The sequence below is a fragment of the Polaribacter gangjinensis genome, assembly GCF_038024125.1.
Taxonomy (GTDB): Bacteria; Bacteroidota; Bacteroidia; order Flavobacteriales; family Flavobacteriaceae; genus Polaribacter; species Polaribacter gangjinensis.
Genome location: NZ_CP150662.1, coordinates 1,689,975 through 1,805,317, shown reverse-complemented (window position 1 = coordinate 1,805,317; position 115,343 = coordinate 1,689,975). Strand labels below are relative to the sequence as shown.

Below are 115,343 nucleotides of genomic sequence, written 5' to 3'. Positions count from 1 at the left end.
GTTGAAGATGGAGATTATGTTGAAAAAGATCAACCTATTGCAGAAGTAGATTCTGATAAAGCAACCCTTGAATTACCAGCTGAAGAAAGTGGTATCATCACTTTAAAAGCTTCTGAAGGTGATGCTGTTGCTGTAGGTTCAATTGTTTGTTTAATTGATACAAGTGCTGCAAAACCATCAGGAAATGAGCAACCTAAATCTGATGAAAAGAAACAAGAGCCAGCTCCAAAAATCGAACAACCAGTATCAAATCAACCAACCACTACTTACGCAACAGGAACTGCTTCACCAGCTGCTAAAAAAGTTTTGGCTGAAAAAGGAATCGAATCATCATCAGTAAAAGGAACAGGAAAAGATGGTAGAATTACGAAAGAAGATGCAGTAAATGCGGTGCCTTCTTTTGGTACGCAACCATCAAATGGTTCAAGAAATACAGAGCGTAAAAAAATGTCTATGTTGCGTAGAAAAGTAGCAGAACGTTTGGTTGCTGTAAAAAGCGAAACAGCGATGTTGACTACATTTAACGAAGTAAACATGCAGCCAATTTTTGATTTACGTAAAAAATATAAAGACGCCTTTGCTGCAAAACATAATGTAGGTTTAGGTTTCATGTCATTCTTTACATTGGCAGTGGTTAGAGCGTTAAAAATGTATCCTGAAGTAAACTCAATGATTGATGGAGATTTTCAAGTAGTTAACGATTTTCAAGATATTTCTATAGCGGTTTCTGGACCAAAAGGCTTGATGGTTCCTGTAATTAGAAATGCAGAAAATTTATCTTTTAGAGGTGTTGAAAGTGAAGTAAAACGTTTGGCTTTACGTGCAAGAGATGGTCAAATTACCGTTGATGAAATGACTGGAGGAACATTCACTATCACAAATGGTGGTGTTTTTGGTTCGATGTTGTCAACACCAATTATCAATCCACCTCAAAGTGGAATTTTAGGAATGCACAATATTGTAAACAGACCAGTTGCAGAAAATGGACAAGTTGTTATTAGACCAATAATGTATGTTGCTTTATCTTATGATCACAGAATAATTGATGGTCGAGAATCTGTTGGATTTTTAGTAGCTGTAAAAGAAGCGTTAGAAAATCCAGTAGAAATTTTGATGAACAACAATCCAGAAAAAGCATTGGAATTATAGTTTTTATTTTTAGAGTTAGAAATTTTTATATATTGAAATCCCAAGCATTTGCTTGGGATTTTTATTTTTTATTAATTGATTTCTTATCTTTCCCAAAAAATTGAAAATGTCTTCAAATCCTGAACTTGAACTTGCCATCGAATTTATCAATAAAACTGATAGAAACCTTTTTATCACAGGAAAAGCAGGTACTGGAAAAACTACTTTTCTACACCAAATTAAAAGTGAATCGCTCAAAAGATTGGTTGTTGTTGCGCCAACAGGAGTTGCTGCCATCAATGCAAAAGGCGTTACAATTCACTCTTTTTTTCAAGTGCCTTTTGGACCCATTTTACCTGGACAAATTCAAAATAATAACGAACAACGCAGGTTTTCAAAAACCAAAATTGATATTATCAAATCATTGGATTTAATCATTATTGATGAAATTTCGATGGTTCGTGCAGATTTATTAGATGGTATTGATCAAGTAATGAGAAGGTATAAAAACCGCGAAAAGGTGTTTGGTGGCGCACAAATTTTAATGATTGGCGATTTGCAACAATTAGCGCCCGTTGTGAAACAAAATGAGTGGAGTTTGCTACAACATCATTATGAAACTGCCTATTTTTTTAGTTCAAAAGCGTATCAAGAAGCTAATGTTGTAACAATCGAATTGAAGCACATTTACCGTCAAAAAAACGATGATTTTATCAATATTTTGAATGAAATCAGAAATGATAATTTATCAGAAAAATCAGCTAAAATTCTCAATGAACGCTACAATCCTACCTTTTCACCTACCAAAGAAGAAGGATATATTACGTTGACAACACACAACAACAGAGCAACACTTATCAACAATTCTGAACTCAATAAACTTACTTCAAAAAGTTATTTTTTTGAAGCCATTATCAAAGGAAAATTTAGTGATAATTCATATCCAAATGATGAAAAATTGGAGTTAAAAGTGGGTGCACAAGTAATGTTCATCAAAAATGATTCTTCTCCTGAAAAAAGATATTTCAATGGAAAAATTGGCGTAATTACGGATATTTCTAAAGAAAATGTCACTGTAAAATGTCCGAATGAAACTGATGAAATTGTAACTGAATTTGAAACTTGGGAAAATATCAATTATACAATTAATGACGAAACCAAAGAAATAAAAGAGGAAATTACAGGCGAATTTTCGCAAGTTCCTTTGCGTTTGGCGTGGGCAATTACCATTCACAAAAGTCAGGGTTTAACGTTTGATAAAGCTGTGATTGATGCTGAAGCTTCGTTTGCACATGGACAAACGTATGTTGCTTTGAGCAGATGCACTTCTTTAGAAGGTTTGGTTTTAAAAACGCCCATCACAACAAGTTCTATTATCAATGATAAAACAGTCAATATTTTTAATGAATCTGTAGCTGAAAATCATCCTGATGAAGAAGTTTTGAATCAATCTGAAAAACAATTTCAATTGAATTTAATTTCGGAATTATTTGATTATCAGTCGTTTTTATATCCTTCAACACGATTGTTAGATATTTTTTACAAAAACAGAACCAGTATCAAAGGTGATGTTTTGGAGCATTTAGAAACCATCAAAGAAAAAGGAATTGTGCCATTGTTGAAGATTTCAACAGCGTTTAAAAATCAAATCAAATTGATTTCTGAAAATGCGGTTTTACCAGAAAATAGTTCTCAAATTCAAGAACGATTTGTAAAAGCTGTGAGTTATTTTTTGATGGAAACCAAAGCGAATATTCAAAAACCAATCCATCAAATTTCATTTTCTACAGATAATAAAACAGTAAAAACCGATTTTGAAAAACAGTTTAACGCATTGCAAGAAAAGCTAGAAGAAAAGCTGTTTGCACTCGAAAAAATGACAACTGGTTTTCAAGTAAAAAAGTATTTAGAAGTCAGAGCCAATGCTGTTTTACAAAAAACGGAGCCAAGTAAAAAGAAAACTGTGAGCTCAAAACGCGATCCAATTTTGGCGTTGAAATTACGCGAGTTAAGAGATGAAATTAGGATAGCTCAAAATATACCTGCTTTTCAAATATTTACACAAGAAACATTGTATTTAATGTGCGATTTACTTCCAAGAACAGAAAAAGAATTGTTGAAAGTTTCAGGAATGGGCAAAGTTCGCGTTGAAAAATATGGACAAGAAATCTTGGAAGTCATCAATGAATATTGCGAAGAAAATGGCATCCATCAATCAAAAAGTTTACAAGAGAAACCACTAAAAGAAGTTAAAAAAAACACCAAACAAATTAGTTTAGAAATGTTTAGAGCAGGAATGTCTGTGAAAGAGATTGCGAAAGAACGCAATTATACAACAAGTACTATTGAGAGTCATTTAGCAAGTTACATTCCATCAGGAGAAGTAGATATTTTAGAATTGTTATCACTCAAAAAATACAAAGAAATTCTAAAAGCGATTGAAAAAGTGGAATTTAAAAATCTCACAGAATTGAAAGAACAAGTGGATGATAGTTTTACTTATGCCGAATTAAGATTGGTTTTATTAACTTTGGAAAAGTAAAATTAAATAGATTCACTTCAAATCCCTCAACAACAATTGTACAGATTTATAACCATTCCATTCGTTTTCATCTAACGAATACACAATATCAAATTCATCTTCAACAATATCGATTTTATTTCCCAAACCAAAGCCAATGGCATTGTAGGTTTTTTGGTTGTCTCCTTGAAACAAATTGAGTTTTAAATGTGTTTCATCTGAACCCACTTTTTTTCCATAACCATTGTCTCTTACTCCAGTTGATTTAAAAACAGGACGCATATTTTGAGGTCCAAAAGGCGCCATTTGTTGTAAAATTCTAAAAAATTTAGGTGTAATTTCTGATAATTCTATTTCAGCATCAATCAAAATTTCGGGAGTTAATAACTCCTTATCAATGCTTTTTGCAACGACTTCTTCAAACTTATTTTTGAAGTTTTCATAGTTTTCTGGCAACAAAGTCAATCCTGCAGCATATTTATGTCCGCCAAACTGTTCAATAAATTCGGTACATTCTTCCAGAGCTTCATACACATCAAAATCTTTTACAGAACGAGCAGAAGCAGCCAATTTTTCGCCACTTTTTGTAAAAACTAAGGTAGGTCTGTAATAGGTTTCTGTGAGTCTTGATGCCACAATTCCAATAACGCCCTTATGCCAATCTTCTTGAAAAACAACTGTTGAAAATTTATTTTCTTCGTCATTTTCCATAATTTGACTGAGTGCTTCAACAGTGATTTTTTTGTCTAAGTCTTTTCTGTCGGAATTAAAAACTTCAATCGCTTTTGCAAATTCTACTGCCGAATCAAAATCCATTTCTGTCAATAATTCTACTGCATAATTGCCGTGTTTGATTCTTCCTGCTGCATTGATTCTTGGTGCGATGATAAAAACAACATCCGTAATTGTCAATTCTTTTTTCTTGATTTGATGAATCAGTGCTTTGATACCATTTCTTGGATTGGAGTTGATTACTTGCAATCCGAAATAGGATAAAATCCGATTTTCGCCAACAATTGGCACAATATCAGCTGCAATTGCAGTAGCAACCAAATCTAAATAAGGAATAAAATAATCTATATTTTGACCTCTTTTTGAACCCAAAGCTTGAATCAATTTAAAGCCAACTCCACAACCACACAATTCATCAAAAGGATAACTACAATCTACTCTTTTCGGATTTAAAACAGCTACAGCTTTCGGAATTTCAGCACCTGGTTTGTGGTGATCGCAAATGATAAAATCGATATTTTTTTCAGATGCATACGCAACTTTTTCAATCGCTTTGATGCCACAATCCAAAGCAATAATTAATGAAAAATCGTTGTCAAATGCAAAGTCAATTCCAGTGTGTGAAATGCCATAACCTTCATCATATCTATCAGGAATGTAGGTTGCAATATTTGGATAAATGGTTTTTAAATACGAAGCAACCAACGAAACTGCAGTGGTTCCATCAACATCATAATCACCATAAATTAGTATATTTTCTTCATTTTCGATTGCTTTTTCAATTCTTTGGACAGCTTTGTCCATGTCTTTCATCAAAAAAGGATCATGAATATCCTTTAAATTGGGTCTAAAAAATTTCTTGGCGTCCTCAAAAGTTTCAATATTTCGCTGACACAAAATGCTCGCTAATGTTTCTTCAATTTGTAATTCTTTTGCGAGTTTTTCTACTTTTTCTTTGGGCGGTTTTGTCTTTAAAGTCCATCTCATAGCAATTGAGTTTTTAAATCGTATGTAAAAATATTTCGGTTTCTACTTCTGCAAATCTTCGAAACATTTCCATAACTCCACAATAGGTTGTTACTGATAAATTTACAGCTTTCTGAATTTTTTCAGGTTGTAAATTGCTATCAGAAAAATGATATTCTACCCTTACTTTTTTATAATATTTTGGATGTTCGTCAGTCAATTCGCCAGTAACTTCAATTCTAAAATCAGCAACTTCTGCACGCATTTTTGCCAATAACGAAACTACGTCTAAACCAGAGCAACCTGCTAAAGATGAGAGCATTAAAGCTTTTGGAGCAAAACCAACAACATCGCCATTATCTTGTGATTTATCAAACATTGTGAACTTGTATCCACTTGGATTATCAGTTTCGAATTGCGATTTTTGAGTCCAAACAGTTGTAACAGTATTTTTAACCATAATTTGTAATTTTTTTAAATTTTGATGTAGTAACTTGTGCTTTTTTACAAAAGTAAGAAAACAACAGTAAGGTAGCTTTTAAAATGCGTAAAATACCAAGAATTAAAATACTTTTTTTGGCTCTTTTTGGGCTGATTTTTTCAACCCCTATTTTGGCACAACCTCCTGAAGTTTTTGCAACAGGAAGACAAGCCTTTTGTCCTGGAAATCCCATAAATATTGTCACCGATTTTTCAATTACAGATCCTAATAATACTACTATTGATGCATTTTACATTCAAATTTCAGAAGGCTATCAACAAGGATTTGATACCTTACAACTTGATGTATCGCTTCATCCTAATATTCTTCCTGTTTGGAGTGCTTCAGAAGGAAAATTAACTTTAATTTCAAGAGGAATTGGTTCGCAAATGTTGTTGACAGATTTAGAAAACGCTGTAAAAGATGTTGTTTTCAATACGACAGCAACCAATATTTTACCTGAAAAAAAGTTTTCGTTAACTATTGATGATGCCAATTATCTGCCAGAAACAGGACATTTTTATCGATTTATTCCAGCTAATTTAATCACTTGGAGCAATGCAAAAATTGCAGCAGAAAATCAATTTTATTATGGAAGGCAAGGCTATTTAGCAACGCTAACCTCACAAATTGAAGCTGATTTTGCAGGAAAACAGGCTTCAGGAGCTGGTTGGATTGGTGGAAGTGACGAAGAAACTGAAGGTGTTTGGAAATGGATGACAGGACCTGAAGCTGGAACCATTTTTTGGAATGGTGCTGTAAATGGTACAACACCCAATTTTGCTTTTTGGAATGCGAATGAACCAAATAATCAAGGAAATGAAGATTATGCGCATATCACAGATCCATCCATTGGAATACGAGGCGCTTGGAATGATTTGCCAAATGTTGGAGGTGATATTGCTGCTTACGAACCAAAAGGATATGTAGTTGAATTTGGCACACCAAATGACCCACCATTAAACATCGTAGCAACAACCAGTATTTTTATTCCACAAATTGTTTCAACTGTAAATGAAACTATTTGTCAATCAGGTACTGCAACCATTTCTGCAATAGCAAGCGAAGGAGATATTCTTTGGTTTGATGCGCCAATAAATGGAACTCAAGTTGGAAATGGGTCTGATTTTACAACCCCATTTTTAACAAATACAACAGTTTTTTATGCAACTGCTTCTGTAAATTCTTGTACAACATTACCAAGAACGGCTGTTACTGTTATTGTTAATCCAAGACCTTCAATTACATCAACAACTGATGATTTGGTTTGTTCAGGTATAGCAACAATATCTGCTACAGCCAATGAAGGTGAGGTTTATTGGTATGATTCTTTAGTAAGTACCACTCCAATTTTTATTGGAAATTCTTTTGAAACGCCTGTTTTAACAAGTTCTGTAACATATTACGTTACTGCAAATCGCGATGGTTGTGAAACCGCTACAAGAACTCCAGTAAATGCAATTTTAGATGATACAATTCCTGAATTTGATGTTCCATTAAATGGATATGTTTTATGCGAAGATATTGGTTCTATTACCTTAGAAACTAGAAATCCTCAAGGAAACTATGCATACATTTGGAGAAAAGATGATGTTATTTTGTCTGAAACTTCTTCATCGATTTCAGTAACTTCTGAAGGAAATTATTATGTAAGTGCAGTTTCTGAAGCAGGATGTATTTCTGATGAGAAATTAATTGTGGTCACTAAATCATCAATTGCTACAATTACAAAAGATGATGTTATCATTACTGATGATTCCAATAATAATTCCATCCAAGTTGCAAATCCAAATCTCGGAATTGGAACTTATGAATTTGCTATTGATGATGAATTTGGAAACTATACTGATGTTGGTTTTTTTCAAAATTTATCTCCTGGAATTCATACCTTATATGTAAGAGACAAATTGGGTTGTGGAGTTGCTTCTTATCAGTTTTCAATTTTAGCATATCCAAAATTTTTCACTCCAAATGGTGATGGAGAAAATGATTTTTGGACAATCAATGGATTTGATGCTACTTTTTATACGATCTCAAAAATTACAATTTTTGATAGATTTGGCAAACTCATTTATCAGATTGAACCAAATTCACAAGGTTGGAATGGAGAATATCAAGGCAAAAAATTACCTTCAAATAGTTACTGGTTTCGAGTTTTATTGACAGATATTAACGGGCTTACGATTGAAAAGACTGGAAATTTTAGTTTGATTAGGTAGCTAAATCCTAGGAAATTTAATTTTTAATTCGGTTGTAAAGCTTCATTATCAAAAGACAAACCATCAAAACCTGTACTCATAAAATTTCTGATATTTTGATGTGAAGTGCCATTAGAATCCTCTAAAACATTTTTATAATGTTCTCCAAAGCAAAAAAGCGTTTCTAGTTTTGTAAACTTTTGATGCATTGCGAAAGCAAATAATTTACAAGAACCATTATTTTCACCAGCTTTATTATATATTTTTCCGTTTGAAAAACCTGTTGGTGAAAAATTGAAATGATCATCAATTACTTGCATTGTCTCTGCAAATATTATTTCGTTTGGACTCGTTTTGAGTTTTAAAGTAAATTGTTGTAATGTCATTTTTTAGGAGTGATAACCTGCTCTGTTTTTAAAGATAAGGTTTTAAATTGAAACTCATTTACCAATTGACGAAAAAAATTGGCATCTAAATCATTCATAAAAATTAGATATAAAATTTGGCCATTGGTATCTAAAGTTGAAATATTTGTTGGAATTGCATTTACGTTTTTTCCAGTAAAATATTTAAAAAAAGCCAATCCTAACAAATATGTTCCATTTGGTGAAGGGTGAATATCATCGTGAAACAATTCTAAATCAGGTCTGTAATTAATTGAACTCGCAAAAAGCGGTCCACCAGGAATATAATCAGCTTTCACTTGATCACATAAAAGTTTGTACATTCTTTCAATTTCTGGCAACATCAAAGGATTTGATTTGTAAGCCCAAGTCATCATAAAAATGGGTTCTGCGCCTTTTGATCTCACTAAATCTGCAAACTTTTTACCATATTCCATAAAATCAGAGGGCTTATTAATGGCGCTCAAACTGTGGTTGTTAAAAACCACAAAATCCCATTTTTCTAGTTCAATCATTACGCGAGTTTGTGTGCCTCTTTCGCTTTTCCAGTGATTTTCTAAACTAGATCCGCCAACTGTTGAATGTTTGGTTTCAATAATGATATCTTGCGATTTTGCCATTGCAGCAACTACTTGAGGTAAGTTGTTGTAATAAGTAAAACTATTGCCAACAAACAACACACGAATTTTTTTATTTTGTGCTGATAATGAGGTGCTTAAAAATAAAACAACAAGAAAACAAGATTTATATATTAGCGATTTAAATGTCATATTCAATATCATAAAAAGGTATTTTTTTCGACTGCAATATTAACAATTTTATCCATTGAGATGTTGAATTTTTTTTAGTTTCTATTTGTTAATTTTTTAGTTCGATAATTCCTAAATATCAAGTAGTTAAAGTAGAAATAATTGAATAAAAAAAATCATTTTTTCCCCTCAACTACAATCACAATTTCGCCTTTTGCAGGTTTTTTTGTGTAATGTGCTAAAACTTCGGAAGCAGTTCCTCTAATAGTTTCTTCAAACATTTTGGTTAGTTCTCTTGAAACAGAAACTTGTCTTTCTGAGCCAAAATAAGTTCCAAAATCGGCTAAAGTTTTTAGGACTTTATGAGGTGATTCATAAAAAATCATCGTTCTTTTTTCTTCTGCTAACAATAATAATCTGGTTTGGCGACCTTTTTTTACAGGTAAAAATCCCTCAAAAACAAATTTATCATTGGGCAAACCAGAGTTTACTAAAGCTGGCACAAAAGCAGTTGCTCCAGGCAAACAATCCACCTGAATATTGTTTTCTACACAAGCTCTTGTCAACAAAAATCCTGGGTCAGAAATAGCTGGCGTTCCAGCATCTGAAATCAATGCACAAGTCTCTCCAGCTTTAATTCTCTTTAAAATTCCTTCAATAGATTTATGTTCATTGTGCATGTGATGGCTATGCATTGGCGTTGAAATTTCGAAATGTTTTAGCAATTTTCCACTAGTACGTGTGTCTTCAGCCAAAATAAAATCTACTTCTTTTAAAACTCTAATGGCTCTTAAAGTTATATCTTCTAAATTTCCAATAGGTGTTGGCACTAAATAGAGTTTACTCATAGATGATTTTCTGTTTTTAGGATTTTTTTCAAGTAAGTAATTGCACTCACATAATACAAACTTACACAAAATTTAAACGATAAAATGTGTAATTTTGCACCTTTAAAATTGATAAAAAATGTACAGAAGTCATTCTTGTGGAGAGTTAAGAGCATCTCATATAAATACAGAAGTAATTTTGTCTGGTTGGGTTCAAAAATCTAGAGACAAAGGATTTATGATTTGGGTTGATTTGCGTGATAGATATGGAATTACCCAGCTTATTTTTGATGAAGAGCGCACTCCAAAAGACATGATGGAAAAAGCAAAATCTTTGGGAAGAGAATTTGTAATTCAAGTAACAGGAACTGTCATTGAACGTGAATCTAAAAATGACAAAATGCCCACAGGCGAAATTGAGGTTTTGGTTTCTAAACTAGAAATTTTAAATGCGGCAAAATTACCTCCTTTTACTATCGAAGATCAAACTGATGGTGGTGAAGATATTCGTATGAAATATCGCTATTTAGACATCCGTAGAAATCCTGTAAAAGAAAATTTGATTTTCCGTCATAAAGTAACCATGGAAGTCCGAAAATTCTTATCAAACCAAGGATTTATTGAAGTAGAAACGCCCTATTTAATCAAATCAACTCCAGAAGGAGCAAGAGATTTTGTAGTGCCATCAAGAATGAACAAAGGGCAATTTTATGCCTTGCCACAAAGTCCACAAACCTTCAAACAATTGTTGATGGTTGGTGGAATGGATAAATATTTTCAGATTGTAAAATGCTTTAGAGACGAAGATTTACGTGCAGATAGACAGCCTGAATTTACACAAATCGATTGCGAAATGGCATTCGTGGAGCAAGAAGATATTTTGAATGTTTTTGAAGCAATGACAAGACATTTGTTGAAAGAAATTCACGGAATTAACATCGAAAAATTCCCAAGAATGCTGTATGATGATGCCATGCGATTGTATGGAAATGACAAACCAGATATTCGTTTCGGAATGCAATTTGGCGAATTGAATGAAGTAACAAAACACAAAGATTTTCCAGTTTTCAACAATGCAGAATTGGTTGTTGGGATTGCAGTTCCTGGAGGAAATGTCTATACCAGAAAAGAAATTGATGCGTTGATTGATTGGGTAAAAAGACCACAAATTGGCGCACTTGGAATGGTGTATTGTCGCGTTAACGAAGATGGAACTTTCAAATCATCAGTTGATAAATTTTATGATGAAACTGATTTGTCAAAATGGGCTGAAATTACAGGAGCAAAAGCAGGTGATTTAATCTGTGTTTTATCAGGAGAAACCAACAAAGTTCGTGCGCAATTATCGGCTTTACGAATGGAATTAGCAACACGTTTAGGGTTGAGAAAATCAAATGAATTTGCGCCACTTTGGGTTGTTGATTTTCCGTTGTTAGAATTGGATGAAGAAACGGGTCATTATCATGCAATGCATCATCCTTTTACTTCTCCAAAACCAGGGCAATTAGAAATGTTAGACACAAATCCAGGAGCCGTAAAAGCAAATGCGTATGATTTGGTGTTAAATGGCAATGAAATTGGTGGAGGTTCTATCAGAATTCACGATAAAAAAACTCAAGCAACCATGTTACGTCATTTAGGTTTTTCTGATGAAAATGCCAAAGCACAATTCGGATTTTTGATGGATGCTTTTGAATATGGAGCACCACCTCATGGTGGTTTGGCTTTTGGATTGGATAGATTAGTAGCTATTTTGGGTGGTCAAGAAACGATTCGTGATTTTATTGCGTTTCCGAAAAACAACTCAGGAAGAGACGTAATGATTGATGCGCCAGCGTTTATTGATGAAGAACAATTGAAAGAATTAAATATCAAATTAGATATCCAAGAATAAAAAATGAACTCCCGCTTTTGCGGGATTTTTTATCAGGAATAGTGAATTGTAAATTCATTATTTTTTGATAATTTTCAGAAAAATTCAGAAAAATTCAGAAAAATTTTAAAAATGCAATCAAAGAAAAATTTCTATAAAAAAATTTTAATTTGGAGATACAAATACATTTCTGAACGTCAGTTTATTTATATATTGAGTGTTTTAGTTGGGTTTTTAGCAGGATTAGGAACAGCCGTTTTAAAAAACTTAACCTTCTTTTTTGAAAGTGTTTTAGAAGGAAAATTTATCCGAGATTTTCATTATTCACTCTATTTTATATTCCCAATTATTGGATTGATTTTGGTGTATTACATCAAAATTAAAATCATTAAAAAAGAAATTGGTCATGGAATTTCAACAACATTGCATGCAGTTTCTAAGCGTCAAGGAATAATTGAAAGTTATAAAATGTATGCATCTTTAATAACTGCGCCAATTACAGTAGGTTTTGGTGGTTCTGCTGGATTGCAAGGACCAGCAGTTAGTACAGGAGCAGCTTTGGGTTCGTCAGTGGCACAATTTTTTCACATGAACGCAAAAACAAGAATTTTATTAATTGGTTGTGCTACTGCAGGCGCCATGTCATCCATGTTTAAAGCACCAGTAGCAGCCATTATTTTTGCCATTGAAATTTTCAGTTTAGATTTGGCTTTTGCCTCTTTAGTTCCCTTATTATTAGCGTCAGTTTCTGCCGTAGTTACTTCTTATTTTTTCTTTGAAAAAGATGCTTTATTAGGGTTTCAATTGGTAGATGATTTTGCAGTAAGAGACATTTTTTTCTATGTTTTATTAGGTTTAGGAACAGGAATTGCATCAGTATATTTTTCTAAAATCTATTTTAAAATCACCAATTTTTTTAAAAGAATTAAAAAACCTGTTCACAAACTCATTTTGGGTGGATTTTTAATTGGGTTGATGTTGTATTTAATTCCGCCTTTATATGGTGAAGGTTATGGATTAATCAACAATTTATTAAATGGAAATTCAGTAGAAGCATTAAAAGATTTGCCTTATAATATTGATTTTTCAAACGTTTGGATGGTGATTATTCTATTGTTAATAATCGCTTTTTTCAAAGCAATTGCTATGACAACTACTTTTGCTGCAGGTGGAGTTGGAGGTATTTTTATCCCCACATTATTTATGGGAAGTGCCCTTGGAAATGCTTTTGCAAAAATCATTAATGCTTTAGGAGGCAGTGTTTCCGAAAGTAATTTTACCTTAATTGGCATGACTGGTTTGATGGCAGGTGTATTACATGCCCCATTAACGGCCATCTTTTTAATTGCCGAAATTACTGGAGGTTACGAACTTTTTGTCCCTTTAATGTTGGTTGCTGCCATTTCATTTGCTTTTACAAAATATTTCGTAGCAAATTCAATTTACACAGTTGAATTGGCAAAACGTGGGGAATTAATCACCCATGATAAAGACAAAAATGTGTTGATGTTGATGCAAATTGACAAACTGATTGAAACCAATTTTAAAGCGGTATATCCAGAAATGTTATTAGGTAAAATGCTAAAAAAAGCGGTAGCAAATTCCACAAGAAATATTTTTCCTGTGATTGATAAAAATGAAGAATTTTTAGGAATTGTTCTGTTGGATGACATCAGGCCAATCATGTTTGATAATGAAATGTATGATAAAGTTGATGTGCAAACCATCATGAAAGCTGCTCCTGAAATTATCTTTTATAACGATTCTGTTGAAATTGTTATGCAAAAATTTAAAGAGAGTGATGCTTGGAATTTACCTGTTGTAAAAGACAAAAAATACGTAGGATTTATCTCAAGATCAAAGCTATTAACAGCTTATAGAAACAAGTTGATTGAAGTTACTTCTTCTTAACTGAATTCAATTATTGATTGTTTTGTTTTAAAAATGAAACTCCCAAATCAGGAAAATCCGTAAATACACCATCAACATTTGCGTCTATCAAAAAGGTGTGAAGCAATTCGTTAAATGATTCAAATTCGCCTAATTGATCTACTCTAAATGTATAAGGATGCACTCTTAATCCAAATTGATGTGCTTCCGTGACAAGATTTGTAAACGTCCATTTTCCGTTCACTTTTTTGTCTAAAATTTGTTTGTACCAAGGTCCAATTCCGTCTGCATACGATGCAAAATAAGCAAGTTGTGTAGTTTCTTCAGGAAACTCTATCAACTGAACCAAAAATAAATTGGATTCCAATTCTTTTCTGATTCGTTCTAATTCTTTGGCATCAAAACATTGCAAAATACAACTGTCTTTTTTGGTTTTATAACCATAGTTTGCTAAAATTTTCAAGACAATTTCACTGATATTTTTTCCTTCTTTTTGATGAAATGCGGGTGCTTTTATTTCTGGATAAATACCACAATTTTTTCCTGTACTTTTATTCAAACCTTGAATCAATTCAATTTCCTCTTGTAACGAATGCAATCTGAACGAACCTTTTTCTTTTGGAAAACGATTTGGATAAACTTGCTTTCCTGTTTTTGGATCAAATCTTTCTGAAACTTGCAATTTTTTAAGTTCATCAAATGTAAAATCAATCACGTAAAATCGCCCATCAATTCTCTTTTTATCTGGAAAAATTTGAGCAACATTGGTTACATCATCCAAATAAATATCATGAATTACAATCGGAATATTGTCTTTGCTCAACACCAAATCTTGCTCAATAAAATCAGCATTCATAGCATGTGCCATCGCTTTTGCTTCCAAAGTATGTTCAGGTAAATAGCCTGATGCACCTCTGTGTGCAATGATTATTTTAGTGTTTTTTGTTTTCATAGATTCCTTTTTAGAACAGCCTAAAAAAATGTTGAAGATTAAAAATAACAATTTCCACTTCATGATTTGATTTTTAGTTTTTAAAGATAGCTTTTTTATATTTTTGCGATATGAATAAATTATTAAAAATTATGTTCGTCATCTTTATCATTTGGATGGCAATTGGTGTTTTTCTTATCAAAACCGAGCACGAAAAAGCACAAATCGTAATGGGTTTGGGAGTTATGTACTTGTCTTTTATTTTTATGCCCACTTTTATTTACCACAGATACAAAGATGGCAAATACAAAAAATACATCATTAATGATGAAAAATTAAGAGAAGCATTTAAAAATGTAGGTAAAAATTAATTTGATGATTTAACAATTTTCAAGGGGTAAAAATTCTAAAAAAATAATTTCATAACCTAAAAATTACATTTCTTAACATTCCTATAACTTTAAAAAGTTTTTTTGATATTAATTTTGCGCCATCGAAATTGAATATTGTAAAAGGAAAAGTTATAGTATTGGTTTGAAATTTGAATTAATTATAAAAACCTCAACTTTTGTTGAGGTTTTTATATTTCTACAAAACATATTTGTTTGTACTTTTGTAAGGTATGATAGATCAAATTGAAGCCATTTCAGAAAAAGTAGTTTTGATTGGCGTAATTACCCAATTCCAAGATGAAAAAAAATCTAAAGAATATTTAGATGAATTGGAATTTTTAACACTTACAGCTGGCGGAGTTGTCATAAAACGTTTTGTTCAAAGAGTTGATAAACCTAATCCAAAAACTTTTTTAGGAATTGGGAAACTGGAAGAAGTAAAACAATTTATTGATGCAAACGAAGTTGGAACAGCCATTTTTGATGACGAACTTACACCAGGTCAACTTAGAAATATCGAAAAAATTCTGAATTGTAAAATTCTAGATAGAACCAATTTAATTTTAGATATTTTCGCACAAAGAGCACAAACAAGTTCTGCAAAAACACAGGTGGAATTAGCTCAAAATCAATATATTTTACCAAGATTAACCAAACTTTGGACACACCTTGACAAACAAAAAGGAGGAATTGGAATGCGTGGTCCTGGAGAAACAGAAATTGAAACTGACAGACGAATTATTCGCGATAAAATTGGTTTACTCAAAAAGAAACTAGAAACCATTGACATGCAAATGGCTGTTCAGCGAAAAAATCGTGGAAAAATGGTGCGTGTTGCTTTGGTTGGCTATACCAATGTTGGCAAATCAACGTTGATGAATGTCATCAGTAAAAGTGATGTTTTTGCAGAGAATAAATTATTTGCAACCCTAGACACTACCGTAAGAAAAGTGGTGATTAAAAACATCCCTTTTTTAATGACAGATACTGTTGGATTTATCCGAAAATTGCCTACACAATTGGTAGAATCCTTTAAATCTACCTTGGATGAAGTTCGTGAAGCAGACTTATTATTGCATGTTGTTGATATTTCACACCCACATTTTGAAGATCATATTGCATCTGTAAATTCGATTTTGTTGGATATTAAATGTGGAGATAAACCAACTTTAATGGTTTTTAACAAAATTGATGCTTATGAATATGAAACCATTGATGAAGACGATTTAATCACTGAAAAAACCAAAGAACATTACACCTTACAAGATTGGAAAAAAACATGGATGAATGATTATGACGTAGAATCCATTTTTATTTCAGCACTTAATAAGGATAATTTAGAAGATTTTAAGGAAAAAGTGTACGAAGAAGTAAAGAAAATTCATATCCAACGTTTTCCTTACAATGATTTTTTGTTTGAAGAATATCAGTAAAATACTTACTGATTTTTCTTTTTAAAAGATATTTTTTTGGCTCGATCTTTCCAAGATTTTCTTGCCAATTCTTGTAAATCGGCAACATTGTCTGTTTCGTCCATAATTTCTAAACCGAGCAATGTTTCAATGACATCCTCTTGAGAAACAATTCCGTTTACAGAGCCATATTCGTCCACAACCAAAGCAATATGTTCTCTTTCTTTGATTAAAATATCAAACAAATCAGGAATAGATAAGTCTCTTTCTGTAATTAAAATTTCGCGTTTTAAAGTGGCAAGAGTTTCATCTCCTTTTCCAGATATAATCGCTTCTAATAGAGAGCTTTTTAAAAAATATCCTGTTATTTCATCAGGATTTTCATTAAAAAGCGGAATTCTAGAAAAACGCAAGTTGCTATGTTCTTCGTAAAATGAAGCAATCGTATCATTTTCATCAGCAAGTTCTAATACCGATCTTGGCGTCATTACATCCGTAACTTTAATCTCTTTAAATCCGATTAAATTTCGAATTACTTTACTTTCATTTTGATGAAAAACGCCTTCTTTTTCAGCCATATCAGCCATAACCAAAAAGCTTTCTCTACTCAAAATACTTTTGTGTCCATCACCGCCAATCAAACGAGTTGTAAGTTGCAATACCCATAAAACACCTGTGTATTTTAAAGGAAAAATCAATAAATTTAGGGTTGTTGCAGTAAATCCTGCAAGTTCTTTCCAATAAGTTGCACCAATGGTTTTCGGAATAATTTCAGATGCAACTAAAATTAAAACAGTCATGATGGTTGATACAATTCCAACCATTACATCCTCTGTAAATAAAACGCCAAAAATACTTGTTTTTGATGAGCCATACATTTCTGCATAGGCAACTTTTGCTTGCACACCCACTAAAATCGCGCCTACTGTATGTGCAATAGTGTTGATTGTTAAGATAGCAATTAGTGGTTTGTCAACGTCTTTTTTTAAAATTTCTAAGTCATTTGCAAATTCATGACCCTCATTTTTTTTTAGATTGATAAAAGTTGGAGTGACACTAAGCAATACTGCCTCTAAAATAGAGCATAAAAAAGAAAAAAAGATGGCTACTATTGCATAAACAACAAGTAATGTCATGTTTGAGATAATTTCTCACAAAAATATGCAAAAAAATATGTCTTTTTATAAATAGTTTTGAGGATTTAGCATAAATATTTCAATGCTTTTTAGAAAGTAATTTGCTTAAAATCAGTCAATAATTTTTCAGTTATTCAGATTGCAGCAAATTTTAAAAAGAACTTTTCAAGATATTTCAATTCTATAATATGTCAATTTTAAATACCTTTACAGAAACATAATTATTGTAATATTTCTGATGATTCAAAATTTTTCTTCTTTAAAAATTACTCTTTTAACAGCATTCTTGCTTGTTTATGGGTGTAAAAAAAATGAAACTTCTACTCCAATTCCGAAAACTCCAGAAGGAATGATTTGGGTTCCTAAAAAGACCTTTTTACAAGGGGCAAAAGAAACAGACAAATATGCCATGCCAAGAGAAAAACCAGCGCACGAAGTAACTGTTGATGGGTTTTTTATGGATATTACTGAAGTAACAAACGCACAATTCAAAAAGTTTGTAGAGGCAACAAATTATGTGACAGTTGCTGAACGCCCAATTATTTGGGAAGAAATGAAAAAACAATTGCCTCCAGGCACTGAAAAACCTCATGATTCAATTTTACAACCTGGTAGTTTAATTTTCAATAAAAATGTTAAAGCGGTAGTTGGTATGGAAAATTATTATCAATGGTGGACATGGAAAATTGGTGCGAATTGGAAACATCCACAAGGACCAAATTCATCCATAGAAGGCAAAGACGATTTTCCTGTGGTACACATTGCAATGCAAGATGCATTGGCTTATTGCAAATGGGCAAATAGACGCTTGCCAACAGAAGCAGAATGGGAATCTGCTGCTTTAGGATTGAATACAAATACCATTTTTACTTGGGGAAATGATGCAACATTATTAGATAAAAATGCCAATACTTGGCAAGGAATTTTCCCTGTTAAAAACGAAAGCAAAGACGGGTTTGAATTTATTGCTCCTGTAAAATCATATCCATCAAATAGCATTGGTTTGTACGATATGTCTGGAAATGTTTGGGAAATAACTTCCGATTATTTTAATGTGAATTATTATAGTGAGTTGGATATTTCAACACCAATTATAAATCCGAAAGGAGCTGAAAAGCCTTACAATCCAAACAATCCATATCAAGTAGAATACGTCATGAAAGGAGGTTCATTTTTATGCAACGCTTCTTATTGTGCTAGTTTTAGAATCTCTGCAAAAATGGGTTTTGCTGAAGATTCAGCTTCTGATCATATGGGTTTTAGAACGGTTGCGGATGTTGGGATGCTACAAAAAAAACAATAATAAATTTAAAAACCCTGTTAATTTTTTGATTAACAGGGTTTTGTACTCAAGGTGGGAATCGAACCCACACACCCGAAAGTACTGGATTTTGAATCCAGCGCGTCTACCAATTCCGCCACTTGAGCCTTTAATTGAGTTTGCAAATCTAGTAAATATTTTAGAATTTAAAATGAAAAAATAAATTTCATAGAAGAATAATATTGGTTACTTTTGTTTCCTTTCAGTTACACACTATAAATACTCTCTAAATGTCTACAAATCAACTTGCTCCAAAATTATTTGCTTGCAGGCAAAGTATGGATTTGGCCGAAAAAATCGCCAAAGAATACAACACAACCCTTGGAAATGTCATTACAACATACTTTAGTGACGGCGAATTTCAACCAGCTTTCGAGGAATCTGTTCGCGGAAGAAGAGTTTTCATCATTGGATCTACATTTCCAAATTCTGATAATTTAATGGAAATGTTATTAATGTTAGATGCTGCAAAAAGAGCATCTGCAAGGCACATAACTGCAGTAATGCCTTACTTTGGATGGGCAAGACAAGATCGAAAAGATAAGCCTAGAGTAGCTATTGGTGCAAAATTAGTAGCAAATCTTTTACAAACTGCAGGCGCAACAAGAATTATGACCATGGATTTACATGCTGATCAAATTCAAGGATTTTTTGAAAAACCTGTAGACCATTTGTATGCATCAACCATATTTTTGCCTTATATAAAAAGTTTAAATCTAGAGAATCTAACCATAGCTTCTCCAGATATGGGAGGTTCTAAAAGAGCTTATGCTTATTCTAGTCATTTACTTTCTGATGTCGTTATTTGTTACAAACAACGTAAAGTTGCCAATGTTATTGGTCATATGGAATTGATTGGTGAAGTTGAAGGTAGAAATGTGATTTTGGTTGATGATATGATTGATACAGGAGGAACACTTGCGCATGCAGCAAATTTAATGATGGAAAGAGGTGCAAAAAGTGTGAGAGCCGTTTGTACACATGCCTTACTTTCTGGTAATGCTTATGAAAAAATAGAAAATTCTGCATTAACCGAATTAATAGTTTCTGATACAATTCCATTGAAAAAGAATATATCTAAAATAAAAGTTGTATCTTGCGCGCCCTTATTCGCGGATGTTATGCACAAAGTACAAGATAATACCTCAATAAGTGGACAATTTTTAATGTAACAAATATTTAAAAACAAGTAATGAAATCAATTACAATTAAAGGATCAAAAAGAGAAAGCGTGGGCAAGACAGCGTCTAAAGCCTTACGTAATGCTGGAATGGTTCCTTGCGTTATTTACGGAGGAGAACAACCACTACATTTTTCAGCAGAAGAAAAAGCGTTTAAAGGCTTAGTGTACACTCCTAATGTTTATACCGCAAGTATTGACATTGATGGAAAAGTGATACCTGCAATTTTACAAGACATTCAGTTTCATCCAGTTTCTGATAAAATCATTCACATTGATTTTTATCAATTGTTTGATGACAAAGAAATTACCATGAATATTCCTGTAGTTTTAGTAGGAAAATCAAAAGGTGTAGCTATTGGTGGTGCGTTACGTCACAACGTTCGTAAAATGAAAGTAAAAGCGTTACCAGCGAATTTACCAGATTTTATTGAAGCTGATATTACCGAATTAGAAATTGGTAATAAATTGTATATCACATCTTTAAAGAATGAAAAATATACAATCTTACACCCAGACAACACTGTAGTTGCTCAAGTAAGAATGTCTAGAAATGCATCTAAAGCAGCAGCTGCTGAAGGTAAAAAATAATTATCTTTTAAAATAATTGAAAAGCGTTGCGCTAACATGCAACGCTTTTTTTATTTTCCTATTTTTGAAGCATGATTTTACAAAAGTTTTTTGCTGTTTTATTTCCTTCAAATAAAAAATCAAAAGAAGTACTAATGAAAAAATTTTTAATAGTGGGTTTAGGAAATATTGGCCCTAAGTACGAAAATACGCGTCATAATATTGGATTTAAAATTTTAGATGAAGTAGCAACTTCTCAAGATATTTCCTTTACTACTGAAAAGTTGGGAGAAATTGCAATGTTTACGTTTAAAGGAAAAAAAATCATCCTTTTAAAACCCAGTACGTTTATGAATTTAAGCGGAAAAGCACTAAAATATTGGATGCAACAAGAAAATATTGCTCTCGAAAATGTGTTGGTTGTAACGGATGATGTTCATATTGATTTTGGAACAATCAGAGTGAAAGCAAAAGGTTCTGCTGGTGGTCACAATGGATTGAAAGATATTCAAGAAAAATTAAATACAGATAATTATGCTCGTTTTCGGTTTGGAGTCGGGGCTAATTATCCAAAAGGAAGACAAGCAGATTTTGTATTGGGTGAATGGAGTAAAGAAGAAACAAGCCAATTGATTGAACGACTGCCAACCTCAGCAAAAGTAGTACTTACTTTTGCAACAGACGGTTTGGCAAATACTATGAATGTTTTTAATGGTAAGTGAATTGTATAATAGCAAAATTAAAATTATATAAATGAAAAAGCCTCTAATTTTGAGGCTTTTTGTTTTCTTTTTCATTCCTAATTTTCCCAATTTAACTTTTTGCTTGTTGTGAATAATTATGTTCGTATGCGAATGGTAATTTTTCCCCACTAATTGGGTCACATAACCACTCTCCAATTTTACCATTAGGATAATATTTTAAATTTTCTATCATTTCAATTTCTCTCGGTAGAATCAAATCATTTTCAAGTAGTAACGTTGGGTGATTATCATGACCCATTACTACCATTGGCTTATAAGTAGTCTCTGATGCTTCAATTTTAACATCAGAAACTCTTTTTTCAAATAATTTCTTTAAAAAATTCATTATCTACATTGTTTTTTACAAATATCATTTTTTTAGAAGATTAATATTAAAAAATTATGCGACATCGTAGTTTCGCATATTTTTTTGAAATTTATTTTTTGAATTTAAGTACCTTCCCTTCGTTTTAAATTGTAAAAAGAGAATTTGAAAATGGACAATCAAAAAAAATATAGTTCCCTTAAAAAATATTTCACTATTGTATGTATTTTATTTTCAAGTTTTACTTTTTTAGGACAGCAAGATTTTAAAATCACCGAAAATTACTTATTGTTTGAAGATGCCAAAACTGGGGAACCCGTTTTAGTGTATAATGACTCTATGGCAGTAAGAGGTTTTGATTTTAAAACTCACTTTAAAATAAATTTCCCTGAGGACTTATTAATCATTGATTTTAATAACTATCAATACCAAATTGATCAAGTTAATTATTTTGTGCATGATGGATGTGGCATTGTTCTTAAATTCGAAAACAATACGTTTACAAGAATAGACAATTCATTCAAACATCGTAATCAGTATTTTGGGATACCTTTTGTTCATGATAACACAATGTATTTATGGGGTGGTTATGGGTTGTTTACGTTTAAAAATATTTTAACGTATTATGATTTTTCAGGTAAAGAATGGTTGGAGAAAAAACAACTTTCAAAAGATATTATTACACCAAGATATCTTGCTTATTATATAAATAAAGGAACAGATTTATATGTATTTGGCGGTAAAAATAAATCACAATCAAATCCAAGTGAAAGTAAATTCTTGGACGATAATTATGTGTATCGATTGGATTTAAAAAATTTCTCCTGGCACAAGGAAAAGAGATTTGACTTAAATTTTCAACTCATAGAGGAAGATATTTTTAAAAGGAATATTTTTCAAGTTGAGGATAGATTTATCAAAGTTACAGATGCAATTCAGGAATTAAATATTTTTACAAATTCGGTTAAAAAATATGCTATAAAAAATCATAAAGGAACTAAAAAAATTATATATCATAAAAAGTCTAAGAGCGTTTCTTATATTTATTATTCTAACTCCGAATATTTAGTTTTTAACGAGCTTTACTCAGAATTTAGAGGTGATTTACTTAGCGAGTCTACTTTTTATAAAGATGAAATGGGTGTTTATATCCTTAAAATCTTACTACTAATTGTAATGGTAATTACCATATATGTTCTTTTTAGAATTTTAATAACTAAGTATCAGGCTAGTAAAAACAATTTTGTGTTTAATAACACCACAGATACAATCTATTTCAATAAAAACAAAATATACTTGACTCCACAAAGCATTAAAGTTTTGAAATATTTTATAGAGAAAAAGGATGTTTTTATTTCTATAAATGAATTGAATATAATTTTATCTGAAGATTTAGATAAAGAAAATTATATAACCATAAATAAAAGACGTGAACGTGTTTTAAAAGAATTAGCGTTTGAGATATCTACACTTTTAGGTATTTCAAAAGAATCGGTTTTCTTAACAAGAAATAATGAGTTTGATAAGAGATTGAAAGAAATTAAGCTGAATATTTCTGTGAAAGTTAAGGCTTAATTTTCACTCGCAAACCACTCAGCAAAACTAGTATCTGTTTCTTGTAGTTTTATGGAATGTAAGTGAATATTTTGTGGCAATCTGTCTTTAATTTTTTTGGCAAAGTCAATCACCATCATTTCGCTAGTAGGCTGATAATCAACTAATATAATGTGATGTCCTCTGTTTTTTAGTTCAGCTGCTAATTCTACATGAGGCGTGTTTTTATTAAAAACGGTAGCGTGATCGAAAATATCAACAATTTCTTCTTTTACAATCTTTTTCAAATCTCCAAAGTCAATCACCATTCCGAATTTAACATTAGTATTGTCAGAAATTGGTTTTCCTGAGACAGTTACAGATAGTTTGTACGAATGTCCATGCACATTTTTACATTTCCCATCATAGCCATACAAGGCATGTCCTGTTTCAAAACTAAATTGTTTGGTGATTCTAATTGTACTCATTTAAAAAAGATTCTAATGCTAATTTGGGCGTAAAAGTACACATTAACTTAGGTTTAAACTAGTGAAGTTTTTAAAAAATACTCTGAAGAAATGATTCAAAAAACTCAATTTTCAATTAAAAATCCTTCTAAAACCTCAGCAATTTTACGATGATCAGCCAATTGCGGAATTTTATTTTGCCCTCCAAATTTTCCAATCGATTTCATATATTCATGAAATCCGCCTTTTTTTACTTTGCGAATAATGAGCGGACGCAACACTTTTCCTTCGATTAAATCAAAATAATAAATGTTTTGAGATTGCATGGATGTATCAATTTTTGATGCAAAAACCTCCAAATTTTCAGGTTCATTTTCAAATTCAATAAACCATTCATGATAAGGTAATCCACTTTTTGGATTTACTTGAGGTGCTACTGTAAACTCACTAATGGTAATTTTTGTGCCTGAAATTGCATCATTTAAGGCTTTTTCAACTTCTTTTCCAATAACGTGTTCTCCAAAAGCTGAAATAAAATGTTTGATGCGTCCTGTTACTTTAATTCTGTATGGTTTTAAAGAAGTAAACTCAACAGTGTCACCAATATTATAACCCCAAAGTCCGGCTGAAGTATTTAAAATAAGTACATAATTTTCGCCCATTTTTACATCTTTCAATGAAATTCTAGTGGGATTTTCAGTGAAAAATTCGTTTGCAGGAATGAATTCATAAAAAATTCCGGAGTTGAGTTGCAACAACATTCCTGTTGCTTTTTGCGAATCTTGAAAAGCAATAAATCCTTCAGAAGCTGGATACAATTCAATATATTCGATTTTTTTACCAATCAAGGATTCAAATTTATTTTTATAGGGTTCAAAATTGACACCACCATAAATGAAAAAATGAAAATTTGGAAAAATTTCTGAAATTGGTTTCTTAGTTTTTTCGACCAATTTTTCAAAATACATTTGCACCCAAGAAGGAATTCCACTGATCACTCTCATATCCTCATGAATTGTTTCCTCAACAATTGCATTTACTTTAGTTTCCCAATCTTCAATACAATTGGTTTCCCAACTTGGCAGCCTGTTTTTTTGTAAATAATTGGGTACATAATGCGCAACAATTCCGCTTAATCGTCCCAATTTTACGCCGTTTTTTTCTTGCAAAACTGGACTTCCTTGTAGAAAAATCATTTTTCCATCCACAAAACTCGCATCATTTTTTTCTGAGATGTAAAAAAGTAATGCATTTCTTGCAGCTGTAATGTGAGTTGGCATGGATTCTTTAGTAATAGGAATGTATTTTGCGCCAGAAGTTGTACCCGAAGTTTTCGCAAAATACAAAGGTTTTCCTTTCCATAAAACATCAGCTTCTCCTGTAACAACTTTATCAACATAGAGTTTTAATCCTTCATAATCAACAACTGGAACTTTCTTTTTAAAGTCTTCATAATTGTGGATATTTTCAAAATCATGATCAATTCCGAATTGAGTTTTTCGAGCATTTTTCAATAAATACTGAAATACTTTTTCTTGTGTTTTATGAGGATTATTTGCCCATTGATACACGTTTTTGGTAACTATTTTTGCAAATGGAATTGCTAATAAAGATTTGATACTCATTATCTAAAATCAATCAAATTTGTTGGATTTACAGCATAAGCGCCACTCCAAATTTCAAAATGTAAATGAGGTCCAGTTGTATATTCGCCAGTAGAACCAACATTGGCAATTACTTCGCCCGATTTTACAAAATCACCTTCTTGTTTCAATAAATTTCCATTGTGTTTGTAAACAGAAATATAATCATCAGCGTGTTTTAAAATGATTACGTTTCCAGTTTCGGTTGTCCAGCCTGAAAAAACAACAATTCCATCAGCAGTAGCTTTTACAGGATCGTTTTTTTTAGCAACAATATCCACTGCAAAATGTTTTATTTTAGGATCAAAACCTTGTGAAATTGTTCCGTTTAAAGGAGCAAAAAACACCACTTTTACAACTGATTTTTCACTATTTATGATTGGAAAACGATCTTCACTTTCTATTTTTTCTCTGAAATTTAAATCAATTTTTGAGGCTTTTAATAAGCTGTCATTCATTGTTTTTCTGCCAGATTCTGTTAATAAAGTATCAATTTCTTCGCCTTTCATTTTGCCAGATAAAATGGGTCCTAAAAATCGAGTGTAATTTTCAATAACAGCCAGTTTTCTTTTTAAAGAGTCTGTTTTCAGCGTTAATTTTGTAGCTTTTATTCGTAATTCTGTTGAACCATAACCTGGAATAAATTCTTTTATTGGTGTAAAAGTGATGAAAAATGTAGTCACAAAAATCAGTAAAAATGAAAAAACACCTCCAACAACAAATACGTTTAACACCGAAAGTTTCAGTGAAATTCTCTCTTCATAAGTTTCATCATTCATAATGACCAACCTATATTTATGAGTCAGTTTTTGTTTGAGTTTCCTTTTTTGTTTTGCTTGATTTTTCAAAAAATAAATGCTTTAGTGTCACAAATATACAACGAAACCTTTTTAATTTTAGCGTTTGAAAAATTTATAAAGTGATTTTTATAGACACAAATTTTCACTAATAAACACAAATTAAAAATGAAAAATTTCTAAATCTGACTCATTCGTTTATCTAAATTTCACGAATCATTTTCTTTTAAAATTTTGAAATTCGTGAATTTTAGTGAATTTAGTGTCTATATTTTTTGAATTATTTCTTGTAAAAATTCATTTCATCAATATATTCCCAAACTTCTTTTGACAGCAATGGTTGTACATTTTTTTGATGTTTAATTCCGTTTCGAATCATAGTTGATGAAATTTCGATAATTGGCGCATCAACCAAATGAATTTTTGGATGATTTTCAAATTGATGTGACTGTTTTTCTTCAGAAATTCTTGGATACACATAAATATCATGGTTTTCTAAAATGGTCTCATGGTTTTTCCATTTGTGAAAACTTTGCAAATTATCTTCACCCATAATCAATGAAAATTGATGATTTGGATAATTTTCTGAAATGTGAGCCAAGGTAAAAACCGTATAATTGGGTTGTGGTAATTTAAACTCAATATCCGAAGGTTTAATTTTTGGATACTGTTCTGTGGCTCTGTAAACCAATTCAAAACGATGGTGATTTTCGAGCAAAGAACTCTTATTTTTAAAAGGATTGTGAGGCGTTACCACCATCCAAATTTCATCCAAATCCGAATATTCAACCAAATGATTGGCAATAATCAAATGCCCCACATGAATGGGATTGAATGTTCCAAAATACAAACCAATTTTACTCATTTTAAAAAAGATAATAGAAAAAAGAGGAAAGAAAAGAGACTTTTTAGCCCTTTTTTTGACTCTATTTTCTTGTTTCTTTATTCTTTAATTCTCATTCAATTTCAAAAATTCTGCTACCAAATTTTCAGCTTCTTTCAGCGCAATTTCTAAATCATAATTTTTGATGATTTTATCAAATTGAGGCGCAGTTGCTAATTCAATAGATGCTTTTGCAATGCGCATATTGATTTTGTCTTCGCTTTCAGTACTTCTTTTTTTCAAGCGAATTTTCAGCTCATCAACACTGGGTGGTTTTACAAAAACTGCCAATGTTTGCTCAGGAAATTTCTTTTTGATTCGCAAACCTCCAACCACATCAATATCAAAAATTACGTGTTTTTTTAATGCCCAAATTCGCTCAACTTCCGCTTTTAAAGTACCATAAAAATTATCTCTATAGACTTCTTCCCACTCTAAAAATTCGTCATTTTTGATTTTATTTTTGAATTCTTTAAGTGAAATAAAATAATAATCAACTCCGTCTTTTTCTTGACTTCTAGGTTCTCTTGATGTTGCTGAAATCGAAAATTCCAATCCAAAACGCTCTTGTTTTAATAAATGACGTACAATAGTTGTTTTTCCAGAACCAGAAGGTGCAGAAAAGACGAATAATTTTCCTTTAAAATCTGACATAAATTTTTAATTTTTGTCATTCTGAATTTATTTCAGAATCTTTTTATTAATAATGAAAAGCTGAAACGAGTTCAGCTTGTTCTAAGCAAAACTTAGAGAATATTTAAAATTTGTTCTTTGATTTGTTCCAATTCATTTTTCATTTGAATCACTGCTTTTTGCATGGGTGCAAAATTTGCTTTTGAACCAGTGGTATTTATTTCTCTTCCCATTTCTTGCACGATAAATCCTAATTTTTTTCCATTAGAATCTTCAGTTTCTAAGGTTTGTAAAAAATAATTCAAATGATTTTCTAAACGAACTTTTTCTTCATTGATGTCTAATTTTTCTAAATAGTAAATCAATTCTTGTTCAAAACGATTTTCATCAACAGTAACTTTTAAATCGTCAATTGATTTTCGTAAACGTTCTTTTACATTTGTAATGCGTTCATTATCAAATGATTTTACTTCCTCTAAATAATTTTTGATATTCAAAATGCGCGTTCTAAAATCGTCTTCCAAAGCAGCAGCTTCATCAATTCTGTATTGAATAATTTCTTTGATTGCTTCATCAACAGTGGTGTTGATGAGTTCCCACTCATTTTCATCCAATTCTTCACGTTCTGTTTTTAAGGCATCAGGCATTTGAATTGCCATTTTTAGCAAGTCCAATTCATTTTCATCAGTTGTATGAACAATGTTTTTGAGTTGTTGCATGTAGTTTTTCACCACTCCAGGATTTATAACAGTAGCAGTTTCATCAGCAGTCATCTCTACAAAAATGGCAAAGTCAATTTTTCCTCTGATGAGTTCATTCGCCAATTTTTTACGAACATCCAACTCTTTTTCTTTGTAATAAGAAGGAATTCGCACATTTAAATCAAGGCTTTTGCTATTCAAAGATTTAATTTCTATGGTAACCTTTTTGGTGGGCAGTTGCAACACCGATTTTCCATAGCCAGTCATGGATTGAATCATACAATCGTTTTTAAAATGAATCGCAAAGATACTTTTTTATTTTGAGGATTCTTTGACTTGTTTAGTTACTAAATAAACGCCAAAAAATATGATACAAGTAGCACTAATTTTTACAAAATTTAACGAATCGCTTCCTGCAATTAATGCATAAATCGTTGCAATTACAGGCTGTAAATAAATAAACACACCTACTGAAGTTGGCTTTAATTTAGTGAGTGCGAAAAGGTTAAAAAGATAGGTAATACAAGTTGTAAATAAAACGACAAAACCCACTTTTAAGTAGATATTTACTGGCATTTCTTGCCATGAAACTTGATTCAATTCGTAATATCCAAAAGGGATTACATAAAACAATCCAAACAAATAAAGCCATTTTACAAATACAATTGGATGATATTTAGCAATTATTTTTTTAACTAAAACCAAATACAGTCCATAAGAGGCTGCATTTACAAAAACTAAAAAGTTCCCAAATGCAGAGTTGTTTCCATTTTCATCTGAAGAATTTCCGTAAACAATTAAAATAAGTGTTCCAATCAAACCAATTACTACTCCAATAATTTTTAGTTTTTTTAATGGTTCTTTTAATAGTAAACTTGAAAATAAAAGTACTAAAATGGGTGAAGTTACCATCATTACTGATGCACTTATAGGAGAAGTAATGCTCAACCCTTTAAAAAAGGTAAGCATGTTTAAGCCAACTCCAAAAAATGCGGCAATTGCAATTTTTTTTAAATCTACGGCATCAATTTTTTTGCTTTTAACAAATAATCCTAGAAACCAAAAAACCATTGTTGCACCACTAACTCTTAGCAAAATCAATCCATAAGGTTTTACGTATAAAGGCATTACGTCTTTTGCAATTGTAAAATTTAACCCATAAATCAAGGTTGCAATTGAAACAGCTACAAGGGCTAAAGTTCTTGGTTTCATGATAAAAAATCGACGTACAAAGTTGATATAATTTTTTTTAAAAAATTGTATTTGGATTCCTTTTCAACAGATTTTTTTAAATTAATTTTTATAGTTGTAACTTAGATTTTTAATTCATCACTCAATAGAAATGAAAATACACCATTTAGCCCAAAACAACTCTGTTTTAAACACGTTTTTATCAGAAATTAGAGATCAAAAAATTCAAAAAGATAGCATGCGTTTTCGCAGAAATATAGAACGAATTGGAGAAATTTTGGCCTATGAACTCAGCAAATCACTTTCATTTCATGAAGGTTTTGTAGAGACTCCTTTAGCGACTAAAAACATGCATTTATTGTCAGATGCTATTGTTGTTTGTTCCATTCTTAGAGCAGGATTGCCTTTGCATCAAGGTTTGTTAAACTATTTTGACAAAGCAGAAAATGCATTTATTTCGGCTTACAGGCATCATCCAAATAATGATGAACATTTTGATATTGTGGTTGAATATGTTGCATCACCAAATTTAGAAGGCAAAATAATGCTGTTGGCAGATCCAATGTTGGCAACAGGTCAATCATTAGTTGCTGTTTTTGAAGCGTTAAGGAAATTAGGAAATCCGAAAGAAACTCATATAGTTTCTGTAATTGGTGCTCAAGAAGGCATTCGTTTTGTAGAAAAACATTTTCCAGAAAATACTCATTTATGGATTGCCACAATTGATGATCAACTGAATGAAAAAGGCTATATTGTCCCTGGTTTAGGAGATGCTGGCGATTTGGCTTTTGGCAGTAAATTATAGAAAAATTAAATAAGCTGAACAGCCAAATAAAAAAAGATACAGAAAAATATGTATCAAAATTCTTTTTTTAACCAGTTCAAGTCCATTTGCTAAAATCAATGAAATTGGAAAAACCAAAAATAAAGTTTCTGTATTTTTTGAGTCATTTTCAAAAAAGAAAAGTGATAAAACAACCAAGAAATTTATCAATAGTAAACTCCAACTTCTTCTAAAGGTATTGTTGATTAAAAGTGCTTTACTCGATTTTAAAAATGCGGCAAAAAAAGTGATGATTAACAAACTCATCATAAAAATTCGTTCTTTTTCTTCAGTAAAAAATGACATTTTAAAAGAGAATCCTTTCAAGAACATTGAAGTTAAAATCTCCTGATTTCCATACCAAAATAGGTAAGAAAAATAGCAAAAAACGGGTGTTAAAAACCCAATGATTGGAACTGAAAATGTATGAATTGTTATTTTTTGATGCCAATATGCGCTGAGATAAATCAGTAAAAAAAGCAACAAAAATTTTGGCTCAAAAACACATAAAATTCCTAACCAGAAACCTGCATCAAATAATTTTTTCAAAACCCTTTTTGAAGACTGTAAACTGTAAATTTTTCTCAAAAAAAGTAGGTAAATAATTGTAAAAAAAAGCATTTTATAATCTACAATTGTACTAAAACAACCCATTAAAAGCGTAAAAAAATAAAACCCAAATGAGTTGTCATAGGTCAAATTATTTTTACTGGTAATAAAGTTGTAAATGAAAAAAATCGAGATGAATATTAACAAAATAACTATTTTCTGTAACAAGTCATTTACATTCAATTGAGTGTTAAAAAAATCAATAAAATTGAGTGTTAAAAAACAAACAGCAAAAAAAATCATCAATCCAATAAAATTTATCGGTTTAGATTTGTTTAAAAAATTGGCTAGCATTGTTTCTTTTGTTATTTTTGCAAGCGTAAAGATAAATAAGTTATGATAGCAGGCAATATTTTTAGATGGATTGGAAGTTTGTTCACTGATTTTTTATTTCTTCCATTAGAGTGGATTCGTAATCAAGTGGCTACTCAAGAGTTAGGATGGTGGATTTCAAATGCTGTAAACTGGGGATTTTTAGTAGTGCTATTAATTCTTTTTGCATATTGGATGAAAGAATCTAAGAGATTTTTGGACGAAGGAACAGAAGACAGAGCTTAAAAATTCATCTTGGGAAGTAAAAATAAACTAAAACGGTTTCAAGAAAATGAAACCTTTTCAAATGTCATTCAGCCAACAAGAGCCGAAGTTTTAAATAACTTTACTCACAAAGGCAAATGGCATTCTTTTTTTAAGAATAACAATCCAATAGTTGTAGAATTGGGTTGTGGAAAAGGCGAATATAGCATTGCATTGGCTAAAAAAAATCCGACTAAAAACTATATTGGCATTGACATTAAAGGTGCTCGTTTTTGGAGAGGAGCCAAAACTGCCATTGAAGAAAATTTACCAAACGTTGCTTTTGTAAGAACTCAAATTGAGTTGATTGATTTTATTTTTGATGAAAATGAAATCGATGAAATTTGGATAACATTTCCTGATCCACAAATCAAATACAAACGCACCAAGCACAGAATGACAAATCCTGAGTTTTTAAAAAAATACCATCATATTTTGAATAAAAACGGATTTGTAAATCTAAAAACCGATAGTGAATTTATGCATGGCTACACACTTGGTCTGTTGCATGGACAAGGACATGAAGTGTTGTACGCAAATCACAATATTTATCATAATGAGGGTTCACCAAAAGAGGTGATTGAAACCCAGACTTTTTATGAAAACCAATATTTGGCAATTAAAAAACCAATAACCTATATTCAGTTTCGACTTAAGTATTAATTTTTTTCCAAAATCATGGAACATTTATTTGTTTATGGCACTCTAATTCCAGGACAAGAAAATGATTTTGTGTTAAAAAATATTCCTGGAAATTGGCAAAAAGCAACTACAAAAGGTTTTTTTGATGCAAAAGGATGGCATAAAACACAAGGATTTCCTGCCGTAATTTTAGATAAAAACGGAGAAACAATTCATGGATATTTATTTTCTTCTAATGAAATTTCAAAACATTGGAAAAAAATTGATGATTTTGAAACAATCATATATCAAAGAGTTTTAACTACTGTTTTTCTAGAAAATAAAACTGAAATATTGGCGTATATTTACGAACTAAATAGTTCATTAGCGCATGGCATCCAACTCCAAAAATGACAATTTTTTCGAAAAAGTGTATGAAGTTGCACGTCAAATTCCGTATGGAAAAGTAACTAGTTATGGCGCTATTGCTGTGTATTTAGGTGCTGCACGTTCTGCAAGAATGGTTGGATGGGCAATGAACAATTCACATCATCAAACAAATGAAATTCCTGCACATAGAGTGGTTAATAGAAAAGGAATTTTAACAGGAAAGCATCATTTTGATGGCACTAATTTAATGCAGCAATTATTAGAAAACGAGGGAATTGAAGTCGTTGAAAATCAAATTCAAAACTTCGAAAAAGTATTTTGGAATCCATCAAAAGAGCTTTTATAAAATCCACCTATAAATCTATAAATAAACACAATTTACACCCTTTCTTTTCTTATCTTGAAAACGTATCTTTGCAAAAGATAAAAACGGGATTTTATATCCAAAAGCTATAAAGCAAACAGCACAAAATATGAGTTTTAAAAAACAAGATATTTACAACGCATTAGAGAAAATTACTGCTCCTGGTGAAGGAAAAAGTTTGATAGAAAATAACAATGTTACCAATGTTGTTACTTTTGGAGATGAAGTAATTGTAGATGTTACCATTAGCAATCCTTCTTTACAAGCTAAAAAGAAGGTTGAAGTTGAAATCATGAAAGCCATTCATCAGCATGTGCATCCAAAAATTGATGTAAAAGTGAATGTGGCTGTTGAAAAACCAGTTGTTCAAGAAAATCCGAATCAAATCCGAGGAAAAGAAATTCCAAATATCAAAAATATCATTGCAATTGCCTCTGGAAAAGGTGGTGTAGGAAAATCTACCATTACAGCAAATACAGCAATTTCATTGGCAAAAATGGGATTTAATGTGGGTGTTTTAGATGCTGATGTATATGGACCTTCACAACATTTAATGTTTGATGTAGAAAAAGCAAGACCTTTATCTGTCAATGTTGATGGGCGTTCGAAAATGAAACCAATCGAAAATTACGGCGTAAAATTATTGTCTTTAGGATTTTTTACAAATCCAGATCAAGCTGTAATTTGGAGAGGACCTATGGCGTCAAAAGCTTTAAAACAATTGATTTTTGATGCAGATTGGGGAGAAATAGATTTCTTATTGATAGATTTACCTCCAGGAACAGGTGATGTACATTTGTCAATTGTACAATCTTTGCCTATAAATGGAGCAGTTGTGGTAAGTACGCCACAAAATATTGCTTTGGCAGATGCTAAAAAAGGAGTTGCCATGTTTCAGCAAGAAAGCATCAATGTTCCTGTGTTAGGAATCATTGAAAATATGGCGTATTTTACACCAGCAGAATTGCCAAATAATAAATATTATATTTTTGGTAAAGATGGTGCAAAACATTTGGCTGAAGACATTCACACTGCTTTTTTAGGAGAAATTCCTTTAGTACAAAGCATCAGAGAAGCAGGTGATGTTGGACATCCAGTGGCATTGCAAGAAGGAACAATTTTAGAAAATTCTTTTAAAGAAATCACGAAAGAAATGCTTTCACAATTATTGATTAGAAACGAAAGTTTACCACCAACAGAAGTTGTAAGAATTACTACAATGAGTGGTTGTAGCGCTGTAAAAAAATAAGTATGACAACAGAAGAAACAATTGTAAATGTTGAAAAAGCGTTGGATGAAATCCGTCCTTTTTTAATGAGTGATGGAGGAAACATCAAATTGCTATCTATTGAAGATTTTATTGTAAAAGTTCAATTAGAAGGTGCTTGTACAGGTTGTTCAGTAAACCAAATGACATTAAAAAATGGAGTAGAAGCCACAATTAAAAAGTATGTACCTCAAATTAAAGAGGTAATTAATGTGGTGTAACTTATCCCTTTGTAGTTATTAGTTTTTTGCTAAAAGTCAAAAGCAACAAACTAAAAGCAAATTTTAAAAAATGATTACAACAGATATTTTAATAATAGGTGCAGGCCCAACAGGATTATTCACGGTTTTTGAAGCAGGATTGCTCAAATTACGTTGTCATTTAATTGACGCATTGCCACAACCTGGAGGACAATGTTCTGAGATTTATCCCAAAAAACCTATTTATGATATTCCTGCATATCCTGAAATTTTAGCAGGTGATTTGACTGATAAATTGATGGAGCAAATCAAGCAATTTAAACCAGGGTTTACTTTGGGTGAACGTGCTGAAACCATAGAAAAACAAGCAGATGAAACCTTTATTGTAACAACCAATAAAGGCACTAAACATCACGCAAAAGTTGTTGCTATTGCTGGTGGTTTAGGGAGTTTTGAACCTAGAAAACCACTAATTGATAACATTGCCGATTTTGAAGACAAAGGTGTAGAATACATCATTAGAGACCCAGAATTGTATCGCAATAAAAAAGTGGTTATTTCTGGAGGTGGAGATTCTGCTTTAGATTGGTCAATATTTTTAACAAATGTTGCTTCCGAAGTTACATTAATCCATAGAAGAAATGAATTTAGAGGTGCTTTAGATTCTGTTGAAAAAGTACAAGAATTAAAAAATGTAGGAAAAATAAAACTCATTACTCCTGCTGAAGTTACTGGAATTACAGGAAATGAAAAAGTTGAAGCTGTTACGATTACAAAAGATGGAGAAACACCTTTTCAATTAGAAACAGATCATTTTATTCCGCTTTTTGGGTTGTCACCAAAATTGGGTCCGATTGCGAATTGGGGTTTAGAAATCGAAAAAAATGCAATTAAAGTGAACAATGCGTTGGATTATCAAACTAATATTCCAGGTATTTATGCCATTGGCGATGTGAATACTTATCCTGGGAAATTAAAATTGATTTTATGCGGATTTCACGAAGCTACATTAATGTGTCAAAGTGCTTACCAACGAATTTTTCCCGACAGAAAGTATGTAATGAAATACACTACAGTTGGTGGAGTTGATGGTTTTGATGGCACAAGAAAAGAAGCTCCAAAACAAGTTGTAAAAGCAATTGAGTAAGCATTTTCATTTTTAAAAAAGCGAAAACATAGATTACTTTTTATACCTTTGTATGAATTACGAAATCGATTGAAATAATTAGTTTTTTAATCTTTTGAATAAAAAATAAAACAATGCCTTTTTACCATCAATTAGGAAAAATTCCACCCAAAAGACACACGCAATTTCGTAAAAAAGACGGCAGTTTATATTACGAACAATTGTTTGGTACCATTGGTTTTGACGGAATGTCAACCAATAGTTATCACGAACAAAGACCAACAATGGTCAAAGAAATTCGCAAACAATATTCAATTGCGCCAAAAATTGCCAAAGCAAATAATATTCAATCTTACAGACTTCGTGGATTTCAAATTGCTCCGGAAAATGATTATTTAGATAGCAGAAAAGTGGTGTTGACCAATTCTGATTGTAATATCATTTTAGCAGCTCCAAAAAAATCAACTTCTGAATATTTTTACAAAAACACAGATGCTGATGAAGTAATTTTCATCCACAAAGGTTCAGGAAAATTAAGAACACATTTAGGAAATATCGATTTTAAATACGGAGATTATTTGGTAATTCCACGTGGAATTATTTACAAACTCGATTTTGATGATGAAAATAATCGACTTTTTATTGTGGAATCGTATCATCCAGTTTATACGCCAAAACGTTATCGAAATTGGTTTGGTCAATTGTTAGAGCATTCTCCTTTTTGCGAACGCGACATCAGAAGACCTTATGAATTAGAAACTAATAACGAATTAGGAGATTTTATTATCAAGGTAAAAAAACAAGGTGAAATTATAGAAATGGTTTATGCTTCTCATCCTTTTGATGTGGTTGGTTATGATGGCTATAATTATCCGTATGCATTTTCAATTCACGATTTTGAGCCCATTACAGGAAGAATTCATCAACCACCACCAGTACATCAAACTTTTGAAACAAAGGCTTTTGTAATTTGTAGTTTTGTGCCTCGTTTGTACGATTATCATCCACAGTCAATTCCTGCACCATATAATCATAGCAATATAGATTCTGATGAGGTTTTGTATTATGTTGATGGCGATTTTATGAGCAGAAATGATATTGAAGCAGGTCATATTTCTTTGCATCCAGCAGGAATTCCACATGGTCCACATCCAGGAGCCACAGAACGAAGTATTGGAAAAACATCAACCGAAGAATTGGCAGTAATGGTAGATACATTCAAACCTTTGATGGTTACTGATGAAGCTATGAAAATTGCTGATGAAACCTATTATCAATCGTGGTTATAAAAAGTTCGTTTAAATAATAATTATTAGAAGCTATTTCCTGCTTTTCGCTATATCTTTTTTGCTTTTCATGGCAAAAAAGGATGCCGCTTCAATCAGGGCTAAGTTTGTTTGCAAGTTAATTTTCATTAAAAAATGAAGTGTTTATTTGCAAACTTTTAAATTTACAAAAACTAAAACTCCAAATACCCAGTTAGGAGTTCCTTCTCTTTGGGAAGGCTAGGATGGGCTTTAAAAATGAAAAAATCGGAAATACAATCAGTCAACTACGGTTTAGAAAAAATATTTTCAGGAGCGCAAGATTTCCTGCCATTATTAGGTACAGATTATGTAGAATTTTATGTTGGTAATGCCAAACAAGCAGCTCATTTTTACAAAACTGCTTTTGGTTTTCAATCTCATGCCTACAAAGGTTTAGAAACAGGTTCAAAAGAATCTGTGAGTTATGTGTTGAAACAAGATAAAATCAAGCTAGTTTTAACAACACCTTTAAGCAGTAAATCACCTATCAATGAACATATTACAAAACATGGCGATGGCGTAAAAGTCATAGCACTTTGGGTAGAAGATGCTAAAAAAGCGTATGAAGAAACCACTTCAAGAGGTGCAAAATCTTACATGGAACCAACTGTTGAAAAAGACGAATTTGGTGAAGTAGTTCGTTCTGGAATTTATACCTATGGTGAGACTGTGCATCTTTTTGTGGAACGCAAAAACTATAAAGGTGCTTTTTTGCCAGGTTTTCAAAAATGGGAATCTGATTACAATCCACCAACAGCAGGGTTAAAATTCATTGATCATATGGTTGGGAATGTAGGTTGGAATCAAATGAATGTTTGGGTAGAATGGTATGAAAAGGTAATGGGATTTGAAAACTTTTTATCATTTGATGACAAGCAAATTCACACGGAATATTCTGCTTTGATGAGTAAAGTAATGTCTAATGGAAATGGTCGTATCAAATTTCCAATCAATGAACCAGCAGAAGGTAAAAAACGCTCGCAAATTGAAGAATATTTAGACTTTTATGAAGGTGCAGGAGTTCAGCATATTGCAGTTGCAACAGATGACATCATCAAAACAGTCACGCAATTAAGAGCTAATGGGGTGGAATTTTTATCAACACCACCTGAAGCATATTATAAAGCTGTGCCAGGAAGATTGGAGACTTTTAGTCATGAATTGAAAGAAGATATTGAAAAACTAAAAGCACTCGGAATCATGATTGATGCTGACGAAGAAGGCTATTTGCTTCAAATTTTTACAAAACCAGTTGAAGACAGACCAACCTTATTTTTTGAAATCATCCAAAGAATGGGAGCAAAAGGCTTTGGTGCAGGAAATTTCAAAGCATTATTCGAGTCTATTGAAAGAGAACAAGCCAAAAGAGGAACACTTTAGAAGTTTTTAGTTCAAAGTTTTTAACTTTTAATAATATTAATCCTGCAAAGTCTTTATGATTTTGTTGGATTTTTTTTCTAATTCATAACGTAAGCTCTTTCAATCAACTTTATTTAACTTCACTCTTTTCTGCTATCTTTGCTGAGATATCATCAGCCCAAAAAATGAATAAAGACGAAATTTTAAAAGCTATTGAAGAAAAATACAACGAATTAGGAGTTCCTGTTGATGCCATGTTAGAAGGTTTATTGTGGAGTACACCAATTACATATTGGGATTATATCCAAACAGATGCTTTGCTAGGTTTGCAAACGCCAAGAACCACACAACCTGATGAAATGGTATTTATCATGTATCATCAAGTTAACGAATTGTTGTTTAAAATGGTGTTGTGGGAAATTGATCAAGTAGCAAAATCTGATGAAATTTCTGCGGATAAATTCACAATGCATTTGCAAAGAATCAGTCGTTACTTTGATATGTTATGCAGTTCTTTTTCAGTAATGGCGGATGGAATGGAGCCTGAACAATATTTAAAATTTAGAAATACACTAACACCTGCAAGCGGTTTTCAAAGTGCGCAATATCGTAAAATTGAATTTGCATCTACAGAATTAATCAATTTGATTGATGCACGTTATAGAGAAACAATTGACAGAAACTCTTCTTTTAAAAATGCATACAATCACTTGTATTGGCAAGCTGCTGGAAAAAATTACACAACAGGACAAAAATCAACCTTATTAAATCTTTTTGAAGAAAAGTATTTAGGAGATTTTATCGATTTTATGGAAGATTATAATGACATTAACTTGTCAAAAAAGTTCAAGCAATTGCCCAAAGAAGTCCAGCAAAATGAAAGTTTGATAAAAGCAATGCGTCATTATGATTACACTGTAAATGTTAAATGGGTGATGGCACATTATAACGCAGCAGCAAAATATTTGGGTGGAAATGACAAAGATTTAGAAGCTACAGGAGGCAGCAGTTGGCGAAAATACATGCATCCAAAATACCAACGAAGAATTTTTTATCCCTATTTATGGAGTGAAGAGGAATTAAAAAACTGGGGAACTTTTTAAAGGTAAATAAAACGTTAAAAAATGATGAATCAATGATCAATTTGGTACTTTTTCTTTTTTGGAACGACATTTGTCAATCCTTTTTTATATGTTTGAATTCGATATGAAAAAGTACCTATCAATAGTTGTATTTCTCTCCATTTTGACACTTCAAGGTCAAGACCAAAAACCCGCTTTTAAAAGTGGAGAATGGCTTCGCTATAAAATGAGTTACAGCGGTTTTTTAAGAGCAGGAACTGCCGTTTTAGAGGTTGATGAAAAAGAATACCAAGGCAAAAAAGTATTTCATACCAAAGGAACAGGTTGGACCTCAGGAATGATCAAATGGTTTTTTGAAGTAGATGATTATTACGAATCGTATTTTGATAAAGAAAACATCAAACCTTATGTTTTTAAGAGAAAAATTTACGAAGGAGGTTACAAAAAACATACAATTACTACGTTTAATCACGATGTAAAAAAAGCATATGTTCAGGATTTCACACTCCAAAGAGACACTTCAGTTTCATTTAACAAAGTTCAAGATATGCTCTCTTCTTTTTATTATTTAAGAAGTTTAGACATATCAAAAATAAAACCTGGAGATGAAATTAAATTAGACATGTTTTTTGATGAAGAAACCTTTCCTTTTAGACTTAAATTCCTTGGTAAACAATCACTTAGAACGCATATTGGAAAATTAGAAACCTTGGTTTTTAGACCCTATGTACTTTCAGGAAGAGTGTTTAAAGAACAAGAAAGTGTAACAATTTGGATATCAAATGACACTAATAAAATTCCATTAAAGCTAAAAGCTGATTTGCGAGTTGGTTCATTAACTGCTGAATTAGAAGATTATAGAGGTTTGGCAAATCCTTTTGCAAAATAACTTTCAAAACTTTAACAAATCTGTCATAACATCTTACTGCTATTGGTTTTTATAAATCAATTTTATTTGTACTTTTGAAAAATTATCAAAAAAGTAACAAATTCTTGAAAAAAGTACTGTATTTGCTTGTTTTTATGCTTTCATTTTCGTCTTGTAAAAAGGAAGAAAAACAAGAAGTTGAACCTGAAAAAAAGAAAGAATCCGAAATTCGATTTGGCTATAAATTAGACGATTACAATGTAATTCAAGACACCATTAAAAATGGAGAAAGTTTCGGAGTTATTTTGGATAGACATCATGTTTTATATCCACAAATTAATGATATCGCTACTTCTGTAAAAGAAGTTTTTGATGTAACAAAAGTAAGAGCAGGCAAACCATATACTATTTTAACAAGCAAAGACTCTACCCAAAAAGCGCAAGTTTTTATCTATAAACACGATAAAATAAACGCTACAGTTCTAGATTTTAAAGACTCAATTGTAAAAGCGACTCGTTTTACAAAACCAGTTAAAACTGTTGAAAGAGAAGTTACTGGAGTTATCAATTATAATCTTTCTGTAACTATGGATAGTTTAGGGTTGAAACCAAATTTAACTTGGGAAGTAGCTGATATTTATGCCTGGACATTAGATTTTTATAGATTACAAAAAGGCGATTCTTTTAAAATTGTTTACGAGGAAAAATTTATTGATGATACTATTCACGCAGGATATGGAAAAATAAAATCTGCCGTTTTTAAACACAATGGAAAAAAATTATACGCGTTTCGTTTTTTAGCAGATTCAATTAAAGGTAAAGCAGAATATTACAACGAACTTGGAAATATGTTGCGAAGTCAGTTTTTAAAAGCTCCAATAAAATTCCAATATCGAATTTCATCAAGATACAATTTAAACAGAAGAATTGCTTTGTACGGAAATATTGCAAGACCTCACAAAGGAACTGATTTTGCGGCAAATTATAATACTCCAATAATTGCAACAGCAAGTGGTACTGTTATAGAATCTGCCATGAAAGGTGGTAATGGAAATTATGTAAAAATAAAACATAATAGCACGTATACTACGCAATATTTACATATGAGTAAACGAAAAGTAAAAGTTGGCGAATATGTAAGGCAAGGTGATGTAATTGGTTGGGTTGGAATGACAGGAAATACCTCAGGACCACATGTGTGTTATCGTTTTTGGAAATTCGGGAAACAAGTTGATCCTTTACGAGAAAAATTACCCACAGCACAACCAATTGATCAAAGCATTAAACCAAGATTTTTAGAGTTTATTGCTCCTTTAAAAAAGCAATTAGATTCTAAAAAAAGAGCCGCTTCAAAACCAAATAATCAAACTGACATAATTGCAACAAAATAATAAATTTCAATGAAAAATATCAATCCAACCAAAACAGTAGCCTGGCAAAAACTAACGGAACATTTTCAAGATATTCAAAAAACTACGATTAAAGATTACTATAAAGATCCAAATAGAAAACAAGATTTTTCGATTCAGTTTGGTGATTTATTGGTTGATTATTCAAAAAACAGAATCAATAAAGAGACTCTTCATTTATTAACAGAATTAGCCAAAGAAGTCGGTTTAAAAGAAGCGATTGAAAGTCAGTTTTCAGGTGAAGTTATCAACGTTACTGAAAATAGAGCGGTTTTACATACAGCATTGCGTAGCAATTCAGACGAGCCAATTTTGGTTGATGGAAAAAACATCAAACCTCAAATACAAACTGCTTTAAGAAAAATCAAATCTTTTAGCAATAAAGTGATTTCAGGAAAATGGAAAGGATATACAGGAAAATCAATTACTGATATCGTGAACATTGGAATTGGAGGTTCTGATTTAGGTCCTGATATGATTGTAGAATCTTTAAAATTTTACAAGAATCAATTAAATACACATTTTGTATCCAATGTTGATGGTGATCACGTTTCTGAAATCATCAAAAAATTAAATCCAGAAACTACGTTATTTGTGATTGTATCAAAAACATTCACTACACAAGAAACCTTATCAAATGCAGAAACCATCAAAAATTGGTTTTTAAAATCTGCCACTATTTTTGATATTCCAAAGCATTTTGTGGCGGTTTCTACCAATTTAGATGCTATAGACAATTTCGGAATTTCAAAAGAAAATGTATTCCCAATGTGGGATTGGGTTGGAGGTCGTTTTTCATTATGGTCAGCAGTTGGTTTATCTATTAGTCTGTCTGTTGGGTTTGATCACTACAAAGCACTTTTAGATGGCGCAGAAGAAATGGATTTACATTTCAGAAATGAAGATTTTGAACAAAATATTCCAGTTATTTTAGCTTTAATAAGTGTTTGGTATAACAATTTTTATGAAGCTGAGACAGAGGCAGTATTGCCATACTCTCAATATTTATCAAAATTACCAGCATATTTGCAACAAGCTATTATGGAAAGTAATGGAAAAGGTGTAGATAGAAATGGAGATAAAATTGAGTATCAAACAGGAACAATAGTTTGGGGAAGTACAGGTACCAATATGCAACATGCATTTATGCAATTAGTACATCAAGGAACCAAATTAATTCCTGCTGATTTTATTGGTTATAAAGAATCTTTGTATGGTTTAACAGATCATCACAAAAAATTAATGGCTAATTTTTATGGTCAAATGGATGCTTTATCATTTGGTAAAACTGCAGAAGAGGTTCATTTAGAATTAAAATCTTCTGGTAATGAAGATAAAATAGCAACCTTATTACCTTTTAAAGTTTTTGAAGGAAATAGACCAAGCAATACTATTCTTTTTGATAAACTAACTCCTAAGTCTTTGGGCAAATTAGTCGCTTTATATGAACATAAAATTTTTACTCAAGGAATTTTATGGAATATTTATAGTTATGACCAATTTGGGGTAGAATTAGGAAAAGAATTGGCAAACAAGTTGTTGAAAAGCTAATAAATCTCTGTTTATTTTATCGTCAATTTAAAATTTAATGAATTCCTAAAAATTTGTTAATAAACCTGTTTATAACTAATATGTTGATTATTAGGCCTTAATACTCTTTTTATTTAGTTTTGGTTGTCTTAATTTCTTGTTAAAACTTAACATTAACTTAACAAATCAATTCAACAAAAGAGAGACTTTTGCACTGCATTTAATAACTCAAAAAATTAAACATTTATTATGAAAAAAATTACCAAAATTTTATTAATGCCTGTAGCATTGTTACTATCCTCAGTAATGATGTCTCAAGTAACAACTTCCAGTATGACTGGTAGAGTTACTGATGATCAGGGAGCTGTTATGGGAGCTACAGTTATTGCTACTCATACACCTTCTGGAACGGTTTATGGCACTACAACAAATGAAGAAGGGCGTTATAATTTGCCTGGGATGCGGGTTGGAGGACCATACAAAGTTGAAGTTTCTTTCATTGGTTATGGTAAAAACACAAAAAATAATATTACGATTGGATTAGGAGCTCCTTATGTTCACAACGTAGTTTTAACTGAAGAAAATGTATCACTTGACGAAATTGTAATTTCATCAAAAAGATCAAAATTTTCTTCTGAAAAAACTGGAGCAACAACGAATATTTCAAATCAAGAGTTGTCAATTATGCCAACAATCAATAGAAGTATTACAGATATAACTCGTATTTCGCCTTTTGCAAATGGAATGAGTATTGCAGGTGGAGATGGGCGTTCTACAAACTTCACAATTGATGGGGCAAATTTCAACAATAACTTTGGATTAAGCTCAAGATTGCCAGGTGGTGGTAATCCTATTTCTTTGGATGCAATCGAAGAAATTCAAGTAGTAATTGCTCCATTTGATGTTCGTCAAACAAACTTTATTGGTGGTGGAATCAATGCTATTACAAAATCAGGAACAAATAAATTTTCTGGTTCTGCTTACACATATTACAACAATCAAGATATGAGAGGTAATAGAATTGGTGATTCAGATTTTGGAGTTCGTCCAGAATCATCAACGACTACTTATGGTGCTACTTTTGGTGGTCCAATTATCAAAAATAAATTATTTTTCTTTATCAATGCAGAGTCAGTAATCATGCCAGGACAAGTTGTTACTTGGAGACCTTCTGCTAATGGAGTTGCTAATCTTGATTTGCAAATTTCAAGAACTAGTACTACTGATTTAGATAGAGTTAGAGATCATTTAATTTCTAATTATGGTTACAATCCAGGATCTTATACTGATTTCCCTGGAGATGAGACAAATAAAAAATTACTTGCACGTATTGACTGGAATATCAATCCTGCAAATAAATTGAGTGTGAGATACAACTACACTAAAAATCAAGGATGGAATCCAACAAATGGAAATTCAACAGATGCTGGTTTTAGAAATAGAACTATGGATCGTATTTCTCAATACTCTATGGCTTTCTCTAACTCTATTTACTCTATGGATAATATTGTTAATACATTCTCTTTAGATTTAAATAGTAGAATTTCTGATAAATTATCAAATCAGTTTTTAGTAACTTATTCAAAAATTCAAGATGCCCGTGGATCTAATTCTTCACCATTCCCTTTTATTGATATAATGAATGGTTTAGATTCAAACAATAATCAAATTATAGAACCTTACATTTCTGCTGGTTATGAATTGTTTACATGGAATAATGCTGTTAACAACAACACACTTTCTGTTATAAACAATATGACATATTATTTAGACAATCATAAAATTACAGGTGGTATAAGTTTTGAACATCAATTAGCAAACAACTCTTACATGAGAAATGGTACAGGTTACTATCGTTATGCAAGTGTTGAAGATTTCTTAAACCAAGCTGCACCTAGAGATTTCGCTTTAACATACGGTTATGATGGTGAGTTAAACCCTACTGCTGAGGTTGCGTTTAATCAATTAGGTTTTTATATTCAAGATGAATGGGATGTTAATCCTAAGTTCAAATTATCTTATGGTATCCGCGCTGATTATTTAAGATATGAAGATAACATCTTAAGAAACAATGCAATTTTTGCTATCGATTATGGTGGAAGAAATATTGATACTGGTATGTGGCCAGAAGCAAATGTTCTTTTTTCTCCAAGAGTAGGATTTAGTTGGGATATTAAAGGAGATCAAAGCTTAAAATTACGTGGAGGTACAGGTATTTTTACAGGAAGATTGCCATTAGTATTCTTCACTAATATGCCAACAAACTCAGGAATGGTTCAAGGTAGTTTCGCTGCTGTTACAAGATACAACTCAGATGGTTCAATAAGATCTGTAGATCCAAGACTTGCTAGTTTGGCAGGACCAATGATTACAGATGTGAATGAAATGATCAGTAGATTAGGTCTTCCAAATACAATTAGACCAGAAGATGGAGTGTTACCAAGAGATATCAATGGTATTGATCCTAACTTTAAAATGCCTCAAGTTTGGAAAACTACTTTAGCACTTGATTATCAAGTTCCTGTTTCTTTCCCATTATCATTATCTGTAGAAAGTATTTTTACAAAAAATATCAATGGTGTAATGCTTAAAAATTACAACTTGAAACAACCAGATGCAACTTGGCAACGTTTTTCAGGTCCAGACAACAGATATATTTATCCTTCTTCAGCTAACATAGAGTACAACAGTACTGATGCGTATGTTTTGAGTAATAATTCTGAAGGATGGGGATCTATTTCAAATATTACCATCAACGCTGAACCAATTGAAGATTTAAAATTAATGGGAGCATTTACCTACACTGACATTAGAGAAATTTCTGGTATGCCAGGTAGTAATGCACAGTCTGCTTATACAGGATTATTTGGTGTTAATGGACCACATTTACCAGATTTACAACTTTCTGATTATGTTGTTCCTGCGAAAGCAATTGGATCTATTTCATATAAACTTCCTTGGGCAAATGATAAATTAAAATCAGCAACTTTAATCAACTTATTTTATACAGGTTTTTCTCCTAATGGAAATAGCTTCCATTATGCAAACGATATGAATGGTGATGGAATTGCAACTGATTTAATTTACATACCTAGAGCTAAAGGAGATATTAAGTTTGTTTCTACTGCTGATGAAGATGCTTTCTTTAAATTTATGGAACAAGATAAGTATCTTAGAGCTAACAAAGGAAGATACGCTGAAGCAAACGCTGCACGAAGTCCTTGGGTTCACAGTTTTGATTTAAGATTCTTACGTGAGTATTATTTTAACATTGGTGAAAGAAAAAATACATTACAATTTAGCTTTGACTTTATCAACTTTGGAAATTTATTGAACTCAGAATGGGGAGTTGTTAAAAACAATAACATTTCTAACAGAGGTAAAATCTTAAGATACGAAGGTAAAGATGCAAATAATGTACCTTCATACTCTTTCGTAAAAGTAAATGGACAGTATTTAACACAAACTTATGATTACAACTATAACTTCAACCAAACTTGGAGATTGCAAATAGGGGTAAAATATTCTTTCTAAAAGCGTAAAATTTAATTTGATACCTATTTAAAAAGGTATTTTATTAAAATAAATTTGATAAAAACCACCTCAATACTTGTATTGAGATGGTTTTTTTTTATTTAAAATCCCTAACTTTACAACGATTTTAAAAACATCAACATCATGATAGATATTCACTCTTACTGGGCATATTTGGTAGTCATTTTATTAGTGATTGCAGTTGTAAATGCCATTATTGGGCTTACTCAAAAAAAACAATTTACTGATAAAGATTTACGAATCGGACTTTTTACATTAATCGTTTCCCATATTCAATTACTAATTGGCTTAACTTGGTATTTCATGTCTCCATATTTTAGCATGCTAACTTCAAATACAGCTGATGTTATGAAAACTAAAGAGCTGAGATTATTAGCGTTAGAACATCCTGTAATGATGATTTTAGCACTAGCTTTAATTACCATAGGATGGTCTAAACACAAAAAGAAAACTTCAGATACTGCTAAATTTAAAACCTTTGTAATTTTTTATGGATTAGGATTGGTATTTATCTTGTCTAAAATTCCATGGACTAATTGGTTTAATTAATGAAATCGCCAATAATAAAGCGTTTGCTCAAGCAAACACCAATGAATAAATATGCGATTGCATATGTGACCGAGAAAAAATATAATCAACACATATGAAAATTTTAAGTTATATTCTCTCACCAATCTTTGCATTGGTATTTTATGCGTTACTAATTATTTTCCATCCAATTCAATGGCTTGGATTAAAACTTTTTGGATATAAAGGACATAAATTTGTGGTTGATTACATGAATTTTACCCTTATAAAATCTCTTCTATTGCTTTTAATTCCTGTAAAATTTGAAAATAAGCAAGATTTACCAGAAAATACAACGCTGATTTTTGTTGCCAATCATCAAGGAATGTTTGACATTCCACCAATCATTTGGAAGTTCAGAAAATACCATCCAAAGTTTGTATCAAAAGTTGAGTTAGGTAAAGGAATTCCTAGTATTTCTTTCAATTTAAGGCATGGAGGTGCAGCTCTTATCAATAGAAAAGATAGCAAACAAGCCATTGCTGAGTTGACAGCTTTTGCTAAGAAAATCAATACAAATAAATGGTCTGCTGTTATTTTTCCTGAAGGAACAAGAAGTAGAAATGGTCAACCAAAAGAATTTGCTGTAAATGGTTTAAAAGTGCTTACCAAATACAATAAAGACGGATTTGTTGTACCTTTAACCATCAATAATTCATGGAAAGTGTTTAAATATGGTAAATTTCCTCTTGGAATTGCCAGTCCAATTTCAATAAAAACCCATCAACCAATCAAAATCGATTCTTTACCTTTTGATGAATTATTAGCAAAAACCGAATCTATAATCAAAGAATCTATAATTTAATATATAATGTCAATACAAAACATTCGAAAAGAAGTGATGTTAACACTAGAAAAAAACATCGCTACTTTTTTTGAAAACTATTTAATTCCTTCTGAAAAAATTTGGCAACCAACCGATTTTTTACCCAATTCACAAAGTGATAAATTTATAAGTGAAATTGAAGAAATCCGTGAAATATCCAAAGAATTAGAAGATGATTTTTGGGTAGTATTAGTGGGAGATACCATCACTGAAGAAGCATTACCAACCTATGAATCTTGGTTGTTGGATTTAGACGGAGTTAGCCAAGATCCTGATAACAATTGGGCAAAATGGGTAAGAGCTTGGACTGCAGAAGAAAACAGACATGGTGATGTTTTGAATAAATATTTGTACTTATCAGGACGTGTAAATATGCGCGAAGTAGAAATTTCTACCCAACATTTAATTGCTGATGGTTTTGATATTGGTACTTCAACAGATCCTTACAAAAACTTTGTATACACAAGTTTTCAAGAGTTGGCAACCTATATTTCTCACAATAATGTCGCAAAAATTGCCAAACAAAGAGGTCATAAAGCATTGGCAAAAATGTCGAAAATTATTGCAGGTGATGAAATGCGTCATCATTTGGCATATACTCATTTTGTAAAAGAAATTTTTAAGATTGATGCAAGTGAAATGATGTTGGCTTTTCAACATATGATGAAACATAAAATTGTAATGCCTGCAATGCATTTAAGAGAATCTTTTGGCACAAAAGGTAGTTTATTCAATGATTTTTCAACAGTAGCTCAAAGAATTGGTGTGTATACAGGCTATGATTACATCGATATTTTGAAAAAATTAATAGCTTCTTGGGAAATTGATAAAATCACCAATTTAACTCCTGAAGCTGAAAAAGCGAGAGATTTCTTAATGAATTTGCCAGATAGAATGACCAGAATCACAGAAAGAATGATTATTCCTGATACAAAATTCGAATTTAAATGGATGATTCAACCAAGTTAAATTCTAAAATACAAGATTTTCAAAAAGCTCTTTTAAAACCAATTAAAAGAGCTTTTTGTTATTTATAAATCAATAGAAAAGGAGTCTTTATCTTTTAAAAACCCCAATTTTTCTCTTGTATCTTCTTGCGCTTTTTTATTGATGTTGGCTAAAATAATTCCTTCTTCATTATGCTGTAAATCAGAAAGTTGCGCACCTAAATAATCAACAATCAACGAATTTCCACAATATTCATAGCCATTATTATCAACACCAATTCTGTTTACGCCAATTACATAACTCATATTTTCAATTGCTCGCGCTTTCAACAAAGTATCCCATGCTTTTATTCGTGTAATTGGCCAACTTGCCACGTACAATAGCAAATCATAATTTTCAGTATTTCTTGCCCAAACAGGAAATCGCAAATCATAGCAAATCAAAGGACAAATTCTCCAACCTTTATAGGTAATAATTGTTTTTTCATTTCCTGAGGTATAAATTTTGTCTTCTCCAGCCAATGTAAATGTGTGATGTTTGTCATAAAAATCAATTTCTCCTGAAGGATGAACAAAAACAAAACGGTTATAAAAATTCGAATTTTCTTCAATTACCAAACTTCCTGCAATGGCAAAATTATTTTTTGAAGCCAACTTTTGCATCCAAGAAATGGTATTTCCATTCATTTTTTCAGCAACATTTTCAGCATTCATTGTAAATCCTGAGGTAAACATTTCTGGCAAAACTACCAAGTCAATATTTAGAGGTAATGAATTTATTTTTGATTCAAAATATTCTCGATTTTTTATGGAATTTTCCCAAAATAGTGAAGCCTGAATTCCTGCAACAAACAATGTTTCGTTCATAAAAATAAGTATAAAATAATTCGCTCGCATAAAAGTAAGTTTTTGTAACTTAGAAATCCAAAATTGAAGCCAAAAATTCTATGCAATCTTTTATTTCTGATACTTTAGATGACATTTTACTACAAACAAAATCCTTTGAAAATGCAGTTTTTATTTTGCCATCACAAAGAGCAAAAGTGTTTGTAAAACAAGCATGTAAAGATAAAATTGCCATCGGATTTTTGCCAGAAATCATCACTATTGAACAATTAATTCAACAAATTTCGGAGATTGAAAAAGCAGAAAATATACAGCTGTTATTTCAATTTTATGAAGTGTATAAAAGCATTGAAAAAAATCCTGATTCATTTGATGTTTTTACATCATGGGCTTTTACAGTATTGCAAGATTTTAATGAAATAGACCAACATTTAGTAGATACCAAAGATATTTTTGTGTACATCAGAGATATTGAAAGACTCAAAAAATGGTCTGTCAAAGGTACTTTTTCAGAAACTGAATTGATTAAAAATCATCACAATTTTTTAGAGAAATTACAAGAATATTATATTGCTTTTTATAGTTTTTTATTACAACAAAAAGTAGGATATCAAGGAATGTTGTATAGAGAATCTTGTAAAAAAATTGATGAATTTTTGGTAAAAAACACGCAAAAAAAGTATTTTTTTATTGGTTTTAATGCACTCAACAAAGCCGAAGAATTTTTGTTTCAAAAAATGTTAGCAACAAATAATACTGCCATCTATTGGGATATTGATGAAGCATTTTTAAATTCCAATCATCAAGCAGGTAATTTTATGCGAATATATAAAAGTACTTGGAAATACTTTGAAAAAAATCCTTTTAAAACGCCTGTCAACCATTTTTTTTCAGAAAAAAATATCCAGATTATTGGTGCTGCAAAAAGCACAACTCAGCAAAAATACATTGCTGAAATTCTTGAAAATTCTAAAAGTTTAAACAACACAGCATTGGTTTTAGCAGATGAAACCCTATTGCCAATTGCACTGAATTCGTTGCCCAAAAATGTAACCGGAATCAATATTACCATGGGATATCCTTTGAAAGATATTCCTTCAAGTCAGTTGTTTTTAGCTGTTTTTCAGTTGTTTTTATCACAAGAAAAATTGCAGAAAACCATCACCAATCAATTTTATTATAAAGATTGTTTTCGTGTTTTACAACATCCATTTTTGATAAAATTCATTTTGAATAATGATCAATTTTTTAATAAAATAACTCATGAAAATAGGTTGTTTATTTCTCAAAAGGACTTGGAATCTTTGCTCAAATTTCAATCCGAAGACGCAAAAAAAATCATTCTTGATTTGTTTAAACCATTCACATCCATAAATCAGTTTATTGAAACTATTTTATCACTCATATTTTTCTTAAAAGAAGCTGCTGAAACTTTAGAGAAAGAATATTTATTCCGATTTTTCACCATTTTTACACAGCTAAAATCATTGCAACAAAAATTCTCTTTTTTTAATGATTTAAAAGTGTTTTCACAGTTTTTTAAACAATTGATTGCTACCGAAAATCTCTCTTTTCAAGGTGAGCCTTTACAGGGTTTGCAGTTGATGGGAATGTTAGAAACGCGTGTATTGGATTTTGAAACAATCATTTTAGCATCAGCCAATGAAGGAATTTTACCAGCCAATAAACAACAAACTTCTTTCATCCCTTTTGATGTGAAAATTGCATACGGATTGCCAACTTATAGAGAAAAAGACGCCATTTTTTCGTATCATTTTTTTAGATTGTTGCAAAGAGCCAAGAATGTTTTTATTTTGTATAACACAGAGCAAGATCATTTTGGAAGTGGCGAAAAAAGTCGATTTATTACTCAATTGGAAATGATGAAAAAGGATATTTCACACAAAATCATTACGCCAAAAGTAATTTCAAAACCCATTAAATTAAAAGAAATTCAAAAAAATTCTGCAATTCAAGAACGTTTAATTGAGTTGGCAACAAACGGAATTTCACCTTCAACAATTACCAGTTATTTGTACAATCCTATTCAGTTTTACAAACAAAAAGTTTTACAAATCAAAGAATTTAATGATGTTGAAGAAACCATTGCACATAATACTTTAGGAACTGTAGTGCATGAAACTTTAGATGATTTGTACAAACCACATATTGGCAACTATTTAAAATCAACTGATATTGTTGCTATGGAAAAAGTTGCCAAAGATTTGGTGACAGCGAAATTTTCAAAACATTTTATCAATGGAAATATTAGCACAGGAAAAAACAGGTTGATTTTTGAAGTCGCAAATAGATTTGTCAGTAATTTTTTATCAAAAGAAAAACAATTGTTACAAGACGAAAATAATCAACTAAAAATCATAGCAACTGAACAGAATTTATCGATTGAAATTGAGATTGATGGTTTTGATTTTCCCTTTAAAATTCATGGAAATGTGGATAGAATTGATGAATTGAATGGAGTTTTACGCATTATTGATTATAAAACAGGCAAGGTTACAAAAGCAAATTTAAAAGCAAATAATACTGAAAAATTGCGGGAAGAGAAATTTCACAAAGCAGTTCAAGTACTTTTATATGCCTATTTATTTACAAAAAGTACTTCATTCGATTTTTCAAAACCGTTACAAGCAGGCATTTATTCATTTAAAAGTTTAAATGAAGGATTTTTACAAATCGATTTTGCTGAACAAAGAAAATCCCCAGAAACTTTAATTTCTGAGGAAAAGTTGAATGATTTTTTAGCGGTATTAAAAACCTTTATCACAGAAATGTACACTATTGATAATGCTTTTCTAGAACCTGCAGATTTAAAATATTGATTATTTTTTTCCTTTCAAAATCAATAAAGGAACTGTTGTATAAAATTCAGATTTTAAGATGGTACTTTTTTCCCATAACTTTGTGAAAAATCCTCTTTTTCGACGAAAAACACACAATAAATCAGGCTTAAATGAATTTAAATTTTCTAAAACTCCTTGAAAAGTTGTAGGGTTTTCAGTAATTGTTAGTGAGTTTTTTACTTTTTCAAGTTCTTTATCCAGCACCAAATCTTCATCAGTGTAATCAGGAGTTTTTACCAATAATAAATCAATTTTTGGTTGAAATTTTTGAGCTATAAATTGCAAAGGTTTTAACGCTGCTTTTTTTCGTACAATTCCTGATCTAAAAGCCATCAAAATTGAATTTATTGGTGTATAAACATATCCTTCAGGCACCACTAACATAGGCACTTCAGTTTGTTTTACCAAGCTTCCTGCTGTTTTTCCTAAATAAATTTCTTCTCTAATTGAATTGCTTTTAGCACCAATAATTATCAAATCAATTCCAATTTCTTCATCAATAGAATTTACACTTTCAATGACTGATCCATTTGCAGAAATCAATTTTACATCAACATTTTTTGTGTTTACAGAATTCACCAAAGTTCTTAAATACAAACTTGTTTCACGTTCAATGATGCTGTTTACATTGATCATGGTTCCTGTTTTTGAAATGGCACTATATGCTCTAAAAACAAAGATATTTGCATCTATAATTGAAGCAAAATCAATGGCATATTGTAAAGTTGTTCGGGCGCTTTCATTAGATCCAATAGGTACAAGAATATTTTGCATAGAATTGTTTTTAGTTTGCAAAGTTACTGATTTTTCAGAATCTTATGCTTTTATCTTTTTGTAGATATGTATATTTGTGTTCATTTTTTTTAGATTGAATTCTTCATTACGTTTTAAAAACATCAATAAACTTGCTATTCCAGCTTTGATTTCCGGAATTGCAGAACCTTTATTATCCATTACAGACACTGCAATTATTGGCAATATTGATGTGAATGCTACAGAAAGTTTGGCGGCAGTTGGTATTGTTGGAGCATTTATTTCGATGTTAGTTTGGGTTTTTGGACAAATAAGAAGTGCCATTTCATCCATCATTTCTCAATATTTAGGAGCTAATAAACTTGAAGAGGTAAAATCATTACCAGCTCAGGCAATTGCAATAGTTATTTTTGGAAGTGTACTGATTTTATTGATTTCCTATCCATTTTCAAAAGAGATTTTTCAATTTTATAATGCATCAGGCAATGTTTTGGATTTATGCAGTACCTATTTTAAAATCAGAATATTTGGCTTTCCGTTTTCATTATTTGTTTTTTCAATTTTTGGGATTTTTAGAGGTTTACAAAACACTTTTTACCCCATGATAATTGCCATTTGTGGAGCAGTTTTAAATGTCATTTTAGATGTCATCTTGGTATATGGAATTGAGGGTTTTATTCCAGCTTTGAACATTGAAGGTGCTGCATATGCGAGTTTAATTTCTCAAATTATAATGGCAGTCTTGGCATTGTATTTTCTTTTTAAAAAAACCACCATTTCATTAAAAATTCAATTTCCAATGCATGAGCAAATTCCAAATTTATTAGGGATGATTGGAAATTTGTTTATACGAACAATTGCCTTAAATACAGCACTTTATTTGGCAACTGCCTATGCAACTTCTTACGGAAACGAATATATTGCAGCTTATACAATAGGGCTTAATATTTGGTTATTGGGTGCTTTTATGATTGATGGATACTCTAGCGCAGGAAACATTTTAGCAGGCAAATATTTTGGTGCAAAAGATTATGAATCACTTGTAAAACTGAGTAAAAAACTTACAAAGTATGGGATAATTACAGGTTTTATTATGGCATTTATTGGGTTTGTTTTTTATGATTTTATTGGACAAATTTTTACAAAAGAAGAACTGGTTTTAGCACGTTTTTACGAAGTTTTTTGGATTGTTTTATTAACACAACCTATTAGTGCAATCACTTTTATTTTTGACGGAATGTTTAAAGGAATGGGAAAAATGAAATATCTAAGAAATGTGCTAATTTTTGCAACATTATTGGCATTTGTTCCATCATTGTTGCTATTTGATTTTTACAATTTAAAATTGGTTGCTATTTGGATTGCTTTTACTTGTTGGATTTTAGCAAGAGGAATTCCCTTAATTGTGAAATTTAACAAGACTTTTATTCCATTAGTGAATTCATAATTGTATTTTTATTCGAGTTTTAAAATTTTATTTTATTGTTTTCTTTCCAAAAAATTTCGCTGCGAATACGCATATTTATATCAATGATTTTATTGGTATTCTTGGCGTCAATACTCATTTTGTTAGTTACAGTTTATCAATATGATGAGCAAACACACGATTATAATTTGCAAAGATTTGAAAGAAAAGAAGCAACAGCTATTCAAATTATTGAACTTGAATTGAGCAATAAAACGACTTATCCAATCAACACTGAAAATCTTTATAAAATTTTTAAAGAACGCATTTACGAAATATCATCAATCAATAAACTGAATATTTCAATGTTTGATTTGCATGGAAATTTATTGGTTTCATCTAAAACAAATGCTTTCGAAAAAACGAACATTGAACCTTTAGAGTATGATTTACTGAATGATTTAGCTCAAAACTCCAATCATCGAATTTTAAAAACCAGTGAAAAAGATGGCACAAGTTATCAAACATCATTCACCTACATAAATGATACTAAATTTAAACGAATTGGTATTGTTGAAATGCAGTTAACTCAAGATAATTCTGAGGTTGAATACGAACTGCGAGAGTTTATTTACAGATTGAGCTTGGTATATTTATTAATGTTTATCATCGCAATTTCGTTAGCATATTTTTTATCTAGTTATATTACAAAATCTATCAAATCTATTTCAGATAAAATGCAACAAACGCGTTTAAATCAGCGAAATGAAAAAATTTTATTGGATGCATCAAGTTCTGAAATTGAAATTTTGGTAGAAGCGTACAATAATATGATTGATCAATTAGAAGAAAGCGCCTCAAAATTAGCAAAAAGTGAGCGCGAACAAGCTTGGAGAGAAATGGCGAAACAAGTAGCACACGAAATTAAAAATCCCTTAACTCCAATGCGATTAACTATCCAAAGTTTTGAGCGAAAATTCAATCCTGAAGATGAAAATATCAAACAAAAACTATCAGAATATACAAAAACATTAATTCAACAGATTGATTTGATGAGTTCTATTGCATCTGCATTTTCTGATTTTGCTAAAATGCCAACACAAAATAAAGAACAGATTGAAGTTATAAATGTCATCAAATTAGCCATTGATATTTTTAACGAAGACCATATTCAGTTTCAAACGGAAGAATCAGAAGTTTATGCTTTTTTAGATAAAACACAGCTAATCAGGATTATAACTAATTTGGTTAAAAATGCTTTACAAGCAACTGAAGAAGAAGAAAATCCAAAAATTTTGGTTAGTGTAACTTCAATTGATAATTCTTTAAAAATAACAGTTTCTGATAATGGAAAAGGGATTGCAGATGAAATGAAAGATTTGATTTTTGAACCCAAATTCACCACCAAAACAAGTGGAATGGGACTTGGATTGGCAATGATTAAAAGTATAATTGAAGCTTATGACGGATCAATTAGTTTTATTTCAGAAAAAAATAAAGGAACTACTTTTACCGTAATTTTACCAAAAGAATAAGAATTTTAAACAGCAATATTATGAATTTTGAAACCATTTTAATTGATAAAAAAGAGGCAATTGCAACAATAACCATCAATAGACCTCAAAAATTAAATGCTTTAAACAAAACTACTCTTCAAGAGTTGCATACTGCTTTAAAAACTCTTGAAATTGACAGTAATATCCAAGTAATAATTATCACAGGAAGTGGAGAAAAAGCTTTTGTTGCAGGTGCAGATATTGCTGAATTTGCGAATTTTTCGGCAAATGAAGGTCATAATTTAGCCAGAAAAGGACAAGAAATAGTATTTAATTTTATTGAAAACCTTACAAAACCTGTCATTGCAGCTGTAAATGGCTTTGCTTTGGGTGGTGGTTTAGAGCTGGCAATGGCTTGCCATTTTAGGATTGTTTCAGACAATGCAAAAATGGGTTTGCCAGAAGTTTCTTTAGGAGTAATTCCAGGTTATGGAGGCACACAACGCTTGCCACAATTAGTAGGAAAGGGAAAAGCAATGGAGTTAATTATGACTGCAGGAATGATTTCAGCAGAAGAAGCCAAGGCTTTAGGATTGGTAAATCATGTAACTTCTCAAGAAGAATTATTGAGTTTCACTCAAAAAATTGCTGAAAAAATCATCAGAAATTCACCTTTGGCAATTGCTGCTGCCATCAAAGCTGTAAATGCCAATTTTGATGTAGACAAAAATGGTTTTGAAGTTGAAATAGAAGCTTTTGGAAATTGTTTTGGAACTCCAGATTTTGTTGAAGGAACAACAGCTTTTTTAGAAAAAAGAAAACCTAATTTCCCAGGATTTAAGTAATCTTTATAACGAAAAAAAGCGGGCTAATCACACCCGCTTTTAATCAAATCTACAATCTACTTAACTAATCTAATCTATGAAATCTTTATATTTTAAAGGTATTACTGTATTTTCTATCTTGATTATAAACAAAAACTTTATAAGACCCTTTTTTTTCTGCATCTAACTTATACACTCTGTTTAAAAGTGTTTCGTTTTTAATTGTTTCTGAGAAAATCACCTCATTTTCAAAATAGATAACAATTTGAGTAGGTTCTTGATCAAATTCAATTTTCGAAACCATAACAATATTTTCTTGGTTTCTAATCACTGGTTTAAAAATCACTTTCTCTTCATTAGATAATAAAATCACTTGATTTGGAGAAACCTGAAATCTTTTGATGACAATTTCATAATCTTTGTCCATCTCAATTACATAATTTCCTTCATCTAAAGATGTTACATCTAAAATTTTAGACAAATTTCCATTTTCTGATATGGTTTCTGAATATAATTTAGTTCCGTTTTCATCTTTAATGGTCAATGAGTGTCCTTTTTTTACGTTTTTAAATTCTACAGTTACTTTTTTGTTATTGTCTGTATAATTATTTTTAATTTCTGTGTTTGAAAAGCTTACTAATGAACTGATTAATAAAGCTATCGTTATAATTTGTTTTTTCATTTTTTTACTTTTTTTGGGGGTTACTGAATTGTTTTTCCTCCGTTTTTCTTCAATATAATGCCTAATACCACAATTTGGAAAATGTACATTGTAATAAAAATGGCGATTACTGAGATAAATAAAATACTATCACTGTTTACCATAAATTATTTTTGTGCAAAGTTATGGTGCAACTGTAGTTTTAATAACAACAAAATTGGTATATTTATATCCTATTTTAACTCTAAATGTTTTGTTAAAATCTATTAAAGTTAATATAGAACACATAAAAGATAATTTTATATAGAATATCCTTTGATTGTGTCGTAATTTTGTAACCAATTAGAAATGAGCATACTCATAAATTGGTTTTAAACTAAAACAAATAGTTTATGATATGCAAATGATAGAAAAATTACCCTTTAACACAACATATGAAACAGATTAAACCAACATTAGAAAAGATTACACCCAATTTTGGTAGTTCTTTATTGGTTAAGAAACATGTTGAGTTTTTAAAAACCAATACTCCCTTTTGGCATTTTCATCCAGAAATAGAATTGGTTTATGTAAACAAAGGACGAGGAAAAAGGCATATTGGCAATCACATCAGCTATTTTAACAATAGTCAATTGGTTTTAATTGGCTCAAATTTGCCTCATGTTGGTTATATTGATCGTTTGACAACAAATGGATCAGAAACGTTAATTCAATTTAAACCCGATTTTTTAGGAGAACATTTTTTTAAAATTCCTGAAATGTTGCCAATTGAAGCGCTTTTTGAACGTGCCAAAAAAGGTGTTCGATTCAATATTGATATCAAACAGCGAATTGGAGCAAAAATTGAAAAATTGGTGGATATTGAAGGTGCTGAAAGAATCATCGCTTTTTTAGACATTTTAAAAGATTTAGCCACTACTGATGATTATACATTGTTGAATGCCAATGGATTTGCTTTTGAAACCATTCCTCAAGACAGTAATAAAATCGAAATTATTTACAAACACATCAACGAACATTTTCAAGAACACATCAGTTTAGATGAAATTGCAGCACTTGTAAGTATGACTGTTCCTGCGTTTTGTAGGTATTTTAAAAAATCAACCGGAAAAACGTTCACAAAATTGGTAAATGAATACAGAGTTGTACATGCCACAAAATTGTTAGCAGAAAGTACGATGAGCATTTCCGACATTTGTTTTGAATGTGGTTTCAATAACTTTTCGCATTTCAACAAATTATTCAATTCAATTACAGGGAAAAGCGCTTCAAAATACAGAAGTGATATGAAAAATTTAATTCAATAAATTAATTATGGCAACTAAAATAGACAAAGCCATTGAGTATTATACTTTTAAAAGTAAAAAAATACTCGATCACATTAACAGTAGCAACAGCTTAACTGTGGATGAAATTATTGAAAATGGTCAAGAATTAGCCATTTTAGAATATAAAATTACAGCTTTAGAAGTCGCAAAAGCAAGTTAATTTTTACAACTTTCCATTCCATTCGTTATAAAACTGTTCTAAATACAGTTCCATAAAACGATGTCTTTCTGCAGCAATTTTTTTGCCAGTTGAGGTATTCATTTGGTCTTTTAAAAGCAATAATTTCTCATAAAAATGATTGATACTTGGCGCATCCGAATTTTTATAAGACTCTTTGCTTAATCTTAATTCTGGTAAAATTTCAGGATTGTAAATTGATCTATTTTTAAATCCTCCATAATTAAAACAACGTGCGATTCCGATTGCACCAATTGCATCCAATCTGTCAGCATCTTGCACAACTTCCAATTCTTTTGATGTAAATTTTGTAGCATTTTTATCCAAAGAATTTTTAAAAGAAATATGTTTGATGATGTTTATTATGTGCTCACGAGTTTTTACGTTTACCTTTTGTTGTTTCAAAAAATCACTTGCTTTTTTTGGACCTATAGTTTCATCACCATTATGGAATTTTGCATCTGCAATATCATGCAATAAAGCCGCTAATGAAACCACAAAAATATCTACTGATTCTTCTTTAGAAATTAAAATAGCATTTTTAAAAACACGCTCAATATGAAACCAATCATGCCCACCTTCAGCATTTTTAAGTTCGTTTTTTACAAATTCGATGGTATTTTCAATAATTTTTGACTGGTCCATTTAATTTTTTTTGAATTTTAAAAATAAAAAAATCCACGAAAAAAATCGTGGATTTTTAAGTCCTTTCCTTTGGAAAGGATTTAGGATAGGATTAACAGTGTTCTTCGTAAGCAGCTGCTAAATTTTGTGCTATCATTTGAGCTGAACGCCCTTCAATATGATGACGCTCTAACATGTGTACTAAATTTCCGTCCTTAAACAACGCAATTGCTGGTGATGATGGAGGAAAAGGAATCATAAATTCTCTCGCTTTTTGCGTAGATTCTTTTTCTACTCCTGCAAAAACAGTCGTTAAATGATCGGGAGTTTTAGATGCATGCAATGATGCAATTGCTCCTGGTCTTGCTGTGCCTGCCGCACAACCACAAACCGAATTTACCATAACTAAGGTGGTTCCTTTTTTTGCTAAAGCATTTTCAACATCACTTGCAGTATATAAAGCTTCAAAACCTGCGTTGATCAACTCATCACGCATTGGTTTTACTAATTCTTCTGGATACATAATTTATTTCTTTTGAGTTGCAAATATACTTATAAAAATAAAAGGATTCAAGTCGTTTTTGAATAGCTTTTTTGATAGATACATCAAAAAAATTGATATTATACTTCAAATTTTTAGTTTCTTTGAACTTTCAAAAAAAGTGCATAAAAAGTATGGGAAATTTTACCAAATGGTTAGGAGCAGGATTGGGTTTTACCTTAGGAGGTCCTATTGGAGCTGCTATTGGTTTTGCAATTGGGAGTTTTGTAGACGGAATTACAGCTGATGAATTAACTGCAGAACAAAGAGAATATCAACAAAATACAGCGCAACAAATCAATACACAATCAGGTGATTTTGAAATTAGTTTGTTGGTTTTGGCATCAATCGTCATTAAATCTGATGGAAAAATTGACCAAAGAGAACTGAATTTTGTAAGAAGTCAGTTTTATGCAATGTATGGTGAACAGCGAGCAAATCATGCATTTAAGTTGTTTAAAGGAGTCATCAAAAAAGATGTTTCAGCACGTCAGGTTTGTTTTCAAATTCGCCAACACATGCCACATGCATCTCGTTTGCAATTGATTCATTTTTTATTCGGAATTGCCAAAGCTGATGAATTTGTTACCGAAAAAGAAATTGACGAAATTCGAAAAATTGCGGGATATTTATACATCAATCAACTTGATTTTGAGTCAATTAAAGCGATGTTTTATGATGAATCTGGGAATTCTTATAAAATTTTAGAAATCGAAAAAACAGCCACTGATGATGAAGTAAAAAAAGCATATAGAGCTTTAGCAAAAAAACATCATCCAGACAAATTACAAGATTTAGGTGAAGAGCATTTAAAAGGCGCTCAAGAAAAATTTCAAAGCATTCAGGCTGCTTACGAAAAAATAAAGAGAGAAAGAGGGTTTTAAAAGACGTTTTTTACACTTAAAGCCTTTCATTTTATAGAATTTCCTTAATTTCGCAACCTTAAAAGAAAAGAGATATCATGAGCGCGAAATTTCCTGAATATAAAGCACTTGACTTGCCAAAAGTTGCAGAAGAAATTCTGGAGTATTGGAACAAACATTCTATTTTTGAAAAAAGTATTTCTACCAGAGAAGGCAACACGCCTTTTGTGTTTTTTGAAGGACCACCATCTGCAAATGGTTTGCCTGGAGTTCACCACGTTTTAGCAAGAGCCATCAAAGATATTTTTCCAAGATACAAAACCATGAAAGGTTTTCAAGTAAAAAGAAAAGCTGGATGGGACACGCATGGATTGCCAATAGAATTAGGCGTTGAGAAAGAATTAGGCATTACAAAAGAAGATATTGGCAAAACAATTTCAGTAGAAGATTACAACGCAGCTTGTAGAAAAGCGGTAATGCGTTATACCGATATTTGGAACGATTTAACTCAAAAAATGGGTTATTGGGTTGATATGGAACATCCATATGTTACCTATGAACCAAAATATATGGAGTCTGTTTGGTGGTTGTTAAAACAGATTTACACTAAAAAATTATTATATAAAGGATACACCATTCAGCCTTATTCACCAAAAGCAGGAACTGGTTTAAGTTCGCACGAGCTCAATCAACCAGGAACCTATCAAGATGTAACTGACACCACTGTTGTTGCACAATTCAAAGCAATCAATGAAACATTGCCCGGTTTTTTACAAAATGAAGGCACTATTTATTTTTTAGCTTGGACAACAACTCCTTGGACATTGCCTTCAAACACAGCTTTGACTGTAGGTCCAAAAATTGAATATGTTTTAGTGGAAACATTCAATCAATATACTTTTGAACCTATAAAAGTTATATTGGCTAAAAACCTAGTTTCAAAACAATTTGCAGGAAAAAATAACATTCAAGTAGCAACTTCTGATGCGCTAAAAACGTACAATTCTGGAGATAAAGTAATTCCATTTTTTATCGTAAAAGAATTTGTTGGAAAAGACTTAGTAGGTATTAAATACGAACAATTACTTGATTATGTTTTGCCAAATGACAATCCAGAAAATGCTTTTAGAGTTATTTCGGGTGATTTTGTAACCACAGAAGATGGAACAGGAATTGTACATACAGCTCCAACTTTTGGTGCAGATGATGCTTTTGTTGCCAAACAAGCAGTTCCAGAAGTTCCGCCAATGTTGGTGAAAGACGAAAATGGTAATTTGGTTCCTTTGGTTGATTTGCAAGGAAAATTCAGACCAGAAGTGACTGATTTTGCTGGGAAATATGTCAAAAATGAATATTACAGTGAAGGCGAAGCTCCTGAAAAATCTGTAGATGTTGAAATTGCCATCAAACTAAAAATTGAAAACAAAGCATTTAAAGTAGAAAAATACAAGCATAGTTATCCAAATTGTTGGCGAACAGACAAACCAATTTTATATTATCCATTAGATTCTTGGTTTATAAAAGTTACGGATGTCAAAGACAAAATGCACGATTTAAACAAAACCATCAATTGGAAACCTGAATCAACAGGAACAGGTCGTTTTGGAAATTGGTTGGCAAATGCCAATGATTGGAACTTATCGCGTTCACGTTACTGGGGAATTCCGTTGCCAATTTGGCGAACTGACGATGGCAAAGAAGAAATTTGTATTGGTTCTGTTGAAGAACTAAAAAATGAAATGACTAAAGCTGTAAAAGCAGGTTTTTTAGCAAAAGACATTTTTGAAGATTTTGAAATCGGAAACAACGCTGATGAAAATTATGCAAAGATAGATTTGCACAAAAATATTGTCGATAAAATTATCTTAGTTTCATCATCAGGAAAACCTATGAAACGCGAAAGTGATTTGATTGATGTTTGGTTTGATTCTGGTGCAATGCCTTACGCACAATGGCATTATCCTTTTGAAAACAAAGATTTGATTGATGAAAACAAATCATTTCCGGCCGATTTTATTGCAGAAGGTGTAGACCAAACTCGTGGTTGGTTTTATACATTACACGCCATTGCAACCATGGTTTTTGACTCTGTTGCGTATAAAAATGTAGTATCAAATGGCTTGGTTTTAGATAAAAACGGGCAAAAAATGTCTAAACGTCTAGGAAATGCAATAGATCCATTTTCCACTTTAGCAGATTTTGGTGCAGATGCTACACGTTGGTATATGATTGCAAATGCAAATCCTTGGGACAATTTAAAATTTGATTTAGAAGGCATTGAAGAAGTAAAACGTAAGTTTTTTGGTACATTATACAACACGTATTCGTTCTTTGCATTGTATACAAATATTGATGGATTTACTTACAAAGAGGATGAAATTCCATTAGAAAATCGTCCAGAATTAGACAGATGGATTTTATCAGAATTGCACACGTTGATTCAGAATGTAGATAAATTTTATGCTGATTATGAACCAACAAGAGCAGCAAGAGCTATTTCCGATTTTACGCAAGAATATCTAAGCAATTGGTATGTGCGTTTAAGCAGAAGACGTTTTTGGAAAGGCGATTATCAAACAGATAAAATTTCTGCTTACCAAACATTGTACACTTGTATGATTACCATTGCAAAATTAGGAGCGCCAATTGCGCCATTTTTCATGGATAAATTGTATCAAGATTTGAATTCTGTTACCAAAAAGGAAGGTTCTGAAAGTGTTCATTTGGCCGATTTTCCAATTTTTGATGCTGCTTTTGTTGATAAAAGTTTAGAAGAAAAGATGGAAAGTGCACAAAAAATATCATCCTTAGTACTTTCATTACGCGCTAAAGAAAAGATAAAAGTGCGTCAACCATTGCAAAAAATCATGATTCCGGTTGATAGTTTTCAACAAAAGGAAGCCATTTTAGCAGTATCAAATTTGATAAAACATGAAGTAAATATCAAAGAAATTGAAATTCTTGAAGATGCTTCAGACATGTTGATCAAGCAAATAAAACTCAATTTTAAAACCTTAGGACCAAAATTTGGAAAAGATATGCGCTTGATAGCGAACGCAGTACAAAATTTCACGAAAGAAGATATTAACAATATCGAAAAATTGGGAACTATTTCTATCAATATTGATGGAAAAAATATAAATTTAGGTCTTGAAGATGTAGAAATTTCATCCAAAGATATTGAAGGTTGGTTGGTTGCAAACGAAGGTTCATTTACAGTTGCGTTAGATGTTACAATTACGGAAGATTTACGCAAAGAAGGCGTTGCTAGAGAATTGGTAAATAGAATTCAAAATGCGCGAAAAGACTCAGGTTTAGAAGTAACAGACAAAATAAAATTAACCGTTTTAAATTTTGAAAACTTGCAAAATGCAATTTCAGAAAATAAAACCTACATTATGAGTGAAACATTGACAAAAGAGTTGGTTTTTGTTGATGAATTAAAAGAAGGAATTGTCATTGAATTTGATAATATTAAGAGTAAAATAGTAATTGAAAAAATGTAAGAAAATGTCAGACGTAAAACTAAAATATTCAGAAGAGGACTTAAAAGAGTTCAGACAAATTATTGAAAAAAAGATAAAAAGAGCTCAAGAGGATTTAGATATCTTAAAAAGTGCCTATAAAAACGACGCAGATAATGGTACAGATGATACTTCACCATCTTTCAAATCTTTTGATGAAGGTTCAGATGTAATGAACAAAGAAGCAAATGTACAGTTGGCAATTAGACAAGAAAAATTCATTAGAGATTTAAAAAATGCGTTGCAAAGAATAGAAAATGGAACGTATGGTGTTTGTAGAGTTACTGGAAAACTGATTCAAAAAGAGCGTTTAAAATTAGTGCCTCATGCTACTTTAAGTATCGAAGCTAAAAGACGTCAATAATTTTAGTTTCCCCAAATAATTGTAAAAGCTTCTCTTAAAAGAAGCTTTTTTTATGATGAAAAAACAACTTTTATTACTTTTTATGATGATTTCATTCACTTTTTTCAGTCAGAAAAAAGTGGAAAAAGACATGGAAACTTCCCTAAAAGAAATTGAGATTTCTACAGTTGGTTTAGATGATTTTGTGATTGAAAACTCAAACTCGAAATTTGTGGAAGTAATCTTGTTTGCTGAAAATATGCACGAACAAGAAATCATCATTAGTGAAGAAAATGATAAAGTTGCTATCAAATTTCAATTGGATAGTTTGATTATTGAAGAGGCTGTTTTTCGAAAATTCATCACCAAAAGATTGCAAAGAGCGTATGCCATTGTTAAAATCCCAAAAGGGAAAAACTTAACTATTTACGGAGAAAATCATAGTATTGAATCTAAAAATTTTTGGGGAGATTTAACCATTTACATTGAAAAAGGGATTGTAAAACTCAATACAATTCAATCAAATACTATTGTTAAAATGTATGCAGGAACTATTTTTGCAACTGCGAAAAACAAAAACATCAACCTACATTCTAATATTGGAAATATTACTGTTGATGAGGTTTTATATCAAAAAGATTTTAAAAAAATCGTTTCTGAGTCAAGCAAATCACTTTCAATAAACACCATAAAAGGGATAATTTTTGTAAGCACCCAATAAACCCAATATTATTGTTATTTTTGCAATCAAATTAAAAAAAGCATGTCAAAAAAGAACCTAGCAATTGCGACAATTTTAATCGCTCTTATTCTTGATCAAATTATAAAAATTTACATCAAAACCAATTTCATTTTAGGAGAAGAAGTGTTAGTTTTTGATTGGTTTCGCATTCATTTTACAGAAAATAATGGAATGGCCATGGGCTTTGAATTTGGTGGTGAAACTGGTAAACTTTTTTTAACCTTATTTCGTTTGGTAGCTGTTTGTGGAATTGTATATTGGCTATATTCTACCATAAAATCTAAAGTTCACAACGCTGTAATCATAGCAATTTCATTGATATTTTCTGGAGCTGTTGGCAACATCATTGATTCTGTTTTTTATGGAGTTATTTTTGATGATTCTACAAATAAAGTTGCCACACTTTTTGCTGATGAACCGTATGGAAAAATCTTTCATGGAAAAGTAGTTGATATGTTTTATTTTCCTATTTGGTCTGGAAATTTGCCTAATTGGTTTCCATTTGTAGGAGGTGAACCTTATACATTTTTTCAATATATTTTCAATCCTGCAGACGCATTTATCACTATTGGAGTAGCCATTCTTTTTATTTTTAGTAAACAAGCGTTTCCAAAAGACTAAAATATTTCTTGATAAAATTCTAAAAAATTGATAAAAAATCATCAATTTTACTCTCAAAATTTTATCAAAAGTGAGCATTTCTGAATCTATTGAACTTCAACTCAAAACATTGCCAAATGCTCCTGGCGTGTATCAATATTTTGATAAAGACAATAAAATTATTTATGTTGGTAAAGCCAAAGATTTAAAAAAAAGAGTGGCTTCTTATTTTACGAAAACCCATGAGAATGGCAAAACAAGGGTTTTAGTAAAGAAAATTGTGCACATCAAACACATTGTTGTAAACACAGAAACTGATGCGCTTTTGTTGGAAAATAATCTCATCAAAAAGCACAAACCACGCTACAACGTTTTGCTGAAAGATGATAAGAGTTATCCTTGGATTTGCATCAAAAAAGAACGATTTCCAAGAGTTTTTATGACGCGAAATGTCATTAAAGATGGCTCAGAATATTTTGGACCTTACACGTCTGTAAAAACGGTAAAAGTTTTGTTGGATTTAATCAAAGATTTGTATCCATTACGAACGTGTAGTTTCGATTTGAGTGCAAAAAACATCTCTGAAGGCAAATACAAAGTTTGCTTAGAATATCATTTAAAAAATTGCAAAGGCGCCTGTGAAGGCTTGGAAACAGAAGCAAGTTACAACGAATCAATCAAAGAAATTCGAAATATCATCAAAGGAAATTTCAAGGAAAGTTTAGAGAAATTTCAGCAAGTTATGTTGGATTTTGCTACAAAAATGGAGTTTGAAGAAGCGCAAAAAATCAAGGATAAATTAACGTTATTAAGTAATTACCAAGCAAAAAGTACGATTGTAAATCCGTCTATTAATAATGTAGATGTTTTTTCAATTATTTCTGATGAAACTCATGGATATGCTAATTTTTTAAAGATTTCAAATGGTGCAATTATTCAATCTCACACTACAGAAATCAAGAAAAAATTAGACGAAACTGACCAAGAATTGTTAGAACTTTTTATCATTGAGATAAGGCAACGTTTCAATTCGCAATCACCTGAAATTTATGTTCCTTTTGAAGTTGATTTGGGCGAAAACATCAAAGTTACCATTCCAAAATTAGGAGATAAAAAACGCATTGTAGAACTTTCTGAGCGCAATGCAAAATATTACAGACAAGAGCAATTCAAGCAAATCAAAATTGTTGATCCTGAAAGGCATGTAAATAGAATTATGGCGCAAATGAAAAAAGATTTGCGTTTGTCAGAAGAACCAAAACACATAGAATGTTTTGATAATTCTAATATTCAGGGTACAAATCCTGTAGCTGCTTGTGTGGTTTTTAAAGACGGAAAACCAAGTAAAAAAGATTACAGACATTTCAATATAAAAACCGTTGAAGGTCCAGATGATTTTGCATCCATGGAAGAAGTCGTTTATAGACGTTACAGCAGATTGCTTGCAGAAAATGAATCTTTGCCACAATTAATTGTCATTGATGGCGGAAAAGGACAACTTTCTTCCGCCTTAAAAAGTTTAGATTTGTTAGGTTTGCGCGGAAAAATTGCCATTATTGGCATTGCAAAACGCTTAGAAGAAATTTATTATCCTGGTGATTCTATCCCAATGTATTTGGATAAAAAATCGGAAACATTGAAAATTATTCAATATTTACGGAATGAAGCACACAGATTTGGCATCACTTTTCACAGAAACAAACGTAGTAAAAGTGCTATTCAATCAGAATTAGAACAAATTCCTGATATTGGAACACAAACAATTACAACTTTATTACGTACATTTAAGTCGGCAAAACGAGTCAAAGAAGCTTCTTTTGAAGAAATTCAGGAAGCAATTGGAAAAGTAAGAGCCGAAAAAGTGTACCAGTATTATCATCCAAAAAAAACTATGTGAAATTACCCTTTTTTTACCTCTTTATAATCATTCCTTATTTTTTGTTTGGACAGCAAAACCAACCAAAAGTAGGATTAGTTTTGAGTGGAGGAGGAGCAAAAGGATTTGCGCATATTGCTGTTTTAAAAGAAATTGACAAAGCAGGAGTTCAAATAGATTATATTGCCGGTACAAGTATGGGCGCAATCATCGGCGGTTTGTACGCATCAGGATATTCTGCAAATCAGATTGAGAAAATTATTTTAGAAACCGATTTTGAAACCTTGTTAAGAGACATTCTACCCAGAAATGCAGCTAGTTTTTTTGAAAAAGAATTTGAAGAAAAAACAAGCATTACTTTACCTGTAACTAAAGGGAAAATTGGTTTGCCAAGAGCTATTTCTAAAGGGCAAAATGTAACAAATTTATTACTTGAATTGTTTGATGCTTCTGAAGAAATTACTGATTTTTCGAAACTTCCAATACCGTTTTTTTGTATTGCAACTGATGTTGAAACAGGTGGAGAAGTAGTGATTGAAAAAGGTTCTTTGCCTATGGCTTTGCGCGCAAGCGGATCATTCCCAACCTTATTAAATCCTGTTGTTTTAGATGGAAAATTATTGGTTGATGGTGGCGTTGCTAATAATTTCCCTATTGATTTAATGAAAGCAAAAGGAATGGATATCGTAATTGGAGTTGATGTTGAAGGTCGTTTGTTCGAAAAAGAAAAACTGACTTCTGCCATAGCAATATTAAATCAAATTGTGAGCTATCAAATGTATAGCAAAAGTGAAAAGCAAAAAGAAAATGTCGATATTTATGTTCATCCAGATATTTTCGATTTTAATGTGGTAGATTTTGATAAAAAATTAGAAATTTTAGAAAAAGGAAGAATTGAAGCTGAAAAATTTCAAACAGTTTTTCAAGAAATTGCTAAAACTCAATTGATTAAAAAAGAAAAAAAGACCATTGAAATTAAATATGTAAAAAAAGTAATTTCAAAAATTGATATTCAAGGAAGTAAAAATTACACCAGAGCTTATATGCTTGGAAAATTGAATATTAAAGAAGGTGACAGCCTTACTAGACAAGACATTTCAGGTAAAATTCAGTTATTACACGCTACCAAAAATTACGACAGAATTACCTATTCTTTACACCAAAAACAAGACAAAACTTATGTGTTAGAATTTGTTGTAAAAGAATCAAATGAAAAAGCAAGTGTTAGTTTAGGAGCGCATTATGATTTTTTATATAAATCAGGTTTTCTCATCAATTTAAAACAAAAGCATCTTTTAATTAATAACGATTTACTGTCTTTAGATTTGATTGTTGGAGATAATTTGCGCTACAATTTGAATTATTTTGTCGATAACGGATTTTACACGAGTTATGGTTTTCGTTCAAGATACGATCATTTTAGAGCGAATTCTAAATATAATCCAATTGTAAGACAATTTCCAAACATCAATTCAATTGATTTAAATTATACAGATATTACCAATCAAATTTTTATTCAAACCACTTTTGGGCGAAAATTTGCTTTAGGTTTAGGTGCTGAACACAAATTTATAAGTGTTAGTACAGAAACAATTAGCAACAATAACAATGATTTGGTTATTGACAGAAGCAACTATTTTAATTCTTTTGCGTATTTAAAATTAGATACTTACGATCAAAAATACTTTGTTACCAAAGGATATTTTGCTGATTTTAATTTGAAATGGTTTATGGCTTCATCTGATTTTAATGAAGATTTTAAACAATTTGCACAAGCAAAAGGAACGCTTGGTTTTGCTACCACTTTTGGCGAGCGTTTTACATTCCAATTAAATAATGAGGCTGGTTTTACATTCAATAGCCCAACTTCTCAGGTTTTTGATTTTTATTTGGGAGGATACAATCAAAATTATATCAACACATTTGTCACGATGTATGGCTATGATTTTGCAGAATTGTCAAATAAATCTTTTATAAAATCAGAATTTACTTTTCGATACCGATTTTTTGAAAATCATTATGCATCAATCATTGCCAATTATGCACGTTTAGATAGTAATGTATTTAAAGACATTAACGTTTTTAAAAATGTATTTTCAGGCTATGCAGTTGGATATAGTTACGATAGTTTTCTAGGTCCAATTGAGCTAAAATACAGTTGGTCACCAGATACAAATCAACGTTATTGGTTGTTTAATCTAGGTTTTTGGTTTTAACAAAAAACTATTTTTTAATTTTTTTAGCACTTAAATGAAACTCTTCATAAGTTTCTAAAAGACTCATCAACGCTTTAATTAAATCTTTTGTTTCTAATAAAATACTGAAATACAAGGTAGTGTTTTTCGGACTTGTTTCATCAGTTCTAATTCTGGCAACTTGTTTTTCAACAGAAGCAGAAACATCTAACAACAATTGATTTTTCTCTTTGATGATTTCGTGTAAATTATCAAAATCTCTCTTTTTAAAAACTGTACTTACTTTCCCTAAAATGGAAGTCAATTGATTGTTGATTTCTTTTAAATCTTTTATCTGACCTCTTTTTAAGTTTTTATGATTGTTATTCACATGCTTAAAACTAGCTCTAGAAATATAGCTTATGGATTGAGCAGCATCTTGCAAATAACCTAAAACCATGATATAAAACTTACTTGCTTGTACCGAAGTTTCATCTAAAGATTTGATAAAATAGAACACATTATCTTTCAATTCATCAATTTCATCATTCAATTTTGAGACAAACTTATCTGTTTTTTTCAGTTTTTTCAAATCGTGATTCGCTAAATCGTCCACTACATTTGTGTATAATTTATTAACTCTGATAGCAACTTCCGAAATGTGATCTGAACTTTCTTCAATAACACCATTAATTGTGATTAATTCAGAACGTTCAATATAAGTTCTACGTTGAATTTCTTTTGATTTTTTTCTATGGGCAATGGTATTTTTTGCTAATAAAATGATTACAATTATCAATAAAACCGGAATAAATGCAATATTTAATTGAATAAAATAAGCAACAATAGATGCTGCCACAAAAGCAATTAAAGCTGTTAAAAACCAACCACCAATAACGTTTAATACTCCTGCAACTCTATACACTGCGCTTTCACGACCCCAAGCTCTATCAGCCAAAGAAGATCCCATTGCCACCATAAAAGTTACGTATGTTGTAGAAAGTGGTAATTTCATTGAGGTTGCAATTGAAATCAAAGCACTTGCCATCACCAAATTTACAGCAGCTCTTACCAAGTCAAATGCTGGCATTTCGTATGTTTTGTCTTTTGGTAATTTTATAACCGGTTTTTCAAATTTAGAATTGATATATTCTTGCGTTTTTAAAGGAATCACATAGTTAATTCCGCTATTGATATACATTGAAAAACGAACTACAACTCTTGATAAATTATTGGGTTGAAATTTTTCATGACCTTCTCCTTGTCTTGATAAATTAACACCTGTTTCAATAACTGATTTTGCTTTTGATGATGTCCACAATGTAATCACCATTATAGTACCTGCTAATAACAAAAACCATAAGTTTGATGGAACTTCTTCAGCCAAACTACTCATGTAAAAAACATCAGGAGAAACTCCTGAAACTTGCCAAGCTTCGTATGAATTTAAAGCTGCAATTGGAACACCAATGAAGTTTACCAAATCATTTCCTGAAAAGGCCATTGCCAATGAAAATGTTCCTACTCCAATAATTAAAACAAGGATATTTTTTTTAAGAACAGAAACAAAAAAGTAAGAAAAAAGTGTCCAGAAAATAAAATTTCCAAGTATTATTACTTTATTATTTTCAGATAAAAATCCTTTTATAGTACTATAAAATTCAGTGCCTTGTAAACCCTTTATTACAATAAAATAAGTAATAGCGGTGATGGCAATTCCGCCAAATAATGAGTGAATATATGCAGGTCTGGTTTCAAAATTAAACGTGTAAATTAATCTAGAAAAATATTGAACAATCGCACCAACAGTAAATGCAACTACTACAGAAAGTAAAATTCCAACAATAATTTCAGTCGCAGTTTCATAGTTAATGTAATTCCAAATTGCACTTAAATTTTCACTTTCACTTTTAGTAATTTTTATAATCGCAATTACAAAAGCAGCTCCCAACAATTCAAAAATTACAGAAACTGTTGTAGAAGTTGGCATACCTAAAGAGTTAAAAACATCTAATAAAAGAATGTCTGTAATCATTACTGCCATAAATATCATCATCACATCCTGAAAAACAAACATATCAGGATTAAAAATTCCTTTACGAGCAACCTCCATCATTCCACTTGAAGTTACTGCGCCTACAAAAACACCAATACTTGCAATAATCATAATGGTTTTTACAGGAATTGCTTTTGAACCAATAGCAGAATTTAAAAAATTTACAGCATCATTACTCACACCAACCATTAAATCAACAATAGCCAAAACGCCTAAAGCAACAAGCATTAAAATATATGGATCACTCATTTTTAATTTTATTTAAAGCCACAAAGGTAATTACTCCTAAAATTCAGAATGTTATCTTAATGTTATCAAATTTAACACTTTTTTACGGATTTTAAAACATCATTTATTGCTATGATTCTAAAGGATTTCATTGAAAATGATACTATTTCAATCAAACGCTAGTAACATTCAGTTAACAATCTATTAATTGAACGATAATTTACAACTAACATACACTTTACAAAACAGGCAGACTTTTGCACAATAATTTAAACATATAAAATGAGAAATTTATTAATTTTATTATCACTTGTTTTTTGTCAATTTTTGAACGCACAAAGTAAAGGAACATTAACAGGTATTATAACTGATAAAGAAGCAAATAACGAGGTATTACCATTTGCAAATGTGCTAATAAAAGGAACAACAATTGGTGCTACAACTGATTTTGATGGAAGGTATACAATTCAAGTTCCAGCAGGAAATCACATTGTAGTTTTTAGTTTTTTAGGATACAAAACAGTCGAAAAACCATTTTCAATAAAAGCTGGGCAAACAGTTACCATCAATCAATTATTGTCTGCTGAAGAAGGCGTTTCGTTAGATGAGGTAAAAATTACCGCAAATACAAGTAAAGAAAAAGCAAGCGCTTTAATTTTAGAACAAAAAAAATCAGTTTCAATTAAAACTGCCATTGGTGCACAAGAATTGTCTATTAAAGGGGTTTCTGATGCTGAGGGTGCAGTTACAAAAACTGCTGGAGTTTCTAAAGGTTCTAAAAATGTCATAGTAAGAGGTTTGGGTGATAGATACAATTCTACAACATTAAATGGATTGCCTTTACCATCTGAAGATCCTGAGTATAAAAATATTTCTTTGGATTTTTTTGACGCAGGAATCATCAAAAATATTGGAGTAAATAAGGTATTTTCATCAGATATTTATGGTGATGTTGGTGGAGCAAATATTGATATTTCTTCCAAAGAATTAGACAAAAGAAGTCTTTTTAATTTCGGAGTTTCATTGGGTGCAAATACGCAAACAGTTTCTGAGGAGTTTTTAACTATTGATGGTAACAATGCTTTCGGAACACAAAAATTAGGCATTCCTGTAAATGATTTAACACAATATACTTTCGGAAATTCTTGGAAACCAAACAGTCAAAATTTTCAGTTAGACAATAGTTTTTCATTCTCTGCAGGAAAAAAATACGATATTAAAGATGATAGTTTTAGTTTTTTCTTGGTAGGAGGTTTTAACGGTAGTTACAATTTTATTGATGGAAACATCAAGCAAACTACAAGTGCTGGTGAAATTTTTCAAGATCAATCATTTTCAAAATATGAATACAATGTTTCGCAAATTTTAATGGCAAACCTAAATTATAAATTTAATGGAGGTCATTCTATTGCCTATAATCATTTATTTATCCACGATAACAAACAATCTATTGGCGATTATTTCGGGTTTAATAATCCTGAACAAGATGGTGATTTAGAGTTTCAAAGAAGACAACAAACCAATAATAACGAGTTGTATGTGAATCAATTAATCACTAATTATAAATTTTCAGATAGATTAAATTTCGAAGCAAAAGGGTCATTAAACTTCATTAGAGGAAATGAGCCAGATCGTAGAACAAATAAATATCTTTTTAGAGACGGTTTTTACAATCCACAAACCAATTCTGCTGGTGAAAACGAGCGTTATTTTTCTAAATTAGAAGAAAATGATTATGCAGCTAGAGGTAAGTTTGATTACAAATTGAAAAAGGATGAAGATGAAATTACCACTTTAGAATTTGGTGGTGACTACAGATATACTGAGCGTTTGTTTTCTGCAACAATTTTTAACCATGATTTTTCTACAAGAGTTCCTATTGATATCAATAATCCTGATGCAGTTTTCAATCAAAATTCTATTGATACTAATGTTTTTGAGTTAGAAACTGGTAGAGGAAGCGCAACAAGTCCAGTAGCATTTGTGCCTTTTACATACAGAGGAAAAAGACAAATATTTGGTGCTTTTGCAAATTTAGTATATCAATTGGGTGATAATTTAATTGCTTCTGTGGGTGGTAGATTCGAAAAAGCACAACAAAGAGTTACGTACAATACCAATATTGCTCAATCGTCAATTGATGGTGCATCAAATTTAGATAGAACCTATATTTTACCAAACTTTAATTTAAAATATAATTTTAACGAGAATAGTATTTTAAGAATTGCAGGAAGTCAATCGTATACATTTCCACAGTTTAAAGAAACTGCACCTTTTAAATATCAAGATGTAACTTTTTCATCTCAAGGTAATCCTGATTTAAAACCTTCTGACAATTATAATTTCGATGCAAAATATGAATATTATATGTCTTCATCAGAATTGATCTCTGTAACAGGTTTTTATAAATTTATTCAAAACCCAATCGCAAGAACTGAGATTCCTTCAGGAGGAAATACTCTTACCTATTTAAATGTTGGAAACGACGCAAGTGTGTATGGTTTTGAATTAGAAGCTAGAAAAAGTATTTATAAAGTAGAAGATAAAGATTTTGAAATTATTGGTGGTTTAAATTCATCAGTTTTGTTTTCGAACGTGAATTTAGACAAAGGTTCTATTGCACAATTTACTAGCGCAACTAGTCAATTAGAAGGAGCTACCCCATTTTTAATGAATGCGGATATTACTTTTAATAAAAAATACAATGACAATACGTTGATTTCATCTTTAGTATTTAATTATTTCAGTGAAAGAGTATATTCTATTGGAACAAGAGGTTTTGAAAACATTTTAGAAAAAGGAATTCCAACACTTGATTTGGTTTCATCGTATGAATTTAATAAAAACTACAGTATTAAATTAAAAGCTACAAACTTGTTAAATCCTGATTTTCAGTTATCAAGAGCTGGCTTTAATGGAGGAGATACTGTTGTGTTAAGTAATTTTAAAAGAGGTGTTAACTTAAGTTTAGGATTTTCGTATAATTTTTAAATAAAAGCATTTTTTATAACAATTCTTTAATGTTTACATAAAGACCAGAGAACGTTATAAACCCAACTTTGCAGCATAAATAAATTATTTAATAAACTAACAAATACAATGAAAAAAACAATTTTATCAATCGTAACAATCGCTTCATTAATCTTTACAGGATGTTCATTAAGTGATGATGATAACAATACAAATGTAGGTGGAGAAGTAACTGTACAAAACTTAGCAGGAAATTTAACATCTGATTTGACATTAAAATCAGGAGTTGCTCACAATTTAATTGGTGCATTACTAGTAAAAGAAGGTGCAACATTAACTATTGAAGCAGGTGTAACTATTAACGCTTTAGCTGGTGGTACAGATGTTTACATCTTAGTTGAAAAAGGTGGAAAAATAATTGCAAACGGAACTGCTGCAAATCCCATTAAATTTACATCAAGCGCTACAAGTCCAAAAGCTGGTGATTGGGGTGGTTTAATTATTAATGGAAAAGCACCATTAAGTCGTCAAAATGGTTCTGAAAGTAACGCAGCAACTGAAGTTAAAAATTCAATTTTATTTGGTGGTTCAGTAGCTAATGATAATTCAGGAATTTTGAATTATGTAATTTTAGAATATACTGGAGCAAGAATTGATGACGAAGCTGAGCACAATGGATTGACTTTAAATGGTGTTGGATCTGGCACAGTATTATCTAATATTGCTATTTTAAATGGTGATGATGACGGAATCGAATTTTTTGGAGGTACAGTAAATGCTTCAAACATTTTAGTTGTAAATGCAAAAGATGATATGTTCGATTTTACACAAGGTTATGTCGGTACTTGTACAAATTTATACGGTGTTAGAGAAGCAGGTTATGTAGCTGTAACTTCTGATCCAAGAGGAATTGAAGCTGATGGTAATCTTGATGGAAACTCTCCTTCTGATATCAATCAATCAGTATTTACAATCAATGGTGTTACAATTATTAACAATGCTGCAATTGAATTAACTGATGCTATAAAAATTAGAAGAGGTGCTACTGCAACAATTACGAATGCTTATGTAGCAGTTGGTGTTGGAGCTAGTTTTGCTGATTTTGTTGACTTGACAGATTCAAAAGGTGATGCTAATGGTGCTACAACAATTACAGTTGTTGGAAACACTGCAAATGGTTTAAACATTGCTGATAATAAAACAGTTACAGGAGCAACAATCAATGCAACTGCAGGAACAGCAGGAGGCGCAGACAAAACTGCTTTTGCCTGGACAGGATATAACTTTTAATAAAAAAGTTTAGAAACAAAAAAGCAGGCACTAAGCCTGCTTTTTTTGTTTTCAATAAGATTAAATCTTAACTTTTTTTGTCAGCACAACAAGCCATTTTGCAATCTTTTTTGCATTCCATTTTTGTGGCAGATTTGTTATCACATTCTTTTTCGCATTTTTCAGTACAAGAATGCGCTTCTTTTTTGTTGATAGAAGCTTTATACATATCCCCTCCTGCAATTCCGTTAACAAAAGCGATTAAGTCTTTTTCTGATGTTTTATTAGCATCAAATTCGATGGTTGCAATGCTATCTGCAAAAACAACTTTGGCATCTAAAACACCTTCTTTTTTTGATAATTTAGATTGAATGGTTTTTGCACAACCAATTTCGCAAGTCATTCCTGAAATGTTCAAAGCAACTTGTGCTTTTTCAACTGGCAAAGTAGCTTGTTTTTCTTTTTTTTTACAACCTGCAATTATCAAACAAATTACTGCAAGGTTCAAAATGATATTTTTTGTTCTCATAAGATTTTCTGATTAAAATATGTTACAAATTTATCAATTTTAAAAGAGTTTATCTTAGTATTTGTCGGAATTTTGCACTTGCAATATATTTATAATGAATCAACAACAACGAAAATGGTTATTTCTCATCATACTTTCATTAGTTTGGGGAAGTTCATACATTTTAATTAAAAAGGCTTTAGTAGGTTTTGAGCCTATAACTTTGAGTGCTTTACGAATCACAACTTCTGCTGTTTTACTATTAATTTTTGGGTTTTCTAGTTTAAAGAAAATTCAAAAACATCAGTGGAAATATATTTTTTACACCGCATTTTTAGGCACGTTTTTCCCTGTTTTTTTATTTTCATTTGCGGTTAAAGAGATTGATAGCTCAATTGCATCAATATTAAATTCGCTAACTCCATTTAACACCTTTTTTTTGGGAGTAGTTGTTTTTGGTTTTGGCTTTAAGAAAAAGCAATTTATAGGAATTTTATTGGGTTTGATTGGAACATCAATACTCATTTTAAAAGGAGCAACTATGAATCCGAATCAAAATTATTGGTTTGCTTTGTTGCCAATCATTGCCACATTTGGCTATGCAATAAATGTAAATATGGTTAAAAAACATTTGGCTGATTTAGATGCTTTGGCAATTATTACCGGGAATTTTTTGATGATGTTACCACCTGCAATTGTTGTGTTGTATTTTTCAGGATTTTTTAGCTCTTTTTCTGGTAATGAAATTCAAATTCAATCTATGATGTATGTGGTCATTTTAGCGCTTTTTGGTACAGGAATTGCCAAGGTTTTATATACAAAATTAGTGCAAATTTCAACCCCAGTTTTTGCATCATCAGTAACTTATTTAATGCCTTTAGTAGCTATTTTTTGGGGCTCTTTAGACGGAGAAAAATTGAGTTTTCTGCAATTATTAGCAGGATTGATTATTATGCTTGGTGTGTATTTAGTAAACAAAGCCAAATAAAATTAAAATAAAAAAGAGTCAAAACTTTATGTTTTGACTCTTTACTAAGACTCTTTTCCCTTTTTTAAAATAAACTATTTAAAGTCTGCTTCTGAAACCCCTTCGTTTATTTTGATTTCTTTGATTTCAAAATTCAAATCCATAGGACCCATTTTTTGTCCAATTGCAAATGGGAATTTAATTCCTTTTACTTCTTTGTAATCTCCAAATGTTGTTGGTACTTTTACTTCTTTTCCATCTGGAGTTTTTACTGTTTTTACTTCTTGTACTTTTAACCAAGTAGTCATATCATAAAAAACCTCGGTGTTATTGAATTTTAACACCATCATGTTTTTACCATCAACAGGTTCAATTCTGTCTAAAGTTCCTGCAGTGTAATTCAAATCACTAAAAATAGCATTTGCTGCCTTTGCATCTGCAATTTGTTCAGCTGGCATATCCATTTTTTGACCTCTGCCTTCCATAAATCCTTTTTCACCATCAAAAACAGTTTTTTGCATTACATTTCCCATTACAGAAATTTCTTGTAAAGTTTTATTAGGTGTTGCCATTTTTGATGTCATTACAATTGGAGTTCCTTGTACGGTTGCATTGGCAGTCATCATCATGGTTTTTACAGCCATTACTTTGTCTTTTCCGCCAATAGCAGCTAAGTATTTATCAACTACAGTTTGAGCAGTCATTCCATCAGGAATTGGCAACGTCATAGCTGGTTTTACTGTCGGATTTCCTTCTTTGTCAAAATAGTTGATAACGTAATCTGTTTTTTCTAAGTTTTTCAACACATCAATTCCCTTTCCTGTGATGATAATTCGAGCTTTATCTCCTTGAAAATATTTAATTGCTGCATTTTGAATGTCATCCAACGTAACTGCATTTATTTTTTCAAGATAGGTTTCATAAAAGTCTTTTGGTAAATTATATCTTGCCATGTTCAATGCAAAACTAGCTACAGTTGCAGGTTTTTGAACATCCATTACAAAGCCTCCAATATATTCTTCTTTTACATTTTTCAAATCTTCTTCAGACACTTTTTTGTATCTAATAGTGTTGATTTCTCTCATCAATTCTACAACTGAACTGTCAGTAACCATGTTTCTAACACTTGTTGAAGCTCTAAAAGTTCCTGCATATTTACTTTGTCTTACACTTGAATAAGCTCCGTAAGTATATCCTTTGTCTTCACGTAAATTTTGAAACAATCTAGCAGTTCCACCACCACCTAAAATTTGATTTGCCAATACTGCAGCAAAATAATCTTTGTCTCCTAATTGTAAGTTGATATTATTAATCACAGCAATTTCTGATTGTACTGCGTTTGGCATATCAATAAAATTGATTTCGGTAGTTGGTACATTTTTTGGAGTTGGTAATGTATAAGCAGGAATTGTCCCTGGTTGCCAATCTGCAAATAATGAATTGATGAGTTTTTTTACTTCTTTCGTGTCAAAATCTCCAACAATTACCAAATAAGCGTTGTTTGGTTTGTAAAAATCATTGTAATTTTTAACAACATCTTTTAAAGTGATATTATTTACAGTCTCTTTAGAAGTAAATTCTCCATAAGGATGATCTTTTCCATACGTCAATAAATCTTCTACACGTCTTGCAATGGAAGTTACGTTTTTCTCATTATTTTTAAGATTGTCTAAAATGATTTTTTGTTGTTTGTCAAATTCTTCTTGAGTAAAAGTTGAATTTTTAACGCCATCTGCCATCAATCCTAAAATTTCTGGGAAATATCTTTTTAAAGAAGATGCAAAAGCACCTGAACTAAAAAACGAAACGTTTGCTCCGTAATAATCTACTTTTTCATTAAAAGCATCTTTGGTGATATTTTTAGTTCCTCTACCAAGCAAACTTCCCATCATTGATGAAAGTCCTGCTTTTTCTCCTTCAAAATAAGGATCATTATCAATTGTTAAATTTGCAGAAACTCTTGGCAATTTATGGTTTTCTACCATGATAACTTTCAAACCATTTTTTAAGGCAAATGTTTCTGCTTTTCCTAATTTTATTTTTGGTGAAGGTCCTGGTTTAGGTTGTTTACTTCTGTCAATTTGAGCGTTTCCAGCAAAAGACAGGAATAGTAATGTGATTAAGGTTATAATTCTTGTTTTCATATGATATAATGTCTTTTGATGTTATTTTTTTTCTGGAAGATATTCTAAAATTAATCGTTGATTTGGATTTAAGTATTTTTTGGCTACTTCTCTAATTTCTTCTCTTGTAATAGATCTATAAATATCAATTTCTGTATTGATAAGGTTGGTATCACCATACAATACATGATAGGTTGCTAAAGAACTTGCAATTCCTTCAACACTTGAGTTCGAATTCACAAAGTTATTTTCAAACTGATTTTGAAGTTTTTCATAATCTTTTTCAGAAATTAAATCTGTTTGAATTTTCACAACTTCTTCATCAATTTCTTTTACCAATTCTTCCAATTTATTGTCACCTTGTGGCAAACCGTATAAAATATAAGTTCCGTAATCTTCTTGACTCAAATTAATTGCACCCACTTGCAATGCCATTTTTTTATCATCAACCAATTTTTTATACAAAACAGAACTTCTTCCTGTGCTTAAATACGAAGAAATCATATCTAAAACTCTAGAATCTCTGGTTTTCATTGACGGCGTTCTATAAGCAGTCATAATTGCTGGAATTTGAATATTTGGATCGTAAGCTGTTGCTTTGATAGGCTCAGTAATTGGATCTTCTTGTGGAAAATCTCTTTTAATTTCTTCGCCTCTTGGAATTGGACCAAAATAAGATTCAATCATTTTTTTTGCTTGATTGATATCAATATCACCAGCAACAACCAATGTTGCATTGTTTGGAACGTAATATTTTTTGTTGAAAGCTAAAAACTCATCCAAAGTTGCAGCATCTAAATGCTCCATTTTTCCAATAGTTGTTCCTTTGTAAGGATGTTTTTTAAACATATTTAGTTTTACATATTCTAAAAAACGAGAATATGGTTGATTGTCAACACGCAATCTTTTTTCTTCTTTTACAACTTCGTTTTGTGTATTTACACCATCTTGACCAATGATTGGGTGCAATAAACGTTCAGATTCCATCCACAATCCTAATTCAATTTTGTTTGATGGAAAAATTTCATAATAATATGTTCTATCATCAGTTGTATTGGCATTATTTCTTCCTCCGTTTGAAGAAACAATTTTAAACCATTCTCCTTTTTTGATGTTTTCTGTTCCTTCAAACAATAAATGTTCAAAAAAATGTGCCATTCCTGTTCTGTCTGGTTGTTCGTCTTTTGCACCAACGTGATACATTACTGATGTAACAACAACAGGAGCAGAATTGTCTTGATGTAAAATGACATGCATGCCATTATTTAATTTATATTCTTCAAAATCAACTTTTTGTGCTGTTGAAGAAATCGCTACTAAAAACACCGTAAAAAGTGTTACAATCCTTTTTTTCATTGATAGATATTTAGTTAATAAAAGTTTCAGTTTGATTTGACGCAAAGAAACAGCCAATGTTACAAGAAAATATTGCTGTTTATTGTTTTTTCAAAAATACTAAACATACTTTACAAATACGAATAGAATTAAAATTTTATTTGATTCAGTATCTGCAAATTAATTTTAAAAATCTGTTGATATAATTAAAAAAAGAACTATATTTGCACCCGCATTTTCACGAAGTAAATGCAAACAAATAAGTATTAATACGCAAAACAAATAGTATGTACGCAATCGTAGAGATAGCAGGGCAGCAGTTTAAAGTAGCAAAAGACCAAAAAGTTTACGTTCATCGTTTACAAGAAGAAGAAGGATCAAAAGTAACTTTTGATAATGTTCTTCTATTGGATAATAATGGATCTGTAACAATTGGCGCCCCAGCTATAGAAGGAGCTTCAGTAACAGCTCAGGTTTTAGGTCACTTAAAAGGTGATAAAGTAATCGTCTTTAAAAAGAAAAGAAGAAAAGGTTACAAAAAGAAAAACGGACACAGACAGTATTTAAGTGAGATTCAAATTGAGTCTATTGCTGCTACTGGTGAAACAAAATCAACAAAAACAGCATCAGCTCCAAAAGTTGAGGCGACTAAAACCGCTACTGTAGATTACAGTGCGATGACAGTTGCTGAATTGAGAGAGGTTGCAAAAGAGAAAGGTATTGAAGATTACAGTTCTTTGAAAAAAGCTGAGTTGATTGATGCGTTAACTAAATAAGAAACACAATTTTAAAACCATAAAGTCATGGCACATAAAAAAGGAGTAGGTAGTTCGAAAAACGGTAGAGAATCAGAATCGAAACGTCTAGGTGTAAAAATATTTGGTGGACAAGCTGCAATTGCAGGTAATATCTTAGTTCGTCAAAGAGGAACAACTCACAATCCAGGTGATAATGTTTATATGGGTAAAGACCATACGTTACACGCTAAAATAGATGGTATTGTTGAGTTTAGAAAGAAAAGAGATAATAAATCTTATGTTTCTGTAACTCCATTTGAAGCTTAATAAAATCTTTATCAACACTATAGTAAAACGCTCAAGCATTATTGTTTGAGCGTTTTTTTATATTAATTTTTTCAAATCATTGTTTCTATCAATAGTTTTACTATTTTTAGAAATCAAAAATCAACTATGAAAATTTTTTTATACACTTTTTTATTTCTCATTTCTCTCTCACTGCACTGTCAGAAAAAGGAATTTTCACAAGAGGAACTCGAAACTAAAATTGAGGAGTTTATTTTAACTAAAAAATTAGATTCAGCTACTTATTTTTTAAAAAATTTAGACAAGTCTGAATACAAATCAATCCTCGAAAAAATTGCTTTAAACGAAAAACTAACCTACAAAGAATACAACATTTTATTTTCAAATTTAAGCAACAGAACTTCTATAAGATATGAAAGAATTTCAAATTTTATTGATGAGACTATAAAAACACCAGAAACTAATCAGTTTAATAAGTCGTTTTTTCAGATAAAATGCGATCAAATTTATAATTTAAGAGATGATGTTAGTGTTGAAAAAGCTTCTGAAAAACACCGAGAATTAGAGAAATATTTGTCTAATTTTAATAAAAATGATATTGCCATTCAAAAAGCATCTTTGCGAATACAAACACATCCAATTGTGTTAAATCTTATTGAAAAAAATGTTGAGGATGGAAAAAAATTGACTTTAGAATGTTTAGAAAAATCAAGAAAACTCAATGATTTAGAACTTCAAATTATGTTCATGTATCATCTATCAGATTTTTTAGTAATCGAAAGAAAACTAGATGAATACATTAAAATTTCTGAAGAAAGTTTGGCTTTAGAAAATCAACTTCAAAAACACACACCCTATTATCACGCCATTTTACAACATTTAATAGATGCTTATATATATAAAGGAGGCTATACTGATAAGGTTTTAAAGTTGATAGATGAATTGTATAATGACCCAACTTACAAGATTCAAACTTATTCTTTGTACTTAAAATTGTTGGGAAGACCAGATACAGATACACTTATTAGAGATCAAGTTTTGCAAAAATTTGAAGTAAGTGATATTAAACAATTGGTTGAAAAATTTCAAATTCTTGGGAAAGATTTAAATCAGAACGATTTTTATAAACTTTTGTTTGAAAGTTCTAACGCATTGGTTAACAATGATTTTTTAGAGGAAGCTTTAGAAGTTAAAGATCAGTCAATTGCGCTCACAAGAAAGATTTATTCTCAAGATTTATCAAAATCTTTAGCGGATTTTAAAATAGAACAAGTAGAAAAAACCAAACAGCAAGAAATTGAAAATGAACAAGAAAAAAACAAATTATATAGTTTGATTTTAGTTCTTGTAGGTGTTTTTCTTTTCATAAGTTTATTGATTATTCGAAAAGTTTTAAGACAATCTAAAGAACTTACTCATAAAAATGAGATAATAAATGAAACGTTGAAAGAGAAAGAGTTGCTAATAAAAGAAGTGCATCACAGAGTAAAAAATAACTTTCAAATTGTGGCAAGTTTATTAGAATTGCAAACAAAAGGCATTTCCGATAAAAAAGCTCTAGAACTTGTTAATGAAGGAAAAAATCGCGTAAAATCTATGGCGTTGATTCATCAAAAATTATATCAAAATGATACAGGATTGATTGATTTTAATGAATATTTAAAAATGTTAACAAAAGAATTATCAATTGCTTACAAACAAAAAAATAATGTAGAAACTACAATTGATGCTGTAAATATGTTTTTTGAGGTAGATACTGCAATTCCATTAGGATTAATTATCAATGAAATAATTACGAATGCTTACAAATACGCGTTTCATAATGAAAAAGAAAACAAACTTTCTATTTCTATTCACAAAGAAGCTGAACACTTTAAATTGATAATTCAAGATAATGGCAATGGAATTTCCGAAGATTTTGACATCAAAAATGCAAAAAGTTTGGGATTGCTTCTGGTAAATAGATTGGTGAAACAGTTGCACGGAACCTTAAAACAATTGAATCAAGATGGAGCAAAATTCGAAATTACATTTAAAGATAATTATACTAGAGGACTAGTGCATTAAAAATTTTTAAAAAAACATCGAAAACTTTATAATCTTTTTATACATTGTGTAAGCAATAAATCAAGATGGAAAAAGTAAAAATACTGGTTGTAGAAGACGAAATAATCATTGCAGATAGTATTTGTAATGCATTAAATGAACTGGGATATCATGCTTTAGAACCTGCAATAAATTTTACAGAAGCAATTGAAACAATTGAAACTGAAAAACCCGATATTGCCATTTTAGATATCCAACTTTCTGGTAAGAAATCAGGGATTGATTTGGCAAAAAGAATCAGAGAGAGTTATCACTTTCCATTTATTTTTCTAACATCCAATTCTGATTCTTTTACTATCAATCAAGCTAAAGAAGTAAAACCTCCTGCTTATTTGATAAAACCCTTTTCAAAAGAAGAGTTGTATAGCTCTATTGAAATTGCGTTGCATAATTTTTCAGTAAAATCAGGAGATTTAATGGAAGAAAATCTGATTATCAAAGAGGCAATTTTCATTAAAAATAAAGGATTTTTCACAAAAGTTTCTTTCAGTGATATTTTGTATTTGAAAAGCGACCACGTTTATGTTGAAATTTTACTTCATAATCAACAAAAATATGTTGTAAGAACTAGTTTAAACGATATTTTAAGCAAATTGAATAGCAATTTTATTAGAGTTCACAGAGGATTTGTTATCAATATTGCATATTTAACGCAGATTAATAGTAATTCAGTTAAAATTATTGAAGAAGAAATTCCTATTGGTAAAAAGTTTAGAGAAGATATTGTAAAACGAATTAATCTAATTTAAGAACACAAAATCAATCATTTAGAACATTTTAAACTTATTTTTCTTAAAATACCTTACCTTTATTGTGTTTAGTAACAATCTTAAGCAATTTTTCGGGGGAACAATTTGTTTTAAGATCAACTATAAAACTTTAGCCATCCTTATGGATGGCTTTTTTATTCGTAAAATAAGACACTTGTTTGTAAGTTCTTCATTTATTACTGCGCTCAATTTTGTACTTTTACTTTCATGAATTATTTGTACAATCTTATAGTTTTTTTAACTTCAATTCTATTGCCAATTATTGCTGTATTCAATAAAAAAATAAAATTATTTGTTGATGGTAGAAAAGAGACTTTTCCTAAAATTACAACTTTAAAAAATCAAGAAGTTATTTGGTTTCATGCAGCTTCTTTGGGCGAATTTGAGCAAGCAAGACCCATTATTGAGGAGTTGAAAAGTTCATTTTCAAAGTATAAAATATTGGTTACTTTTTTCTCTCCATCTGGATATGAAATCAGAAAAAACTATGATTTAGCAGATGTAATTTGCTATTTACCTTTGGATTCTAAATCAAATGCCCAGCAATTTATAGGTAAATTGCAAATTAAATTTGTTATTTTTATAAAGTATGAATTTTGGCCTAATTTCTTATTCGAGTTAAAAAGAAATGAAATTCCCACATTACTAGTTTCTGGGATTTTTAGAGAAAATCAACTTTTTTTTAAATCGTATGGAAACTTTATGAGAGTTGCTTTACAAACATTTCATCATTTCTTTCTGCAAGATGAAACATCCAAAAAATTGTTAGAAAGTATTGATTTTAAAAATAATACAGTTGTTGGTGATACTCGTTTTGATCGGGTCGCAAAAATTTTACAACAAAACAATACTCTGGATTTTATATCAGCATTTAAAAATAATCAATACACAATTGTTGCAGGAAGTACTTGGAGAGATGATGAAGAATTATTGATTAACTACATCAATAAAAATGATTCTTCAAAGGAAAAATTCATCATTGCTCCACACAATATTAACAAAGAAGCAATTGCAACATTGCAAAAATCAATTAATAAAAAAACGGTATTATTTTCAGAAAAAGAAGAAAAAAAATTAGCTGATTTTGATGTTTTTATCATTGATACCATCGGAATTTTAACTAAAATTTACGCTGCTGCAGATGTGGCTTACGTTGGTGGAGGTCTCAAAACAGGATTGCACAATATTTTAGAGCCTGCAACTTTTGGGATTCCTGTTGTAATTGGCAATAAATATCAAAAATTTAAAGAAGCTGTTGATTTAGTTCGTTTAAATGGCTGTATTTCAATCAGCAATCAAAGCGAATTTTCAACTATTTTTACAAAACTGAATCAAGATAAAAATTTCAGATTAGCAACTGGAAATATCAATAAAAAATACATTCAAGAACATTTGGGAGCAACTCAAAAAATTATGAATTATCTAAAAACAAGATTATAATATGGATTTTATATTTGAACCTTGGCCTTGGTTTGTTGGAGGTCCTTTAATTGCACTTTCGTTGGTTTTATACTTTTATTTTGGTAAAAACTTTGGTACATCTACTGATTTCGAAACGCTTTGCACTTTGGCTGGAGCAGGAAAATTCTCTGATTATTTCAAAAAAGATTGGAAAGAACGCGATTATGGACTGATGTTCGCAATTGGTTTGGTAATTGGTGGATTCATTGCGTCCAACTTTTTGATTCCTGATCAAACTGTAAATTTGAATCCGAAATCTGTGCAAGAATTAACAGAAATAGGCTTTTCGAATGTTGGAAATCAATATTTTCCAGATGAAATATTTAGCAATGAAGCCGTTTTTTCTCTCAAAGGATTTTTCATTTTAGTATTCTCAGGATTGTTAATTGGTTTTGGAACACGTTATGCAGGAGGTTGTACTTCAGGACACGCAATTACAGGATTAAGTAGTTTGCAATTTCCATCATTATTGGCTGTTATTGGTTTTTTTATTGGTGGTATTATTGCTGCTTGGTTTATCATCCCTTCAATTTTTTAAGTTATGAGAAATATCAAATTTTTAGTTTTAGGAATCTTTTTTGCGATTGTTTTAAGCAAATCTCAAGCTATTTCTTGGGTACGTTTTTATGAAATGTTTCGTTTTCAATCGTTTCATATGTTTGGAATTATTGGGAGTGCTATTGTCATTTCAGCCATTTTTATGCAGTTATTTAAACACGGAAAAATAAAAGACATTCATGGTAACATCATCACTCCAAAAAAGAAAGAAAAAGGGTTTGTTAGAACTTTGGTTGGAGGAACTTTTTTTGGAATTGGATGGGGAATTTCTGGTGCCTGTGCAGGACCTATTTTTGTAATTCTGGGATTCAAATTTTTACCCGCTTTGATTTTGTTAATTTCTGCTTTGATTGGCGCTTTCATTTATGGATTATTGAGTAAAAAATTACCAAATTAATGAACAATTTAGTCGATTCTTTTGGGCGTCAAATCAATTATGTGCGATTAGCAGTTACAGATCGTTGTAATTTGCGTTGCCAATATTGCATGCCTGCTCAAGGAATTGATATTGTGCCAAGAGAAGAATTATTAACTTTTAAAGAAATGTATCGTTTAATTCGTGTTTTGACAGAATTAGGCGTTACAAAAGTGCGTTTAACAGGTGGTGAACCTTTTGTGAGAAAGGATTTTATTGGTTTTTTAGAAATGCTTTCGTATAACGATTTGTTAGAAACCATCAATATTACTACAAATGGAGCGTTGATTTCTGAACATATTTCTACACTTGAAAAGTTAGAAAAAGTAAAAACAATCAATTTGAGTATTGATAGTTTACAACCTGATAAATTTGCCAAAATTACCAGAAGAGATGTATTTCCTGAAGTCTTTAAAACGTTTGATTTGCTTGAAAAAAGCAGTCTCAATCTCAAGTTAAATGTGGTTGTTCAATCAGGTTTTAATACTGATGAAATTGTTGATTTTGTTAGATTAACCAAAGATAAAAATGTTGCTGTTCGATTTATTGAAGAAATGCCTTTCAATGGAAAAGGTCAGCGTGAAATGAACGAAAATTGGACATTCACTAAAATTTTAAACGAGATTAAAAGTCAGTTTGATGTTACTGAAATTGTATCAGAAAAATCATCCACATCACGAAATTATCATATTGAAAATCATGTAGGTTCAGTCGGAATTATTCCTGCTTTTACAAGAACGATTTGTAATGATTGTAATAGAATCAGAATTACTTCTATGGGCACTTTTAAAAATTGTTTGTTTGATGATGGCGTTTTTAATTTGAGAGATTTTATCAGAAATGGCGCCTCAAATGATGATTTAAAAACACTTTTTTTATCACTCATTAAAGAAAAACCTGAAAATGGATTTGTAGCAGAAGCAAATCGTAAAAAGGGAAATGTTTCTGAAAGTATGAGTACAATAGGAGGTTAAAAATGATTTCAGTTGAAAAAGCTTTACAAATTGTTTTAAACTCAACCCAAGACTTTGGTGTTGAAGAAATCCCTTTTTTCCAATCAAATGGAAGAATTTTAAAAGAAAGCATAGTTGCAGACAGAGATTTTCCGCCATTCAACAGAGTTTCTATGGACGGAATTGCCATCGATTTTCAGCAATTTCAAAACGGACAAAAAGAATTTTTTATTGAAGGAATTCAAGCAGCCGGAAGTGAACAACGTTCTTTAAAAAATCCTAAAAATTGTATTGAAGTGATGACTGGTGCTGTATTACCGAAAAATACGTCAGCTGTTGTTAGGTATGAAGATTTGGAGATTAACAATGGAATTGCAACCATTTTGATTGATGAAGTTAAAGATTTTCAAAACATTCATCCACAAGGAAAAGATGAACAAAAAGGAGCAATTTTAATTCCAAAAAACATCCAAATTAGTCCTGCAGAAATTGGTGTTTTTGCCACTGTTGGAAAATCAACTGTAAAAGTTGCTAAACAACCCAAAGTGATGATTATTTCTACGGGTGATGAATTGGTTGATGTTGATGGAATTCCATTAGCGCATCAAATCAGAAGAAGTAATGTTTTTACATTGGTTTCTTTGTTAGAAAATTTAAAAATTCCATCATCAACAAATCATATTTCTGATGACAAAGAAGTTTTAAAAACTAACATAAAAAAATATTTAGAAACCTTTGATGTACTGCTTTTTAGTGGTGCAGTTAGCAAAGGAAAATTTGATTTTTTACCAGAAGTTTTAGAAGAATTAGGCGTTCAAAAATTGTTTCATCAAGTAGCACAAAGACCAGGAAAACCATTTTGGTTTGGACAAACTGAAACGTGTAGCATATTTGCATTTCCTGGAAATCCTGTATCGACTTTTGTGAATTGTTTGGTGTATTTTTATTCTTGGTTTTACAAATTTGTGGGAATAAAATTCGAAGAAAAAACAGCAATTTTAGCAGAAGATATTTATTTTAAACCAGATTTAACCTATTTTTTACAAGTTAAAATTCACTACAGATTTGGACATTTAATAGCAACTCCTATCAATTCAAATGGTTCAGGAGATTTATCAAGTTTGATAAAAGCAGATGGATTTATTCAATTACCAAATGATAAAACTGAGTTTAAAAAAGGCGAAAGTTATCCAATAATTATTTATAAATAATGAGCGAATTTTCTCACATCAACAAAACCGGAAATCCAAAAATGGTAAATGTTTCTGACAAACAAATTACCCATAGAACTGCCATAGCTAAAGCAACCATGTTTTTAGGAACTGAAGTGATTTCTCATTTTACCAATAATGAATTGATGACAAAAAAAGGGCCTGTTTTTCAAACAGCAATTATAGCAGGAATTCAAGCAGTTAAAAAGACATCAGAATTGATTCCAATGTGTCATCCCTTGTTGATTACTGGAGTTGATATTGATATTCAAATTATTGATAATGAAACTATTGAGGTAAATTGTAAGGTTTCTATTGAAGGAAAAACAGGTGTTGAAATGGAAGCGTTAACAGGCGCTTCAGTTACCTGCTTAACAATTTATGACATGTGTAAAAGCATCAGCCAACAAATGGAAATTAAAACCATAAAATTGATGGAAAAAACAGGTGGAAAATCAGATTTTAAGAATGAATAAACATCAAAAACATACGCATTTATCAAGGAGAAATAACGATATTTTTGCACCTAATGAAATTGCTATTTTAGGTGCAAAATGCGATGTAATTTCAGATTTGGTTCACCAAATTTCCGCAAAATTATCTCACTTTAAATTAGCGTATTTTGATGCTTCTCATGCAAAAGATGTGACTCCAAATACACTTTCAGAATTTACATTTCACCACGAAGGAAATGTACAAATTGCTACTTTTCAAAAAGTAAATTCCTATCAACAACGATTGGTTTTTTCACAATTTGATTTATTATTTATCAATGGAAATCATTTTGAAGGTGTCAAACAAATCTTGATTTTAGACGAAGAAAAAGAAGCTTCTGTTTTAAAAAGAATGTCGCAATTAACAAATATTCAAGGCATCATCAAACTAAAAAAGGAAACAGCTATTTTTCCTTTTTTGATAGAAAAATTCCCTGAAATCAACAATATTCCTTGTTTTTCAATAGATGAGATTGATAAAATTTCAATCCTAATTAAGCAAATCATTCAACAAAAAATAGGAAACGTAAAAGGCTTGATTTTGATTGGCGGAAAAAGCACAAGGATGGGAACAAACAAATCGTTACTTAATTTTCACGGAAAACCACAAAAAGAATTTGCCAAAGAATTATTAGAAAAGCAAAGTTTAGAAACCTATTTTTCAGTGGCAAATTTATCAGAAAATCCCACAGAAATTTCAGATACTTTCTTGAATTTAGGTCCTTTTGGAGGTATTTGTTCTGCGTTTCAAAAAGATGCGAATTCGGCTTGGTTTGTCTTGGCAACAGACCTTCCTTTTGTGAATGAAGATTTGATAAAATTGTTGTTGCAAAAAAGAAATCCTAGCAAAGTTGCAACCGCAATCAAAGGAAAAAATATGGAGTTTGTAGAACCTTTAATTACCATTTACGAACCAAAAGCGTATCCGATTTTGTTGCAATATTTGGCACAAGGCTATTCTTGTCCGCGAAAAATGCTCATCAATAATGATGTTGAAATTGTAGAAGTGGAGGATGATTTGATTCGAAATATCAATACTCCTGAAGAGTTTGAAGCGGTTTTAAAACAGTTGAAAAATAATTAAAATAAGATTTCTCAATCGCCTAAAAAGGCTCATTTCGAAATGACAAATCACTATGAAACCTAATAAAAATCAACTTTTCAAACGTCAAATTACGTTATCAGAAATTGGTGAAATTGGACAAGAAAAACTCCAAAATGCCTCAGTTTTAATTGTTGGTTGTGGAGGTTTAGGAAGTACAATTGCTGTGTATTTGGCTGCGAGTGGCATTGGAAAAATTCATTTGGTAGATTTTGATACGATTGATGTCAGCAATTTGCACAGACAGGTTTTTTATTCGTTGGATGATATTGGGAAACCCAAAGCTTCAGTTTTAGCTAATTTTATCAAACAAAGAGCCCCATTTACACAAGTGAGTTTTAGCAACAAAGCTGTTACAAAAGATACCATTTTTGAGTTGATTTCAACAGTTGATGTTGTGGTTGATGGGACAGATTCTTTGACCACAAAATACTTATTAAATGATGCCTGTGTACTGAAAAAAAAGCCTCTAGTGTATGGTTCTTTGTATAAGTTTGATGGCTATGTAGCAAGTTTCAATTTGCTACAACAAAACGGATTTTTCTCTGCAAATTTAAGAGATGCTTTTCCTAAAATGACTACTGATATTCCAAATTGCGAAACTGCAGGAACTTTGAATGCAATTGTTGGATTGATTGCAACTGCACAAGTAAATGAGGTTTTGAAAATTATCACTGAAGTAGGAAAACCACTTCAAAATGAATTATTGATTTACAATTCTTTGAAAAATTCACAATTGAAAATGCAACTAAAACCTACTTTTTTAAAAGATAAAATTCAGAAAATTTTTGATGCTGAAAGTTATTTTGATGCGAGTTGCGAAACTCAAAATCCAAATTGGTTGATTCATTCTTTTGACTTGAAAGAGAAATTATCATCAGAAAGTTTAGAAATTATTGCAGTTTTGCCAAACTTACAATTGCCTTTTCAAGTTTCTCAAACCATTCCAATTCAAGATTTTTCAATTGATAAAATTCAAATTGATACGTCAAAAACATACATAATGGTTTGCCAAAAAGGATTGAATAGCTACAAAGCAACTGCCATTTTAAAAAATCATTTTCCTGATTTGAACGTGTTTAGTTTGGAGGGTGGAATTGAAAATTATCACTAAATTATTTCTTCCATTCAATCGTTTCTATCAGTTGTAAAATATCTTTTTTAATGTATTCAACTGCAGGTAAAATGGAATCATAATGGGGTTTTGCATAAAAATAGAGTGCGCCTTTTATAAAATGATGTGTGCTATCAGTTGCATGAAATTGTAAGTTTGATGCGGCATTTCCTGTAATTTCATACAAGCTACCAAAGACTCTTTTTTCATAATTCAAAAAATCCTTCGGAATGATTTGTTCTGCTTTTACAGCATGTTTAAAAACCAATTTTTCTGCATCAACTAGTAATTCTTGCAAGTTATTTTCAATCGGTTTGTAAGTGATATCTAAAGAAGCTTTTAAGTTTGGATATTGAATTTTTAACCAATTATTAGGTTCATCGATTATTTTTGTATTTTGTTGAATATCAAAAGTATAAGGTCTTTCAATAGCTAAATTTTGATATTCCTTTTCAGGATACTCAAGGCTTAAATACGCTTTTGGTTTTGGTAAAAAATCTGAATTACAAGAAAAAATAAAAAACAGAAAAGATAAAAGATAAAAGAGAAAAAAATTACGCATTTCTGGTGGCTTTAATTTGTTTGATGCGTTTTTTATCTAAAGCTTCTATGGTAAACGTGTAATTCTTGAAATTTATTTTCTCTCCTTTTTTAGGAAATTTTCCTGAAATTTCTAAAATAAAACCTGCTAAAGTTTCACTCTCTCCTTTTTCACGTTCAAAAATATCTTCATCTTCATCATCCAAAACTCTACAAAAATCTTTAATGGTGGTTTTACCTTCAAAAACATAGTTGTTCTCATCAATCTTTAAATATGACAAATCTTCATCATCAAATTCGTCATTGATATCGCCTACGATTTCTTCAATTACATCCTCTAAAGTTACCAAACCACAAGTGCCTCCATATTCATCCACCACAATTGCCAAGTGATTTTTTCGTCCTCTAAAATCATCTAATAAATCATCAAGCTTTTTATTTTCAGGAACAAAAAATGCAGCGCGTACTAAATTTTGCCATTTAAAACTAGTTTTGTTTAAATGCGCCAATAAATCTTTGGCATATAAAACTCCGATAATATGATCAATGTTGTCTTTATAAACTGGATTTCTAGAATAGCCTTTTTCGAGAATTTTTTTTAGAACATCTTCAAAAGATTCATCTACTGATATTGCAAAAATATCGATTCTAGGTGTCATAATTTGAACGGTTTCTGTGTTCCCGAAATTGACAATTCCTTCTAAAATTTTTTGTTCTTCTTTTGTTGTTGCGCCTTCAGAAGTTAATTCTAATGCTTGAGAGAGTGTTTCTACATTAAAATTGGAGTTCATATTGCCTAAATTTCTTTCAATAAATTTTGTTAACCAAATTAAAGGCATGCTGAATGGTGTTAAAATTGTATTGATGAAATTGATGAATTTCGACATTTTTCTAGAAAAATTCAATGCATTTCTCGAAGCATAAATTTTTGGTAAAACTTCTCCAAACAACAATATTAAGAAGGTAACCAAGATTACTTCAATTAAAAATCGAATAGGAATTTGAAAGAAGTACAAGTTTAATAAATAATCAAAATCACCAAATAAGTTTTCAGCTAATGTGGCAAATAACAACACAATTAAAATGTTGATAAAATTATTTGCAATTAAAACGGTTGCTAGTAATTTTCTTGGTCGCTCTAATAATTTTACCACAATACTTTCACCTTTTGCTTGATTTGACAAAATGTTTAAATCAGTTTGGGAAAGAGAGAAAAAAGCGACTTCAGTTCCTGAAATTAGTGCAGAAGCAATTAGTAAAAAAATCAGTACAATTGCATTGATTACAATAAGTATATTGAAGCTTGTAAATAAAATAAATAAAGGTTCAGGATCTGGATCCAAGGGTTGTGGTTTTCGTTAATTAAAATGGCAAATCGTCATTTTCATCAGTATGACTCACGCTAATTACGGATGTTGGTTGACTGTTTTTTGAAACATTTGGATTGTTTTCAGCACTTTTTTTATTTGATAGCATTGTCAATTCAGTAGCGTGAATTTCAGTTGCATAGCGCTTAATTCCATCTTGTTCCCATTGACGGTTTTTCAATTTGCCCTCAACGTAAACTTTGTCACCTTTCACCAAATATTTTTCGCAAATTTCAGCTAATTTATTTTTTACAACCACATTATGCCAATCCGTATTTGTAATTTTTTCTCCAGTTTGCTTGCTTACATAAGTTTCGCTAGTTGCCAATGGAAAACGCCCAATAGAATCACCACCGTCAAAATAATGTATTTTAACTTCGTCGCCTAAATTTCCAATAAGTATCACTTTATTAATGGTTCCTGCCATAGCTTTCTGGATTTAATGAATCAAAAGTACTAAAAATTTCAATTACTTTTTCAATTCAAATTGCGCTAAAAAATTTGCAATCAATACAGGAACAGGAAAATTTTGAATTGTTTTCCAAAGAATTTTAGCATGTTGGTTTGATGAAGTTTCCACAATCCAAAAATGAGTATATAAATGTTGATGTGATAATTTATGGATAATTTCTTTTGGATTGAACAGTGAAATTGTAGTTTCTTCAGGAAGTAAATCTATAAATTCTTTGGATGATATAAGTTCTTTTTCATTGACACTTTTGTTAGTTTCTATCAACGGAAATTGATATAAACCTTGCCAAATTCCTTTGTCATTTCTTTGAGTTAGTATTGTTTTATCATCATCAGTAATAACAACCAAATAATTAAAATACCGTTTTTTTACCTTGATTTTTTGCTCTTTTAAGGGCAAATCTTTCGTTAGATTTCTTTGAAGTGCCACACAACTTTCTGAAAATGGACATCCATCACACAACGGATTTTGGGGTTTGCAAACAATTGCGCCAAAATCCATAATGGCTTGATTAAATGTTCCTGGTTGAGTTTTATCTAATAATGATTGTGCTAATTCTTTGAATTCTTTAATTCCTGCAGTAGAATTTATAGGAGTTTCAATTCCGAAATAACGTGCCAAAACTCTATAAACGTTTCCGTCAACAACAGCAGTAGGTTCATCAAAACAAATAGAAGCAATTGCAGAAGCTGTATAATCTCCAATTCCTTTTAAAGCGATGATTTCTTTGAAAGTTGATGGAAATTTTCCATTCAATTCGTGGCTTATATATTTTGCTGTGTGATGTAGATTTCTAGCTCTAGAATAATATCCTAATCCTTGCCACATCTTTAAAACTTCAGTTTCAGAAGCGTTTGCCAAATGAGAAATTGTAGGATAATTTTCTGTAAATTTTAGATAATAACTCATGCCTTGCGCAACACGAGTTTGCTGCAACATTATTTCGGAAAGCCAAATAAAATATGGATTTTTTGTATTTCTCCAAGGCAATTCGCGCTTGTTTTTGTTGTACCAAAAAATTAAAATTTCAGAAAAAATCATTTGTAAAAAATTGGTTTGCAAAACTACGGTTTAAAATTCAGATAATTTTAAAGGTTTATTTTTTTGGAATAGATTAATTATCATATATTTGCATCCGCATTTTTGAAAATAATTTAATAAAAATAGAATCATGACGAAAGCAGATATCGTATCTAAAATTTCAGACAAATCAGGAATTGAAAAAACAGACGTTTTAAACGTAGTTGAATCTTTTATGGCTGAAGTGAAAGGTGCATTAGAACAAGGAGACAATGTGTATTTAAGAGGTTTTGGTAGTTTTATCATCAAAACTAGAGCAGAAAAAACAGGTAGAAATATTTCAAAAAACACTACTATTAAAATTCCAGCTCACAATATTCCATCTTTTAAACCAGCAAAAACGTTTACTGAAGGAGTAAAAAACAAAGTTGTAGTAAAATAATCAAATACAAACTCAAAACCTTCTGAAAGGTTTTATACAAAACAGCAAGCAATTATGCCAAGTGGTAAAAAAAGAAAGAGATCAAAAATCTCAACTCACAAAAGAAAAAAGAGAGCAAGAGCAAATAGACATAAGAAGAAAAAGTAAGCTTTAGCTTACTTTTTCGTTTATAGTTTAGCGAAAAGCAAAAAGTTCATTGACATCGAGGTTACGAAAAACCTCAAATGGTATTATAAATACCTGACAATATTAATCCATCTGCACTGTAAAGTGTAGAGTTAAATCCTGTTCAGTATGAAAACAGAATTAATCATTCGTTCCAATTCAGCTGATATTGATTTTGCCTTATTAAGAGATGGAAAACTTATTGAATTGAATAATGAAACAACTGGTAACAAATTTTCTGTTGGCGATATTTTTTTAGCTAAAATAGGAAAAGTGTTAACAGGTTTAAATGCAGCCTTTGTAAATGTTGGATTTCCAAAAGACGGATTTTTACATTATCATGATTTAGGTCCGCAAGTAAACTCATTAAACTCTTTCATTAAGAAAGTAAGCACAGGTAAGTATAAAGAATTCACTTTTAAAAATTTCCAATTCCAAGAAGACATCAACAAAGACGGTAGTATCAGTGATGTTTTAAAAACAGGACAAAATTTATTAGTTCAAATTGTAAAAGAGCCCATTTCAACCAAAGGTCCAAGACTTAGTTCTGAGCTGTCTATTGCAGGCAGATATTTGGTGTTAGTTCCATTTTCTAACCGAGTTTCAGTTTCGCAGAAAATTGAAGATCCAGAAGAAAAAGAACGTTTAAAAAGATTGGCAAAAAGCATCAAACCTAAAGGTTTTGGTGTTATTTTAAGAACTGTTGCAGAAGGTAAAAAAGTAGCAGAGTTAGACAAAGATTTGCAAAATTCATTAGAGCGCTGGAAAACAATGTGCAAAAGAATTGCAAACACAAACACACCAACCAAAATTTTAAGCGAACTAAACAGAGCATCTTCAATTCTTAGAGATGTAATGAATGATTCTTTTACAAGTATTGTAACTAATGATGAAACTCTTTACGATGAAATTAAAGAGTATTTACAAGAAATTTATCCTGAAAAAGAAAAAATCGTGACGCTACACAACGCACAAGTGCCAATTTTTGAAAAATATGGCATAGAAAGACAAATTAAAACTTCATTTGGCAAAACTGTGTCAATGAGTAAAGGTGCTTATTTAGTAATAGAGCACACAGAAGCGTTACATGTTATTGATGTTAATAGCGGAAACCGTTCTAACAAAGCAGGTTCTCAAGAAGAAACAGCCTTAGAAGTAAATTTAATTGCAGCCACAGAAATAGCACGTCAGTTACAATTGCGTGATATGGGAGGCATTATTGTAGTTGATTTTATTGATATGCATAATGCTGATAACAGAAACAAATTGTATCAGCACTTAAAAGAGGCCATGTCATTAGACAGAACAAAACACAAAATTTTACCACCCAGCAAATTTGGATTGGTACAAATTACAAGACAAAGGGTTAGACCTGAATTGAGTATACAAACTACCGAAACTGATCCGAATGGAAACGGACAACAAGTAGAAGCTCCCATTGTTTTGTTAGACAAAATAGAAGCTGATTTAGAGAAACTTCTCTATAATTTAAAAAGCAATAAATCAACCAACAAGAAGATTCAATTACACATTCATCCTTTTATTGCAGCTTATCTAACAAAAGGAGTAAATTCTATTCGTTTTAAATGGTATTTAAAACACAAAAAGTGGATTTCAATTATACCTAGAGATGCTTACACATACTTACATTACGAATTCATTTCGGAAGAAGAAAAATCTGTAGTGTAAAAAAGGCAATAATTTTTTATCAAAAAAACCCCATAATTTTATAATTATGGGGTTTTTGTTTTTGAAAAATCAGTTTCTTATTATTTTCGTTCTTTAATCAAATAAATATACACAGGATAATGATCTGAATAACCTCCTGTAAAACCACCATCAGCAAAACTTCTAAAAGGATATCCTTTATACTGTCCTGTTCGCCCTGTTAAAAATCGTTGATTAAAAATCATTGCTTTAAACATTTTGTAAGTTGAAAAATCATTCTCACCTTTATTTAGTAAAGGTTCAGAAATCAAAACCATATCAAATAAGTTGATGTTGTCTCGGTAACCTAGTGTATTATATCCTTTTTTATGCATTTCTTCATAAGGATTAAAAATATCATTTTCAGTTACATCTTCTTTTTTTCCTTGGGTTTTCAACACATTTTTAAAACTCGAGTTGGTTGGGTCATCGTTAAAATCACCCATGATTAAAATCTTTGCATTAGGGTCTTTTTCACGAACTTGCTCAATAATTTTGGTGTTTTGGTAAGCCGCTTTTTCACGTGAAGGCCTACTTTTTGCTTCACCACCACTTCTAGAAGGCCAGTGATTTACAATTACGTGAATCAATTCATCATCCAAATACCCCGAAACTAAAAGCTGGTCTCTAGTGTATACTTTGTAACCATCTCTATAAATATTTGGATTAATTGCTTCATGATACACAGGTTTAAAATATCTTTTTTGATATAACAATGCTACATCAATTCCTCTTTTATCAGGAGAATCATAATGTATGATTCCATAATCCATTTTTGATAAATGTTCAGATTTTACCAAATCTTCTAAAACACTTAAATTTTCAATTTCAGAAACACCAATAATTGAAGGACCAGTATTGGCTTTTTCAGCGCCAATTTGAGCAATTACACTTGCCATGTTATTTATTTTTTGCCAATAAACTTTTGATTTATTTGACTTTAATTCCATCATTGGACTAGCCTCATCATTGATAGTTTCGTCATTAATGGTATCGTACAGATTTTCTAAATTGTAAAAAGCAATCGTTCTTATATTGTATTGTTTTCCTTTTTCTTGAGAAGAAAGAATTGAAAATGCCATAAAAAAAATGACACCGAAAAGCATTTGTTTTTTCATTTATCCGAATTTATGCTGCAAACTTATAAAACAATTAATTATATGATGTTATTTTAACATTAGCATTTGTTAAAAATAGTTAAATTTGCAGATATTTTGTTAAAAAAAATTTAAAAATCAATCAAACATTTATGAGAAAAATTATTTTTCCAATGTTTTTTTCATTGTTCTTAGCAATAGGAGTCAATGCTCAAAACGTTGTAAAAGGAATCGTTACTGATAGCGATTCTCAAAATCCTCTACAAGGTGTTTTGGTCACAATTTTATCAACAACTTCTAGCCAAACAACAGGAGCTAATGGAGTATTTAATTTAAAAAATGTGCCCAATGGAAGTTATATTGTAGAGATGAAGTTAATAGGTTATGAAACTCAAAATTTTCCTATCGAATTATCTGGTAAAACAGTTGATTTGGGGACAATTTTATTTTATAAGAGCCTAAGTGAAGATTTAGACCTGAGTTTAATTACAATTACTGATGACGAGTTAAATGATGATGGTGGTGCTGCAGATAATATTGCGGGTTTGTTACAAGCTACACAAGATATTTTTTTAAGAACTGCTGCTTTTGAGTTCAGTTCTTCATTTTTTAGTATCAAAGGATTGGATTCCGGAAACGGAAAAGTACTAATTAATGGTATTGAAATGAACAAATTATTTGATGGTAGAGCACAATGGAGTAATTGGGGTGGTTTAAACGATGTTCTTAGAAATCAAGAATTTAACAATGGATTAAGTGCCTCTAATTATACATTTGGTGGAGTTTTAGGTTCAACAAATATCAATACAAGAGCGTCTCAACAGCGTCCAGGAGTTCGAATTTCATACGCTTCATCTAACAGAAGCTATGTACACAGAATGATGGCAACCTATTCAACTGGTATCATGGAAGATGGTTGGTCTTTTACTTTTTCTGGAAGTAGAAGAGCTGGTAATGAGGGTTTTAATGAAGGTTCTAGTTATGATGCATATTCATTATTTGCTTCAATTGAAAAAAAGATCAATAAAAAGCATAGCATCAATTTTACCTCAATTTTTGCACCTAATAAAAGAGGAAAATCTTCTCCAAATACTCAAGAAGTATATGATTTAAAAGACATAAGATATAATGAATATTGGGGTTTTTTAAATGGTAGAAAAACAAACTCAAGAGTAAAAGATGTTGAAGAGCCTATTTTAATGTTGAATCATTATTGGGATATTTCTGAAAACACTTCGATATATACAAACGTTGCTTATCAATTCGGAAAAATTGGAAATAGCCGTTTAGATTTTAATGGTGGCGCAAATCCTAGTCCGGTTTATTATCAAAATTTACCAAGCTATTTTGTTAGAAACGAAAATTTAGTAGGAGCTTATGAATCGTTGCAAAATTTTCAGAATAATGGTCAGATAGATTGGAATCGAATTTATGATGCGAATATTACAAATGCTTCAGTTGGAATTCAAAATGCCTATGTGTTGTATGAGGATAGAAATGATGATAAACAATTTACATTCAATTCAATTTTAAATTCTCAAATAAACAAGAATATTACACTAAATGCAAAATTAGAATACAAACGCTTACGTTCTAGTAATTTTGCTGAAGTGATGGATTTATTAGGAGGAATAGGTTATTTAGATATTGATAATTTTGGTGAAGATGCTAATCAACAACAAAACAACTTACAAAATCCTAATAGAATTGTTGGTGTTGGAGATAAGTTTCGTTATAATTTCAATTTAAATTCTGATGTAACAAGTGCATTTATTCAAAGTCAATTTAAGTATAATAAGGTTGATTTCTTTGCAGCAGCATCTGTTTCACAAACAACTCATCAAAGAGAAGGATTGTATCAAAATGGTGGGTTTCCAAATAACTCTTTAGGATTATCAAAAAAATTGAATTTCACTAATTTTGGATTGAAAGGTGGTGCAACGTATAAAATCACAGGACGCCATTTATTAGATGCAAATGTTGCTTATATGACACAAGCACCAACAATTAGAAATTCATTTTCAAATTCAAGAGAAAATAATAACGTTGTTGAAAACTTACAAAGCGAAAAAATATTTTCTGTAGATGCAAGCTACATTTTAAGAAGTCCAATAGTAACTTCAAGAATCACTGGTTTTTATACTTACATTCAAGATGCAACAGAAATATCTTTTTATTTTGCTGATGGAATTGGTGGAGATAATACTGCATTTGTTCAAGAAGTATTAAGTGGAATTGATAAAAAACACTTAGGTGTTGAATTGGGTTTAGAAGCGCAAGTTACTCCAACAATAAAGTTAAAAGGAGCAGCTTCTATTGGTCAATATACTTATGATAACAACCCAAATATTTATTTAACATCCGAAGATAATTCACAAACTCAAATTGCTGGTTTTACAAACGGATCAAAAAATTTCGGAGAATCTAAATTGAAAGATTTTAGATTAGCGGCAGGACCACAAAGCGCTTATTCAGTTGGATTTGAATACAGAGACCCAGATTATTGGTATTTTGGAGCAACTACAAATTTTTTCAGCAATATTTATGTTGATGTGGCTCCTTTAAACAGATCAAGTAATTTTTACACAGATGCTGATGGATTACCTTTTGCTGATTATGATCCAGAATTAGCAAGAGAATTATTACAACAAGAACGTTTTGATGACTACATGGTTGTTAATTTAATGGGAGGTAAATCTTGGAAAATAGGTGACAAATTTATCAGTGTTTTTGCAACAGTAAATAACTTGTTTAATCAAGAATACAAATCTGGTGGATTTGAACAAGGAAGAAACGCAAACTTCCGTCAATTAAGAGATGATAAAGCACTAGATACTCCAGTTTTTGGAAATAAATATTGGTACGGTAGAGGCACTACTTACTTTTTAAACGTAAACTTAAGATTTTAAAAAATATAATATAATTGAACATGAAAACAACTAAATTCATCATTTTATTGCTGGCATTTGTAGCTGGTATTTCTTTTACTTCATGTGTAGAAGATGGAAAATTCGAGGTTCCAAATGCATTAGGAACTGAAGAGAATGCAGCAATTGCAAAAATCCAAGCAGATATTACAGCAGGTACATTAACCGAAATTTCTATTGCTAATTTAAAAGGATTACTTGTAAGTGGACAAGTAACTCAAATTACTTCTGATATTTACGTAAAAGGATATGTAACATCATCTGATCAAACAGGAAATTTCTTTAAAGAATTTTTTATTCAAGATGCTCCTTCAAATCCTACAGCAGCTATCAAAGTTGTTACAGAATTTGTAGATTCTTACAACAAATTCAATATCGGAAGAGAAGTTTATATTCGTTTAAAAGATTTGTACATTGGTGAAGTAAGAACAGGAGATGGAGTTACTGCAATTGGTGGTGGAGAATTTTCTGCAGGAAGATTAGGAACATTAACTATAAATCAAACAACTGCTCATGTGTTTAGAAATGCAAATACTGAAGAAATTATTCCATTAGTTGTAAAGTTTTCACAAATTAGCGATAGTCATGTTGGTCTTTATGTTAAGGTTGAAAATGCGCAATTTCCAAGCTCTTTAGTAGGTAAAACTTATGTAGATGCAACTGCTGATTTTGATACACAACGATTATTAGAAAGTTGTGATGGTTTTGGTTATACCAATTTTATCCTAGAAACAAGTGCATTCGCAGAATTCAAATTTAGCGTTTTACCAGCAGGTGGTGGAAGTATTGCTGCAGTAGTTTCAAAAACATTTAATGGTAGTGATTTAGTATTAGCATTAAATAAACCTACTGATGTTGTTATGGATGGTGCAAGATGTACGCCATTAGATGCAAACGATTTTACACCAGTTTTCGAAGAGGATTTTGAAGCAATGACATCTACAAATCCTTTGGGAGGAAATGGTTGGATTACTTATACAGAAATAGGTCGTTTTAATTGGAGAGTTTTAACCTCTACAGATTCAGGAAATCCAAACTCTAAAATAGCTTCAATGGGAGCATTTAGATCTGGTGATGCAAGTAATATTTCTTGGATGATTTCTCCAGGAATTAATTTGGATGCGCAAGATTTAGAATTTTTAAATTTCCAAACTTCTAACAGTTTTGCTGATGAAAGTGTTTTAGAGGTGTTAATTTCTACAAACTGGGACGGAAATTCTGCAAATGTAGCTTCTGCAACTTGGCAAAAACTTCCTGCAAATATTGTTTCAAGAAGTGAAAATTTCCAAAATTGGGTTGATTCTGGTGCCATTGACTTAAGTGGATTTTCTGGTACAGCTCATATCGCTTTCAAATATATAGGAGGAGATAATGCAGCTGATACGATTGATGGAACTTATGAAGTTGATAATTTTAAGATATTAGTTAGAAAATAAAAATAACAAAAATTGATTTTTTAAAACCAGTAAACACATTTTGTTTGCTGGTTTTTTTATTTTTACACAATGGAAAAAATAGAACATATTGGCATTGCAGTCAAAGATTTAGAAGCTTCAAATAAATTGTTTGCATCACTTTTAGGAACTTCTCATTATAAAATTGAAGAAGTAGCCTCTGAGGGGGTAAAAACATCTTTTTTTAAAACAGGACCTAATAAAATTGAGTTGTTAGAAGCCACAAATTCTGATAGTCCAATTGCTAAATTTATTCAAAAAAAAGGGGAGGGAATTCACCATATTGCTTTTTTAGTAAAAGATATATATGCAGAAATTTCAAGGTTAAAAAGTGAAGGTTTTGTTGTTTTAAATGAATCACCAAAAAATGGCGCAGATAATAAATTGGTTGTTTTTTTGCATCCAAAAACAACGAATGGTGTTTTAATTGAATTGTGTCAAGAAATTCAATAGTACTTTAAAATTTAGCCTAAAATCAGTCAAAAATCTGCCATCAAATTTTTGTATCTTGCAGGCGTTTATAATTTAAAAAACAATGTCAAATAAGTTTGATTCTTATCAAAAAAGACGATTACAGTCTTCTTACTTTTCAGTAGTAATCAGTATTGCGTTGGTGTTATTTATGGTGGGAATTTTGGGATTGATTTTACTAAAATCAACCAAAGTTGCCAATATTGTTAAAGAACAAGTTGCCATTACATTGTTTTTAAAAGACGGAATTTCCGATGAACAAATTACAACTTTTAGAGAATCACTTTTAGAAGAACCTTTCACAAATAGCGCCATTTACACGAGTAAAGAAGACGCTGCAAAAATATATAGTGAAGAAATTGGAGAAGATTTTTTAGAGTTTTTAGGAAAAAATCCACTGAAAAATGGGATTGATATTTATGTAAAAGCTGATTTTGTAACTCCAGAAAAAATGCAAGAATTAGAAGAAAAATTCTTAAAAAATGCCTTTGTTGCAGACGTTTCTTATGACAAACCTTTGATTAATTTATTAACTGAAAACATCAAAAGAATCAGCTTTTGGTTATTAGTTGCAAGTAGTTTTTTTGCGATTATTGCCACAATTTTAATCAATAGTGCCATCAGATTGACCATTTATTCAAAAAGATTTACCATTAAAACCATGCAAATGGTTGGTGCAACAAAAAGTTTTATTAGAAAACCTTTTATCTTAACTAGTATAAAATTAGGATTGATTGGAGCTTTTTTAGCGTTAATTGCTTTGGGTTTTGTAGTGTATTATATTGATAAATTCATTCCAAGTTTGGCAATTTTACAAGATTATACAACGTTAACAATTTTAGCTCTTGGAGTTATTTTAACGGCATTTATCATCACTTTGATAAGTACATTTTTGGCAACACAACGATTTTTGAATTTACGAACAGACGAACTTTATTACTAAAACTATGAAAAACGAAACAACTTCACAACAAGAATTCCTTTTTGGAAAAAGAAACTATATTTTCATGATGATAGGCATTGCATTCATCGCTTTAGGATTTATTTTTATGGCAGGTGGAGGTAGTGATGATCCCAATGTTTTTAATGAAGAAATCTACAATTGGCAACGAATTCGTTTGGCACCAACTTTAGTTATTATTGGTTTAGGAATAGAGATTTATGCGATTTTATTAAATCCTAAAAAATAAAAATGAATTTAATTGAAGCTATTATTTTAGCAATTATTGAAGGAATAACCGAATATTTACCTGTTTCTTCAACAGGACACATGATTATTGCTTCGTCTTTTATGCGAATTGCCACAGACGATTTCACCAAACTTTTTACAATTGTTATTCAATTAGGAGCTATTTTATCAGTGGTTGTGTTGTATTGGAAACGTTTTTTTCAAAGTATTGATTTTTACTTCAAATTGGCAATTGCTTTCATACCTGCAGTGGTTTTAGGTTTGTTGCTAAATGATGTGATTGATAATTTGTTAGAAAGTCCAATTACAGTAGCAATTTCCTTGATTATTGGCGGATTTATTCTTTTAAAAGTGGATGATTGGTTCAAAGCTAATGAAGAATTTGATGCTGAAAATCCAACAGCTCACACTGAAATTTCGTATTTGACAGCATTAAAAATCGGTTTTTTTCAATGTTTGGCAATGATTCCAGGAACCTCAAGAAGTGGTGCAAGTATTGTGGGTGGAATGACTCAGAAAATCAATCGAAAAACAGCAGCCGAATTTTCGTTTTTTTTAGCAGTTCCAACAATGTTAGGAGCCACTTTGAAAAAAAGTTACGATTATTATAAAGCTGGTTTTGAGCTTTCTGCAGATCAAGTGAATTATTTAATTGTTGGCAACATTGTAGCGTTCATTGTAGCGTTAATCGCCATCAAATCGTTTATTGATTACTTAAGCAAAAAAGGGTTTAAACTCTTTGGATATTATCGAATTTTCTTCGGAATTGTACTTTTATTCATTCATTTTTTCGTTTATAAACTAACCATTTAATGATTTCTATAGACGAAGAAAGTTTTAAAAGTGGTCAAGTTTTATTAATTGATAAACCTTTGGAATGGACTTCATTTCAAGTAGTTAACAAATTACGTTGGCACATCAAACAACGATTTAATCTCAAAAAAATAAAAGTTGGTCATGCTGGAACTTTAGATCCTTTAGCAACTGGTTTACTGATTCTTTGCACAGGAAATGAAACCAAAAATATTGATTCTTATCAAGCGCAAATCAAAGAATATACAGGAATTTTTACCATTGGCGCAACAACTCCAAGTTACGATTTAGAAACAACTATTGATAAAACATTTGAAATTTCTCATATAACTCCAAGTTTAATTGAAGAGACAACCAAACAATTTATAGGTACAATTCAACAAAAACCGCCTATTTTTTCTGCTATAAAACAAGAAGGAAAGCGTCTGTATGATTTGGCAAGAAAAGGAGAAACTGCTGAAATAAAATCAAGAGAAATTACCATTTTTGAGTTTGAAATCACTAAAATTGAAATGCCAAATCTTCATTTCAGAGTAGTTTGTAGTAAAGGAACTTACATTCGTTCATTGGCTTTTGATTTTGGAAAAGCATTGAATTCAGGCGCGCATTTATCGGTATTAAGAAGAACCAAAATTGGTGAATTTTCTGTAGAAAACGCTTTTTCTGTAGATAGTTTTATCGAAAAATTATCTGTGGAATAGTTTTTGATCCTGGCTCAAGAAATCAACCACTTTATGAAAAAACTACTACTTTCAATCTTTCTTTTAATTTCTTTTACAACATTTTCTCAAGAAAATTTAAAAAAACCAGGAAGACCTTTTTTTACAGGCTCAGCTAATTTTACGCTTGGAATCAATGAAAATTATACATTGTTTAATGATGATGATGAGACTTTTTTAGTACCCTCAGCACTTTTTTTAAGAGTAGGTTTTGGATATGAATTTTTTGAAAGAGTTTCACTAAGTGTTAATGGAGGTTTTGATTTTCATTGGAATTATGCTACAAGTGCTTTTCCAACTTATGGAACTTTGCGATTTAATATCACAGAAGATGAAGGAGATGCATTTTTTGTAGAAACGAGTTATGGTAAAATGTGGCGTCCTTCAAATAATTATCCAAATGGAAATTATTATGGAGTTGGTTTGGGTTGGCAAATTGCTGGAGAATCTCGTTGGAATACTATTGTAAAAATCGATTTTCACAGAAAAGGAATTGTTGGTTTTAAAAATAACAGATTAGATAGCGTTTCTTTCGGAATTGGTTTTTCGTTTTTTTAAACAAAAAAAATCCTGAGAAACTCAGGATTTTAGTTTATTTCAATAAATAATTACCTTATTTTTTAGCTAATAAATCTCTAATTTCAGCCAACAATTCTTCTTGACTTGGTCCTTTTGGAGCTGCTGGAGCAGGAACTTCTTTCTTTTTAGTGATATTTACCGCTTTTACTATCATAAACATTACAAAAGCAACAATTATAAAATCAATCAAATTTGTAATAAAATCTCCATACATCACACTTACTTCGCCAACAATTGTGCCAGTTTCATCTGCAACACCATCTTTAATAGTCCATTTTAAATCTTTAAAATCCGATTTAAAAATTAATCCAACCAAGGGCGAAACAATTCCACCTGTAAAAGCACTTACTACTTTGTTAAAAGCAGCACCCATCACAAAAGCAACTGCAATGTCAACAAGGTTTCCCTTCATTGCAAACTCTTTAAATTCTTTGAGCATTCCCATAATTAATTAGTTTAAATTGTTGATATTGCTAAAGTAACAATTATTTTTAATCTTTAAGCACTTTTTTAACCCTGTGAGAAATTCCGGTTAAAATCTCGTAAGTGATTGTTTCTGCAGCGTCTGCAAATTCTTGAATTGTTTTTTGATGATTGAAAATGATAACTTTATCACCTTCTTTACAATTGATATTTGTAACATCAACCATAATCATATCCATACAAACATTTCCCAAAATTGGTGCTTTTTGATGGTTTATTGTTACAAATCCTTTGGCATTTCCTAAGGCTCTCGAAATTCCGTCTGCATGTCCAATAGGAATTGTAGCTGAACGTATTTTTTTTGTAGCTATAAATGCTCTGTTATATCCCACAGAATTTCCAGGATCAATTTCGTGAATTTGAGAAATAATTGATGATAAATTATGGGTATTTTTTAACTGCGAAGTTTCAAAATCGTCATTGCCAAAACCATACAAGCCAATGCCAATTCGAACCATATCAAACTGAGCATCAGGATAATTAACAACTCCAGATGTATTACAAATATGCAACAGCGGTTTGTATTTTAAAAATGCATCAAAATCAGTTACAATATTTTTAAAACTTTCAATTTGTCGGGTTGTAAAATCTCGTTCATTCAAATCTTCACTTGCTACCAAATGTGAGAACAATGATTGAATTTTTACATGATTATTTTCTCTCAATCCATCAATTATTTTTGAAACATCAGAAGGTAAAAATCCCAGTCTATTTAATCCCGTATTGAATTTTATATGAATTGGATAATCAGTTAGTGAATTACTTTTAGCTAGTTTTAAAAACGCATGAAAAGTTTCGAAACTATACAAATTAGGTTCTAAACAATTGTCAATAATTGATTGAAAATTAACTATTTGTGGGTGTAAAACCAAAATTGGTTTTCCAATATTAGCTTCTCTTAAAGCAATTCCTTCATGAGCATAGGCAACTGCAAAATAATCAATTTTATCTTGCAAAAATTTGGCAACTTGAACTTCATCACTTCCATAACTAAATGCTTTTACAACAGCTAAAATTTTAGTTGTTGGCAATAATTTTTTCTTAAAATAATTGAGATTGTGCTCTAGTGCTTTTCCATCAATTTCTAGAACAGTTACATGATTATTCATCTGAAGTTGTGTCTTTCTTGGCAATTTGTTGTTCTCTTACTGCTTTAAAATAAGCTGCTCTTGACAAAGGTTCGTATTCTTGTGTTTCGCCTAAAACTACCAATTTATCATTTACAGATTTTCTAAAACTATAGTGCGCTAAGTTCCCAGTATGAGTGCAAACGGCATGAACTTTCGTTACATATTCTGCAGTTGCCATTAAAGCAGGCATAGGTCCAAAAGGATTTCCTTTAAAATCCATATCTAAACCAGCCACAATAACACGAATGCCTCTATTTGCCAAATCATTGCAAACAGCCACAATTTCGTCATCAAAAAATTGCGCTTCATCAATGCCAACAACATCTACATCATTGGCTAACAAACGAATGTTTGATGCTACAGGAACTGGAGTTGAGCGAATTCTACTATCATTATGAGATACTACCTCGTCATTATCATAACGTGTGTCAATGGTTGGTTTAAAAATTTCAACACGTTGTTTTGCAAACTGTGCACGTCTTAAACGTCGAATTAATTCCTCTGTTTTTCCAGAAAACATTGAACCACAAATGACTTCTATCCAACCAAATTGTTCTGTATGATTTACTGTATTTTCAAGAAACATTTTGTAATTTTAAGCGTTCTAGTTTTATATTTTTGTGTTACTTTGAGTTTCAACAAATTTATAAATATTTATACTGAAAAATGGATTTCAACAAACAACTTATGCACAAAAAATTAGAAAAAGATTTGATCAGTTTGGCTCACGATATTTTAAAAATGAAAAATCGTGATGATATTTTTGCTTTGAAAGAAAAATCTAGAGATGTTTTTGAACGCATTTCCATGCTAGCTTTTATTGAAGAATTTGTGAATACAACTCCTAATTTAGAGACTTCAAAAGAAGATTTGATTGCAACTGTTGAAAAAGCTTTTGAGGCGAAAGCATTTGATTTGGTTGATGAAGAAGTCGTAAAAAATACAGAGCCACTTCAAGTTGAAGAACCAATTATTACAGAAATTATTGAGGAAATTTCAATAACTTCAACTATTGAAGAAACTGAAAATAGTATTTCTGAACCAATTTTAGAGCAACCTTTTGATGAATTGGAAGAAATTATGTTTTCCGAAAAAACAGTTGAAACGGATTTAGAAATTGAAATAAATCAAACTGAAGAGCGAAAAGTACCAACCTTAGAGGATGAATTACTAGACACTATATCAGTGGATATTATGGCTGATTTATTCGAAAATGTACAGCCAAAATCACTCAATGATCGTTTGGTAAATAGCATTCAAATTGGTTTGAACGATAGAATTGCTTTTGTAAAAAACTTGTTTAATGGCGGGCAAGAAGATTTTAACAGAGTCATTTCCCAGTTAAATTCGTATGAAACTGAATCAGAAGCCAAAAATTTTATCGAAAATGTTGTAAAACCCGATTATAATTGGGCTGAGCATGAAGAACTAGAAAATCGTTTTTTGGAGATTGTTTCCCGTAAATTTGCTTAAAAATTTAATTTTTGAAACCAATTTTAATTCATATACATTTTCATCATCGAAAAACAGGAGTAACTAGAAGCATTGAAAATGTGCTTCCTTTTTTTGATAAAAATTTTGAAACCTATGTGTATGGAAAAACTATTGATGGAACAAAAATCAGTACATTTCAATTCTTAAAATTGTTATTTTCTGACAGAAAAATTACAGTTCATTGCCACAGAAATAATGAAATTTTACGGATGCTATTTTTTCGGTTTTTGGGTGCAAAATTCCATTTGATTGCTTCACGACATTCAGCTACAAAACCATCAAAACTTACTTTTTGGTTGCTAAAAAAAGCAGATAAAGTGGTAACACTTATAAAAAGTATGAGCGATTCTTTGGGAATTGAAAATACCTTAATTGCACATGGAGTTAATGTTCACAATTTTAGTCCAAAGCAAATAAAACATCCTCAAATTCTTCAAGAAAATATCATTTTAAATACTGGAAGAATTAGAAAGGCAAAAGGACAACTTACACTTTTAAACGCTGCAAAAGCGTTGAAAAATCATCAAAATTGGTGTTTGGTTTTTGTTGGAAAAGTAGATAAACCAGCATTTTTAGTGGAATTAAAAGCGATTATAAAAGAATTAAATATCGAAAAGCAAGTCTATTTTTTTGAGGAAACCAGAGAAATTATTCCTTTTTATCAAGCAGCAAAAATATTTGTAGCGCCCAGTTTTTCAGAAGGATTTTCGTTAGTTACTGCTGAAGCAATGGCTTGTGAATGCACTGTAATTGCTACAAAAAATGTGGGTGTTCACGATGATTTGATTAAACATCAAAAAAATGGTTATTTGTTTGAAGCAGGAAATTCAGAAGAACTTTCCATTATTTTACAAAAAATAATTTTAGGAGAAAATGCACATTTAGGAAAAGAAGCAAGAATCCAAATTCAGAAAAATTGGAGTGCTGAAAAAGAGGCTACTGAGTTGATGAAGATCTATCAATCAAACTGATTATCAACCAATTTTTTTCTTCAAATCTTCAATCACATTTTTACTATTTCCTACAAAAATTTCATCATCAACTATAAAAACCGGACGTTTTAAAAAGGTATAATCATCCAAAATCAATTGACGATAATCTGTTTCTGACAATTTTTGATTTTTTAAATCCATTTCTTTATAAAGTTTTGCACGTCTGTTAAAAAGCGCTTCATAGCTTTTTGTAAAAGCATACATTTCTTCTAACTGCGGCACATTTACTGGGTTAGCTTTTACTTCTTGGAGCTCAAAATTAGCAGTATTTACTTCTTTTAAAATTCTTCTACAAGTGTCACAAGTCTGCAAAAAATAAACTTTTTTCATATTTATGGAGTATATTTACACTTCAAAATTACAATTAAAAATGAAAACTGAATTCGATATTCTCAGAAAATCAAGAGCACTTTTTTTAAAAGAATTAGAGGGATTAACCTTAGCGCAATTGCATACAATTCCTGCTGGATTTAAAAATCACATTGCATGGAATGTTGCGCATGTATTGGTAACACAACAATTATTGCACTATCAATTGTCTGAATTGAACTGTTTATGTCCTGATGATTTGATTGAAACTCATAGAAAAGGGACTTCTCCAACAGTTACTTTTTCTGAAGAAGAATTTGAAGAAATAAAAGAACTTTTTGCAGGCTTACCTGATACTTTACAAGAGGATTATGAAGCGGGGATTTTTGAAAAATACACAGAATATCCTACAAGTACAGGATTTGTAATTCACTCTATTGAAGAAGCAATTTCATTCAATAATTTTCATGAAGGAATTCATTATGGAATTGTAAGAGCAATCAAAAAATTCGTTTAAAAATGGATATCTTTTTTATTGCAACTGTTTTAATTTTCCTTTCATCCATTTTTGGTTATATCAATCAGCGATTTATCAAATTGCCAAGTGCCATTGGTTTAATGCTAATAACTATTTTGTTTACACTTTCAGTGGTAATCATAAGTTTTTTTGACGACACATTATTACAGCAAGAAAAAGAATTCATTCAAAGTATTGATTTTAAAACTGTTTTATTGGATATAATGCTGAGTTTTTTACTTTTTGCAGGAGCTTTACACACCAATTTTACAGAATTAAAAGCACAAAGAAAACCAGTAATTGCCTTTGCAACACTAGGAATTTTGATTTCAACATTCCTTTCTGGAGTATTTGTTTATTATCTTTTACAGTTGATAAATTTTCCAGTTGATTTTATTTATTGTTTGCTTTTTGGAGCGTTGATTTCACCAACAGACCCAATTGCAGTTTTAGGAATTATGAAAAAAGTAGGAGCTCCAAAAAATCTTGAAATAAAAATTGTGGGTGAATCACTATTTAATGATGGAGTTGGAGTGGTTGTTTTTTTAACGATTTATCAAATTGCGAAAGGTGCAACAGCCATTTCTTTGGGCGATATTACTCAATTATTTTTAATTGAAGTTGTTGGAGGATTGGCTCTGGGATTATTAATAGGTTGGATTTGTTATCAACTAATGAAAACAATTGACGATTATGATACAGAAGTAATCATTACACTTGCAGCTGTTATGGGAGGAACGTTGTTGGCTCAAAAATTGCATGTTTCTGCACCTTTAGCCATGGTTACTGCTGGATTGTTGATAGGAGAAGATACTATCAAAAAAAATTCGATGAGCAAAATTACACAACAATACGTTGATAAATTTTGGGAATTGATTGATGTTTTGTTAAACACCATTTTGTTTGTATTAATTGGAATGGAAATATTAGTATTAACGTTAGAAACTACTTATGTCTTAGCAGGATTTATTGTAATTCCGTTTTTGCTGATTGCCAGATATATTTCACTTTTATTGCCCATAAAATTATATGCAAGTAAACTAGGATTTGCCCCAAAAACCAATCTTATCATGACTTGGGGAGGTTTGCGTGGTGGAATTTCAATAGCGTTGGCACTGAGTTTAACACACGATATGCATCGTGATTTATTTCTAGTTATAACTTACATCGTAGTTGTTTTTTCCATTTTAATTCAAGGCTTAACCGTTGGAAAACTTATTAAAAAATATACGTAATTCTTAAAAATTTCAAATAACAGTATCAATGAAATTCAATACAAAAACCATTCATGGTGGTCAAAAACATGAAGAAGCAACAGGTGCAGTAATGCCTCCCGTTTTTTTAACATCAACTTTTGCACAATCTAGTCCTGGAGTTCATCAGGGTTATGAATATTCTAGAGGGGCAAATCCAACAAGAACAGCGTTAGAAAACAGTTTTGCTTCTATTGAAAATGGCACACATGGTTTAGCTTTTTCTTCTGGATTATCTGCTATTGATTGTGTGTTGCGTTTGTTAAATCCGGGTGATGAAATTGTTGCTGGTGATGATTTATATGGAGGAACGTATAGAATGTTTACACGATTGTTTCAAAAATACGGTCTTTCATTTTCGTTTGTTGATATGAATTTGGTCGAAAATGTAACCAATGCAATTACGGATAAAACAAAATTAGTTTGGTTAGAAACTCCTACAAATCCGTTGATGAAAATTGCAGATATTGAGGCAATTACGAAAGCTGTTAAAGAAATTAATACATCGATTTTAGTGGCAGTTGATAATACTTTTGCAACCCCATATTTACAACAACCCTTAGATTTGGGAGCAGATATTGTGATGCATTCTGCCACCAAATATTTAGGAGGTCATTCTGATGTGATTATGGGAGCTTTAATGGTAAAAGATGAAAAACTAGCTGAATCATTACATTTTATTCAGTTTGCAGCGGGTGCAATTGCCAGTCCAATGGATTCTTTTTTAGTATTAAGAGGTATCAAAACTTTGCATATACGAATGCAACGTCATTGCGAAAACGGAAAAGCTGTGGCGAAATTTTTACAAAATCATCCAAAAGTAGGTGA

107 protein-coding genes and 1 tRNA gene (2 of these 108 cut by a window edge) are annotated in these 115,343 nt (G+C 30.9%); 73 read left to right on the top strand and 35 right to left on the bottom strand.

From position 1 onward, the window contains the following. On the top strand, positions 1 to 1,149 hold the 3' portion of the coding sequence (gene odhB, locus WHA43_RS08055; RefSeq protein WP_211290322.1) for a 2-oxoglutarate dehydrogenase complex dihydrolipoyllysine-residue succinyltransferase. Its footprint begins 69 nt before the window's first position; 1,149 of the gene's 1,218 nt are visible here — the last part of the coding sequence; the start codon falls outside the window, past its left edge; the stop codon is at positions 1,147 to 1,149. Between the two features lie 106 nt (positions 1,150 to 1,255). After that, positions 1,256 to 3,670: a helix-turn-helix domain-containing protein gene (locus tag WHA43_RS08050; RefSeq protein ID WP_105046557.1), complete on the top strand. Its 2,415-nt coding sequence runs from the start codon at positions 1,256 to 1,258 to the stop codon at positions 3,668 to 3,670. 12 nt (positions 3,671 to 3,682) lie between these two features. On the opposite strand, the gene recJ is transcribed toward WHA43_RS08050, so the two are convergent. After that, positions 3,683 to 5,368, bottom strand: a complete 1,686-nt coding sequence (recJ, locus tag WHA43_RS08045) for a single-stranded-DNA-specific exonuclease RecJ (protein ID WP_105046556.1) — start codon at positions 5,366 to 5,368, stop codon at positions 3,683 to 3,685. Between the two features lie 13 nt (positions 5,369 to 5,381). Continuing rightward, positions 5,382 to 5,807, bottom strand: a complete 426-nt coding sequence (locus WHA43_RS08040; RefSeq protein ID WP_105046555.1) for an OsmC family protein — start codon at positions 5,805 to 5,807, stop codon at positions 5,382 to 5,384. An 83-nt stretch (positions 5,808 to 5,890) separates the two neighbouring features. Here WHA43_RS08040 and WHA43_RS08035 point away from each other — a divergent pair, with 83 nt between their 5' ends. Further along, on the top strand, positions 5,891 to 8,047 hold the full coding sequence (locus WHA43_RS08035) for a T9SS type B sorting domain-containing protein (protein WP_105046554.1): 2,157 nt from the start codon (positions 5,891 to 5,893) through the stop codon (positions 8,045 to 8,047). 23 nt (positions 8,048 to 8,070) lie between these two features. On the opposite strand, the gene WHA43_RS08030 is transcribed toward WHA43_RS08035, so the two are convergent. The 3 genes from WHA43_RS08030 to rsmI form a co-directional block, all read right to left on the bottom strand. Next, the gene (locus WHA43_RS08030; protein ID WP_105046553.1) at positions 8,071 to 8,412 is read right to left on the bottom strand and encodes a HopJ type III effector protein; all 342 of its coding nucleotides are present in this window, start codon (positions 8,410 to 8,412) and stop codon (positions 8,071 to 8,073) included. Beyond that, the gene (locus WHA43_RS08025) at positions 8,409 to 9,200 is read right to left on the bottom strand and encodes a hypothetical protein (RefSeq protein ID WP_105046552.1); all 792 of its coding nucleotides are present in this window, start codon (positions 9,198 to 9,200) and stop codon (positions 8,409 to 8,411) included. Before WHA43_RS08025 ends, WHA43_RS08030 begins: the two co-directional genes overlap by 4 nt. A gap of 155 nt (positions 9,201 to 9,355) precedes the next feature. Beyond that, entirely contained in the window at positions 9,356 to 10,027 is a 672-nt protein-coding gene (gene rsmI, locus WHA43_RS08020) for a 16S rRNA (cytidine(1402)-2'-O)-methyltransferase (RefSeq protein WP_105046551.1), read from the bottom strand. 118 nt (positions 10,028 to 10,145) lie between these two features. Here rsmI and aspS point away from each other — a divergent pair, with 118 nt between their 5' ends. Next, on the top strand, positions 10,146 to 11,900 hold the full coding sequence (gene aspS, locus WHA43_RS08015) for an aspartate--tRNA ligase (protein WP_105046550.1): 1,755 nt from the start codon (positions 10,146 to 10,148) through the stop codon (positions 11,898 to 11,900). 111 nt (positions 11,901 to 12,011) lie between these two features. Beyond that, positions 12,012 to 13,790: a chloride channel protein gene (locus tag WHA43_RS08010; RefSeq protein WP_105046549.1), complete on the top strand. Its 1,779-nt coding sequence runs from the start codon at positions 12,012 to 12,014 to the stop codon at positions 13,788 to 13,790. 10 nt (positions 13,791 to 13,800) lie between these two features. On the opposite strand, the gene glpQ is transcribed toward WHA43_RS08010, so the two are convergent. Next, positions 13,801 to 14,784, bottom strand: a complete 984-nt coding sequence (glpQ, locus tag WHA43_RS08005) for a glycerophosphodiester phosphodiesterase (RefSeq protein WP_105046548.1) — start codon at positions 14,782 to 14,784, stop codon at positions 13,801 to 13,803. A 47-nt stretch (positions 14,785 to 14,831) separates the two neighbouring features. Here glpQ and WHA43_RS08000 point away from each other — a divergent pair, with 47 nt between their 5' ends. Continuing rightward, on the top strand, positions 14,832 to 15,071 hold the full coding sequence (locus tag WHA43_RS08000) for a hypothetical protein (RefSeq protein ID WP_105046547.1): 240 nt from the start codon (positions 14,832 to 14,834) through the stop codon (positions 15,069 to 15,071). A gap of 251 nt (positions 15,072 to 15,322) precedes the next feature. Further along, positions 15,323 to 16,525, top strand: coding sequence for a GTPase HflX (gene hflX / locus WHA43_RS07995; RefSeq protein WP_105046546.1), 1,203 nt, complete (start codon positions 15,323 to 15,325; stop codon positions 16,523 to 16,525). 5 nt (positions 16,526 to 16,530) lie between these two features. Here hflX and WHA43_RS07990 read toward each other — a convergent pair whose 3' ends face one another. Next, positions 16,531 to 17,640 (bottom strand): CNNM domain-containing protein, encoded by a 1,110-nt coding sequence (locus tag WHA43_RS07990; RefSeq protein ID WP_105046545.1) that lies wholly within the window; start codon positions 17,638 to 17,640, stop codon positions 16,531 to 16,533. Positions 17,641 to 17,878: 238 nt separating this feature from the next. Here WHA43_RS07990 and WHA43_RS07985 point away from each other — a divergent pair, with 238 nt between their 5' ends. Beyond that, entirely contained in the window at positions 17,879 to 18,943 is a 1,065-nt protein-coding gene (locus WHA43_RS07985) for a formylglycine-generating enzyme family protein (protein ID WP_105046544.1), read from the top strand. Between the two features lie 43 nt (positions 18,944 to 18,986). Here the strand turns inward: WHA43_RS07985 and WHA43_RS07980 are convergent. Next, positions 18,987 to 19,068 (bottom strand) — tRNA-Leu (locus WHA43_RS07980). A 123-nt stretch (positions 19,069 to 19,191) separates the two neighbouring features. On the opposite strand from WHA43_RS07980, the gene WHA43_RS07975 reads away from it, so the two are divergent. From WHA43_RS07975 to pth, 3 genes are all read left to right on the top strand, one after another. Next, positions 19,192 to 20,133: a ribose-phosphate pyrophosphokinase gene (locus tag WHA43_RS07975; protein ID WP_105046543.1), complete on the top strand. Its 942-nt coding sequence runs from the start codon at positions 19,192 to 19,194 to the stop codon at positions 20,131 to 20,133. Positions 20,134 to 20,153: 20 nt separating this feature from the next. Then, positions 20,154 to 20,732 carry a 50S ribosomal protein L25/general stress protein Ctc gene (locus tag WHA43_RS07970; RefSeq protein WP_105046542.1) on the top strand — a complete coding sequence of 193 codons (579 nt, stop codon included), beginning with the start codon at positions 20,154 to 20,156 and terminating at the stop codon, positions 20,730 to 20,732. A gap of 134 nt (positions 20,733 to 20,866) precedes the next feature. After that, a complete protein-coding gene (pth, locus tag WHA43_RS07965) occupies positions 20,867 to 21,433 on the top strand; it encodes an aminoacyl-tRNA hydrolase (RefSeq protein ID WP_105047341.1) in 567 nt (188 codons plus the stop codon). A gap of 91 nt (positions 21,434 to 21,524) precedes the next feature. On the opposite strand, the gene WHA43_RS07960 is transcribed toward pth, so the two are convergent. Further along, entirely contained in the window at positions 21,525 to 21,800 is a 276-nt protein-coding gene (locus WHA43_RS07960) for a hypothetical protein (protein ID WP_105046541.1), read from the bottom strand. Positions 21,801 to 21,950: 150 nt separating this feature from the next. On the opposite strand from WHA43_RS07960, the gene WHA43_RS07955 reads away from it, so the two are divergent. Beyond that, entirely contained in the window at positions 21,951 to 23,354 is a 1,404-nt protein-coding gene (locus tag WHA43_RS07955; RefSeq protein WP_105046540.1) for a hypothetical protein, read from the top strand. Here WHA43_RS07955 and WHA43_RS07950 read toward each other — a convergent pair. The 7 genes from WHA43_RS07950 to WHA43_RS07920 all read right to left on the bottom strand — a co-directional run bounded on the left by WHA43_RS07950 (position 23,351) and on the right by WHA43_RS07920 (position 29,648). Then, positions 23,351 to 23,800: a 6-pyruvoyl trahydropterin synthase family protein gene (locus WHA43_RS07950; protein ID WP_105046539.1), complete on the bottom strand. Its 450-nt coding sequence runs from the start codon at positions 23,798 to 23,800 to the stop codon at positions 23,351 to 23,353. The two genes, WHA43_RS07955 and WHA43_RS07950, sit on opposite strands and share 4 nt — an antisense overlap. A gap of 104 nt (positions 23,801 to 23,904) precedes the next feature. Further along, complete coding sequence (locus WHA43_RS07945) at positions 23,905 to 25,404, bottom strand: GH3 auxin-responsive promoter family protein (protein ID WP_105046538.1); 1,500 nt, start codon at positions 25,402 to 25,404, stop codon at positions 23,905 to 23,907. Then, on the bottom strand, positions 25,404 to 26,270 hold the full coding sequence (locus tag WHA43_RS07940; RefSeq protein ID WP_105046537.1) for a M23 family metallopeptidase: 867 nt from the start codon (positions 26,268 to 26,270) through the stop codon (positions 25,404 to 25,406). The genes WHA43_RS07945 and WHA43_RS07940 overlap by 1 nt, the downstream gene beginning before the upstream one ends. Before the next feature lie 229 nt (positions 26,271 to 26,499). Then, the gene (nadD, locus tag WHA43_RS07935; RefSeq protein WP_105046536.1) at positions 26,500 to 27,084 is read right to left on the bottom strand and encodes a nicotinate (nicotinamide) nucleotide adenylyltransferase; all 585 of its coding nucleotides are present in this window, start codon (positions 27,082 to 27,084) and stop codon (positions 26,500 to 26,502) included. 84 nt (positions 27,085 to 27,168) lie between these two features. Beyond that, entirely contained in the window at positions 27,169 to 27,756 is a 588-nt protein-coding gene (gene gmk / locus WHA43_RS07930; protein ID WP_105046535.1) for a guanylate kinase, read from the bottom strand. Positions 27,757 to 27,848: 92 nt separating this feature from the next. Beyond that, complete coding sequence (locus WHA43_RS07925; RefSeq protein ID WP_105046534.1) at positions 27,849 to 28,703, bottom strand: YicC/YloC family endoribonuclease; 855 nt, start codon at positions 28,701 to 28,703, stop codon at positions 27,849 to 27,851. A 48-nt stretch (positions 28,704 to 28,751) separates the two neighbouring features. Further along, complete coding sequence (locus tag WHA43_RS07920; protein WP_105046533.1) at positions 28,752 to 29,648, bottom strand: DMT family transporter; 897 nt, start codon at positions 29,646 to 29,648, stop codon at positions 28,752 to 28,754. Positions 29,649 to 29,778: 130 nt separating this feature from the next. Here WHA43_RS07920 and upp point away from each other — a divergent pair, with 130 nt between their 5' ends. Next, the gene (gene upp, locus WHA43_RS07915) at positions 29,779 to 30,432 is read left to right on the top strand and encodes a uracil phosphoribosyltransferase (protein WP_105046532.1); all 654 of its coding nucleotides are present in this window, start codon (positions 29,779 to 29,781) and stop codon (positions 30,430 to 30,432) included. On the opposite strand, the gene WHA43_RS07910 is transcribed toward upp, so the two are convergent. Continuing rightward, positions 30,427 to 31,353 carry a DUF6427 family protein gene (locus WHA43_RS07910; RefSeq protein WP_105046531.1) on the bottom strand — a complete coding sequence of 309 codons (927 nt, stop codon included), beginning with the start codon at positions 31,351 to 31,353 and terminating at the stop codon, positions 30,427 to 30,429. The genes upp and WHA43_RS07910 overlap by 6 nt on opposite strands. 42 nt (positions 31,354 to 31,395) lie before the next feature. On the opposite strand from WHA43_RS07910, the gene WHA43_RS07905 reads away from it, so the two are divergent. The 17 genes from WHA43_RS07905 to WHA43_RS07825 all read left to right on the top strand — a co-directional run bounded on the left by WHA43_RS07905 (position 31,396) and on the right by WHA43_RS07825 (position 49,075). Next, positions 31,396 to 31,617, top strand: a complete 222-nt coding sequence (locus WHA43_RS07905) for a DUF6341 family protein (protein WP_105046530.1) — start codon at positions 31,396 to 31,398, stop codon at positions 31,615 to 31,617. Positions 31,618 to 31,626: 9 nt separating this feature from the next. Continuing rightward, positions 31,627 to 32,298 (top strand): tRNA (guanosine(46)-N7)-methyltransferase TrmB, encoded by a 672-nt coding sequence (trmB, locus tag WHA43_RS07900; protein WP_105046529.1) that lies wholly within the window; start codon positions 31,627 to 31,629, stop codon positions 32,296 to 32,298. A gap of 15 nt (positions 32,299 to 32,313) precedes the next feature. Continuing rightward, entirely contained in the window at positions 32,314 to 32,670 is a 357-nt protein-coding gene (locus WHA43_RS07895; protein ID WP_105046528.1) for a gamma-glutamylcyclotransferase family protein, read from the top strand. Then, positions 32,648 to 32,992 carry an MGMT family protein gene (locus WHA43_RS07890; protein ID WP_105046527.1) on the top strand — a complete coding sequence of 115 codons (345 nt, stop codon included), beginning with the start codon at positions 32,648 to 32,650 and terminating at the stop codon, positions 32,990 to 32,992. The genes WHA43_RS07895 and WHA43_RS07890 overlap by 23 nt, the downstream gene beginning before the upstream one ends. A gap of 127 nt (positions 32,993 to 33,119) precedes the next feature. Beyond that, positions 33,120 to 34,259: an Mrp/NBP35 family ATP-binding protein gene (locus WHA43_RS07885; protein ID WP_105046526.1), complete on the top strand. Its 1,140-nt coding sequence runs from the start codon at positions 33,120 to 33,122 to the stop codon at positions 34,257 to 34,259. A 2-nt stretch (positions 34,260 to 34,261) separates the two neighbouring features. Beyond that, positions 34,262 to 34,498: a NifU family protein gene (locus WHA43_RS07880; RefSeq protein WP_105046525.1), complete on the top strand. Its 237-nt coding sequence runs from the start codon at positions 34,262 to 34,264 to the stop codon at positions 34,496 to 34,498. 70 nt (positions 34,499 to 34,568) lie between these two features. Beyond that, the gene (locus WHA43_RS07875; RefSeq protein WP_340828132.1) at positions 34,569 to 35,624 is read left to right on the top strand and encodes an NAD(P)/FAD-dependent oxidoreductase; all 1,056 of its coding nucleotides are present in this window, start codon (positions 34,569 to 34,571) and stop codon (positions 35,622 to 35,624) included. A gap of 113 nt (positions 35,625 to 35,737) precedes the next feature. Beyond that, positions 35,738 to 36,892: a homogentisate 1,2-dioxygenase gene (locus WHA43_RS07870; protein WP_105046524.1), complete on the top strand. Its 1,155-nt coding sequence runs from the start codon at positions 35,738 to 35,740 to the stop codon at positions 36,890 to 36,892. A gap of 234 nt (positions 36,893 to 37,126) precedes the next feature. Beyond that, a complete protein-coding gene (hppD, locus tag WHA43_RS07865; protein ID WP_105046523.1) occupies positions 37,127 to 38,290 on the top strand; it encodes a 4-hydroxyphenylpyruvate dioxygenase in 1,164 nt (387 codons plus the stop codon). 164 nt (positions 38,291 to 38,454) lie between these two features. Further along, positions 38,455 to 39,372, top strand: a complete 918-nt coding sequence (locus WHA43_RS07860; protein WP_105046522.1) for a tryptophan 2,3-dioxygenase family protein — start codon at positions 38,455 to 38,457, stop codon at positions 39,370 to 39,372. A 103-nt stretch (positions 39,373 to 39,475) separates the two neighbouring features. Continuing rightward, entirely contained in the window at positions 39,476 to 40,240 is a 765-nt protein-coding gene (locus WHA43_RS07855) for a DUF3108 domain-containing protein (RefSeq protein ID WP_105047340.1), read from the top strand. Between the two features lie 104 nt (positions 40,241 to 40,344). Continuing rightward, on the top strand, positions 40,345 to 41,610 hold the full coding sequence (locus tag WHA43_RS07850) for a M23 family metallopeptidase (RefSeq protein WP_105047339.1): 1,266 nt from the start codon (positions 40,345 to 40,347) through the stop codon (positions 41,608 to 41,610). Positions 41,611 to 41,619: 9 nt separating this feature from the next. Continuing rightward, on the top strand, positions 41,620 to 43,179 hold the full coding sequence (gene pgi / locus WHA43_RS07845; protein WP_262903982.1) for a glucose-6-phosphate isomerase: 1,560 nt from the start codon (positions 41,620 to 41,622) through the stop codon (positions 43,177 to 43,179). A gap of 228 nt (positions 43,180 to 43,407) precedes the next feature. After that, the gene (locus WHA43_RS07840) at positions 43,408 to 46,692 is read left to right on the top strand and encodes a TonB-dependent receptor (RefSeq protein ID WP_105046520.1); all 3,285 of its coding nucleotides are present in this window, start codon (positions 43,408 to 43,410) and stop codon (positions 46,690 to 46,692) included. A gap of 144 nt (positions 46,693 to 46,836) precedes the next feature. Next, the gene (locus WHA43_RS07835) at positions 46,837 to 47,262 is read left to right on the top strand and encodes a hypothetical protein (RefSeq protein ID WP_105046519.1); all 426 of its coding nucleotides are present in this window, start codon (positions 46,837 to 46,839) and stop codon (positions 47,260 to 47,262) included. Positions 47,263 to 47,356: 94 nt separating this feature from the next. Further along, positions 47,357 to 48,085: a lysophospholipid acyltransferase family protein gene (locus tag WHA43_RS07830; RefSeq protein ID WP_105046518.1), complete on the top strand. Its 729-nt coding sequence runs from the start codon at positions 47,357 to 47,359 to the stop codon at positions 48,083 to 48,085. Between the two features lie 6 nt (positions 48,086 to 48,091). After that, positions 48,092 to 49,075, top strand: a complete 984-nt coding sequence (locus WHA43_RS07825; protein WP_105046517.1) for an acyl-ACP desaturase — start codon at positions 48,092 to 48,094, stop codon at positions 49,073 to 49,075. A 62-nt stretch (positions 49,076 to 49,137) separates the two neighbouring features. Here WHA43_RS07825 and WHA43_RS07820 read toward each other — a convergent pair whose 3' ends face one another. Further along, complete coding sequence (locus WHA43_RS07820) at positions 49,138 to 49,920, bottom strand: amidohydrolase (RefSeq protein WP_105046516.1); 783 nt, start codon at positions 49,918 to 49,920, stop codon at positions 49,138 to 49,140. Between the two features lie 80 nt (positions 49,921 to 50,000). On the opposite strand from WHA43_RS07820, the gene WHA43_RS07815 reads away from it, so the two are divergent. Beyond that, positions 50,001 to 52,739, top strand: coding sequence for a PD-(D/E)XK nuclease family protein (locus WHA43_RS07815; RefSeq protein WP_105046515.1), 2,739 nt, complete (start codon positions 50,001 to 50,003; stop codon positions 52,737 to 52,739). Here WHA43_RS07815 and WHA43_RS07810 read toward each other — a convergent pair whose 3' ends face one another. Beyond that, positions 52,740 to 53,534: a universal stress protein gene (locus WHA43_RS07810; RefSeq protein WP_105046514.1), complete on the bottom strand. Its 795-nt coding sequence runs from the start codon at positions 53,532 to 53,534 to the stop codon at positions 52,740 to 52,742. A gap of 94 nt (positions 53,535 to 53,628) precedes the next feature. Here WHA43_RS07810 and WHA43_RS07805 point away from each other — a divergent pair, with 94 nt between their 5' ends. From WHA43_RS07805 to WHA43_RS07795, 3 genes are all read left to right on the top strand, one after another. Next, positions 53,629 to 54,960 (top strand): MATE family efflux transporter, encoded by a 1,332-nt coding sequence (locus WHA43_RS07805; RefSeq protein ID WP_105046513.1) that lies wholly within the window; start codon positions 53,629 to 53,631, stop codon positions 54,958 to 54,960. Positions 54,961 to 55,043: 83 nt separating this feature from the next. Further along, a complete protein-coding gene (locus WHA43_RS07800) occupies positions 55,044 to 56,453 on the top strand; it encodes a sensor histidine kinase (RefSeq protein WP_105046512.1) in 1,410 nt (469 codons plus the stop codon). A gap of 20 nt (positions 56,454 to 56,473) precedes the next feature. After that, on the top strand, positions 56,474 to 57,259 hold the full coding sequence (locus WHA43_RS07795) for an enoyl-CoA hydratase/isomerase family protein (protein ID WP_105046511.1): 786 nt from the start codon (positions 56,474 to 56,476) through the stop codon (positions 57,257 to 57,259). Between the two features lie 85 nt (positions 57,260 to 57,344). On the opposite strand, the gene WHA43_RS07790 is transcribed toward WHA43_RS07795, so the two are convergent. After that, positions 57,345 to 57,920 carry a hypothetical protein gene (locus WHA43_RS07790; RefSeq protein WP_105046510.1) on the bottom strand — a complete coding sequence of 192 codons (576 nt, stop codon included), beginning with the start codon at positions 57,918 to 57,920 and terminating at the stop codon, positions 57,345 to 57,347. A gap of 413 nt (positions 57,921 to 58,333) precedes the next feature. Here WHA43_RS07790 and WHA43_RS07785 point away from each other — a divergent pair, with 413 nt between their 5' ends. Both WHA43_RS07785 and WHA43_RS07780 read left to right on the top strand, forming a co-directional pair. After that, the gene (locus tag WHA43_RS07785) at positions 58,334 to 59,206 is read left to right on the top strand and encodes a helix-turn-helix domain-containing protein (RefSeq protein WP_105046509.1); all 873 of its coding nucleotides are present in this window, start codon (positions 58,334 to 58,336) and stop codon (positions 59,204 to 59,206) included. A gap of 7 nt (positions 59,207 to 59,213) precedes the next feature. Beyond that, complete coding sequence (locus WHA43_RS07780; protein WP_170039565.1) at positions 59,214 to 59,387, top strand: hypothetical protein; 174 nt, start codon at positions 59,214 to 59,216, stop codon at positions 59,385 to 59,387. 3 nt (positions 59,388 to 59,390) lie between these two features. On the opposite strand, the gene WHA43_RS07775 is transcribed toward WHA43_RS07780, so the two are convergent. Both WHA43_RS07775 and WHA43_RS07770 read right to left on the bottom strand, forming a co-directional pair. Continuing rightward, entirely contained in the window at positions 59,391 to 60,050 is a 660-nt protein-coding gene (locus tag WHA43_RS07775; RefSeq protein ID WP_105046508.1) for an HD domain-containing protein, read from the bottom strand. A gap of 91 nt (positions 60,051 to 60,141) precedes the next feature. After that, the gene (locus WHA43_RS07770) at positions 60,142 to 60,552 is read right to left on the bottom strand and encodes a BrxA/BrxB family bacilliredoxin (protein ID WP_105046507.1); all 411 of its coding nucleotides are present in this window, start codon (positions 60,550 to 60,552) and stop codon (positions 60,142 to 60,144) included. A gap of 152 nt (positions 60,553 to 60,704) precedes the next feature. On the opposite strand from WHA43_RS07770, the gene WHA43_RS07765 reads away from it, so the two are divergent. From WHA43_RS07765 to WHA43_RS07735, 7 genes are all read left to right on the top strand, one after another. Beyond that, on the top strand, positions 60,705 to 61,454 hold the full coding sequence (locus tag WHA43_RS07765; RefSeq protein WP_105046506.1) for a TerB family tellurite resistance protein: 750 nt from the start codon (positions 60,705 to 60,707) through the stop codon (positions 61,452 to 61,454). A gap of 77 nt (positions 61,455 to 61,531) precedes the next feature. Then, on the top strand, positions 61,532 to 64,939 hold the full coding sequence (gene ileS / locus WHA43_RS07760) for an isoleucine--tRNA ligase (protein WP_105046505.1): 3,408 nt from the start codon (positions 61,532 to 61,534) through the stop codon (positions 64,937 to 64,939). Positions 64,940 to 64,943: 4 nt separating this feature from the next. Beyond that, entirely contained in the window at positions 64,944 to 65,321 is a 378-nt protein-coding gene (locus WHA43_RS07755; RefSeq protein ID WP_105047338.1) for a TraR/DksA family transcriptional regulator, read from the top strand. Positions 65,322 to 65,373: 52 nt separating this feature from the next. Then, positions 65,374 to 66,021, top strand: coding sequence for a hypothetical protein (locus WHA43_RS07750; RefSeq protein WP_146104910.1), 648 nt, complete (start codon positions 65,374 to 65,376; stop codon positions 66,019 to 66,021). A 42-nt stretch (positions 66,022 to 66,063) separates the two neighbouring features. Continuing rightward, complete coding sequence (locus tag WHA43_RS07745; RefSeq protein ID WP_105046503.1) at positions 66,064 to 66,663, top strand: lipoprotein signal peptidase; 600 nt, start codon at positions 66,064 to 66,066, stop codon at positions 66,661 to 66,663. A gap of 76 nt (positions 66,664 to 66,739) precedes the next feature. Then, positions 66,740 to 68,539 carry an excinuclease ABC subunit UvrC gene (gene uvrC, locus WHA43_RS07740; RefSeq protein ID WP_105047337.1) on the top strand — a complete coding sequence of 600 codons (1,800 nt, stop codon included), beginning with the start codon at positions 66,740 to 66,742 and terminating at the stop codon, positions 68,537 to 68,539. Continuing rightward, positions 68,536 to 70,734, top strand: coding sequence for a patatin-like phospholipase family protein (locus tag WHA43_RS07735; protein WP_105046502.1), 2,199 nt, complete (start codon positions 68,536 to 68,538; stop codon positions 70,732 to 70,734). The genes uvrC and WHA43_RS07735 overlap by 4 nt, the downstream gene beginning before the upstream one ends. Before the next feature lie 7 nt (positions 70,735 to 70,741). Here WHA43_RS07735 and WHA43_RS07730 read toward each other — a convergent pair whose 3' ends face one another. Then, positions 70,742 to 72,997, bottom strand: coding sequence for an inorganic phosphate transporter (locus WHA43_RS07730; RefSeq protein ID WP_105046501.1), 2,256 nt, complete (start codon positions 72,995 to 72,997; stop codon positions 70,742 to 70,744). Positions 72,998 to 73,258: 261 nt separating this feature from the next. Here WHA43_RS07730 and WHA43_RS07725 point away from each other — a divergent pair, with 261 nt between their 5' ends. Next, the gene (locus WHA43_RS07725) at positions 73,259 to 75,967 is read left to right on the top strand and encodes a TonB-dependent receptor (RefSeq protein ID WP_105046500.1); all 2,709 of its coding nucleotides are present in this window, start codon (positions 73,259 to 73,261) and stop codon (positions 75,965 to 75,967) included. Between the two features lie 108 nt (positions 75,968 to 76,075). Then, positions 76,076 to 77,236, top strand: coding sequence for a hypothetical protein (locus WHA43_RS07720; RefSeq protein WP_105046499.1), 1,161 nt, complete (start codon positions 76,076 to 76,078; stop codon positions 77,234 to 77,236). Positions 77,237 to 77,303: 67 nt separating this feature from the next. Here WHA43_RS07720 and WHA43_RS07715 read toward each other — a convergent pair whose 3' ends face one another. Further along, a complete protein-coding gene (locus tag WHA43_RS07715) occupies positions 77,304 to 77,744 on the bottom strand; it encodes a cation transporter (RefSeq protein WP_105046498.1) in 441 nt (146 codons plus the stop codon). Positions 77,745 to 77,838: 94 nt separating this feature from the next. Here WHA43_RS07715 and WHA43_RS07710 point away from each other — a divergent pair, with 94 nt between their 5' ends. Next, positions 77,839 to 78,711 carry a DMT family transporter gene (locus WHA43_RS07710; RefSeq protein WP_105046497.1) on the top strand — a complete coding sequence of 291 codons (873 nt, stop codon included), beginning with the start codon at positions 77,839 to 77,841 and terminating at the stop codon, positions 78,709 to 78,711. A gap of 74 nt (positions 78,712 to 78,785) precedes the next feature. Here the strand turns inward: WHA43_RS07710 and WHA43_RS07705 are convergent, their stop codons facing one another. Together WHA43_RS07705 and WHA43_RS07700 are read right to left on the bottom strand one after the other, a co-directional pair. Further along, positions 78,786 to 80,834, bottom strand: coding sequence for a M16 family metallopeptidase (locus WHA43_RS07705; protein ID WP_105046496.1), 2,049 nt, complete (start codon positions 80,832 to 80,834; stop codon positions 78,786 to 78,788). Between the two features lie 21 nt (positions 80,835 to 80,855). Further along, positions 80,856 to 82,169 carry a M16 family metallopeptidase gene (locus tag WHA43_RS07700; RefSeq protein WP_105047336.1) on the bottom strand — a complete coding sequence of 438 codons (1,314 nt, stop codon included), beginning with the start codon at positions 82,167 to 82,169 and terminating at the stop codon, positions 80,856 to 80,858. Positions 82,170 to 82,435: 266 nt separating this feature from the next. Between WHA43_RS07700 and rplU the strand changes: the two genes are divergently transcribed. From rplU to WHA43_RS07640, 12 genes are all read left to right on the top strand, one after another. After that, positions 82,436 to 82,924, top strand: coding sequence for a 50S ribosomal protein L21 (gene rplU / locus WHA43_RS07695; RefSeq protein WP_105046495.1), 489 nt, complete (start codon positions 82,436 to 82,438; stop codon positions 82,922 to 82,924). A 27-nt stretch (positions 82,925 to 82,951) separates the two neighbouring features. Next, a complete protein-coding gene (rpmA, locus tag WHA43_RS07690) occupies positions 82,952 to 83,212 on the top strand; it encodes a 50S ribosomal protein L27 (protein WP_105046494.1) in 261 nt (86 codons plus the stop codon). 126 nt (positions 83,213 to 83,338) lie between these two features. Beyond that, positions 83,339 to 85,258, top strand: coding sequence for a sensor histidine kinase (locus WHA43_RS07685; protein ID WP_105046493.1), 1,920 nt, complete (start codon positions 83,339 to 83,341; stop codon positions 85,256 to 85,258). 65 nt (positions 85,259 to 85,323) lie between these two features. Beyond that, the gene (locus WHA43_RS07680; RefSeq protein ID WP_105046492.1) at positions 85,324 to 86,046 is read left to right on the top strand and encodes a LytR/AlgR family response regulator transcription factor; all 723 of its coding nucleotides are present in this window, start codon (positions 85,324 to 85,326) and stop codon (positions 86,044 to 86,046) included. 228 nt (positions 86,047 to 86,274) lie between these two features. Continuing rightward, complete coding sequence (locus tag WHA43_RS07675) at positions 86,275 to 87,507, top strand: 3-deoxy-D-manno-octulosonic acid transferase (protein WP_105046491.1); 1,233 nt, start codon at positions 86,275 to 86,277, stop codon at positions 87,505 to 87,507. A gap of 1 nt (position 87,508) precedes the next feature. After that, positions 87,509 to 88,066, top strand: coding sequence for a YeeE/YedE family protein (locus WHA43_RS07670; protein ID WP_105046490.1), 558 nt, complete (start codon positions 87,509 to 87,511; stop codon positions 88,064 to 88,066). A 3-nt stretch (positions 88,067 to 88,069) separates the two neighbouring features. After that, positions 88,070 to 88,483: a DUF6691 family protein gene (locus WHA43_RS07665; RefSeq protein ID WP_105046489.1), complete on the top strand. Its 414-nt coding sequence runs from the start codon at positions 88,070 to 88,072 to the stop codon at positions 88,481 to 88,483. Beyond that, complete coding sequence (gene moaA, locus WHA43_RS07660) at positions 88,483 to 89,475, top strand: GTP 3',8-cyclase MoaA (RefSeq protein WP_105046488.1); 993 nt, start codon at positions 88,483 to 88,485, stop codon at positions 89,473 to 89,475. Before WHA43_RS07665 ends, moaA begins: the two co-directional genes overlap by 1 nt. A gap of 2 nt (positions 89,476 to 89,477) precedes the next feature. After that, complete coding sequence (locus WHA43_RS07655) at positions 89,478 to 90,665, top strand: molybdopterin molybdotransferase MoeA (RefSeq protein WP_105046487.1); 1,188 nt, start codon at positions 89,478 to 89,480, stop codon at positions 90,663 to 90,665. Then, a complete protein-coding gene (gene moaC, locus WHA43_RS07650; protein ID WP_105046486.1) occupies positions 90,665 to 91,141 on the top strand; it encodes a cyclic pyranopterin monophosphate synthase MoaC in 477 nt (158 codons plus the stop codon). The genes WHA43_RS07655 and moaC overlap by 1 nt, the downstream gene beginning before the upstream one ends. Beyond that, positions 91,134 to 92,243 (top strand): NTP transferase domain-containing protein, encoded by a 1,110-nt coding sequence (locus WHA43_RS07645; RefSeq protein ID WP_105046485.1) that lies wholly within the window; start codon positions 91,134 to 91,136, stop codon positions 92,241 to 92,243. Before moaC ends, WHA43_RS07645 begins: the two co-directional genes overlap by 8 nt. A 52-nt stretch (positions 92,244 to 92,295) precedes the next feature. Beyond that, on the top strand, positions 92,296 to 93,375 hold the full coding sequence (locus WHA43_RS07640) for a HesA/MoeB/ThiF family protein (protein ID WP_105046484.1): 1,080 nt from the start codon (positions 92,296 to 92,298) through the stop codon (positions 93,373 to 93,375). Position 93,376: 1 nt separating this feature from the next. On the opposite strand, the gene gldD is transcribed toward WHA43_RS07640, so the two are convergent. From gldD to mutY, 4 genes are read right to left on the bottom strand one after another with little or no spacing between them, the layout of a single operon-like run. After that, entirely contained in the window at positions 93,377 to 93,937 is a 561-nt protein-coding gene (gldD, locus tag WHA43_RS07635; RefSeq protein WP_105046483.1) for a gliding motility lipoprotein GldD, read from the bottom strand. Continuing rightward, complete coding sequence (locus tag WHA43_RS07630) at positions 93,930 to 95,258, bottom strand: gliding motility-associated protein GldE (protein WP_105046482.1); 1,329 nt, start codon at positions 95,256 to 95,258, stop codon at positions 93,930 to 93,932. Before WHA43_RS07630 ends, gldD begins: the two co-directional genes overlap by 8 nt. Positions 95,259 to 95,277: 19 nt before the next feature. Beyond that, entirely contained in the window at positions 95,278 to 95,709 is a 432-nt protein-coding gene (locus WHA43_RS07625; protein ID WP_105046481.1) for a single-stranded DNA-binding protein, read from the bottom strand. A gap of 42 nt (positions 95,710 to 95,751) precedes the next feature. Further along, the gene (gene mutY / locus WHA43_RS07620; protein WP_105046480.1) at positions 95,752 to 96,795 is read right to left on the bottom strand and encodes an A/G-specific adenine glycosylase; all 1,044 of its coding nucleotides are present in this window, start codon (positions 96,793 to 96,795) and stop codon (positions 95,752 to 95,754) included. A 130-nt stretch (positions 96,796 to 96,925) separates the two neighbouring features. On the opposite strand from mutY, the gene WHA43_RS07615 reads away from it, so the two are divergent. Both WHA43_RS07615 and WHA43_RS07610 read left to right on the top strand, forming a co-directional pair. After that, entirely contained in the window at positions 96,926 to 97,216 is a 291-nt protein-coding gene (locus WHA43_RS07615) for an HU family DNA-binding protein (RefSeq protein ID WP_105046479.1), read from the top strand. 294 nt (positions 97,217 to 97,510) lie between these two features. After that, positions 97,511 to 99,070 (top strand): Rne/Rng family ribonuclease, encoded by a 1,560-nt coding sequence (locus tag WHA43_RS07610; protein WP_105046478.1) that lies wholly within the window; start codon positions 97,511 to 97,513, stop codon positions 99,068 to 99,070. Between the two features lie 80 nt (positions 99,071 to 99,150). Here the strand turns inward: WHA43_RS07610 and WHA43_RS07605 are convergent, their stop codons facing one another. Continuing rightward, positions 99,151 to 100,206: an endonuclease/exonuclease/phosphatase family protein gene (locus WHA43_RS07605; protein WP_105046477.1), complete on the bottom strand. Its 1,056-nt coding sequence runs from the start codon at positions 100,204 to 100,206 to the stop codon at positions 99,151 to 99,153. A 131-nt stretch (positions 100,207 to 100,337) separates the two neighbouring features. Here WHA43_RS07605 and WHA43_RS07600 point away from each other — a divergent pair, with 131 nt between their 5' ends. The 8 genes from WHA43_RS07600 to WHA43_RS07565 all read left to right on the top strand — a co-directional run bounded on the left by WHA43_RS07600 (position 100,338) and on the right by WHA43_RS07565 (position 108,316). Then, the gene (locus WHA43_RS07600) at positions 100,338 to 103,094 is read left to right on the top strand and encodes a TonB-dependent receptor (RefSeq protein ID WP_105046476.1); all 2,757 of its coding nucleotides are present in this window, start codon (positions 100,338 to 100,340) and stop codon (positions 103,092 to 103,094) included. Positions 103,095 to 103,114: 20 nt separating this feature from the next. Further along, a complete protein-coding gene (locus tag WHA43_RS07595; RefSeq protein ID WP_105046475.1) occupies positions 103,115 to 104,548 on the top strand; it encodes a DUF5689 domain-containing protein in 1,434 nt (477 codons plus the stop codon). Positions 104,549 to 104,617: 69 nt separating this feature from the next. Beyond that, entirely contained in the window at positions 104,618 to 105,019 is a 402-nt protein-coding gene (mce, locus tag WHA43_RS07590; protein ID WP_105046474.1) for a methylmalonyl-CoA epimerase, read from the top strand. 82 nt (positions 105,020 to 105,101) lie between these two features. Next, a complete protein-coding gene (locus WHA43_RS07585) occupies positions 105,102 to 105,980 on the top strand; it encodes a cell division protein FtsX (RefSeq protein ID WP_105046473.1) in 879 nt (292 codons plus the stop codon). Between the two features lie 4 nt (positions 105,981 to 105,984). Further along, a complete protein-coding gene (locus WHA43_RS07580; RefSeq protein ID WP_105046472.1) occupies positions 105,985 to 106,227 on the top strand; it encodes a DUF3098 domain-containing protein in 243 nt (80 codons plus the stop codon). Between the two features lie 2 nt (positions 106,228 to 106,229). After that, complete coding sequence (locus WHA43_RS07575; RefSeq protein WP_105046471.1) at positions 106,230 to 107,039, top strand: undecaprenyl-diphosphate phosphatase; 810 nt, start codon at positions 106,230 to 106,232, stop codon at positions 107,037 to 107,039. After that, positions 107,039 to 107,740 (top strand): tRNA pseudouridine(55) synthase TruB, encoded by a 702-nt coding sequence (truB, locus tag WHA43_RS07570; RefSeq protein ID WP_211290321.1) that lies wholly within the window; start codon positions 107,039 to 107,041, stop codon positions 107,738 to 107,740. Before WHA43_RS07575 ends, truB begins: the two co-directional genes overlap by 1 nt. Positions 107,741 to 107,773: 33 nt before the next feature. Then, positions 107,774 to 108,316, top strand: coding sequence for a hypothetical protein (locus WHA43_RS07565; RefSeq protein ID WP_105046470.1), 543 nt, complete (start codon positions 107,774 to 107,776; stop codon positions 108,314 to 108,316). Between the two features lie 55 nt (positions 108,317 to 108,371). On the opposite strand, the gene mscL is transcribed toward WHA43_RS07565, so the two are convergent. The 3 genes from mscL to WHA43_RS07550 are packed head-to-tail and all read right to left on the bottom strand — an operon-like array spanning position 108,372 to position 110,536. Next, the gene (mscL, locus tag WHA43_RS07560) at positions 108,372 to 108,776 is read right to left on the bottom strand and encodes a large conductance mechanosensitive channel protein MscL (RefSeq protein WP_105047334.1); all 405 of its coding nucleotides are present in this window, start codon (positions 108,774 to 108,776) and stop codon (positions 108,372 to 108,374) included. A 52-nt stretch (positions 108,777 to 108,828) separates the two neighbouring features. After that, positions 108,829 to 109,929 carry an alanine racemase gene (gene alr, locus WHA43_RS07555; protein WP_105046469.1) on the bottom strand — a complete coding sequence of 367 codons (1,101 nt, stop codon included), beginning with the start codon at positions 109,927 to 109,929 and terminating at the stop codon, positions 108,829 to 108,831. Then, complete coding sequence (locus WHA43_RS07550; protein WP_105046468.1) at positions 109,922 to 110,536, bottom strand: thymidine kinase; 615 nt, start codon at positions 110,534 to 110,536, stop codon at positions 109,922 to 109,924. Before WHA43_RS07550 ends, alr begins: the two co-directional genes overlap by 8 nt. Positions 110,537 to 110,637: 101 nt before the next feature. On the opposite strand from WHA43_RS07550, the gene WHA43_RS07545 reads away from it, so the two are divergent. Together WHA43_RS07545 and WHA43_RS07540 are read left to right on the top strand one after the other, a co-directional pair. After that, the gene (locus WHA43_RS07545; RefSeq protein WP_105047333.1) at positions 110,638 to 111,423 is read left to right on the top strand and encodes a hypothetical protein; all 786 of its coding nucleotides are present in this window, start codon (positions 110,638 to 110,640) and stop codon (positions 111,421 to 111,423) included. An 11-nt stretch (positions 111,424 to 111,434) separates the two neighbouring features. Then, complete coding sequence (locus tag WHA43_RS07540) at positions 111,435 to 112,415, top strand: glycosyltransferase family 4 protein (RefSeq protein ID WP_105046467.1); 981 nt, start codon at positions 111,435 to 111,437, stop codon at positions 112,413 to 112,415. A gap of 3 nt (positions 112,416 to 112,418) precedes the next feature. Here the strand turns inward: WHA43_RS07540 and WHA43_RS07535 are convergent, their stop codons facing one another. Next, entirely contained in the window at positions 112,419 to 112,766 is a 348-nt protein-coding gene (locus WHA43_RS07535; protein WP_105046466.1) for an arsenate reductase family protein, read from the bottom strand. A 40-nt stretch (positions 112,767 to 112,806) separates the two neighbouring features. Here WHA43_RS07535 and WHA43_RS07530 point away from each other — a divergent pair, with 40 nt between their 5' ends. The 3 genes in view from WHA43_RS07530 to WHA43_RS07520 are tightly spaced (at most 28 nt apart) and all read left to right on the top strand, a layout consistent with a single transcriptional unit that may run on beyond the window. After that, positions 112,807 to 113,262 (top strand): DinB family protein, encoded by a 456-nt coding sequence (locus WHA43_RS07530; RefSeq protein WP_105047332.1) that lies wholly within the window; start codon positions 112,807 to 112,809, stop codon positions 113,260 to 113,262. Between the two features lie 2 nt (positions 113,263 to 113,264). Beyond that, positions 113,265 to 114,497 carry a cation:proton antiporter gene (locus tag WHA43_RS07525; protein ID WP_105046465.1) on the top strand — a complete coding sequence of 411 codons (1,233 nt, stop codon included), beginning with the start codon at positions 113,265 to 113,267 and terminating at the stop codon, positions 114,495 to 114,497. A 28-nt stretch (positions 114,498 to 114,525) separates the two neighbouring features. Further along, a protein-coding gene (locus WHA43_RS07520) for a cystathionine gamma-synthase (protein WP_105046464.1) crosses the window boundary here: on the top strand, positions 114,526 to 115,343 show its 5' portion. 331 nt of this gene lie beyond the right edge of the window; the window shows 818 of its 1,149 coding nt (coding positions 1–818); its start codon is at positions 114,526 to 114,528; the stop codon falls past the right edge of the window.

Bases quoted from the DNA above. Each gene is read 5' to 3' on its own strand.
- WHA43_RS08050 (WP_105046557.1), top strand. From the start codon at position 1,256: ATGTCTTCAAATCCTGAACTTGAACTTGCCATCGAATTTATCAATAAA.
- recJ (WP_105046556.1), bottom strand. From the start codon at position 5,368: ATGAGATGGACTTTAAAGACAAAACCGCCCAAAGAAAAAGTAGAAAAA.
- WHA43_RS08040 (WP_105046555.1), bottom strand. From the start codon at position 5,807: ATGGTTAAAAATACTGTTACAACTGTTTGGACTCAAAAATCGCAATTC.
- WHA43_RS08035 (WP_105046554.1), top strand. From the start codon at position 5,891: ATGCGTAAAATACCAAGAATTAAAATACTTTTTTTGGCTCTTTTTGGG.
- WHA43_RS08030 (WP_105046553.1), bottom strand. From the start codon at position 8,412: ATGACATTACAACAATTTACTTTAAAACTCAAAACGAGTCCAAACGAA.
- WHA43_RS08025 (WP_105046552.1), bottom strand. From the start codon at position 9,200: ATGACATTTAAATCGCTAATATATAAATCTTGTTTTCTTGTTGTTTTA.
- rsmI (WP_105046551.1), bottom strand. From the start codon at position 10,027: ATGAGTAAACTCTATTTAGTGCCAACACCTATTGGAAATTTAGAAGAT.
- aspS (WP_105046550.1), top strand. From the start codon at position 10,146: ATGTACAGAAGTCATTCTTGTGGAGAGTTAAGAGCATCTCATATAAAT.
- WHA43_RS08010 (WP_105046549.1), top strand. From the start codon at position 12,012: ATGCAATCAAAGAAAAATTTCTATAAAAAAATTTTAATTTGGAGATAC.
- glpQ (WP_105046548.1), bottom strand. From the start codon at position 14,784: ATGAAGTGGAAATTGTTATTTTTAATCTTCAACATTTTTTTAGGCTGT.
- WHA43_RS08000 (WP_105046547.1), top strand. From the start codon at position 14,832: ATGAATAAATTATTAAAAATTATGTTCGTCATCTTTATCATTTGGATG.
- hflX (WP_105046546.1), top strand. From the start codon at position 15,323: ATGATAGATCAAATTGAAGCCATTTCAGAAAAAGTAGTTTTGATTGGC.
- WHA43_RS07990 (WP_105046545.1), bottom strand. From the start codon at position 17,640: ATGACATTACTTGTTGTTTATGCAATAGTAGCCATCTTTTTTTCTTTT.
- WHA43_RS07985 (WP_105046544.1), top strand. From the start codon at position 17,879: ATGATTCAAAATTTTTCTTCTTTAAAAATTACTCTTTTAACAGCATTC.
- WHA43_RS07975 (WP_105046543.1), top strand. From the start codon at position 19,192: ATGTCTACAAATCAACTTGCTCCAAAATTATTTGCTTGCAGGCAAAGT.
- WHA43_RS07970 (WP_105046542.1), top strand. From the start codon at position 20,154: ATGAAATCAATTACAATTAAAGGATCAAAAAGAGAAAGCGTGGGCAAG.
- pth (WP_105047341.1), top strand. From the start codon at position 20,867: ATGAAAAAATTTTTAATAGTGGGTTTAGGAAATATTGGCCCTAAGTAC.
- WHA43_RS07960 (WP_105046541.1), bottom strand. From the start codon at position 21,800: ATGAATTTTTTAAAGAAATTATTTGAAAAAAGAGTTTCTGATGTTAAA.
- WHA43_RS07955 (WP_105046540.1), top strand. From the start codon at position 21,951: ATGGACAATCAAAAAAAATATAGTTCCCTTAAAAAATATTTCACTATT.
- WHA43_RS07950 (WP_105046539.1), bottom strand. From the start codon at position 23,800: ATGAGTACAATTAGAATCACCAAACAATTTAGTTTTGAAACAGGACAT.
- WHA43_RS07945 (WP_105046538.1), bottom strand. From the start codon at position 25,404: ATGAGTATCAAATCTTTATTAGCAATTCCATTTGCAAAAATAGTTACC.
- nadD (WP_105046536.1), bottom strand. From the start codon at position 27,084: ATGAGTAAAATTGGTTTGTATTTTGGAACATTCAATCCCATTCATGTG.
- gmk (WP_105046535.1), bottom strand. From the start codon at position 27,756: ATGTCAGATTTTAAAGGAAAATTATTCGTCTTTTCTGCACCTTCTGGT.
- WHA43_RS07925 (WP_105046534.1), bottom strand. From the start codon at position 28,703: ATGACTGGCTATGGAAAATCGGTGTTGCAACTGCCCACCAAAAAGGTT.
- WHA43_RS07920 (WP_105046533.1), bottom strand. From the start codon at position 29,648: ATGAAACCAAGAACTTTAGCCCTTGTAGCTGTTTCAATTGCAACCTTG.
- upp (WP_105046532.1), top strand. From the start codon at position 29,779: ATGAAAATACACCATTTAGCCCAAAACAACTCTGTTTTAAACACGTTT.
- WHA43_RS07910 (WP_105046531.1), bottom strand. From the start codon at position 31,353: ATGCTAGCCAATTTTTTAAACAAATCTAAACCGATAAATTTTATTGGA.
- WHA43_RS07905 (WP_105046530.1), top strand. From the start codon at position 31,396: ATGATAGCAGGCAATATTTTTAGATGGATTGGAAGTTTGTTCACTGAT.
- WHA43_RS07895 (WP_105046528.1), top strand. From the start codon at position 32,314: ATGGAACATTTATTTGTTTATGGCACTCTAATTCCAGGACAAGAAAAT.
- WHA43_RS07890 (WP_105046527.1), top strand. From the start codon at position 32,648: ATGGCATCCAACTCCAAAAATGACAATTTTTTCGAAAAAGTGTATGAA.
- WHA43_RS07885 (WP_105046526.1), top strand. From the start codon at position 33,120: ATGAGTTTTAAAAAACAAGATATTTACAACGCATTAGAGAAAATTACT.
- WHA43_RS07880 (WP_105046525.1), top strand. From the start codon at position 34,262: ATGACAACAGAAGAAACAATTGTAAATGTTGAAAAAGCGTTGGATGAA.
- WHA43_RS07875 (WP_340828132.1), top strand. From the start codon at position 34,569: ATGATTACAACAGATATTTTAATAATAGGTGCAGGCCCAACAGGATTA.
- WHA43_RS07870 (WP_105046524.1), top strand. From the start codon at position 35,738: ATGCCTTTTTACCATCAATTAGGAAAAATTCCACCCAAAAGACACACG.
- hppD (WP_105046523.1), top strand. From the start codon at position 37,127: ATGAAAAAATCGGAAATACAATCAGTCAACTACGGTTTAGAAAAAATA.
- WHA43_RS07860 (WP_105046522.1), top strand. From the start codon at position 38,455: ATGAATAAAGACGAAATTTTAAAAGCTATTGAAGAAAAATACAACGAA.
- WHA43_RS07855 (WP_105047340.1), top strand. From the start codon at position 39,476: ATGAAAAAGTACCTATCAATAGTTGTATTTCTCTCCATTTTGACACTT.
- pgi (WP_262903982.1), top strand. From the start codon at position 41,620: ATGAAAAATATCAATCCAACCAAAACAGTAGCCTGGCAAAAACTAACG.
- WHA43_RS07840 (WP_105046520.1), top strand. From the start codon at position 43,408: ATGAAAAAAATTACCAAAATTTTATTAATGCCTGTAGCATTGTTACTA.
- WHA43_RS07835 (WP_105046519.1), top strand. From the start codon at position 46,837: ATGATAGATATTCACTCTTACTGGGCATATTTGGTAGTCATTTTATTA.
- WHA43_RS07830 (WP_105046518.1), top strand. From the start codon at position 47,357: ATGAAAATTTTAAGTTATATTCTCTCACCAATCTTTGCATTGGTATTT.
- WHA43_RS07825 (WP_105046517.1), top strand. From the start codon at position 48,092: ATGTCAATACAAAACATTCGAAAAGAAGTGATGTTAACACTAGAAAAA.
- WHA43_RS07820 (WP_105046516.1), bottom strand. From the start codon at position 49,920: ATGAACGAAACATTGTTTGTTGCAGGAATTCAGGCTTCACTATTTTGG.
- WHA43_RS07815 (WP_105046515.1), top strand. From the start codon at position 50,001: ATGCAATCTTTTATTTCTGATACTTTAGATGACATTTTACTACAAACA.
- WHA43_RS07810 (WP_105046514.1), bottom strand. From the start codon at position 53,534: ATGCAAAATATTCTTGTACCTATTGGATCTAATGAAAGCGCCCGAACA.
- WHA43_RS07800 (WP_105046512.1), top strand. From the start codon at position 55,044: ATGATTTTATTGGTATTCTTGGCGTCAATACTCATTTTGTTAGTTACA.
- WHA43_RS07795 (WP_105046511.1), top strand. From the start codon at position 56,474: ATGAATTTTGAAACCATTTTAATTGATAAAAAAGAGGCAATTGCAACA.
- WHA43_RS07790 (WP_105046510.1), bottom strand. From the start codon at position 57,920: ATGAAAAAACAAATTATAACGATAGCTTTATTAATCAGTTCATTAGTA.
- WHA43_RS07785 (WP_105046509.1), top strand. From the start codon at position 58,334: ATGAAACAGATTAAACCAACATTAGAAAAGATTACACCCAATTTTGGT.
- WHA43_RS07780 (WP_170039565.1), top strand. From the start codon at position 59,214: ATGGCAACTAAAATAGACAAAGCCATTGAGTATTATACTTTTAAAAGT.
- WHA43_RS07775 (WP_105046508.1), bottom strand. From the start codon at position 60,050: ATGGACCAGTCAAAAATTATTGAAAATACCATCGAATTTGTAAAAAAC.
- WHA43_RS07770 (WP_105046507.1), bottom strand. From the start codon at position 60,552: ATGTATCCAGAAGAATTAGTAAAACCAATGCGTGATGAGTTGATCAAC.
- WHA43_RS07765 (WP_105046506.1), top strand. From the start codon at position 60,705: ATGGGAAATTTTACCAAATGGTTAGGAGCAGGATTGGGTTTTACCTTA.
- ileS (WP_105046505.1), top strand. From the start codon at position 61,532: ATGAGCGCGAAATTTCCTGAATATAAAGCACTTGACTTGCCAAAAGTT.
- WHA43_RS07755 (WP_105047338.1), top strand. From the start codon at position 64,944: ATGTCAGACGTAAAACTAAAATATTCAGAAGAGGACTTAAAAGAGTTC.
- WHA43_RS07750 (WP_146104910.1), top strand. From the start codon at position 65,374: ATGATGAAAAAACAACTTTTATTACTTTTTATGATGATTTCATTCACT.
- WHA43_RS07745 (WP_105046503.1), top strand. From the start codon at position 66,064: ATGTCAAAAAAGAACCTAGCAATTGCGACAATTTTAATCGCTCTTATT.
- WHA43_RS07730 (WP_105046501.1), bottom strand. From the start codon at position 72,997: ATGAGTGATCCATATATTTTAATGCTTGTTGCTTTAGGCGTTTTGGCT.
- WHA43_RS07725 (WP_105046500.1), top strand. From the start codon at position 73,259: ATGAGAAATTTATTAATTTTATTATCACTTGTTTTTTGTCAATTTTTG.
- WHA43_RS07720 (WP_105046499.1), top strand. From the start codon at position 76,076: ATGAAAAAAACAATTTTATCAATCGTAACAATCGCTTCATTAATCTTT.
- WHA43_RS07715 (WP_105046498.1), bottom strand. From the start codon at position 77,744: ATGAGAACAAAAAATATCATTTTGAACCTTGCAGTAATTTGTTTGATA.
- WHA43_RS07710 (WP_105046497.1), top strand. From the start codon at position 77,839: ATGAATCAACAACAACGAAAATGGTTATTTCTCATCATACTTTCATTA.
- WHA43_RS07705 (WP_105046496.1), bottom strand. From the start codon at position 80,834: ATGAAAACAAGAATTATAACCTTAATCACATTACTATTCCTGTCTTTT.
- WHA43_RS07700 (WP_105047336.1), bottom strand. From the start codon at position 82,169: ATGAAAAAAAGGATTGTAACACTTTTTACGGTGTTTTTAGTAGCGATT.
- rplU (WP_105046495.1), top strand. From the start codon at position 82,436: ATGTACGCAATCGTAGAGATAGCAGGGCAGCAGTTTAAAGTAGCAAAA.
- rpmA (WP_105046494.1), top strand. From the start codon at position 82,952: ATGGCACATAAAAAAGGAGTAGGTAGTTCGAAAAACGGTAGAGAATCA.
- WHA43_RS07685 (WP_105046493.1), top strand. From the start codon at position 83,339: ATGAAAATTTTTTTATACACTTTTTTATTTCTCATTTCTCTCTCACTG.
- WHA43_RS07680 (WP_105046492.1), top strand. From the start codon at position 85,324: ATGGAAAAAGTAAAAATACTGGTTGTAGAAGACGAAATAATCATTGCA.
- WHA43_RS07675 (WP_105046491.1), top strand. From the start codon at position 86,275: ATGAATTATTTGTACAATCTTATAGTTTTTTTAACTTCAATTCTATTG.
- WHA43_RS07670 (WP_105046490.1), top strand. From the start codon at position 87,509: ATGGATTTTATATTTGAACCTTGGCCTTGGTTTGTTGGAGGTCCTTTA.
- WHA43_RS07665 (WP_105046489.1), top strand. From the start codon at position 88,070: ATGAGAAATATCAAATTTTTAGTTTTAGGAATCTTTTTTGCGATTGTT.
- moaA (WP_105046488.1), top strand. From the start codon at position 88,483: ATGAACAATTTAGTCGATTCTTTTGGGCGTCAAATCAATTATGTGCGA.
- WHA43_RS07655 (WP_105046487.1), top strand. From the start codon at position 89,478: ATGATTTCAGTTGAAAAAGCTTTACAAATTGTTTTAAACTCAACCCAA.
- moaC (WP_105046486.1), top strand. From the start codon at position 90,665: ATGAGCGAATTTTCTCACATCAACAAAACCGGAAATCCAAAAATGGTA.
- WHA43_RS07645 (WP_105046485.1), top strand. From the start codon at position 91,134: ATGAATAAACATCAAAAACATACGCATTTATCAAGGAGAAATAACGAT.
- WHA43_RS07640 (WP_105046484.1), top strand. From the start codon at position 92,296: ATGAAACCTAATAAAAATCAACTTTTCAAACGTCAAATTACGTTATCA.
- gldD (WP_105046483.1), bottom strand. From the start codon at position 93,937: ATGCGTAATTTTTTTCTCTTTTATCTTTTATCTTTTCTGTTTTTTATT.
- WHA43_RS07625 (WP_105046481.1), bottom strand. From the start codon at position 95,709: ATGGCAGGAACCATTAATAAAGTGATACTTATTGGAAATTTAGGCGAC.
- mutY (WP_105046480.1), bottom strand. From the start codon at position 96,795: ATGATTTTTTCTGAAATTTTAATTTTTTGGTACAACAAAAACAAGCGC.
- WHA43_RS07615 (WP_105046479.1), top strand. From the start codon at position 96,926: ATGACGAAAGCAGATATCGTATCTAAAATTTCAGACAAATCAGGAATT.
- WHA43_RS07610 (WP_105046478.1), top strand. From the start codon at position 97,511: ATGAAAACAGAATTAATCATTCGTTCCAATTCAGCTGATATTGATTTT.
- WHA43_RS07605 (WP_105046477.1), bottom strand. From the start codon at position 100,206: ATGAAAAAACAAATGCTTTTCGGTGTCATTTTTTTTATGGCATTTTCA.
- WHA43_RS07600 (WP_105046476.1), top strand. From the start codon at position 100,338: ATGAGAAAAATTATTTTTCCAATGTTTTTTTCATTGTTCTTAGCAATA.
- WHA43_RS07595 (WP_105046475.1), top strand. From the start codon at position 103,115: ATGAAAACAACTAAATTCATCATTTTATTGCTGGCATTTGTAGCTGGT.
- mce (WP_105046474.1), top strand. From the start codon at position 104,618: ATGGAAAAAATAGAACATATTGGCATTGCAGTCAAAGATTTAGAAGCT.
- WHA43_RS07585 (WP_105046473.1), top strand. From the start codon at position 105,102: ATGTCAAATAAGTTTGATTCTTATCAAAAAAGACGATTACAGTCTTCT.
- WHA43_RS07580 (WP_105046472.1), top strand. From the start codon at position 105,985: ATGAAAAACGAAACAACTTCACAACAAGAATTCCTTTTTGGAAAAAGA.
- WHA43_RS07575 (WP_105046471.1), top strand. From the start codon at position 106,230: ATGAATTTAATTGAAGCTATTATTTTAGCAATTATTGAAGGAATAACC.
- truB (WP_211290321.1), top strand. From the start codon at position 107,039: ATGATTTCTATAGACGAAGAAAGTTTTAAAAGTGGTCAAGTTTTATTA.
- WHA43_RS07565 (WP_105046470.1), top strand. From the start codon at position 107,774: ATGAAAAAACTACTACTTTCAATCTTTCTTTTAATTTCTTTTACAACA.
- mscL (WP_105047334.1), bottom strand. From the start codon at position 108,776: ATGCTCAAAGAATTTAAAGAGTTTGCAATGAAGGGAAACCTTGTTGAC.
- alr (WP_105046469.1), bottom strand. From the start codon at position 109,929: ATGAATAATCATGTAACTGTTCTAGAAATTGATGGAAAAGCACTAGAG.
- WHA43_RS07550 (WP_105046468.1), bottom strand. From the start codon at position 110,536: ATGTTTCTTGAAAATACAGTAAATCATACAGAACAATTTGGTTGGATA.
- WHA43_RS07545 (WP_105047333.1), top strand. From the start codon at position 110,638: ATGCACAAAAAATTAGAAAAAGATTTGATCAGTTTGGCTCACGATATT.
- WHA43_RS07535 (WP_105046466.1), bottom strand. From the start codon at position 112,766: ATGAAAAAAGTTTATTTTTTGCAGACTTGTGACACTTGTAGAAGAATT.
- WHA43_RS07530 (WP_105047332.1), top strand. From the start codon at position 112,807: ATGAAAACTGAATTCGATATTCTCAGAAAATCAAGAGCACTTTTTTTA.
- WHA43_RS07525 (WP_105046465.1), top strand. From the start codon at position 113,265: ATGGATATCTTTTTTATTGCAACTGTTTTAATTTTCCTTTCATCCATT.